Source organism: Streptococcus sp. Marseille-Q8145, assembly GCF_965112035.1.
Window position 1 is genome coordinate 1 of record NZ_CBCOPQ010000001.1, and the last position, 115343, is coordinate 115343.

Genomic DNA, 115343 nt, shown 5'->3' on the forward strand with positions numbered 1-115343 from the left:
GATTTATCTATTTCCGTGATAATTTCCTTTCCTGACTAAAAGAGTACCATACTAACATAAGTATAGCACAATCTAATAAAGAAGGTATATTCTTTGAAAGCGTTCTAGTATCTGTTCGTATATCATTTTAGTTTCATCAATCAAAAAACGAAGTAACAAAAGTTACTTCGTTTTTCAATATTTCTTATTATAGCTGCATTTGATTATAAGATCGACTGAAAGCATCTAAAATATCTTTTGGTGCCTTGTCATAGTCAATCGTACTTTCAAGCGTACCTTTGACAATGGTTCGACTGGTTGCTGCTGCATCCTCACATGTGACTAAAGTAATTTCAGCAACTCCTTCTGTGTCATTGATGACATCCACGCGCTCTGGTGCGACACTTTCTATACTAGAAATCGTATAGGTATAGATCTTTTCCTTATCCGTGATATAGATTTTCATCCCTATTTTGGCACGATCTAGTGGCGAAAAGAGCATATCACTGGCTCCAGTAATTCCAAAGACGTGATGACTGGCTAAGGCGTAATTTCCTTGGCCCATCTGTTGATCTTCTTTCATGGTACCAGCACCATAGTAGAGTCCAACATTATCCAAGCCCTTGAAAATTGGCAGATTCATTGACACTTCCGGAATTGAAATGCCACCAATAACTGGTAGTTTTTGAGCCTGCCACTGAGCATTGATCACAGCTTCTGTCGAAAGAGATTGGACTTCGCTAAACTCAAAACTCGATTCGACTGCCTTATTTTGCTTGATTTCTTCCTTGGAAACCTTGCTAACCTGATATTGGTTTGTGTGCCAAACCATGATCATATTTCGGATAGAGGAGTTGAAAATCAGCGCTAAGGCAACCAGAAATAAAAGGAAAACTGCACAGTTAATGATAAAATTTCTGAGCTTGAATTTCTTCTTAGATTTCTTCACATTCATCCTCCTCTTACTCTACTTCTTCCTCATCATCTTTTGCGTCAGGCGCAACCGTTGTAAAGGTGACAATCTGGGCATTTTGATCCAGACGCATAACCTTAACTCCCATGGTTGAACGACCTGTCTGAGAAATATTGGCCACACTGGTCCGAATGATGACACCAGTATTAGTGATAATCATCAAATCTTCCTCGCCAGTAACGGTCATCAGACCAGCGAGAGGCCCATTCTTATCAGTGATATTGGCTGTTTTAATCCCTTTACCGCCACGGCCCTTGGTTGGATACTCACTGGCAAGAGTTCGCTTACCATAGCCTTTTTCAGTGATGATAAGCACTTCGTCTCCCTCAGCAATCACACCTGCTCCAACGACTTGGTCGCCGTCACGCAGATTGACCCCACGAACACCAGTCGCACTACGGCTCATGCTTCGGACAGCTGTCTCATTGAAGCGGACAGAATAACCAAACTTAGTACCAATGATAACATCTGCAGCGCCGTCCGTCAGAAAGACATTAATTAACTCGTCTTCATCTTTCAAATTCAAAGCCTTAAGACCATTCTGACGAATATTAGCAAATTCCGTTACACTGGTCCGTTTGACCACCCCGTGACGGGTAGTAAAGAAGAGATAAGAATCATCACTGCGATCTTGCTGGACATTAATAATTGTCTGAATAGTCTCACCTTCATCCAGTTTCAAGAGATTGACCACTGGTAAGCCCTTGGCTGTCCGGCCGTACTCAGGGATTTCATATCCTTTGAGACGATAGACTCGGCCCTTGTTAGTAAAGAAGAGCAGTCTATCGTGAGTACTAGTTGAAACCAGCTCTTTGACGAAGTCATCGTCTTTGACGCCAGTTCCTTGAACACCGCGGCCTCCGCGTTTTTGAGCAGTGAATTCAGCCTGATTCAGACGTTTGATATAGCCTTTATTAGACAAGGTAATCAAAACGTCCGCTTCCTCAATCAAATCTTCATCTTCAAGTGAAAGAACTTCTCCTACCATCAGCTCAGTTCGGCGGTCATCCGCATATTTACGCTTGACCTCGTCTAACTCTTCCTTGATAATAGCGACAACGCGCTCTGGCTTAGCCAAGATATCAGCTAAGTCCGCAATCAAGGCAATCAGCTCGTCATACTCTGACTGAATCTTATCACGTTCCAAACCAGTCAGACGACGCAGACGCATGTCGAGGATAGCCTGACTCTGACGCTCAGACAACTCAAATTTAGCCATCAATTCAGCCTGAGCTTCTGCGTCCGTTGCGCTATTACGGATGATGCGAATCACTTCATCAATATGATCCAGCGCAATCAGCAAACCAGCTAAGATGTGTGCTCGAGCTTCCGCCTTTTCTTTATCGAAGGCAGTCCGTCGAGTCACCACTTCTTTTTGGTGTTCAATGTAGGCCAACAAAATCTCACGCAGAGACAGAATCTTCGGCACTCCATTTTGAATGGCCAGCATATTGAAGCTGAAATTGGTCTGCATCTGAGTCAACTTGAAAAGGTTATTTAGAATGACATGAGCAGAAGCATCACGACGAACCTCAATGACAAAACGGACCCCTTCACGGTTGGACTCATCACGAACAGCAGTGATACCGTCAATGCGTTTTTCCTGCACCAGACGAACGATGTGCTCATGGACCTTAGTCTTATTAACCATGTATGGAAACTCAGTTACGACAATTCGCTCACGGCCATTTTTCATCTCTTCGATTTCAGTGCGAGAACGAAGGACAATTGATCCCTTACCTGTTTCATAAGCCCGGTGAATACCAGACTTACCCATAACCAGTGCTCCTGTCGGGAAATCTGGTCCAGGCAGGACTTCCATGATATCGCGAGTCGTTGCTTCTGGATTGTCCATGACAAGCTTAACGGCATCAATAGACTCACCAAGATTATGAGGTGGAATATTAGTCGCCATCCCAACTGCAATTCCTGTCGCTCCATTTATGAGCAAGTTAGGGAAGCGAGCAGGAAGAACCATCGGCTCTCTCTCGCTGGCATCATAGTTGTCAATATAGTCAACAGTATTTTTGTTAATATCACGAAGCATCTCCAGAGCAATCTTACTCATACGTGCTTCTGTATAACGCTGGGCAGCGGCCCCGTCTCCGTCCATCGAACCGAAGTTCCCATGGCCGTCTACCAGCATGTAGCGATAGCTCCACCATTGAGCCATCCGCACCATCGCTTCATAAATAGAAGAGTCACCATGCGGGTGATACTTACCCATGACATCCCCTGTGATACGAGCTGATTTCTTGTGAGGCTTATCAGGCGTAACGCCTAGCTCATTCATGCCATAAAGAATCCGGCGATGAACCGGCTTAAGACCATCGCGAACATCTGGAAGAGCCCGAGCCACGATAACACTCATTGCATAATCGATGAAACTGGTCTTCATTTCGCTGGTCAAATTGACATCTACTAAGTTTCTATCTTGCATTAAAAAATGCCTCATTTCAATATTAAATCACTATCTCATTATACCACATTTTTGCTATATATTCAGTATTTAAAACCGAATATAAAAACGTTTACATAGCCTTTTAGGGGTCAAAATACCACGGTGAGCCGTGACAAACTGTATCAAAAGTGGTAGAATGTAATTGTATGGGGAAAACCCCAAAAATAATAAGGAGATGTTTAGAAATGACTGCTACTAAACAACATAAAAAAGTCATCCTTGTTGGTGACGGTGCCGTAGGTTCATCTTACGCTTTCGCGCTTGTTAACCAAGGAATTGCACAAGAGCTTGGAATTATCGAAATTCCACAATTACACGAAAAAGCTGTAGGTGATGCGCTTGACCTTAGCCACGCCCTTGCCTTCACTTCACCTAAAAAGATCTACGCAGCTCAATACTCTGACTGTGCAGACGCTGACCTTGTTGTTATCACTGCGGGTGCGCCTCAAAAACCAGGTGAAACTCGTCTTGACCTCGTTGGTAAGAACCTTGCTATCAACAAATCAATCGTAACACAAGTTGTTGAATCAGGTTTCGATGGTATCTTCCTTGTTGCCGCTAACCCAGTTGACGTTTTGACTTATTCAACTTGGAAATTCTCAGGCTTCCCTAAAGAACGCGTTATCGGTTCAGGTACTTCACTTGACTCAGCCCGTTTCCGTCAAGCACTTGCTGAAAAATTGGATGTTGACGCTCGTTCAGTTCACGCCTACATCATGGGTGAGCACGGCGATTCAGAATTTGCTGTTTGGTCACATGCAAACATCGCAGGGGTAAACCTTGAAGAATTCCTTAAAGATACTCAAAATGTTCAAGAGTCTGAATTGATCGAATTGTTCGAAGGTGTTCGTGATGCTGCTTACACAATCATCAACAAGAAAGGCGCTACATACTACGGTATCGCTGTAGCCCTTGCTCGTATCACAAAAGCTATCCTTGACGATGAAAATGCTGTACTTCCACTTTCAGTCTTCCAAGAAGGCCAATACGGTGTGAAAGATGTCTTCATCGGTCAACCGGCAGTTGTTGGTGCACACGGTATCGTTCGTCCAGTGAATATCCCATTGAACGATGCAGAAACTCAAAAAATGCAAGCATCTGCTAAAGAATTGCAAGCAATCATTGACGAAGCATGGAAGAATCCAGAATTCCAAGAAGCATCTAAAAACTAATCAAAAAAACATCTCCTGATAAAAGGGGATGTTTTTTTGTTATCTTATGTGGATCTATCAGAAAAAATATCAAGCAAATAAGGAACAATCAGCTCTCCCTCTAAGTCTTCCAAAGAAGAAAGCCAAATAAAGTCTGTATGCTCTTCCGGATCCAATAGGATATCGCGCTGATCTATAATCCTAGCCCCATAAACCAAGCGTGTAAAAACAGTATTTTTACTTGTGTCAAACTGACTATCTTCATGGATAATCTTATCAATCCGAATCTTTTGATTAACCTCCTCCATAGCCTCGCGTAGAGCTGCTTCTCTGGGTAGTTCGTTCTCTTCTACACTTCCGCCAGGAATATCCCAATAGCATGGATAGACATTAGGAAGCCCACGCTTTATTTTAGAGCGTTTGATCAGCAGATACTTTCCGTCTTTCTCAATCAAGGTATGAGCGATTAACTTCACTGCCATAGCAGTCTCCTCTCTCTTAGAAAACAAAAAAAGGACTCTCTCGAGTCCAAACTTCAGTCATCCACCCTGAGAGAATCGAACTCCCATCTCAAGAACCGGAATCTTACGTGATATCCATTACACTAAGGGTGGCAACTTATTTATTATAACCAATTTTTCACAAAAAAACAAGTCTAAATGGCTCCTTTTATAAAATTCTTAATGTAGATCAAATCAAAAAGATTAACTCTCAAAGAAAGTTAATCTTTTATATATTTTATTTCTTTTCGATATGATCTGCTAGCTCTTCTTGGGCTTTTTTGTTAGATTCTAAGGTTTTTTCTTGCCATTTCTTCTTAGCTTCTTCATATTCTTTGGTCGTTACAATTTCACTTCTGAGTTTTGTGTATTTAAAGTTGAAGCCAGATCCCTTGATTCCAACGAGTGAATAGGCACGACTGAAAGGTTTGGACTTACTTACAGAAGGACTACCGCCTCCTGAAATGGTCGGCATGATAATCCCACTATCAAGCAACCAAGCTTGTGCATCCGCATATTTTTCATAGCGAACTTTCACATCTGTCGTTTCAGCATTTGCTTCTTCCAACATCTTAGTATAAGTGTCCAAGCCCAACTCTTTCATCTTGTCCATATCTTGACCTGGCTCAAAACCAAAGTTTTGCAAGCTGGCACCATTATTTACATTTAGAGTATCTAAGTAGGTAGATGGGTCTTGATAGTCAGCTGACCAGCCCCCTGTATAGAAGTCATAGTCCTTTTGAGCAGCAGTATTTGCAAAATAGGTGATGTTGTTCAAATCATCCACACTAATCTTCTGCAGGTCAATCACTACATTTTCTGCACCCAAGGTTGATTCAATTGATTGTTTTACTGAACTTGCCCATTGGATGCCCACCTTGTCAGCCTGGTCTACAGGAAGGTCTAAATGGATTGGGAATTGAACTCCCTTAGACTCTAAAGCTTCCTTAGCTTTAGCAAATCTTGCCTTAGCTTTTTCTGGATTATAATAAGCATCTTGAGCATCTGTCAGATCGATATTCGCCCATTCTGTACCATAATTCACTAATTTAGAAGCAACAACTTGGCCAAAAGTTTGATCGCCAATTTGAACAAATGTTGGAGGAACAAGCGTATTTCTCAACAGCTTGGTAGCTCCATCTTTACCATTACTTTGCGCACCATAAGAAGTCCGGTCAAGGGCAAAATTGACGGCCTGACGGAAGTCCTTATTTAAAACCGCTTCTTTTGTTGCATTCTTTTGATCATCACTTGTTTTGGAAGTGTGATTGTAAGACTGACGGTTGAAGTTGAAATTAAAGTAGTATGAGGTCGCATCCTGTGGGCTATAAAGGATATTGTCCGCATATTTCTTCTTAACTGCCGCAAATCCTGAAGTATTTGGATAGAGACGAGCACCGCTATAAGCACCATCGCTGAAGTTACGAATCAAAGATTCTTGGTCTGATCCATCATAGTAGGTTAATTTGACATGTTCTAGACTGACCTTGTCTTTATCATAATAATTTGGATTTTTAACGAATTCCATAGACGATTTAGAAGTCAAAGATTTCAAAAGGAAAGGACCGTTGTAAAGAATACTTGATGGATCAACAGAACCAAAATCTTTTCCTTTAGACTTCAAAAATTCTTCATTGACAGGGAACAAGATATTATTCGTCGTTTTAGAGTTCCAATAAGGCTCTGGGCGTGTCAGCGTGTATTGAACAGTATAATCATCTACTGCCTTCACTCCGACTTTTGAAAAGTCTTTTTCGTCGCCTTTGACATAGGCATCCAAGCCACTAATCGAGTCTTGAATCAGGTAAAGGGCTTCAGACTTCTGGTCAGCCACATATTTAAGTCCAGTCACAAAGTCTTGAGCTTTCACATTTGCAACTTCTTCGCCATCAACATTGAACCACTTAGCATCCTTACGAAGTTTATATGTGTAAGTCAGGCCATCTTGAGAAACTGTCCATGATTCTGCAAGAGAAGGAACAAGATTTCCATATTCATCATTTTCCATAAGACCATCCACAAGGTTTGTAATAACGTCTGATGTAGTTGCACGGTTAGTGGTCAGGTAGTTCAAGCTATCTGGATCGCTGGCATAAACATAAGAATATGTAGTTGTGCTGGATGAAGATTTGCCACAAGCTGACAAGAATACTCCTGCACTGAGTACCACTCCAGTAGCTAAAAGCATTTTTGATACTTTCATAAATACACCTCCAAAAATTGAGAGAAGTCTAAGAATAAGAGAATCTGAAGCAAAGATAGGCCCTTATTTTGTTTAATATTCTCTTAGTTCAATTTCTATGTTATATTTTATAACATAAGCTATTATACCAGAATTTTGATAAAAAGTAAATAGAGGAATCAGAGAGTGATTATGGAAAATTTCTGAAAACTACCTCCAACCAATCCAATTGACAAATATACAGATTAAGCATATAATAAACTCAATGTAAACAAACGAGGAAATCACCGTGAATTCTAATTATATTACCCGCCTCAAGCGCTCCGAGGGACAGTTAAGAGGCATTCAAAAAATGATTGAAGAGGACAGGGAATGTTCAGATATTCTCACACAGTTATTAGCCGTCCGCTCCAGCGTTGACCGTGTTATTGAGATGGTTATTACTGAGAATTTAACGGATTGCCTAGAAAATCCATCTGATGATCCGAAAAAGCAAAGGGAAAGAATAGAGAAAGCTATTCATTTTCTGGTAAATCGAAAATAAGAAGAAGAGGAAAAAAGGATTCAAGCAACGACTTGAATCCTTTTTATCTTTTATTCCGTCTCTCCAGACCAAGCGTTCATGCCACCTGATACGTTGGTCACATCAAAGCCCTGCATGGCAAGAAATTGGCAAGCAGTCGCTGAACGTGCACCTCCTTGGCAAATGACATAGTATTTGTAGTCAGGATCCAGCTTTTTATAGCCAGTTTCCAACTCACTAAGCGGAAGATTTCCAGCATTTGGGATATGACCCGCTTGAAATTCATGTCTTTCGCGCACATCTACGATGGCCAATTTTTCAGATTGATACTGCTTTTCTAAGTCAGCTGCTGATATAGTTTTCATTTTTCTACTCCTTCTGGTTTTACCATTTTATACAAAGCATAAGCTCCGTCTAGATTTTTCACTGCAAATCCTGCTTGTTTTAAGATTCGCTCGGCAATATAGCTGCGCAGACCGCTGTGGCAGCTCACGATATATTCTGCTTCCTTATCCAGCTCAGCCAAGCGTTCTCTGAGTTCATTCAGCGGAATATGGACTGTTTTATCTGCCTTCAGGCGTCCTTGCTTAAACTCATTGAGTGTCCGGACATCTAAAAAGACTTTCCCACTAGCCAACTCGTCTTCCAGCTGGTGCCATTGGATATTTTCACTCAAGCCTTCCGCTAGATTCATAGCTGCATAGCCCAGCATATTGACCGGATCCTTGGCTGAGCCAAAAGGTGGTGCATAGGTGAACTCCAGCTCTGGCAAATCAAAAATCGTGAGATTGCCCTTGATAGCTGTCGCCAAAATATCAATCCGCTTGTCAACGCCTTTTTTACCCACACCTTGAGCACCATAGATTTTTCCAGTTTTTGGCTCAAAGAGCAATTTCAAGGTCAAGTCAGTCGCACCTGGATAGTAGCCTGCATGATCCTTACCGCTGACATGAATCGCTTGATAAGGCAGCTGATTTTGCTGAAGGAAACGCTCATTCAGACCTGTTGAAGCGGCTGTCATGTCAAAGACACGCACAATAGCTGTACCAATACTTCCCTTATTCTTCCGCTCCAAGCCAGCAAGCACATCTGCCACCTGACGTCCTTGTCGATTAGCAGGCGAAGCTAGAGCAATCAAAGCATCATCACCAGTTATTTCCTGCTTAACAAGGATGACGTCTCCGACTGCAAAAATATCTTTCTGACTCGTCTCATAATGCTCGTCAACCAAGATGCCCCCACGAAGACCTGTTTCAATGCCTGCTGCCTTAGCCAAGCTATTTTCAGGCTGGACTCCGACAGAGAGAATGGTCACATCTGAAGCCAATTTTTGTCCATTTTCCAAGACAATCACTTTGCCATTTTCTTCGAAGCAAGTAGCTGACTGGGAGGTGATGACCTTCACTCCCTTATCGACTAATTCTGCTTGGACAAAAGCTGCCATTTCCTCATCAAGTGGTGACAAAACATGCGGCGCTTTTTCTACGATTGTCACATTCAAACCACGCTTGCGCAGATTTTCAGCCGTTTCCAGACCGATAAATCCAGCACCGATGACAACAGCCTCTTGCGGCTCTTCATCCAAGGCTAACATGATCTGATCCAAGTCTGGGACATTGCGCAAAGTGAATACATTAGTTGCTTCTGAAAGTCCTTCAATCTCAGGAATAGAAGGCTTCGCTCCCGGTGAAAGAATCAGCTTATCATACTGCTCTGTGAACTCTGAACCGTCATGAGCCACCGTCACCGTGTGCTCTTCAGGCGAAATCTTCACCACCTCATGAAAAGGTCGCACATCCAAGTTAAAGCGTGCCTTGAGACTTTCAGGTGTTTGAACCAAGAGAGCATCTCGCTCAGCAATTTCACCAGAAATATAATAAGGCAGACCGCAGTTCGCAAAAGATACAAAAGGACCTTTTTCAAAAATCACAATTTCGGCATCTTCCATCAGCCGTCTTAAACGTGTTGCCGCAGACATACCGCCTGCAACTCCACCAACGATAATAATTTTCATTGTTTAACCCTTTCTACTTAATGGTTTTCCCTGTCCAAGCGCTCATACCACCGCGGACATTGACAACATCATAGCCCTTTTTCTTCAGCTTTTTCGCTGCCATCTTGCTCCGCACGCCTGAATGGCAAATAACGTAAATCGTCTCCTTTTTAGCTGGAGCAAATTGACCAATTTGGCTCAAAGGAATATTCTGGGCCTCTTTGATATGTCCTCTACGAAATTCGGATGGTGTCCGTACATCAATTAGTTGGATATTGGACTTCAATCGCTTCTCCAACTCATCCGTTGAAATACTATCTATTTTTGTAAAAAAATGAAACATATTTTTTCTCCTTTATACCCCTATAGGGTATATTAAAACACTAAGAAGAGAAAATGTCAAGGAAACGATTTCATTTTTTACAAAAAATAAAAACCCCGATCTTGAGACAGGGATTTTTATCAATAATGAATTATTTCGCAATTGGGTAAACTGATACTTGTTTCTTATCGCGACCTTTACGTTCAAAGCGTACTACACCTTCAACTTTTGCGAACAGTGTATCGTCTCCACCACGGCCAACGTTAACACCTGGGTAGATGTGTGTGCCGCGTTGACGGTAAAGGATAGATCCTCCAGTTACAGTTTGTCCGTCAGCTGCTTTAGCTCCAAGACGTTTTGCTTGTGAATCACGTCCGTTTGACGTTGAACCTCCACCTTTTTTGTGGGCGAAAAGTTGCAAGCTTGCAAGATTCATTTTTAACATAGTGTTTTTCCTCCGTGTTAGTTTTCTGTGATAACTCTGGTTTGGACGAACTCAGAAGAGTTCTCCGATAAGTTTGCCATTCCCAAGAAAAATGATTCAAAGAAAAGCTGAGTCATTTCTCTCTGATGCGGCGGAATATCCATAGGGATTTCTACTCGTAAATATCCGCCTTCTTCTTCGTTTAATTCTAGGATTGGTTCATAGCCTGCAAATTTTTCAATTGAATTGATGAAATTTATGGCAAGCGTAGAAACCGATGCACACACGACATCAAAGCCGTATTCGCCACTTCCGGCGTGTCCAGTAATTTCCGCACTCCTCAGCTCGCCATCTTCGGCTTTCTCAAAGACTGCCTGTATCATGTGTTCTCCTGTAAATTAAGCGTTGATTGCGTTGATGACAACTTTAGTGTAAGGTTGACGGTGACCTTGTTTGCGGTGGCTACCTTTTTTAGGTTTGTACTTGAAAGTAACGACTTTCTTTTGTTTTCCTTGTTTTTCAACAGTTCCAACTACAGTAGCTCCAGAAACAAGTGGAGTTCCGACAACAGTTTTATCACCACCAACAAGAACAACTTCGTTAAAAGTCACTTCTTGACCAGCTTCAACATCCAATTTCTCAACGTAGATAGCTTGACCAACTTCAACTTTAACTTGTTTTCCGCCAGTTTTAATGATTGCGTATGTGCTCATTATGCACCTCCTATGATTTATTGGGGTTTCCCCATATTTTTGTGAAGACTCGCCTAGCATCGTGGGACGAACCACTTTATACTCACTATGTGAGCAACGATGTTCGAGCGGTTGCACAGGCCGTGCATAGTCAACATTCTTAGTATAGCACTTCTACTAACCTTTTGCAAGTAATTTCATTTAATGAAAACGGATTTTCACGTTTATTAATGAATAAAGATAATCTGTCCTTTGTTATTTATTTCCACATCAACTATAGCAGGTGTCTTTAGTTTCGATTTTAAGTTTCGAGCTAAACTTTGACTGGAGTTTGCAATGTTGACTGTACGCTTGCCAGTTCCAGTGTTAATCGTTAAGGTGACACTGGAATAACCAGACTTTCTAGTTCCAACATAAGTATCTATCTCAGAAAGTACGGCCATCTTAGTTACTGTTTCTTGATTTGTAAAATAATGGTATCGCCAAACACCATTGCTAATGCGGTATCCAGCATAAAAGGGGATTACAAGGAAAATCATGGGTAAGCCAAGTACAAGGCCAAAAACACCGTTGACACGTCCATTCCTAAATAGATAAGCCCAAGAGTTTTTGAAAGCCCCCTTCCATGAACCTGCTTGAACCTTGTTTTTGTAGAATCCAAATAAGATAAGTCCCAAAAATCCTATAATAACCAAAAAGTGAATACCAAGTCCTAATAAATAAGTCCAACTTGGTTCCCCACCAATCAAAGCATTATCTTGTCCATCTTTCCAAGACAATGCCCGCATGAGCCCACTCAAGAAATAATCCCACTCGTTCATAAATATCCCCTTTTATCTTCAGCATAGATGGATATAATTTCCAGATTCTTTTAGTAAAAAGCTACTTCTAAACTCCTACAACAAGTCCTCAATCAGCTCATCAACTTCATCAGTCTCTGCTTGTGGTCTGATTTCTGTAATCATGATGCCTGCAACAGCGCGTTCTACCAAGCCTTCAACATCTAGACGAGCTTCGTACTGCTCAGCATTCTTGATTTTTGGATTAGTTTTAGGCCGATCTGGCGCAAAAATAGTACAGCAATCTTCAAATGGCTGGATAGAGATTTGGAAAGTATCGATTTTTTCTGCAATCTCAATGATTTCCAGCTTATCCATAGTCACGACAGGACGAATAACCGGTGTATTGGTTACAGCGTTGATAGCCTGCATACTCTCGATGGTTTGACTGGCCACCTGACCAAGACTTTCTCCATTGATAATGACTTGACCGCCCCGCTCCTCTCGAATCCGGTCTGTAATGCGCATCATAAAGCGACGAGTCAGTGTCATCAGATAAGCTTCTGGAGCCTTGGCCTTGATTTCCTCTTGTATCTCTGTAAAAGGCACTTCGATAAACTGGATGTTGCCACCAAATTTGGTCAATTTCCGTGTCAAATCTTGAGCTTTTTTCAAAGCGCCTGGACTGGTGTAAGGCGGACTAGCAAAGTGAACCGCCTCGATATCTACACCGCGCTTGAGAGCCAAATAGCCCGCCACTGGTGAGTCAATCCCACCAGACAGCATGAGCATGCCCTTGCCTGAAGTTCCGACTGGTAGTCCCCCAGCACCACGGATGGTCTCATAAGAGATATAAGCCGCTTCTTCACGAATCTCGACACGTAGGTCAATATCTGGCGCTTTCATCTTGACCTGAACATTTGGAATGGCCTTAAAAACAGCATCCCCCAATGTCTGATTGAGCTCGCGGCTATCCAATTCAAAGCTGTGATCACTGCGTTTGCTGGAAATCTTAAAGGTCATACCTTCTTGATAGACTTCCTTCATGATGGTTTGGACAGCTTCGATTAGGGCTGGCACAGATTTTTCAATTTTATAGGATGGTGAGAAATTCTGAATCCCAAAAATCTGTTTGAGTGACTCGGCGACTGGCTGATAGTCTGTTCCATGCAGATAGACATGGGTCCGGTCACGGTCAGCCTTGACATGGACCTGCGGATAGACTGACAAAACAGCCTGAATATTACGTTTGAGTTTGTTGATAAAGCGCATGCGGTTCTTGCCCTTGGTAGAAAGCTCACCATAGCGCACCATAATTTCTGAATATTGCATTGTTTACCTTACTTTTCTGGTTTTTTCGTAAATAATTTTAAAAGTCGTCAAGAACTGCTCCATCTGGCTCATATCGTTGTCCAGATCTAAACTGATACGGACGGCAGTTTGAGCGAGAGACTTTTCGACCCCCATAGCAATCAGCGTACCTGCTGGCTTACCGGCCTTAGAAGAGCAAGCGCTGGTCGTCGAGATATAAATCTCGTAGTCTTCAAATGCGTGGACGACGACTTCACCCCGCACTCCCTTGATACCAAAGGTCAGGATATGGGGAGCAAAATCTTCCAAGCCTGAGAAGATCACCACATCTGGATACTTCTGCAGCTCTTCAAGGATAATCTTCTTCATCTGAGCCGTCCGCTGGGCAAATACTTCTTGCTTTTCCATGGACAAACGCAGAGCCTTGGCTGTCGCTGCAATACCAGCTAAATTTTCTGTTGTGGAGCGCTTATCCGACTCCTGGCCGCCACCATTCAAGAGCGGGCTGATTTTCTTGCCAGACTTGATATAGACAAATCCTACGCCCCGGACACCGTGAAATTTATGACTGGAAAATGTCGCAAAATCCACGCGATCCGTCAGATAAGCAGCTGTTGGAATCTTCGTGACAGCCTGTACAGCGTCCACATGAAAGGAAATAGTTAGCTTATCTGCTAGCAGTTCAGATATCTTCTGGATAGGCTGAATACTGCCGATTTCGTTATTGACAGCCATGACCGAAACCAGAGTGGTGTCTGGTCGAATCAGCTCCGCTAGCTTGTCTACCTCAACAAAGCCTGCCTTATCAACTGGAGCAAAATCGACTTCAAATCCCCGACTCTGCAGCCAGAGGGCTGATTCTTTAACCGCTGGATGCTCGATGTTAGATACAATGATGTGTTTGCCAAAGGGAACTTTTTCAAAAGCAACTCCTTTAAGCACCCAGTTGTCCCCTTCTGTTCCTCCAGACGTAAAAAAAATCTCCGACGAAGACTTGCCTAAAAGCTCTGCTATTTGCCGGCGAGAGGCCTCTAAGAGACGGGTAGCCTGGCTGCCCAAACTATGCAGGCTAGAAGGATTACCCCAGATTTTAGAAGCCACTTCTGTATAGGTAGCCAGCGCCTCTGGATAGGGCTTGGTTGTCGCTGAATTATCTAAATAAATCATCTTTTTCCTCTGTATTTATCAGTAAAAATCAATACTCCTATTGTAACACGAAACGAGCCTAGGAACAAGAAAAGGGCGCAGTTCCTACCTGATAAATTTAGGAACCGGCCCTGAAGACGATTACTTCGCCTCGCCAATTATATCTAATTTTTTTAAATAATCTTCAATCAAGAAAGCTGTCTCTTCAATTGATTTATCCGTAATATTGATGACCTCCGTCTGATATTTTCTAAAGACTTCTTCAGCTTTGGAACCAATGACTTGACCCAGATGACTTTTGGCTTTTCAAGGGATGATATTGGGAAATTCCTCAATGATTATAAAGAGAAAAAGTTGCTAACGCAGGATCCTTTCCAAAGCCTTGACCAAGAAGGTGTCGGCCAATTGATGAAATTGGCGATTGAAAAAGCTCGCCAAGTAGATCCAGACTTGTCCATCGGAGTTTGTGGCGAAGTTGGCGGTGATCCGGCTTCCATTCCTTTCTTACAAGGAATCGGTGTCACTTATGTCTCCTGCTCCCCTTATCGAGTCCCAGCAGCTCGGCTAGCTGTAGCCCAAGCTGCCCTTAACTCTGAAACAACTCCAAAGTAGCTCTAACATTTTGATAAAACAAACAGCTCTAAGAGGCTTATCTCTCCGCCTTTTAGAGCTGTTGTTCTTCATTCTTTTGTGTGCGTTTTCATTTAAAAAATTCAGATTTTTGGAAGACTTTTCTAAATAAAAGACGTATAATAAATTAAGAACGAAAAGGAGCGACTTTTACATGGAAAACTATTCTCGCAAAGAAAAAAATAACAGCACTTCAAATCGAAAACCAGCTAGTCAGCATATTAAAACTGGCTTTTCTGCCCTACAAAAGACTATTGCTACAATTGCCAGTCTTCTTTCAATCGTCATTGCTTGCTTTACCATCATGAACCTTATGAACAACAATGACTCAAAATCAAAAACTGATACAGGCAACTCGACAACAACTACTACCATCATCAAAGAGGTAGAAAAAGAGTCTACATCTGTTAGCTCGACTCCAACAGAAACTTCTGCTGCTACTGAGACCGAAACATCCTCAAGCTCTTCAAGCGCAGAAACGAATACGAGCCATACAACTACTTCCACTGATAGCAGTTCGACAAGCCAAGACCAGCATACAACAACAGAGTCCAGCACTCAATCATCCAACTAGGAACATTTGGAAGAGTGCCCCTTATCCAATCTATCCAAGAAAGCCTGAATTTTACTCAGGCTTTTTTCATTGCCAGCCTTCTCTTACTATTTGAGAAAAATTCTTGGCCTTTCTCTAATTTTTGGAGCCAAAAAAACTGTGAGGTCAAGAAAACCCACAGTTTTTCCAGAAATCAAAGTTCCAAAATTTGATAATCATAGCCCAGATGAGCCAGGAACTTAAAAAGATCTTGGGTGGCGACAAAAATCGTCTTTTCATTGGTATTGGGATGGAAAGTCATGATATCCTCTGATACAATGTCCTTATCAAAATAGACCTGAATGTCTCGCTCAGGATTATTCAGAAGGCCAAAAGGCGATACTGTTCCTGCTGGTAGGTTCATCTTTTCAGCCAAGGAGTCCAATGAAGCCATGCGAATGCGGTTGGCTGAAACCAGGTCTTTAAACAAATCCATATCCAGACTCTTCTTGTCATCCATAATCAGCAGATAATATTGAGTTTTCTTTTTATTGGTCAAAAACATGGACTTAGTCCGGACTCCTTCCATTCCTTCAATATAGCTATCTGCCTGCTCTGTCGTAAATACAGGTGGGTGCTCCACCACATCAAAGGGGATCCCCAACTCTTGCAACTTGTTAGCTACTTGTTGATAAGCATCCACAGTTTTCCTCCTTTATTGATGAATAATCTTTTGTACCAAAGCTTGCAATTCTGGAACCACTTCTGCCTCAAACCAAGGATTTTTCGCCATCCAAATTTGGTTGCGGGGCGATGGATGTACCAAGGGAAAAAAGTCTGGTAGGTAGTCTTGATAATGCTGGACCGTCTCGGTCAGCTTGACAGTACCTTTTTGATGCAGATAATATTTTTGAGCATACTGGCCAATCAAGATAGTCAACTCAATATCTGGTAGGAGCTCTAAAATCGGCTGATGCCATTTCTCAGCAAAGCCCTTACGAGGCGGTAAATCTCCAGACTTACCATGCCCTGGGAAATAAAAATCCATGGGCAGAACCGCAAAATATCCAGACTGATAGAAAGTTTCTTCATCAACACCCAACCATTCTCTCAGCCGGTCACCACTCTTGTCCTTCCAGTAAAGCCCCGCCTGCTGGGTTTTCAGCCCCGGCGCTTGACCGACAATATTAATCCGAGCATTCTTAGGCGCCGCAAAGAGTGGAGTGATCCCCTGTTCTGTGAAAGCTTTATTCTGTGGGTCAGCTATAATGGCCTTGGTAATATCTTCTATTGTCTGCATCATATTTCCTTCCTTGAAAAGAAACTCACCTGGCATAGCCAAATGAGTCCTTATTTTATTTGATCAATTCGTAAATGGCTTCAGCATAAATGGCAGCCGCGCGAAAGAGATCTTCTACATCGATAAATTCATTGGCTTGGTGCATAGTGTCGATATAGTCTGGGAACATCGCGCCGTAAGCGACACCACGTTTCAAGAGGCGTCCAAAGGTACCACCACCGATAACTTGCTCATGACCTTTAAGTCCAGTTTGTTTTTCATAAACAGCCAGCAAGGTCTGTACCAGCGAATCTTCCATCGGCACATAGTGAGGAGTATGACCATGCTCAGACAAGGTCACTTTAGTCACCGGCAACTGTTCTAACACATTTTGAATGGCTTCTGGACTAGTTCCCTTAGGATAGCGAATATTGAGGGCAATTGTATTGTCAGCCTTGTTTTCGTCAAAACGGAAAACGCCAGCATTCATTGACAGAGCTCCCATCTTCTCATCCACATGAGCAATCTTCAAGTTCTTACCCTCATGGTCATTTAGAAGAATATTTCCAGCCACATCTAGATAATCCTTAGCAGGACCCGCAAAGTCAAACTGCGTTAGGAATTTGGCCAAATAGGTTGCACCATTGACACCAGACTGAGGAGAAGCACCGTGCGCAGACTTACCGATAATGGTCACAGCGATTTGGCCACCAGCTAGTTCTTCATAAGTAAAGTCTAGCCCATTTTCCTTAGCAAACTGCTCCAATTTATCAACTAGATTTGGCAAGTGACCTGACAAGACAGCTGTGCCAGACTCAGGCACCATGTTCTCCCGCAAGCCACCAGTAAAGCTATGCAGGCGTGCTACGCCAGCATTTTCACCAGCAAAATGCAAGTACTCTGTGATATTACCTTTCTCACCATTGATAATCGGGAACTCAGCATCTGGTGAGAAGCCGAAATCAGGCTCAGGCAGGCCTACATGAGCAAAGTAATACTCCATGTCTTTCCAGCCAGACTCTTCATCTGTCCCCACCACAAAGCGCACGCGCTTAGAAACCGGCAAGCCTAAGTCTTTGATGATTTTCAAGCCGTAGTAACATGCCATAGTTGGTCCCTTGTCATCACTAGAACCACGAGCATAGAGACGGCCATCCTTAATCGTCGGTGTATAAGGGTCTGTATCCCAACCACTTCCAGCAGGTACCACATCCATATGGGCAAAGATACCCAGTTCTTCTTTTCCTTGACCAAATGTAAAGTGACCAGCATAATTGTCCACATTTTGAGTCGGGTAACCATCACGTTCAGCAATCTCCAAGAACTTATGCAAGGCCTTTACAGGACCAGGTCCAAAAGGATGCTCCTTATCTGCCTTAGAATCATCCCGCTCTGAATTAATTTCTAAAAGGCTGAACAAATCCGCCAACAGAGCTTCTCTACGTTTTTCAACTTCTGCTTTAAAATCAATTGTCATTTTCTCACCTCTACAAAGTACTTTGATTTAAAATAGATAACTCGAATTAAATCAAAGTATTGAAATCTTACTTTATTAACGCTTTTCGATAATCTCGTCAACTGGTAAACGATAGCTAGGCTCTAGCTTGTCGTCTGTATAACCAACAGTAATCAAGAGTTCTGGACGGAAACGCTCATCAATCTCCAAAACTTCGTTGACTTTTGATTTATCAAATCCCAGAATGATATTTGAACCAATACCTTGGTCAGTCAAAGCCAAAACAAGGTTCATAGCTACTAAGCCAGCATTAAGGGCCAAGTAATCACTCTTTTGTTGGTCATTATAGCGAGCAAACTCAGCTGGCAAATTTTGCATGTAAAATTGAAGCTGCTCATCAGAAAAATTTTTTACCCCAGCGACACGCGCGATCTTGCGTGCCCGCTTAGCCAAATCTGTATCTGTAAAGAGGGCAATTGTCACTGGAGCTTCCTTGATTTGATCTTGGTTAGAGCCAAAGGTAATACCTGCTAAAGCTTCATTTCGCTCACGCACTACTACAAACTTCCACGGCTGACTATTATGAGCACTTGGTGCCAAGGTCGCAATCTCAATAGCTGTACGGACATCCTTAGGATCTACCGGTTTGTCATTGAAATGCTTAGTCGCATGACGCTTTTTGTTTAATTCAAGAAATTTCATAATTGGTTTCCTTTTCTAATTTCTGTTACTCTTATTTTACCACAAATTGAAAGAGCTTGCAGAGGTTTTTCACGAAGGATTTTTTCATTCTCTATCAAATAAAGCTGTCTGCCCTTGCCACTTGATAAGATTATTCCCTTGTAGGAGTTTCATTTTCTCCATTCTGACTACTTGACTCTCTTCAGCACTTTTTCAAATCACTACAACTTGAGTTTCTTTACTACTCAAAGTCTCTATATAGTTCTTGATTTAACTTAGGAATTTCAACTTTTGGTTCAGGTTTCCGCACGGAAAAATCAATAGCTGCAAACAGTAGAACCAGCAACAAGACAAATATCGTCCACAAAGTCTCTTTTTCTGGAAGAGGCACTCCTTTGGTCGGGAAACCTTTCCAACGAGGATACTGCTGCAAAAATTCATTTATCTTCATCCCATTGGGATAGAGTGTCAAAAAACCATACATGCTAAGAAAGAGAAACGAAAAACTATGCATAGATACCCAACTAAACTGAATCCTCATTTTGAAGGCTTTATAGCCTGACTTAGCCATATAAACCTCTAAGCCAAAAGCTATAATCATCAAGATAAAGAAAATAAAGACCTGCAGTTTCCAGAGCTTTCTCAATCCTAAGTAAGCCCGTTTATCTGCCTGCTCTTTGCCACCGTCTTTAGCTTCTCTCTCTTGAGTCTGAATTTTTGCTGTAGGTTCAGTTACTTCTTGACTTGCTTGAATCTCCTGAACCACCTCATTTTCAGTCTGTGGCTTATGTTTTAGACCATACGCCACCACTTCTTTTAAGACTAGCCTCAGATTTGCTTCGGTTAATTTGTAGGGATACCCGCGTAACGGCCATTTCTTTCTTAGTTCTGGATGATCTGGAAGTGACACCATGATGTAAAAGTGCTGTCCAATCAATGTAATCATAAAAGAAACCCGATAAAATCTAGATCTTATAAAGAAATAGGCCCTATAAAGGTAGTCGCCTTCCGTTTCCTTCGTCGTTTTGTCAAATTCAATCTTACCTAAAAACAGCTCTTCTATCATTTTCTGTATTTCTAAAACCTTTGTATCAACCGTATCCAGACTAAGAGGAGCCTTTAAAATCAGCTCCAAATCAGACATAGAAGCCGTATAAAGACTCATGCCAGTTTTGTCTTTTTCTAAATATTCTTCTAAATAAGTCTTACAGTTGCTCAGAAAAGAGGATAAATTAGAAGAATTTAACTGGACTGGACAATCAAGCAACAATTCCTGACTTCCTACACTAGCATCTAAGGGGACAATATCTCTCACAATGAAATCTTGTTCTAGCAGCTCCAGAGTAAAAGAAGCTCTGTAGCTAGGTAATATACTTGTAATAATGATTCGATAATTTTCGCCCTTTTCAACAGCTTTCTCCCACTTATCCGTTTTCGTTTTCCCATCGAAAATATTTTCAATCATCGCTTCAATAGCTCGTATCTTCAGATAATCATTTTCGGGAGTAAGAGGTTCAAGAAATATCTGTTCTGGCTGATCTAGGTAGGTTTTTATTCTTCCCAATCCTTCCTCCAAGGTTTCTGGCAGATACTTGTATTGTATCCCGTATGTAGGCTTTTCACCCCACTTCAAGTGTAAATCGCTGCCGTCTACTAAAATATCCAATTTTTCTTTATAATCTTCTAGATTGATTTTAAATAGAAAAGTCGGACAATATGAACTCAAGACAATATCATAAATTCCTTCTATTTCAAAAGCAGTTCCAAATTTTTTCTGGAGCTCTGCACGAATATCCTTCTCCAAATGTTCTTTATGCTTGTCAAAATTCAGCCCCATCTGTCTTCAACTTTCTTTTTGTTTTACTTTTCAAAACAGCCCCCTCACACACTTGGTCGCATGGAAAGCATTTTGCCTCTGCTTTTCTATCATTCAGCTTGAGATTGTCGTAAGCATTAAGCTTGAGTGCTTTTCTTCACTTCCTCAAACCATTTTTCAAATTCTAAACGTGGAAGCAATTCTTCGTCCTTATCATAACGACCTTCATAGCTATAGCGACTGTCAAGGCTGTTTTTCTGAGCATCATAAATCAACCACATTTCAGTTGGGTGTTCACGATTGTATTCTTGGCACAGCTTAACCATTCTTTCTATATCTTGTGCCCCTATTGTTAATAGACTAAACTGAATTTCATCTGAACTATCTATTTCATTAGGAAGGTAACCCGCGATATCATCTCTATCCAGATAATGATTATTAGTTTTAAAAAATACATCAAAGCTATAAAAACCATCAGCAACACAATAAATAAAAATTTTATCTGCTTGATTTTGGACATATTCCATAGCTAATGAGACCATGTCAATCTGGATTTCCATAAATTTCTCTTCAAATTGTGTCATATTATTCTCCTACTGCTGCTCGCCTTTCACTTCCTCAAACCACTTTTCAAACTCTAGACGTGGAAGCAATTCTTCATCCTTGTCATAGCGTCCTTCATAGCTATAACGACTGTCAAGACTATTTTTCTTGGCATCATAAATCAGCCACATTTCAGTTGGGTGTTCGCGGTTATATTCTTTACAAACATCAATCAATTTTTGTATATCTTCATTACCGTATCGTAATACTGAAAACATCATATTATCAGAATCATCTACTTTAGTATCCAAAACAGTGTTAACCCTGTGTAATTCGACAAAAACTCCATTAATTTTATAAAAAACATCAAAAGAAAGTAATAGTGGCTATAAATTCTTTAAACGAAAGATACTCTCACTACTTCCCTGTTCATCTTAATTATATTTGCTTGTCACTAGAAAACCTTGAGGTTACCGCCGTCCTATGTTATATGTGTATACTTTGACTTCTTCTTTAATTGGGATATTAAAAAAATCAGCATCGTGTGTAACAATTGAAAAACCTTCTTTTATAGCCTTTCTCAAATAACAAGCATCATTGATGTCTAGCATATGGCATGTAAGGTTAGAAATATCATAAAAATCAGTATTATCAAAATCAGTATTATCAAAATCAATGACCGTCATTTTTGGAATGATTTCTGTCTCGATTGTATCTATAACATCATCATAAATATCTAAAAAATGTTGAGTATGCTGGTAACTTCTTTTAAAATCAAAATCTTCCTCACGATAACTATGGGTTTTACAATATTGCTTATATCCATTCCGAACAAAAAAGTTAATAAATTCTGAAATAGATAATGTAGTTATAAAGAGTTCATTATTTTGTCGTTTAGCTAATTCCCACATTTTATCATAGTTTTTGGTTTGACCTGATTGTAAGTAGATTAAAACATTCACATCTATCAATAATTTTACATCGGGACTGAATGGAAAACGATTTAGATCCATTATAACAGTTGTCATAATTCAAGCTCCTTATCCATTTCTTCTGCAAGCATTTTTTTAAACTCTTTATCTTGTTTTCGTTTATTTCTACTATTCCTAATCGAACGTTCTATAGTCTTACGATCTGCAGGATGAAGAGTTTCAGGATTAACTTTCACAAGTTCTCTTAATCTTTCCGCAGTTGCTACATCATAAAGTTGCCCAATAGCTGTATTAGAAAATGCAGATATTAGATCAGTTATGCCCTCAAAATCTAGAATGGTTTGAGTATTATTTTCAATATTCTTTTTTAAGATTTCAAAAACTTTTTCCCCTTTATCGGATGTAACAGCTAGTGTATCCCCAATAATATCTTTTACAAATATTTTTCCCATAATTACAATCTCCTTTTAAAAGTTAAAAGTATCATCGCTATTCATTATTTCCTTTTTTCGCGATCTTAGACATTTATTTATATCAAATTCAATCCAAAGTAATGTTCCCCTAAATCGTTCATTCATTGTAGTAGTTGAAATCACTCCAGATTGACTTATTGAATAATATGCTTGGTTAGAAAACAACCTTAATTGTCCCCTATTATGAAGTATATCTTTAATACTAAATAGACCTACTCCACCTTCTTTTTTCCTTTTTGTGGAATTTCCATCCACAAAAGCCCAATCAACAGCCTCAACATCTAAATTAATGTGAGGATGTCTTTCTTTGACTTTAGCTGGTATGCCCACTCCTAAATCTGATATTGCCAAACGTAGTATTCCTGGTTTTGGGTAGTGCTGACCACATATATAAAAACGATCCGCCCCAGAATGATCTCTAACATTGTGAACAATTTCAAAAATACAATATGAAACTTCCTTCAAAAAATCTTCAGATATTTTAGAACCTATAGCTGTAAATACTTCTTCTCTTATATATTCGTGAATAAGTGTATCATTTGATGGGGTATCTGCAAAAAAAGTAATAGTCGTATTAAAACTATCTACTACTTTCTCACCTAACCCGTAGTAAGGAAAAAAATTATTCTTTTGAAGAATAGTTTTTACCTTATTTGACATTGTTTCAATTGCAACACTAACGTCGCCTGTGATTTGCAACGCCAGTTCAAACATCATCGAAAGTACAACTGTCATTTCTGCATCAATCCAAACCGTACGAGAAAAATCAAATAGTATTTCATCAGAATGACTTGCTTTACTTATTGCAGATATAAATTGGTAATTAAGCAAGTAAAGATTCTCGTACTCTGGCTTAATTTCAGCAGGAACTGTAATCGTATATTTTGCCATATTTATATAACTCCATCTCAGAAAAAAGTTAGCTATATCCTACCAATATATTGATAGATAACTTAAATATTTTTATTAAAAACCATAGTTGCCTGAATACGATCTCCTCCACCTAATCCTTTACTTTCACCGTTTGTTGTACTGATTGTATGAAGTCTATATTCCTTAGACCGCTGTCGATTGATAACATCTTCTAATTCTGTATGGTTCCCAAAACCAGTGCCAAAGAACTTTTCTTTTAATGTTACTTGAAGAACAACATAATTCAATCAGTTTGCTTCATAATCATTTGAAAAAGCGACTTCCTGTTTTACAGTATTAAAAAATCCTGTGAGCTTCCTCCTTCTAAAAAGCATCTTTTATTTAACAACATTTCTAAATATAGACTATTTTTGATCAGTCTATTATTCAAAAAATCTATTCAAGACTTTTCTTAATTTCTTTATATCTTCCTTATAATTTATTTTTGTAGAGCTAATACCTGATGATACTTCTTCAAACATATAAGAATCAGGATTAATTTTGAAGGTATAAAAAGGCACTTCAACATTAGCAGTGTTTATGTATGAAATATCACATATGATCTTTGGCCAACTATCTGTTCCCAATTTGACAATAAAAGTTTCTGAAAACAAAAATTTTATTTCTTGTTTTATAACATGATGATAAAAACCATCATTAGGCAACTGATTTTTCCTATTTGTATATAGATGTAATATCTGGTTAACTTCTGGATTTCTAATATAACTTTCTAAAAATTTATTAATATTTTCTTCGTTAATTTTTTTAATTTTAAATTGCTTATCTGCATCTTTAAAAAATCCTGAAATTCCCATTCAATACACCTTTTTCATTTTTTATCTTTATTTATTACCATTATAACAATATTTCTCTTTTTACAACATTTACAGTAAATTCACTTTATTAAAAATTTCTTCGCTACCTTCCATTAAACTTAGGAAATCATTGAATTATCAATCACCCTACCAAGTTTTTCTGAGTTACTTGAAAAGTCTAACTTAATTTGATAATTTAGGTCAGATAAAAACAGTAGATCATTTTTCAAATTTTCAAGAGAAGAGGAACTAACCGGGCCGAAATCTATCCCTGTCAACAATAAATTATTTTCCATACAATTATCCTAATCCTTCTTTTCCTATAACCATTTTCATGTTAGAAATACGTTCCGGTAAATTATCCATCTTTGCCTGAGATAGATTGATAGTGCTAGTTCCTTCAGGAGTCTAGCTTAGAAGGTCAATGATGAACAAATCTAGTATAACAGAAACTCTCCAAAAAATAAAAATGAGTCTGGGACAAAAGTCCTAGCCTCTCAATTGTCTTTGGATTGTCGAGCAAGACGCAGTGGTTGAGTGGGCTCTACTACGCTAGCTTTTACAGCCCTATTCAACTGTGCGGAGGTGGGACGACGAAAGCGAATTCTAACGAATTACCGATTTCTGTCCCACTCTCATTAAATCAAATAAGACTACAACCTAACAATCACTTGCTCACGACCAGCATACTTATCAATTTCCTCTTGCCAAATTTCCTTTAATCTAGGAGTAATTTCTTTTTTGCTGCCTACGGCTCTCATATCGGCGATTCTTTCTTCAATCGTGCGAATTTTTTTCTTTTTACTTTTAAGTTTAGCCACCCAGTCTTCAAAATTGATTTCTAAAGACTGCACAAGCTGGCCTTCATGATCAAAAAAAGCTATCTGATTGAAATTTTTGTCTGTAACACCAAGAAGAATAGAATTCCCAAAACTATCCTTGGCTATGGGAATAAAACCTCTGTCTAAAACTTCTGCTAAAAAACCACTCTCAATCAAATATTGGAAATTATTGTGTTGACTCGCTTTATTAAAACCATAAAATGCACGTATAGCTGAAGTTTTACGATTTATACTAAAACTAGTTTGCAAGCTATTCCCGCCATTATATTTAAGTAGAAATTCTTTATATTTTTCTGGGAGCTTAATTGTAAACTTATCTTCAAAATCCGCTATAGCCTGATCTACACCTTCTGTATCGTAAGGAAAAATTCTTAACATTTCTCACTCCAAATTTCTTGCCATCTTGTTGGGGTTCAATTTAATCAATCCACTATTTTTTAAAAATAAGTACTAAACAAAAAGAGGGACTACACATTCTAATCCCTCCCATTTTAACATTAATTTTGGACTAATTCTAGAAATTCGGTAAAAGTGCGAGCCAGAAAATAGGCATTATTTTCATCACTTGAAGCTTCTAGATTATATGTATCATCATAGTAATAAATACCTTCATCCTCATCACCACTCAACCAGAAAACTAGAAAACCATGTTGCAAGGAATCGCCTATAATTATTGAGTTAGAAAAAAGATCATCTAAATATTCATCGGTCCAATCTTCTATATCAGAGTTTTTTACGCCAGTCTTAATCCCATATAAAACAGCAACATTAATTTCTTCATTGATGTTCTTTATCTCAATAGAATTTTCAAACTCGTAGGAAGAATATCGTCCTCCATTTTTTTCTTTCAAAAAGTTTTTATAGTCTTCTGGGAGAGTTAGGTTGTATTTCTCTTCCAAATCTTTTATTTCCTCATCACTGGCACGACCTAGTGCTCGAATCATTAGGCTCATCTTATTTTCCTCTTCTTTTAAATATCGCAATCTTTGGTTTACGATTTTTGTTGAACATGCTCCCCTTTTGGTTAAAAGGCTTGATGCCTTTGAGACTGTTTTACCCATCTCTCGCAAAAGCAGAGGCAATTTAGAAAGTCAGATAGCAATAAAGCTAGTAAAAATCAATATTACAGCTTAACAATCACTTGCTCTCGACCTGCAAATTCATCGATTTCTTCTTGCCATAAAGCTTTTAACTCATCATCAACTACAACAGGACTTCCAATTTCTTCCATTTCTTTCATTCGTTCCTCAATGGAGGGAATATGAACAACAGGACTTTTTATCTTTTTTAGAAATTCGATAAAATCGATAGTAAATGGAATATACGTTTGCTTTTCATGATCATAAAAACCTATTTTATTATAAGTACTAGCACTGATGCCAATTAGAATACTGTTACCAAAACTATCTTTAGCTATGGGTAGATAATGATTTTCTATAAAATCTTCTAAAAAGCCTTTTTCAACTAGATAGTTAAAATTACTAAAATAGTTAGCTAATGAAAAACCATAAAAGGAGTGGATATCTGAACGAACTTTCTCAACTTTAAAGGTTGTATCAATCGTATCTCCGCCATTATACTTTAATAAAAATTCTTTATATTTTTCAGGCAATGAAATAGAATAATTTTTCTCCAATTGTTCTATTTCATCTAAGACACCATCGGTTTTAAATGGAAAAATTCTCAACATATCTGCCTCTTTTCACTACTGGCACCAAAATATCCTCCATCAATCTGGTTGAGCAATATCAATGAGTGTTTGAAAGCCGTATCTGAATCTCTCTAAAATCAGATAATTTTTCTTTCAATCTATATTTACAATCGGCTCCGCCACTTCTAACAAAGGTCGGGATGGCTCTGTTTGATTGAGTTTTGCCTGCACAGCTTCTGCCACCGCTCGCGGTACGCCCACTTCGACGATTTCATCGACACTGGCTTCTTTAATCTTGGTCAGTGATTTGAAATGCTTCATGAGATTTTGCTTACGTTTTGGCCCCAAGCCTTCGATGCCGTCTAGTTGAGATGAGAAGGAATTTTTAGACCGGAGCTGGCGGTGGAAGGTAATGGCAAAGCGGTGCACCTCATCTTGGATGCGCTGGAGAAGGAAAAATTCCTGAGAATTACGGGACAGCTCTACGACTTGAAGAGGATCACCAAAGAGCAATTCATGGGTCTGGTGCTTGTCATTTTTTTGCAGTCCAGCGATAGGAATATCAAGCCCCAACTGATTCTGGATAACTTCTTTAGCAATATTAACCTGACCTTGTCCACCGTCAATGACAATCAAGTCTGGTGGCGTCAGCCCATCACGAATGACCCGACTATAGCGGCGCTTGATGACCTCTCGCATGCTAGCGTAGTCGTCTGGCCCTACCACGGTCTTGATCTTGTATTTGCGGTAATCTTTCTTGCTAGGCTTACCATTGACAAAGACCACCATAGCTGAGACGGGACTGGTCCCCATGATGTTGGAGTTATCAAAAGACTCGATTCGAACGGGTGTCGGAATATTGAGGAGCTTCCCTAGATTTTCGATAGCCCCCTGCGTTTTCTCAACGGATTTCTCCAAAAGATCAAATTTCTGCTGGAGGCTGACCCGAGCATTCTTAATAGCCAGATTGACCAACTGCTTCTTCTCGCCTCGCTGAGGCTTGACTACTTTAGTATCCACAATCGCTCGGACGGCTTCTTCGTCAATATCTGCTGGAATTAGGATTTCATTGGGCTTGAGGTGGGACTTTTCTTGGTAAAACTGGCCAATATAGGTCAGAAAATCTTCGTCGGGATCATTGTAATAGGGGAAAAGATTGACATCACGCTCAATCAACTTGCCCTGGCGCACAAAGAAGACCTGCACACACATCCAGCCCTTATCCACATAGTAACCAAAAACATCGCGATTCTGTAAATCCTTTGCCATGACCCGCTGCTTGGTACGCAAGGTTCCAATAGCTTGAATCAGGTCACGGTATTCGGCCGCCCGCTCAAACTCCATAGCTGCAGCTGTTTTATTCATCTTATCACGCAGCTCATCGATAATCTTATCGTCCTGTCCCTTGAGAAAGTCCGACACTTCCTGAGCCATGTTCTTGAAATACTGGCTATCTCGCTTGCAAATCGTATGGGCTTCACATTGCCCCAAGTGATAATAAAAACAGACTTTTGCAGGTGGATTGGTACATTTTTTGAACGTAAAAATGCGATCGAGCAGGCGTTTGATTTCATTGGCTGCACCGACATCTGGATAAGGACCAAAATAAAGACCGCCATCCTTTTTGACTTGGCGCGTGATAATCAGACGCGGATAGACTTCGTTGGTAATCTTAATAAAAGGATAGGACTTATCGTCCTTGAGCATGATATTGTACTTGGGCTTATTTTCCTTGATTAGATTGATTTCTAGGAGCAAAGCCTCAATGTTGGACTCGGTGACAATAAACTCAAAATCCTCAATCTCTGAAACCAGCGCTTCCGTCTTGGTATCGTGGCTGCCACGGAAATAAGAACGGACCCGATTGCGAAGATTCTTGGCTTTTCCGACATAGATAATAGTACCGTTTTTGTCTTTGTGAATGTAACAGCCGGGACTGGTCGGCAACAGTTCCAGCTTAGATTGGATTAGCTTGTTTATAGACATATTTCTCCAAAATCCTATCTTTTCAATAGAAATTTTTCATTTTCCTAGAACATGCACTTCCCTAACAATTCATGATCATTGCAAGTTACAAATGTTTATTTCTAGGCTAGACTTACTTTGATTCTTGCGCCCTTTTTTCTAACATTTTCTTTATAAAATAAGGCATTTTGACATTTTCTCTGCCCTTTTTCTCTATCAACTTTTTGACAAATTCAGGCATTTGAAGTTCTTCCGTTTCGCTTAAAATTTGATTACTTTCTTCTGAAGGGGCCAATTCGTCAAAGGTTGTTTCTTCTGGATGCATGTATCGAAGCTCTTCTGTTTCATGCTGACGAATAGTTGCTAATAATGCATCAATCAAACGGGAGTCTGTGTTAGGCATTGGTGGACGATGATAAGTCACACCGAGTTCTTGACACAATTCCTGACACTCCACGTCATTATCAAACAGCACCTCGATATGTTCGCTAATGAAGCTGATTGGGACAAAGATATAATGTTGTGGATGACTCGTCTGATCTCGGAGATATTCTAGGACATCTGGCTTGATCCACGGCAAGCCAATATCGCTTTCGCTCTGCCAGGTATTGGTATATTCAGATAGAGCCAAGCCCAGCCGATGGGCAATCAACTGTGAATTTTCAATAATCTGATCAATATATGGATCTTCAAAATCAAGTGCTAAAACTGGCACACTGTGAGCTGAGAAAATGACCTTAAAACTTTCATCTTTGACTTGCGTCTGCAAGATTTTCCTGATTTCTTCCTCCCAAAAGCGAAGCAAGTCCTCAGCCTGATACCATTCTTTGATAATATGGAATTTAATTGTCTGGCTCGTAATAAATTTTTCATACCCCATGACAGAGTAAAAAGAATAATGCGGTTCTAAAATCAAGCAGATACATTCCTCGATCCCGTCATTCTCCATCTGCTTAATAACATCTGGAATAAAGGGGCGAGAAAATTTATTAGCAAAATAGACAGCATACTCTCCTTTTAAAGCTTCCTTCACAAGCTCAACTTCTGCCCGCGTAATGCGTTGCAGGGGGCTGCCACCAATACGCTGATAATTATCATGAAGGTGTTGAATCTCCTGATCAGTAGGTCGCACGCCACGACGGATATTCGTGAAAAATTCTGCAATATCCTCAAAAGTATAGCCCTCTGGCGATCCAAAGGTCATCATTAGAATAGCTTTTTTAGTCATAAGTTCCTCTTTTTGTATAAAATCCTCTGCTATTATAACATGATATCCCCTTAAAAGCAGATAAAAGGAATGTTTTCTAACCAAATTTAAGAATTATTTGAGTCTCAAAAACTTTTCTTCCTAAATTTGATTCAATCAAACTAATTTACCAATAAAAAATGAAGTGAGATGTAACACTCACTTCACTGCTATATACTATAAAGTTTTTCGACGGCGATGTTTCACTGCACCTGCGAGAAGAGCTGCACCGAGAGTCATTCCAAGGAAGGCTAATTGTTCCGCTTCCGTTCCTGTATTAGGAAGGACAACTGACTGGCTAGGCGAAACTTTAGGAGTCGCTGGAGTTGATGTAGCATTAGTATTATTATCAGTCTTTGGCTGAGCTTGAGCAGCTACATGAGCTGTCGGTTCAACCAATGCATCCTTCTCATCTTGAGAAGCTGAATTTCCATTCGAAGTCAGAACCGTTTGACTACCTGCACCTGCTGCAGCAAAATTAAGTCCACCATTTGCCTGATAAGTAGTTGTAGTGGCCGATGCTAGGGCTTGGCGCTCTTCTTTTGGAAGAAGGTCTAGCAAATAATTGTAATTTGCTAGCAATTCATTGTAGACTGTTTGCAAATCAACTAATTTTGCATTCTCAGTCTCAGCAACAACTTGTTTAGCCTTCAGGTCAGCCTCTGCTGCAGCCAAGTCTTGCTTAGCTCTTTCCAATTGTTGTGGAGCTGTTTTGAGATCTGAAACTTTCTTCTGAGCCGCTGCTACACGATTTTGAGCAGCTACCAATTCAGCTTTGGCTACTTCTAAGACCTTATTCTTATTTTCCTCAGCCGTCTTCAAAGCTGCGAGCTGATTCTTGGCCTCTACTAAGGTTGCCTGAGCTTTTTGCAATTTAGCCTGATATGGAGAAAGGGCAGACGCGATTCTTGCTGTTGCTGACTTCAAAGCAGCCTTTTTATCTGACAAGTTTTGTTGAGTCAGAACTAAGGCTTTCTCAGCAGCTTCAAGATTCTGTTTAGCTTTTACAACAGCAGCCGCACGATCTTTCTGTGCCTTGTACGAATCTGTCAACTGATTATTCAAAAGATTCAGGCTAGACTCTTGGCTAACTTTCTGAGCTTGCAACTCTGCCAAACGATTCTTCAAGGCTGTCACATTAGCACTTGAAGCAGCCCCACGACTACCGCCACTGCGAAGAAGTTTCTCCATCGCTTCAACTGTTAGCAGTGTGCCATTATTAACTCTTTGATTGAAATTCCGAACATTATGGAATCCAACTTCCGAAGTTCCGTACGGAGTTCCAAACTGATTTGGATGAGTGTCATAGGCAGCAGAAATAGCATTGGCCTTATTATCCATCATTTGGACATAGTGACCGATTTGCGCAAAGACGTTAGGCCCCACCTTCATATAAATGGCATTGGCATCCAGTTGTCTTTCATCAGTTGGCAGGCCGTATTGAGCAGCAATATGTTGATACAGGGCCTTTTCACTATGCCAGAAATTAACTGCACCTTGAGGATTGAAGCTGATGGCCACGTTTTCATTGCCGATCAGCTTGCCCATGTGCCAGTTAGCCTTCTCAAAGTACAAGGTCTGAATTTGGCTGGCAACATTAGCATATGGATCCACCAAAAGTTCTGGAAGTCCTGCATTACGGCGGTAAGCATTGATGGCCTTAACCAATTCCAAGGCCTGCAAGTTATTCTCCAAGCTGGCTGGGCTAGATGGATTTGATCCGACTGTGATCTTGAATTCATTTTGACCACGTTTGTAAAGTGCTAAAGCATCAGCTGCAGCATTTCTTACAGCTTCATTGTTCGAATTATCTCGAAGATTTTCCAAGAATTGCGAATAGGTCGTATTTCGTAAATCAACCGGTGCTGTACTTGCATTTTTCTGCTCATGCACCAACTCTGTATTTGTTGCAGCAATCAATTGCTTTGTCTGCTCTAAGTTAGCCTGAGTTTGATTGATTTTGTTTTGGATTTCTGCTTGATTTTGTGGTGCAGCGTTTGCTTCTTGTTCTGCTTTTGCAAGTTCATTTTTAGCATGATCCACAGCTGTCTGAGCTTGATTTTCCTGATTTTTAGCAGTTTCTACAGCTGCAGTTTCTGCATGAACTGGTTCTTTAGCTTTGTTTAGTTCAGATTCTGCCACATCCACCAATGATTGCTGGCCAGCAATTGTATTTTCTTGGTCTTTAACTGCTTGACTTGCTTCCTGGACTACAGTTTCTGCTTCTTTGACAGTTTCTGATTTTGCTGTTACTTCTTCTTCAGCTTTTTTAACACTAGTCTCTGCTTTAGAAATGTTTTCTTCAGTTGCTGCCTTTTCATTTTCAGTAGCTGTAGCCACTTTCTCTTGAGCCTCTGAAACTGCTGTTTTGGCTCCTTCAAGGTCTGCTTCAGCTTTCTTAGTTTGCTCTTGTTGCTGATTTACATTTTTCTTGGCAGCATCCGCTTTTTCCTTCGCTTCTGCTACATCCGCTGTCGTAATTGGTTTCTCGGTAACTGCTGTTGCCTTTGGTTTCGTAGCCGTTGACTCAACGAGTTCATCCGCTTTTACCTGATGGCTGAGCGCACCAGAAATAATCGTTGTCGCTGCAATGCCAGTTGCTACAACGGATTTACCAATTTTCTTGTCCATAGACATCTCCTTCTAATAGCACATGTATCATTTACAATCAGTCCTATGCTATAATACTAACATAAAATGACTGGTTAAACCAGTCAAAACCATATCATTTAAATAGAAATTCTATTACAATTTTATGACAAAAATCGAACGCTCCATCCTAAGAATATAGAAATAGAGCGGATTTAAAGCATTTTTCGCCTCTTCCGCTCCTTATTCCATTTATTTAGAAAAAATTTCTTTACTGCTTATTTGCTTCTGATGTCACTTGATTTTCAGCCTCTTTTTCTGAAGGAGCTGCTGAATTTGATTTTTCTACTTCAGGAGTGGCTGGTGAACTTGACTCTTCCACTGTCTCTTTAGGAGCCTCGCTAGGTGTTTCTTTTTTAGTCTCCTCAGCCGGACTGGCCTCCGTCTCAGTTTTAGCTTCAGTCGGAGCAGGCTTGTTGGCTTGAAGCTGATTAAAGAACGCTTCTGCTTCAGCTAGCAAGGCTGCTTTGTCCACACTCGGATCGGATAATTTATCCAATAGAGCATCTACCTTGGCAAATTGCTCATCTGTCCCCTGTTGTTCCTCAAGCATCTTGTGGGCGGACATCAGCAAATTGTAAATTTTAAGATAGATCTCTTTATCCTTGAGCGCTGCAGATGCCTGCTGTTCCTTTAAGGTTTCAACGATTTGGGTCAAGAGCGTTTTCGTTTCTGCTAAGATTGTTTCTCGATCTTTGCGGGCTTCTTGCAAATCAGTTCCAAGTGCTGCGAGTTGCTTTTGATAATTTTCTTGCAGAGTCGAATCCGTTACTTTTTCCAAAAGTTCTTGACCTTTTTGGAAGAGAGCTTGGAGAGTTTCTTCTGAGATTTCCTCCGTAGGCTGCGGTGCAAATTCTCCATACAATTCTTTCAAGAAACCATAGATAGCTGTCTTATAACTGTGGTCGTCCACCTTTTCGGTATCCAGAACCGTTTTATCCTTGGCCGAAGCTGCCTCGCCACTTGCCAGAGCCTTATCAACTTCGAGCTTGGTTTGATAGAGTTCCAAGAAAAGAGCTTTCAGGTCTACCGCTTCAATAAAGGCCTGAGATTTATAAAGCTTGAGCGTCAAATCAGCAACTTTCTTACGAAGTTCTGGCTGCAAACGAGCATCATCAACCGCAAGATAGAAAGCTTTGAGATACTCGACGGAGGTCACTCCTGTCCGATCTTGATAATCTTGCAGACTTGCCAATAGCTGCTCAATCTCAGCCATCTTAGCTTCATTTTTTTCTACCTTAGCCGTCTGCAATTCACTGAGCAAGCTGGTTTTATTCACATTGTAGCTATCCGTTTCCAAACGTTTGATCTTGTCAACCAATTCTTGATATTTTTTATCAACTTCGGTCAGCTCTTCCGTTTTCGCTTTCTCGTCAACATGAATGTAGTGCTTATCAAATTGATCTAAGCTGGCCAAATATCCCTCTGTTGAGTTGCTTGGCAATTGCTTCATGGTTTCTACAAAATTACCGAGAGCTAGTTCGATTCGACGTTGCATAAGCAAGTCTTTAGCATAAATGGTTCGGCTAGCGGCCAACAGGGCATCTACCTTTTCAAGGACGGCCTTTTCATCATAAGCTCCTGCTTGATAAGCTGATTGCAAGGCTGGAATTTTATTCTTCAAGCCTAGATTCAATCCTTTGGATTGGACACGGATATAGTGGTTGTGATCGCCATGCGGAATGACAAACTGACCATTTTCAACCTGAATACTGTATGGAGACAGACCTGAACGCAGGGCTGTTGTATAAAGCTCGTTTAGGAAGTCCAGCTCTGGATTTCCAGTTTCTAGAGGAATCCGAACGTGCTCTTTTCGAACAGCGTATGGATGGATATGTGTCGGATCGTAGTCTTGATCTGGATTATTAAAGACAAAGAAGCCTTTTGAAATCTTAATCGCTTCACGCGGTACGCCATAAGTCTTGGAAATATAAGCGATTTTCTCTTCGTCACTTGCGTCACGAGAAAAACGGTCATATTCTGTGCTGACTTGACTGGACTGACTTGAATCTTTGTGCTTAGCCAGATTGGCTTCTGCTGCTGCAATCTGATCTTTGGTCAAATCTTTTTTGAAGAAATAATGTGCATGGCCGCCGTGTTGGACAACGTATCCTTCCTCATCTTTTGAGATGACATGCTCAGCATGGAAACCATGATCGTGCTCATCTTTATCAGCTGGTTTGGCTGGTTGACTTGGATTTGCTGGTTGGCTAGGCTGGCTTGGTGTACTTGCAGCAGCCTTAGGATAAGTCTTCTGACCAGTAACAGGAATGTTCCGAGCTATTTCTTCTTCTAGGGCAGACAGTTTGCTGTAAGGGATAAAGTGATAGTGATTTCCATGTGGAATGGCCACTCCTTCTGCAGTCCGTCTAACGATTTTGCTTGGATCAAAGACAAGACCATCTTTTTCAGCATAGCGTTTTTCTTTTGGTGTATGGTAGAGCTTCTCAAGTAAGGTTTGGTAACTTGATGGTGCATCTTCTGCTTTTTCAGCTGGTTTAGCTCCGTGCCCAGCATCTGATTGGGCAGGTTTGGACGGTTGAGCTGGCTTAGCAGTCTGTCCCTTATCAGCTTGATACGCTGGCTTAGTCGCAGTTCCTGCATGTTGATTTTCCGATGCTTTAGCTGTAGGAGCAGAAGCTTCTCCCCCTGTAGTAGGATTTTCAGCTGGACTAGCTGCTTGCTTGCCTCGCTGCAAGGAATCCCAGTAGGCTTGGGCAGCCGCTAATTCACCTGGCGACAGATCACTTTTAGGAATATAATGCATATGACCGCCATGTGGCACAAGGAAGCCATCTCCTGTATCCGAAATCACATCAGATGGACTGAAAACATAGCCGTCATCTGTTGTATAAGCGCCATTGCTCCGACTCGATGCAGTGCCTTCTGCTTGATAGGTTCTCTTTCCTGCAGCATAAGCGGCACTTGGACGACTGAAATCTTGCGTTTTTCTGCTAACAGTTTGACTCGATTTAGCTTCTGAACCGCCTTCGCCTTCTTCCTTGCTAGGATGAATCTGTCTTTGCCGTGCGATTTCATCAACCGAACGAACATTGCTGGTTGCTTTGGCATTAGTCAGATATAGGTAATATTTGCCTGCAACCTTGATAATATAGCCATCTTTCACTTGGTTGACAATATCTGATTCCTGCAATTGATAATTTGGATCCCTCATAATCAACTCTTCACTAAGAATTGCATCAAAGGGAACCTTTCCATTATAGTAATGATAGTGATCACCATGTGAAGTCACATAGCCTTGGTCCGTAATCTTGACAACGATCTGCTCAGCAGTAATGCCTTCTTTGGCCTGAATCTGCTCAGGTGCCAATTTCTCGGCTTTTTGAGATTTATTGTCCTGCTTATTTGCAGATTTCTTTTCTACATAGGCCACTCGATTTCTTGCTTGTTCTTGTGGCTTGTCTGCTTGATACTGCATGATTGCATAACCGCACACACCAAGTGTAGCTAGTGCCGCAACTGAACTAATAATATATTTCTTTTTCATACATCACCTCAATGTTTTAATTCTTTGGCTAAAATTTCTAAATTATCTTCTAAATTTTCAAGATAGGTCTTATCATTTTCAGGATCTGCTTCGAGAGGATTCAGCACCTTTAGGTTGACTCCTGTTGCCTTCTTCAAGGTCTCGGCCAACTTAGAGGAAGCATTGCTCTCGACAAAAATCGTCTTAACTTTATAGGTCTTGATAAAGTCTTGTATCTCCGTCAACTGCCTTGGACTAGGCTCTTGATCTGGCGAAATGCCTGAAATACCAAGTTGCTTGAGACCGAAACGCTTGGCTAAATAAGAAAAGGCTGTATGCTGGGTCACGAAAGTTTTTTCATCTAGACCGCTAAAGACTCCTTGATATTTTTGGCTCAGGGCCTTTGCCTTCTCTGCAAATTTTTGAGCATTTTTCTGATAGGTATCCGCATTTTTACTATCTAGCTTGGACAATTCTTGAGCGATGAGTTGCGCCTCTTCTGCCACTTTTTCTGGATCCAGCCAAGTATGTGGATCATAGAGGGTCTTTTCATCAATCCCTTCCTCAGCGGATACTTCTTCTAGGCCGGCCACCTTGTCCAACTGCATCCCGTTGCTGGCTTCTACAACCTCTACTTTGGACTTTTGTAAACTAGGATCCAGACTACCAGCCCAAGACTCTAAAGTCCGCGAATGATACACAAAGACATCTGCTTCATAAATAGCTGCCACATCGCTGGCTGACGGCTCAAATTCATGAATCCCTGCACCCGACTGAATCATCCGGACATCATTCAAATCTCCTGAGACTTCTTTGACCATTGAATAAATCGGGTAAAAACTCGTGACAATATTGAGCCCGCGTTTGCTACCCGCCCCGCTTGCTTCCTTTTTACTACAAGCGGCAAGGCCAAGCCCCAGCAAGACTAGACTTAAAGCTATCAAAACTTTTTTGATTTTCATTTTAACTCCTTAACCAGTTTAGCAATCATTCAAAGAAATAACAATTTTCAAAACATTCTTTCCCAAGAATTGCTTTAAAAAATAGCTTCTTTTGTTAACTGGTTTATTAACTAGTTAAGATAATACTCCTTTTTATTTTTTCTGTCAAGAAGGAAGTTTGAATTTTTTCAAAAATTTTCCAGCCCTTCATCCAATTAAAAAAGCCACAAACGTGGCTTTGAGAAATCGATACCTAGATTTTGCTATTTTATAGAAAGGACTAGTGTTCACTATCACTACTATTGGCTCGAATTTCTTCCAACATTTTGGCTTCTTCGGCTGTACATTCATAGTTTTCCAGCAAGTCCGGACGACGCTCATAGGTTTTTTTCAGACTTTCATAGAGACGCCACTTGCGGATATTTTCATGATGGCCGCTCATAAGGACTTCAGGAACAACCATGCCCCGATAGTCGTAGGGACGAGTGTACTGAGGATACTCCAAGAGCCCAGACGAAAAGCTATCATCTGTATGACTGACTTCCTTGCCAATAACCTCTGGAATCAGGCGAACTGTCGCATCAATCATGGTCATAGCCGCCAATTCTCCTCCGGTCAGCACATAGTCACCCAGCGAAATTTCATCCGTCACCAAGGTCTTGATCCGCTCATCATAGCCTTCGTAATGGCCACATATGAAGATGAGTTCCTCTTCCTTAGCCAGCTCCTCAGCATAGGCTTGATCAAAAGTCCGGCCAGCAGGATCCAGCAAAATCACGCGCGGCTGCTTCTTTTCAATAGCATCATAGGCATCAAAAATAGGCTGAGCCCGCAGCAGCATGCCTTGACCGCCACCGTACGGCTCGTCATCCACATGCCGAGATTTTTCCGCATTTTCTCGAAAATTATGATAGTTGATCTCCAAGAGACCTTTTCCCCTTGCTTTACCAACGATTGAGTGCTCTAAGGGCGCAAACATCTCCGGAAAGAGGGTCAAAATATCAATCTTCATCGTCCAGTCCTTCCGGTATCTCTACATCAACCCGACCTTGCTCGATGTCAATGCCTAGCACCACCGGTGGAATGTAAGGCAGCAGCAAGTCCCGCTTACCTTTACGTTTGACCACCCAGACATCATTTGCTCCTGGCTGGAGAATCTCCTTAATCGTACCTAGCAGAACATCATTTTCATAAACTTCAAGGCCGATGATTTCATGGTAGTAAAATTCCCCATCTTCTAAGTCCGTCAAATTTTCTTCGGCCACTTTCAGACTAAAGTCACGAAATTTCTCGATGTCATTGATATGATACATACCCTTAAACTTGATAATATCAAAATTCTTGGCCTTGCGGTGGCTGGCAATCTCCACATTCATGACAAACTGGTCTTTCTTATCGAAAAGGGCCAGTTTATTGCCTTTTTTAAAACGCTCTTCCGCAAAATCTGTCACTGACAAAACCCGCATCTCGCCTTGCAAACCTTGGGTATTGACGATTTTACCAACATTAAAATAATTCATTTTTACTCCAGTTAATCTTTTTACTATTCGTTTTATTGTATCATTTTGCTGGCTTTTTCTCAAGGCAGGCCGCTGGCTCAGACAGCGGAAAAGCTTATAAGTCAATGCCTTTTTCTTTGAGATTTTGCAGGCATTCCTCATAGTAAGCTGCGTCATGCTCGGGGTAAATAGGGCTCGCCACAGCCATTTCTTCCAGATGCACATAGGCTGGACAAGTCTTGCCACGATAGTCCCGCTCCAGCCACTCTGGGGACACACGATAACCTCGCTTGCTCATCTCCTCCATAATCAGCTCATGGTAGCGATAAAGCAAGTAAGGAGAGTGAGTAAAAACATAGTCAACGGTCGCATGTTTCTTGCCCCAGCCATTGCCACGAAGAGCGCAGCATTCCCGATGCTGGCCAAGCAGTTGCGGACGGGGAAGCTTGGGAATCAGCGCTTGATGCCAGAGTCTCATTCTAACCTCCATTTAGTAAAAACAAAGCAATCTTTTGTTGCTCCAAATAGCCTTTGACCACTATAAAACTTCATTTTAATAATCGCTGAAGCGCCTATGTTTGATTTCAAAGTCGAAATAATTCTCTTCCTGAAGTCGGTGGAAAATATCCCGATAGGTTTCTTCATCAAAAGATTCCCCTCGATAAAGGATTTCAAAGCTAAGATCCTCATATTCCAGAAAGGCATTGGCTGAGCGGAAGCCCTTGCTTTGATAGAAATCCCAGCGAGCTTGACGCTGCTCCAGATTGTCACAGGGCTCGTCTAGGCGCTCAATTTCTAAAAGCATGGTTCGCTGATAGAAATTGACCAGCTTTTCGATGATCTCACCACCATAGCCATGGCTGCGCAGGTGGGGCATAATCGCAAAGAAACTAACATAAAAGGCTTGCGCATTGGAGATGGCAAAGGCAAAACCAACAAACTCTTTTTCATGATAAAAGGCGAAAAAATTAGCATCTTCCTGATCCTCATATCGTAAAAATTCACTGAGAGGTATCCTTTCCTCTTCTGGGAAAGCTTCATTATTCAAGGCTTCTACCTTATCCAAATCTGGAAAATCTGCTGTAATGATCTGGCTGGTTAAGCTCATAAAATCACTCCTTTTCTAGTGATAGTATAACAAATTTTACAAAAGGGTTCAAAAAAGAGCCCTGAAAGAGCTCTTAGGTATTTATTTTTCTGAAGTGATGGTAAGATTCCGAGTTCCTAAGAACTACTGATAGTTGGTCCCGATTGGACTCCCAGCCGCTACTTTACTATTTCACGTAAATTATCCAAATGCTGATTATCCGTCACAGCCATAATGCTGACTCCTGCTGGCCAGACAAAGTCTGGAGTAAACTGACTTTCTAAGGGCTGATTCTTTGTTAGACGATAGCCGATAATATTGAGATGATACAGCCTACGAGCGTCTACTTCACGGACTGTTTTCCCAACCCAGCTAGCAGGCAGCTCAAACTCAGCCACGACTACATCGTCATCCAGCTGGAAAACCTCAATCGAATGGTTAAAGAGAATGGTCTTAGCCAATGAAATGCCAGCCTCCACTTCAGGCAGGATAACCAAATCAGCTCCCACCTTTTCCAGCACCTGCTGGGTCACTTCGTCCTTGACCTTGGCAATGACATTTTTAACACCCAATGCCTTACAGTGCATGACCGCTAGGACACTGGATTCCAAACTTTCTCCTGTCGCCACGACGACCGTATCACAGGAACCGACGTCTGCCGCCTCCAAAAGCTCCATATCGGTAATGTCTCCGATTACACCGACGGCAATCATGTCTTCATACTGATTGATTGTCTCTTCGTGATTATCAATGGCAATGATTTCTACATCTTGAGAAATCAAGGCCTCAATGATACTCTGTCCAAAAATCCCCAAGCCGAGGATTCCAACTGTTTGATTTGCCATTTCTTTTCTCCTATCCAATCATAATGTCCGCCTTGCTGTAGTGCAAGGTAGTCGCCTTCTTCGGTTGATAATGGCTCAGACTGACCATAAGAGTCAGCGGCCCCACTCGTCCAATAAACATCAGCAGCATAATCACAATCATACCAGCTGTATTGAGGCTGGTAGTGATATTGGCCGTGACACCAACTGTAGCCAGTGCCGATACAGTCTCAAATATCAGGTAAATAAAACGATGACTGCTATCGGTCACTAGCCCAAGAGCCAAAAGACCAAGCAGAAATGTAAGCTGAAAAATCACTGTCACACCAAAAGCCTTCTGCACCAGCTGAGGAGACAGTGTTCTCCGACCGATATTAGTATGTGGCAAGCCCAAAATTTCCTTACGGGCGAACAGGAAAAGAACTAAGAAGGTCGTAATTTTCAGACCGCCCGCTGTACCACCCGGAGCTCCTCCTAAAAACATCTGGAGCAGATAGATAAACAGGGTTACTGGACGAGCAACTGTATAATCGATGGAAGCAAAACCAGCTGTCCTCATGCTGACTGTCTGGAAAAAGCTGACCAGTAGCTTATCGCCAAAGGAAAGATTGCCAATCGTTCCAGGATTATTGTACTCCGTCCAGAGACTCGTGACCGTCCCAAAGACGAGGAGACCAGCAGTCAGAAGCAAGACTACCTTAGTATGAAAGTGCAGTCCCTTCTGTTTTCCTCCCAATTTAGTCGCCAAGTCAAACCAGACCATAAAGCCAAGTCCTCCAGTAATGATGAGGAGAGCCAAGGTGATATTGACCAAAACATCTGTCTGCAAGCCTAGTAGGCTATCATTGCCAAAATTATCAAATCCTGCATTACAAAATGCAGAAACGGCTAAAAAGATAGAATTAAAAATCCCTTTTCCTAGGCCAAACTTAGGAATGAAGCGAATCATGAGAAGGAGAGCACCTAGTCCTTCGATAGTAAAGGTCGTGATAAAAATCGAACGGACAAATTGACCTAAGGTACGATTGTGACCATAACTAAAACTATCCCGCAGAATACGACGATCCTTGAGACTGAGCTTTTTCCGACTTTCCATGGTGAAAAATCCGATAAAGGTGAGGATTCCCAAACCACCAATCTGAATCAGTAACATACAAAGGAGCTGCCCCCAAACATTGTATGTATCTACAACCGATCGGGTAAAAAGTCCTGTCACACAGACCATCGAAACAGCTGTAAAAAGATGATCCAGATAGCCCGCTTGGGAACTTGCCGTCTGCACCCAAGGCAGACTGAGTAGCAAGGAACCACAGAATATCACCAGAAGAAAAGACAAGATAATCTTTTGTGCTGGTGACAAGCGTGAAAATAAATGCTTCATAAAGTTTCCTTTCCTGATCTAATAAAAGCAGAGGCCAGCTCTATCTGCCCTTCTCTTTCCTTGACAGCCAGCTGTAAATCATCTGGATTCTGCAAGTTTCTGACTTTGATGGCATAATCCGCTGCGACAATAGCATGTCCCCTCATATGGGCTGTTGCTACTGCTTGGGCAAAGACACGCGCAGCATACTTACCGATTTGTGATTGAGCCTGCTGAGATAGTTTGTTAGCCAAGAAACCAGCCTTCCTTAGTTCATAGGCAGACGCCCTCCCATCAAGTCGAGCCTGAAAAACCTCTCTTACCTGAGTCAAAATCTTCTGCCTTTCAAACCCATCTTCCGTATCTATCAGAGCTATAAAGCTTGACGCCATTTTCATAGCCCATCGAGCCAGTTGCTTCTGAGGAAGTTCCCCCAAAATCAGTTCCAATTCCAATCTCTTCTCACTATCATCCAGGATTTTCAGTTTGTATGGGCTCGGTAAAATCACTTGATCATTCTCATAACACTTGCGCTCATGAACGTTCCAAGCATACTCTTCTGGATTCATATGTCCCCCGGTTTCGAATTTATTTGAATTCGAGTGTAGATTTGCGTTTGTCTTAACTGAGATACTTGCTTCTCGCAGAGCTCGAACTGCATCAATGGCCCTAAATTCAACTACGCCTAACGGCTTGTTTCATTAAGGGCCATAGAAAAACGGGACACATGGCCCCGCTGCTTCTTATTTCTCATCAATAACGATGCGAACTTTTTTGTACTCGGTTGGGACAGAGTAAACAATCGTCCTTATAGCGGAGATAGTACGACCTTTACGACCGATCACACGTCCAACATCGCTTGGATCAAGATCAAGATGATACTCTAAAAACTCAGGTGTATCTTCAATCTTGATAGTTAAGGCATCTGGCTGTGAAATCAAAGGTTTCACTATCGCAATAATGAGATTTTCAATCGTGTCCATATATCAACCTGCACTTCTATTATTTAGAGTATTTTGAATCGTGGAATTTCTTCAAAACACCAGCTTTTGAAAGGATGTTGCGAACTGTATCTGAAGGTTGAGCTCCATCAGCCAACCATGCAAGAACGCGATCTTCTTTCAAAGTCACTTGGTTTTCTTCAACAAGTGGGTTGTAAGTTCCAACTGTTTCGATGAAACGTCCGTCACGTGGTGAACGTGAGTCTGCAACGTTGATACGGTAGAAAGGTTTTTTCTTAGAACCCATACGAGTCAAACGGATTTTTACTGCCATTTTTAAAATTTCTCTCTTTTCTTATTTTTTATTTCGGTGAAATAGCTGAGCTATTTAGCACATGTTCTATTATAGCAGATTAAATACAGCTGTCAAGTTTTTTTCTTGACAGGCTCAAGAATTTTTTTCAAAGCAGTAATTTTTTAATTTCTTCATAGGAGGATACCGTATAAGTCGGCTGCGCACTGCTAGTGTTAATCAGCTTTTTGGGATTGTACCAGATAGAGTCTAGTCCTGCATTATTAGCGCCTGCAATATCTGCCGTCAAGGAGTCTCCAATCATCAAAGTCTGAGACAGGTCAAAATCTGGTATCTGCTCTGCTATTTTTTCATAAAACAAGGCTTCGGGCTTCTGAGTCCCCATCTGCTCCGAGATGAAAATATGGTTAAAATAGGGCGCAATGTCGGAATGAGCCATGCGACCAGTCTGAATAGCCGTGATGCCATTGGTCGCTCCGTAAATCTCATAATCAGCTGCTGTCAAGTTGTCCAAAAGCTCGCTAGCTCCAGCGTAAGTCTGGCCTTGCTGAGTAATATGCTGCTGATAGAGAAGGGCTAACTCGGCGCCATCCTTCTCAATGCCAAAATGAGCGAAAAGACGAGAAAAGCGAGTATTGACTAGCTCAGGCTTGGTGATTTTCCCCTGCTCTAGTTCCCGCCAAAGCCCCTTGTTCATGGGAATATAATAGTCTTTGTAGGTCTGAATCTCCGTCACGCCCTGCTCCTCCAAAAAATGAGTCAGGGCGATGTCTTCTGCCGTATCAAAATCCAGCAAGGTATGGTCAAGGTCGAAAAGTAGAAATTTGTATGACAAGGTAGAAATCCTTTCTGTAACTGTAGTAGCTTCATTATACCACAAGCCACAAAAACCAGCCGCTCAAAAACGAACGGCTGGTTTCTAATCTATTTCACTACTGGAATCCAGAGAGTCATTTGATAGTTTGGTTTCCCTTCTTTCGATCCTGCTGCATTACATTCTTTTATTTTCCAAACAGCATCTTCGTTTTTCTAACTTCTTCTACTCTACTTTATGGCGAATGCACAAATCTCTAAATCTATTATCTAGTGCTGCAATATCATACAAGACTTCTGACAGTTTTTGGTAATCTTCCTCGATACAAAATAGATGAGCTTGGCCGAACAACTTTGCTAAATTTTCTTTTAGTTCAGATCTGACCGTATCGTGGTCTTTTAAGAAGTTGCTCATGTATAAATTTCTGATAGAAGCTAATTTGAAACTAAAGTATTGATGAAGATGTTTTTGTTCTTCATTCAAGCCATTGTTCGCTACCGACTTAGCATATCTTGCTATCACATTCTCCTCGCCGTGCTCATATCGTTGCTTCATCAACATAGATGTTTTCTGATAAATCTCTTTGGAAGTTGGAGATTTGATTTTTTTGAAGTTTCCCCACATGGAGAAAGAACCTCTTTTATAGTCAATGTTTTTAGCTTCCCAAGCATTCGCAAATTCTGACAAACTCATTTTCATACAAGCAAAGCCTGCTGGATCATGGAAATAGATAAACTCATCATCTAGATCATAAACTGAAACAAAATGATCCACCCCATACAAATGAATATGATTGGGATTATAAGTCAGATAACCCATGTCCAAAGGGCCAAGAACAACTGGTCCGCTGAGCAAGAACTTGCTTAGCATTTCTCTGCTAGAGAGAAGATCCACCGCATTTGAATCCTTTATATAGTATTCATCATATGTAAAACCCAGAATGTTTAAAGAATGGCTGATAGAACTGTCTGGCATCCCATTATCAAAGAAGACTAAGGGGTGTTTTTCATCTTCCTTTACAATACTGGCGCCATTTCCCATCACCATAATGGCTTCCAAAAACTCAGGGCGAACATCATAACCATACGAATGCAACGCCATCGCAAGTGAATATGTATAACAAAGAGAAACGTCCCCAAAATACATCTGCATAGCATCTCCTCCTCTGTAATCGACACCTAAAAAATGACTTGCAATCACCATTTTATTTCACCACAGGTATCCAGAGTTCCATTTGATAGTCTGGTGACGACATGTCGCCTTCGGAATAGACTTCAAAATCTGGTGCTCCTGAGTGGCGATAGCCAGTTTCTGGGAAGAAGACTTCCAAGACATATTTCCAAGCATGATGGATACTGGCTGGTATCGCACCCTTGACTGGTACGATAGCATATTCAGCTTCTGCGATTTCTTTGACTGACAGACCTAGTTCTTCTGCTTTCTTTTTATCTACCACATCATAAGCGGCCATATAGTTGATGATCTCGCCTTCTTTGACATCCGAGCAGACGCCAAAGGATTGACCACTGCCCAGACTTTCTAGGCTTTCAAAGCTGTGATTGGCATAGAGCTGCTCCCATACAGACGGGCACTGGCTATTATCGATAGCTTCCAATAGGACGCCTGCAACAGTAAAAGCAGGTTTCTTTTGAATCTTGATATCCATGTTTTTTCCTCCTGTAATCTTTAAGGACAATTGAAGTCTAGGAAAGACCCGATAAGGTTTTCCATTTCGAACTTCTGAGGGGGTCGCACCATGGAATCTCTTGAAGGCTGCGCTAAAGGCATCCGCAGACTCATAGCCGTATTTCAGTGCTATATCAATGACCTTCTCAGAGCTTTCCCGCAAGTCTGTCACTGCTTCTGACAGCCTGCGATTGCGCAAGTATTCTGCTAAAGTCATATCTGCTAGGATGGAAAAGAGCCTGCTGAAGAGGGCATAAGAATAACCCGACAGCTGCTGAAATTTCTGCAAATCCACTTCTGCGTCCAACTTACTTTCCAGATATTCCATGGTTCGATTGAATTGATGCATCATATTCTTTTCTGCTTACCTCCTAACTATAGTCTAGCAGATATAAGAAACTTCTGCCCTAGAATTTTTGTACAAGATTTAGAGGGGGATTTTACAACCTATCCCGCAGCTTCTCCACAAAGAGATAAGCTGCAGGGCAGGTCAGGGTATTTTTGATTGTTAGATGGTTAATCTGATGAATCTTCTTGCGGTCTGTGTGAGGGAACTCACGGCAGGCCTTAGGACGGACATCGTAGATTGAGCAGAGATTGTCTCCACCTAAAAAAGGACAAGGCATAGCCTTGAAAACCTTGTCACCGTCTTCGTCCACTTGCAGAAACTCCTCTTCAAAAGCCGGCAGTTTCATCTTGAAATACTTGGCAATACGGACAATATCGGCTTCCTTAAAGTCTGGTCCTAAAGTCTTGCAGCAATTGGCACAGGCTGTACAGTCAATCTCCTCAAAGACCTCATCATGGATTTGCTGGGCAAGCTTATCGAGGTTTTTTGGTGGCTTTTTCTTGAGATTGGCTAAAAATTTTCGGTGCTCTTTCTGCTTTTGCAGTGCTAGTTGGTGGTATTTTTCAAGGTCGATTTCTTGAGTCATAAACTACTTTCCAATCAGTTAATTTTCGTTAGCATTATATCATAAATCTCAAAAAAATGAGACTGGAACAAAAGTCCTAGCCTCTCAATTGTCTTTGGATTGTCGAGCAAGACGCCGTGGTTGAGTGGGCTCTACTACGCTGATTTCATCAGCTTTTACAGCCCTACTCAACTGTGCGGAGGTGAGACGACGAAATCGAATTCTAACGAATTACCGATTTCTGTCCCACTCTCATTTACTTTGTTTTAAAGATTGTTAGTTGGGCCTTTTTCGTCAAGGCTCCATGTTTCTTCTATGTAGGAAATAACAGAAGCCAAAGTTTCTCGGTCGCCTTCAAAAGAGATTAAATAGACCTTGTCGTCTTTTTGGAAAACCCAAGAAACAACTAGCTGCCCTGATTTCATAATTACATTCAGTTGGAAAGCTTCATTGCCAGAAACAGTGGATTTTGCTCCCCACATTTTTTCTACATCTTTATTATCATTCCAACTATAGGCCAGTCGCTGGGCAATTAACTCAGCATTGAAAGTTTCCCCATCTTGGACATGAGCTTTTTCTCTAGTATAGCCATTCATGGTAACGATATTATAAGCTGAGCCATCCGTGAACTGAACGCTGTCACCACCATCTAAGTCGGTGAACTTGATCCAATTACTCGGAATATCGATATAGCCATAATCAGCCGAACCAATACGCTTAGTCTCGGTTGTAGTAGAAACATCTTTGCCACTAGCTTTATCAGACTTGCTGCTATCTTTTTGAGAAACTTGACTAGTTGCACTACTAGAAGTAGACGATTTCCGATTACCATAATTTTTTATAAGGCCACAAGAGGACAGGGAGAGGCCGGCTAAGATAGTTAGGGAGAGCAGAAAGTACTTCTTTTTCATGGTCATTCCTTCCTAAATCTAATAAATTTTACTAATACTAGTTTACCATATTTTTAGGACGAAAGGAAAGAGAGACATTGTCACATCCGATTTCTTTTCCGTTTATAGGACTATGCTTTTTTAGCGGCCTTATTCCACTGGTACCATCCTACCAAACTGTTGATTAAATAGATTAAATATTTCCCTTGAATCTGAAGGCTTTCACCCCACCAGAGGTAGATAGAAAAAATATTGGTCGCTGCCCAGAAAATCCACTGTTCGCGATAAACAGCCGTCATCAAGATTTGCCCTACTCCATTTGTCGCATCTGTGATTGAATCACGATAAGGACGATTAGCCCCCACAGACTGATAAATCAAGCCAAAGACCAACCACCAAAGCATACTGAGCGATAGATACTTTGTCCATCCTTTGGCATCTAGCTTACGAGCAACAAACTCTTGCTTTTCTTTTTTAAACTGACCTTGGTAAATCCACACCAAGAGGCCAATTGGCTGCATGATGGTAAAGTAAAGAGTCGTCAAGACCTCGCCATAGAAGCCTTTCTGCAAAGCCAAAATCAAGTAAATCACAGAATTAATCAAACCAAAGAGGTAATTGCTAGCCCGCCCTTCAGAAACGAAGATCACACAGATAATCCCAGTCAGACTGCAAATCATCTCCGTCCAATCCACGATGCGATGTTCATATATCAGCTCCAGCCAGAGCGGAAAACTCCCTAGAATCAAGAGATAAACCCACTGACCTAGACTGCGATGAGCAAACAAATCGTCCTAGATAAGCTTCAAGGTACCAGAAAAGCCGAGCTTCTTCATACTAGTCACCATTCGTTTATAGCCACCAGACATTTCAGAAAGCGTCAGCTTCATGTTTGAGATTTTCTTTTGGATATAAGTATTCATTCTTTCTCCTTTTGTTTTTTAAGAGCCGTGTCAAATTGACTTACGGATGCAACGCTCTATTATTTTCGAACACGCACAAGATTTGTCTTATACAGTGTTCACATTTTATCATATTCCTATTTCAAAAAATGTCAAGTAAAATCCAAAAAATATTTCCTAACGTTCGGATTTCAAGAAAAGACCTACAAATTTTTGTAAGCCTTTTTACTTAGATTTGATAGTAGTCGAACGTTTTTTGATTTGTTACTATATTTTTGTGAAGCATAATTAGCATCTACACTGAAAAAACAAGAGACTTAATAAACAGGCCTCTTGTTTTTTAAACTATTTTTCGCTGACTGCTCCCTTGCCATCAAGGCTCCAAGTATCTTTCATATTTGTAATGAAATCATCAAGAGTTTCTTCGTCGCCTTCAAAGGATAGTATATAGACTTTGTCATCTTTTTGGAAAACTAATGTATTAGCAAGTTGTCCCGATTTCAGAATGATGTTTATTTGAAAGGCTTCTCTTCCTGAGACAGTACTTTTAGAGCCCCACATCTTCTCAATATTATCTTTTTGGCTCCAATTATAGGCTACATGTTGAGCAATTGTTTCTGCATTGAAAGTCTCACCATCTGCTACTTCAGCTTCTGCCTTAGAAACAGCATTCATGGTAACAATATTATAAGCAGAACCGTCGGTATATTGGATAAGTCCCTCAACCTCTGCATCAAAAAATTTAATCCATTTACTTGGGATATCGATATAACCAAACTCTGGAGAACCAACACGTTTTGTTTCTTGATTGGTTTTGTTCTTGCTTTTTTTAGAAGAAGAATTTGAAGACTTCTTTTTCACTTGTGCACTGGAACTGGTTGAAGAACTAGATTGACTAGGCTTTTGTCCAGAATTGGCACACGATGCAAGAGTAAGTGAAGTTAATACCAGAACTGCTCCAAGCAGATATGATTGTTTCATGATTTTCTCCTTTTAATATATATTACTTAGAGATATAAGACTTTATTCCTCATCCATACTTAGGACGCTGAGGAAGGCTTCTTGTGGGACTTCAACAGAGCCGATCGCTTTCATCCGTTTTTTACCGGCCTTTTGTTTTTCTAGAAGTTTGCGCTTCCGAGAAACGTCACCACCATAACACTTGGCCAAGACATTCTTACGCAAAGCCTTGATGTCAGTCCGAGCCACAATCTTGTGTCCAATGGCTGCCTGAATGGGTACTTCAAACTGCTGACGAGGAATGATTTTCTTGAGCTTGTCTACAATCAGCTTACCACGCTCATAGGCAAATTCCTTGTGAACGATAAAGCTGAGAGCATCGACCTTGTCGCCATTGAGGAGGATATCCATCTTCACCAGCTTGGATGAGCGATACTCAGAGATTTCGTAGTCAAAGCTAGCATAGCCACGAGTAGAGGACTTGAGCTTGTCAAAGAAGTCAAAGACGATTTCAGCAAGCGGAATCTGATAGATGACATTGACCCGATTGTCATCAATATAATCCATGGTCACAAAGTCACCGCGCTTACGCTGAGCCAATTCCATCACCGCTCCGACAAATTCCTGCGGCACCATAATCTGCGCCTTGACATAAGGCTCCTCGATGGAATCAATCTTGGTCGGATCCGGAAACTCGCTTGGATTAGAGACATCAATGGCTTCACCATCTGTCAGATTAACCTTATAGATAACAGACGGCGCCGTCATAATCAAATCAATATTAAACTCACGCTCCAAACGTTCCTGAATGACGTCCATGTGCAGCAAGCCCAAGAAACCACAACGGAACCCAAATCCCAATGCCTGAGATGTTTCTGGTTCAAACTGCAGACTGGCATCGTTTAGCTGGAGCTTTTCGAGAGCCTCACGCAAGTCATTGTATTTATTAGACTCGATAGGATAAAGACCAGCAAATACCATCGGATTCATCTGCTTGTAGCCGTCCAGGGGCTCAGATGCTGGATTATCGGCCAAAGTCACTGTGTCTCCGACCCGAGTATCCTGCACCGTTTTGATAGAAGCTGCGATATAGCCAACATCCCCTGTCGCTAGGAAATCACGTCCAATGGCCTTGGGAGTGAAAATGCCGACCTCAGTCACGTCAAAGGTCTTGCCATTGCTCATGAGCTGAATGGTATCTCCCGGCTTAACCACACCATCCATAACCCGCACCTGCAGGATTACTCCACGATAGGCATCGTAGACTGAGTCAAAAATCAAGGCCTTGAGCGGTGCTTCTACATTTCCAGTCGGAGCTGGAACTTTTTCTACAATCTGCTCTAAAATATCTTCAATTCCGATGCCAGCCTTGGCAGAAGCCAATACGGCTTCGCTAGCATCCAGTCCAATCACGTCTTCAATTTCTGACCGCACCCGCTCCGGATCCGCAGCTGGCAGATCAATCTTGTTGATAACTGGCAAGATCTCCAAGTCATTGTCCAGCGCTAGATAGACATTTGCCAAGGTCTGAGCCTCAATCCCCTGAGCAGCATCCACGACCAAAATCGCCCCTTCGCAGGCCGCTAGAGAACGCGAAACTTCATAGGTAAAGTCCACGTGTCCCGGCGTGTCAATCAAGTGGAAGATATAGGTCTCCCCGTCCTTAGCAGTGTAATTGAGCTCAATAGCATTGAGCTTAATGGTGATACCGCGCTCCCGCTCCAAGTCCATGCTGTCCAAGAGTTGAGCCTGCATTTCTCGGCTGGAAACCGTTTCAGTTGCCTCCAAAATTCGGTCAGCCAAGGTTGATTTCCCATGGTCAATATGAGCAATGATGGAGAAATTGCGGATCTTCTCCTGACGTTTTTTCAAATCTTCTAACTTCATTTTTCTCTTCCTTTTAGGGTATTCTATTTATTATATCATGATTTGTCGAAAATAAAAACGACTGTAACCAAGACAGTCGACTTAATTTTCCATTTAGCTAGAGTCTCATAAATACGAAGACGATTAGTCATGGGCTTTTCTGAGTTTTTCAAGAGTTTCTAGGAAAATAGCTGGCGCTTCAGCCGTAAATTCTAGCACTTCGCCAGTCCGAGGATGGGTGAAGCCCAGTGTTCGCGCGTGCAGAAATTGGCCATGTCCCTTCAGGGTCTTACGTGGTCCATAGGCCTCATCTCCAGCGACTGGATGGCCGATATAAGCCATGTGGACACGGATTTGATGCGTCCGCCCCGTCTCCAGCTGCAGCTCCACCAAGGTATAGTCTCCAAAACGTTCCAAGACTTGGAAACGTGTCAGAGCGGGTTTTCCCTTAGCTGTAACTGCCTGTTTCTTGCGGTCTTTTTCACTACGGCCAATCGGTGCCTCAATCACTCCGCGGTCATTAGGCAGATTGCCATGAACAATCGCCCAGTATTTACGCAGGGATTTCTTGTCCTTAAGTTCATCTGCAAGTGCCAGATGAGCTTGGTCATTCTTGGCAATCATCAAAAGACCAGAAGTGTCCTTATCAATCCGATGAACAATCCCTGGGCGCAGCACACCATTGATGCCAGAGAGATCTTTGATGTGGTACATGAGGGCATTGACCAGAGTACCGCTAGTGTGCCCAGCGGAAGGGTGAACCACCATGCCTTGTGGCTTGTTGACGACAGCCACATCCTCATCCTGATAGACAATTTCCAGCGGAAGATCCTCTGCCACATACTCAACCACCTCTGGCTCAGGCACTTCATAGGAAATGACATCACCTTCTTTGACGGCATACTTGGCTTTTTTTGCCAATCCATTAACCAAAATCTGGCCATTTTTTATCTGTTCATTGGCTAAACCACGGGATAGCTCTGTCAAGTCCGCCACTGCTTTATCCAAACGCAGACCTGCAGCGACTGCATCAATTTTCAATTCCATTCGTTTCTTCCTTCAACAACACCAGTAATAAAATCGCTACTCCAACAGTCAGGTACATATCCGCTACGTTAAAAATAGCAAAATTGACAAAATCCAACTGGAACATATCTACTACAAATCCTTGCTGGATCCGGTCAATGAAATTGCCCAATCCACCAGCAATAATTAGAATGAGTCCCGTTAGCATCCACTTAGAAGCTTGGATATTTTTAATCAAATACCAAACGGCAACTCCAATCACGATACAAGTTATCAGAGCGAAAAACCACTGCTGATTTTCCAAGATAGAAAAGGCTGCACCAGTATTTCGCAGATAGGTCAAACTGACAATCTTAGGAATAAACTTCCTGACCTGCCCCAAAGAAAAATTGGAGACAATATAATACTTGACTGCTTGATCAAGAGCAATCAAAAGAAAAACTAAAAAAGGAATCGCAATTTTACGTTTCATACTTCTCTTTTCTGTGCAAAATATTCTTTCATAACAGCTACAAAAGCTTCGCCGACCTGACTCAACTCTACATCTTCCCTCTTGACATAAACCATGTGATTGTCTAAATTGTCTCGTAGTTTGATGACAGTGATTCCATTTACACTGTTGCTATCCAAAAAGCCAGATCCAGTCGCATAAGCATCCGTCCGCTCCAAAATCCCATTCAGCGTAGCTCGATCCGTCACATTAAACATCTGGGAGCTAGCGCTGGTATCGACAAAATTCTCAGAATAATAGAGATACTCATCCTTTTCCTGTGTGAAGCGAACGGTTGGCAAGGTAGCTAAATCTTCCATAACCAGCTCCTCCTTTTGAGTCAGAGAATGATCTTCCCGCAGATAAATGTGGGTCTGGAAAGGAATTAGCTCAATGACCTCCAAGCCTAGCTTTTCAATCCGCTGCATGATGCCCTTGCTATTCTGATTATTGAGGTAAATAATCCCAATCTCACTGTGGCCTTGGGCTACTTCATCCAAAATCTGCACGGTTGTCGACTCGAAAATCCGAAAATTCTTGTAGTCAGGATAGCGCTGAGAAAACTCTGTTATCAAAGGCGGCAAAAAGTCATAGTGCTGACTGGCAATGGAAAATTCATCCTTTTCCTCTTCAGGATTGGCATATTGATTTTGAAAGACATCAAATCCTTTGACCAATTCCTGAGCTCTCTCGTAAAATTCCATACCCCGCCGAGTCAGAAAGGTTCCGCTACTCGTCCGGCGGAAAATCTTAAATCCCAGCTCCTTTTCCAAATCTCGCACGGCGATAGATAGACTGGGCTGGCTGACATACATCTTTTCTGCTGCTTCACGAAAGGTTCCGCTGTTGGCAATGGCCACTACATAACGCAATTGTTGAATATTCATATCTTTTTCCTTTTACAAATACTCCTAATTATACCATAAACTCAGCCTTCCTCAAAGGCAGGAAATGACTTTCCTCTTGGAAATACATCTCTAAAATCTGCCTCATTTGCCCAAAATATCCTTTGCATACAAGAAGGTAACATAAAGAACAACGAGCAGGGCTATTAAGACTTCAAAAGTAAGCAGAATTTGCCCAGCTAGACCAAGATTCAATACGTTTAAAGATTGCTTCAAAGCCACAGCCGAAATGACCAAAGGGAAGGTAAAGGCAGAAAATCCTGCTGAAAAAGGACGATTGATCAAACGAGGAAGTTGCCACAAAATAAAGGCATAAAAGCATTGTCCTGAAATCAAGAGCAAACTCAATAACACAGGATTTGGCTGAGGAAAAGTAGCCACATAAGCCGCTGTCATCAAGGAAATAGGGGCACAAATCGTTGTCGTATTCGGGCGTACATTCTCTGCTAAGCCAATTTTATAGGTCTTATAAAGGACGATTGGCAAGACCAAGATGGTCGCTAAAAGGCCGTACCAAAAGACCAACTGCCCCAAAGCTAACTGCTTAGGAATTGCAATGGTCAGAGGAGCGACACCAATCCCGACAAATAAGACCGTCCAAGCAGGAAAAACATTCTCCCACTTGAAAGGGAAGACAAAGGTCAGGATATAATAGACCATCAAGAAAACCAACCCGCCAAAGCTTAGCCACCACAGCACTTGCGCACTAATTCGGGCAAAATTTCCCAAAAAAGTCCAGCTCGCTAGATAGGTCGAAGCCACCATTCCCTGCATGAAAAAAGTCGGGAAGACCGAGGCCACTAGCGCTTGACCTAGTTGCTCTTTGACTTGCTTGGTATGCGTCAGCATTCCCACCACTAGATGAAGGAAAAACAAGAATGCCAGACTTGCTAAAAGATAGCGCAAGAACTGACTGACATCACCTACTAAATTTCCCAAGGCTAGTAAGCCTAGCACCAAGCCAGCCTGGACTAAGGATGGCTCTTTTCTCTTTATCATAAACAGATCTCCTGACCTCCATGGCACCTTTCTCTGAAGGTTAATATTTTTATTTTCTCTTTAAATAAACTGTTTCCGATTTTCGTTTAAAGCCCAATCTTTCATACAGCCTCAGGGCACCTGTATTTTGAGCTTCTACGACGATTTGGCAGACTTGTCCATTGCGGCTAGCAAGGTCTTTCAGGATAGACCTGACTAGGTGACTCCCTAATCCCTGTCCCTGAAAGGCCTGAGCCACAGCTAGGGCAAACAGAAAATTACTGCCAAAAGTGGTATCGACTGAGCAAGACGCCACAATTTGACCATCTTTTTTCAGGACATAGAGCAGGCTATCTGGGCTCTCCAGCGCTTGACTGGCATAGTGAAGCGCAGTCTCCATCGGCATTTCAAAAATCTGCGACTGAAACGCTGCAATCTCCGCAACCATTTCCTTTCTCCCCAGTAAAACTTCCACGCCTTCTTTTTCTTCTTGAGGGAAAGTCCCCGCCGCCTGCTCCAGCCAGATTTCTACTTCTTTCAAATCATAGTCAAATTTCTCAGCAAAGGTCGGATGGTCTGCTAGAAACTTAGCTTCACTGATGTATTCGATTTGGGATAAATCGTATTTCTCTGCAATTTTGAAAAATTCCTGCAAAAGAGCGCTCGCTATGCCCTGTCTGCGATAGTCAGGCAACACATAGACAGATACCTCTGCTTGCCCCGGCTCATCCGCATAAACTGATAAAAAACCGACCGTTTGATGATCTAGGTTGGCCAGAAAAAAGGCTGGCATATCCCCATCAAAATTATAGGCGTTGTCCAGATAAGGAAGACGATAAGTCCCATCTATAACGTGGCAGTTTTGAACCAGCTCAAAGAGCTGATCTTTGATTTCCTGACTAGGCTTGCTATAAATCTGTATTTCCATCATTCTCCCTCACAAACTTGTATCCATAACAAATGTGCTACGTACTATTCTACTCCAACTCACTCAGATACTCATAGCGCTCATACTTTTCAAGAAGCTGGTCATTCTTGTCATCCAGCTCCTTCTGAAGTTCCGATAGCTTGGTAAAGTCCGAACCGTTCTGCTCCATCTCCGTCTCAATGGTGGCGATGCGTGCTTCCAGCTTCTCGATATCCGCCTCGATGGTCTCCCACTCTTGCTTTTCAAAGTAGCTCATCCGCTTCTTCTGCTCCCGCGCCTTGACGGACTTTTCCTTTTCTTTCTTTTGGGAAATAGCTGCGCTGGATTGTCTAAAAGCCTTCTCATCCAGATAGTCCGTGTAGTTGCCAAAGAACTCTCTGACCTGACCATCCTCAAAAGCTAAAATCTTGCCGGCTACCTTATCGAGGAAATACCGATCGTGGCTAACTGTGATCACCGGCCCTGCAAAGCCCTGCAGGAAATTTTCTAGAACCGTCAAGGTTGCAATGTCCAAATCATTGGTCGGCTCATCCAGAAGCAGGACATTAGGCTTTTCCAAAAGAAGCTTGAGCAGGTAAAGCCGCTTCTTTTCTCCACCAGACAATTTCTCAATCAAAGTGCCGTGGCTTGAGCGTGGAAAGAGAAACTGCTCCAAGAGCTCAGCAATGGATGTTGTGCCGCTCCCACTCTTAACTTCTTCTGCGACTTCCTGCAAATAATTGATGACCCGCTTAGACTCATCTAGACCTTCAATACGCTGAGAAAAATAAGCCACTCGGACTGTCTCGCCGATTATGACCTGACCAGACTGCGGCTGCAACTGACCAGCAATTAGATTGAGCAGAGTAGACTTACCCACTCCATTATCTCCGACAATGCCCAGTCGATCTTTATTTTGCAACAAGAGATTGAAATGCGACAAAATCTGCTTGTCTCCGTATGCAAAATCCACATCTCTAAACTCGATGACCTTCTTCCCAATACGACTGGTTTCAAAGTTCATCTCTAAGTCCGTCTGATTGGTCTGACCAGCCAAATCACTTTTAAGGTCATGGAAACGATTGATACGTGCCTGCTGCTTGGTCGCCCGCGCTTGAGGCTGACGGCGCATCCAAGACAACTCCTGCTTGTAAAGCTGTTGTTTCTTGTGTAGCAAGGCAGCATCGCGCTCATCCTGCTCAGCCTTGAGCTGGACATAGTCCTGATAGTTGCCCTGATACTCAATCAAGCTCCCGCCGTCTAATTCAAAAATCCGCGTGGAAATATTGTCCAAAAAATAGCGGTCGTGGGTGATAAAGAGAACGGTCTTCTTTGAGTTTTTCAGGAAATTTGTCAGCCACTCAATCGTATCAATATCCAGATGGTTGGTCGGCTCGTCCAGCAGCAGCAAGTCCGCTTCTGAAAGTAGGACCTGCGCCAACTGCACCCGCCGGCGTAGACCACCAGAAAGCTGGCTGATTTTTGCTGCCAAATCTGAGATACCGAGCTTAGATAGGACGGTTTTTACCTGACTCTCAATCTCCCAAGCATGCAGTGAATCCATTTCTGCCATGACCTTGTCTAGACGAGCTTGCTTGGCTTCATCATAAGCTGCCATGAGCAGTTCATATTCTCGAATGAGCTGCATTTCTCGCAAATCACTGGACAAAACAGTATCCAAGACCGTCTTCTCTTCATCGAAGTCTGGTTCCTGAGTCAAATAGGAGATTTTATAGTCAGATTTTGCTGAAAAGGGATATACATCACCATCAAAGCCTGATTTGCCAGACAAGACATCCAAAAGAGTGGTTTTTCCTGTCCCATTGACCCCAATCAGTCCAATCCGATCCAAGTCGTGAATGATAAAAGAAATCTCTTGAAAGACGGTCTTATCCCCGACAGACTCACTCAGCTTTTCAACGATAAAGTCACTCATCCAACTTGCTCCTTAATAAAGTTCATAATCTCTTCCTTGCTATTTGCCAATTCTCCGTCGACAATGGTCCATTCAATTTTATTCAGGATTTTTCCCAATTCTGGCCCTGGTTTAAAGCCATAATCTCGGATCAAATGACTGCCCGTCATCACAATCTCATGTTTGTCATGAATGGTCAGAGCAGCATGTGTCACTTCAATAGCCTCAAACTCAACTGGTAAGCCTGCTGCTTGCCTCAAACTTTCCGCCTGTAGAATCAAATCCAAATCATACTGATAGCAATCACGCTTAGAAAGACTCCGCTCCTGCCGAATCTCATAAACAGCCACTAGCTGATTTACTCGCTTTTGAAATTCATTGGACGTTTTCCAATGCTTCAAAAACTTGCGAACATCTTTTACCTTCAAAGCCAGCAAAAGCGCAGCCCAAGCCTGCTCAGAACTAGAAAATTGAAAATCTTCTTCTAAACCGTCTAGTAGTTCCTGCAAAGCTTCTGCTGAATGTTTCATATCAGGAAGAAAGTCGTAGGCAGCAGCTTTGAGCAGGCTCTCCAGACCTTTTCGCCAGAAAGGTGCCATCAAGAGCTTGTCAAACTCGATAAAAATCCGCTCTACCGATATCTTCTCCAAAAGCGGCGCGCAATCTGCCATAGCCTGAAAGGTCAACTCTTCCAAATCAAAGTCTAAACCAGCCTGAAAACGGAAGCCCCGCATGATGCGGAGAGCATCTTCATTGAAACGCTCTGAAGCCACTCCAACTGCCCGCAGAGTGCGATTTTTCATATCTGCCAAACCGTTAAAGAGGTCCACAATCTCCCCCTCTTGGTTTAAAGCAAGTGCATTGATTGTAAAATCCCTACGCTTCAGGTCTTCTTCCAAAGAGCGCACAAAAGAGACCTGACTAGGCCTGCGGTAGTCCACATAGACATCCTCAGTCCGAAAGGTCGTTATCTCGTATTCCCCCTGGCCTTCCAAGACCAGAACCGTTCCATGCTCAATGCCAACATCGACAGTCCGAGGAAAGATGGTTTTGATCTCCTCGGGATAGGCCGAGCTGGCAATGTCCACATCGTGAATCGGCCGATTCAACAGAGCATCTCGTACAGAACCGCCGACAAAATAAGCCTCAAAACCAGCCTCTTTAATCTTCTCTAATACTGGCAAAGCCTCCTGAAACTCAGAAGGCATCTTCTCTAATCTCATAGTAAATGTTCCAATCCATAGACCAATTCAGAGCGCTTCACTACCTCTTTGATACCTAGATTTACCCCAGTCATAAAGGAAACTCGGTCATAGGAGTCATGACGCAAAGTCAGTCCTTCTCCTTGACTACCAAAGATAACTTCCTGATGGGCCACTAAGCCCGGCAAACGCACTGAGTGAATCCGCATGCCGTCAAAGGTAGCTCCACGGGCGCCAGCTAACGATTCTTCTTCGTCGGCCGCTCCCTGCTGCTTACTCGTCCGGACTTTGCTGATTAATTCAGCTGTTTTGACAGCCGTACCGCTCGGTGCATCTTTTTTGTTGTCATGATGCAGTTCGATAATCTCCACGTCTGGGAAATACTTGGCTGCTTGGGCTGCAAATTGCATAAGCAAAACGGCTCCCAGAGCAAAATTCGGGGCAATCAATCCACCCAGACTCTTTTGACGCGATAGTTGGGTCAAGTCTTCAATCTGCTCAGACGTGAAACCAGTCGTTCCGACCACCGGAGCAAAGCCATTCTCAAGAGCAAAGCGAGTATTTCCATAAGCCACTTTGGGAGTCGTAAAGTCAATCCAGACATCTGCCTGAAGACCAGCAAGTTCTTCTTTGGTATTGAAAACTGGAACTCCCGCTACTTCCTTTTCCTCTGTGAAAGGATCTAGCAGACCGGCCAATGCCAACTCAGGATCTTCTGTTACCATCTTATAGGCTGCTTGTCCCATCTTTCCCTTGAAACCAGCAATAATGACTTTTATACTCATCTAGAACCTCTCTCTATTCTTGATTAACTGCTCTGCAAAACTCTAGACCAGCGGAATGTAGGCCAAAGCGACACTACCCTCTCCCAAGTGAGTTCCAATCACACTACCAAAGGTAGCAAGAGGAATATCGTCCGCTATGCCAGCCTCCATCAGCTGCTGGCGTAAGCTTTCCGCCTTCTCTTCAGCATTCCCGTGAATTACCACGACCTGATAAGAAGCAGAGGCAGTTTTTTCCTCTACTACTTCAATCAATCTCTTAATCGCTTTCTTTTCTGTCCGAATCTTTTCAAAGACTTCAATGATACCTGCATCATTAAAATACAGAATCGGCTTGATACTTAGGAGATTTCCCAAAATAGCTGCACCATTGGACAAACGACCGCCCTTAACCAGATGATTGAGATCGTCAACCATGATAAAGGCACTGGTTCCATCGATTTGTCTCTGAATCTTGAGCAAAATCTCTTCAAAATCCTGTCCTTCCGCAGCCCAAGTCAAAGCATTTTCGACCATGAGGCCAAGCGGAGCACTGGTGATTTTTGAATCAGGAAAGGCGATTTTCAAGTCAGGAAATTCGTCCTTGAGATACTGGATATTTTGATAAAATCCTGAAATCCCACTGGATAAAAAGAGCCCTAGTACATGCGTGTAATCCTCGCCAGCAAGACGCGTCAACGTCTCCTCCAACTCTGCCACACTAGGCTGACTTGTCTTTGGCAAATCATCTGCAGCAGCCATTTTCTCATAAAACTCACTAGCTGTCAGATTTTTTCCTTCTACATAAGTCTCTCCAGCAATCACTACTGGAATATCTAGCACAAAAAGATGGTCATTTCCACGAAGGCTATTCGGTAAAAAAGCGGACGAATCCGTTATAACCGCTAATTTCATCATTAGAACTCCAAATTAATACCTGGTAAATCTAGCGCAATCTCAGTCACTTCATAAGTCAAGCGATTGAGCATGGTCAAGCAAGGACGCGCCAATTCTTCCACTTCTTCATGTTCAAACTCACTAGGTTCCTGCACCAAACGTCCTTGAATATGATTTGTCTGCGTAATCGTTCCACTAATTACAAAACGATCAAACACAATCATGAAAGTCAAAATCACAATCATGGATGTTGAATTCTTTTCTTCATTTCTTTCAATCAGCTGAAAATTCACGTCAACTTTTGTTTCAGGTGTTCCATTTTCTTTTTCCCATTCAAAATTGCGTGCATCAAAATGATACTGGCTGACAAATTCTTGTTCACGTTGTAATTCCATTACTATTCTCCTAAAAATATACGATAGTCCATTATAACATAATTTAAGGAAAGTTTCTATGTAAAAAAGGAGCCTACCCAACAAATAGATAAAAAACTTCTCCTAACATTGCACAAGTGTAAGCAAATCTTTAATTTAGCATTTTTAAATAAGTTTTATTGCGCAAGATTTCAATTCAAGAAAGATTATAACTACCTTAGATGGATGTGCTCAAGTAACTACTTGTAATTGCTTTCGGCGCTATTCCAGACTAGTTCGAAACGGACTTATAGTTATTGCCATGGGTGTACTACAACATAGCTAAGGATTTCTTTCTGCTTAAATTGTCCTCGATCGCTTTCACATGTACAACACCTAAATCAGACTATGGACTGCCTTCACATCCAAATCATGAAACAATTTGATCAAAAATCTCGCGATTACAAGACAATAAAACGATGCTGGAAACTCCTCTAACAAGATAGTCAAAAACAAAGCAATAAACGTTTTTATCGCCTATCCTTTCCTATGTATTGATCAATAAAGAAATCAATGTTAACTAACATCACCCAGCTACAAGTTAACAAAGAACCAAAAAGCCTTAGTTCTGTATTGTACAAAACCAAGGCTTCTTCTCACATGACTTATATCACTTTTGAAAAGTAAGTGAAACTTACTTTATCCATGACTCTATTAGTCTTTTTTCTTAGCACTAACAGTCAATCCTGAAGCTACTGCCACTAACGCTACTCCAACTACAGCCAAGCCTGAAGAAACTTGCTCCCCAGTTTTTGGTAATTCAGCCACCTTATTAGAAATTGATGTAGTATGATAAACTGGCTTCGTACTTCCAATAGGTTTCGCTACTGTAGGAGCTGGAGCTTTTTGCTTAAGTACGACATGTGCTTCTGCCAAGAAGTCATATTTCTCTGTCACAATGCGGTAAACACGTCCTTCTTGGACAGTCTTAACAACATGATTTGTAAAATCACGATTTAAAAGACTAGAAAATTCTTGACGAATATCAAGGTAAAGACCTTTTGTTCCTTCAACTAGAGGTTTAAAAGTCGTTTTTTCGTATTCTACACCCACAACCGACAGGGAAATATCAGCCGCTTTAAGAGCTTTCAGAGTTTCTTCTACTGTTGGAATACCTGGAGTACTGAAATCAATACTTTCATCAGTAATCAAGAAAGCAAAACGACGATTATTAGAAGCTGTAGACCAATCGTAATCTTTTGAAGTTGCAATATGATGAAGAGGGGCTGTAGGCTCTTCTGTTCCACCGCCTGTTTGAATAGATCTAAGAGCCTTAATATACTCTTCTACATTCTTAGTGAATTTAGACCCATTAAAATCGAAATATTGAACATCCTTAGCAGACTCATACGCGATTAAGCCAAGACGAGCATCAACCTTTTTACTAGCCAAATCACGGACAAAAGCCTCAATATTTTGCATAACATTCTGAATAGATGAACCCATTGAACCTGACTTATCAATAGTAAAAACGATGTCAGCAGAACCAGACGATTGCTTCGTAATTGTCACATCTGCTTCTTTCATCACTTTTTCAAATGTTGTCTTCTTGATGGTCTGAGTAACATCAGCTACATACTCATCCGTATCAACATGATCGGTAACTGTCTTTGATGTAGCAACTGGCGCTTTTTCTCCAACAGCAGTTCCTTTAGCAGCTACACTAGTTGTCTCAACACTCACAGAAGCCTCTGCTTTAGCAACAGCTTCTGTACCAGCTTCATTTTCTTTCGTATCCACTTTGACATCAGTAGAAGTAGTAGATACTTTCACTACATCACCAGGTTTAGCCTTATCAATTGGCACTACTGGAGTATTAACCTTTTCTTGAATCTCTTTGGCTGTCTCAGAAAGTTGTTGATTAGCCTGAGTTGTTTTAGCAGCAAGTTCATTTGAGCTTACTTGAGCTAGCTCATTAGCAGCTTGACTTGGCTTATTTACCTCATCAGCATCAGCTTGTGTAACTGCTGTAAAAACAGATGCTAGGGCAACTGAAAATAAAACAGATTTGCATTTCCAAAATAAAGAACGCTTCTTATTTTTCATAAGTATTCTCCTTTAATAAATTTTGACTATATTATATCAATATCAAGGGGATTTGTCAAATATGATCTAATGTTCGGAACAACTTGCTATATTTACTAAAATCAGATTCTAGATTCTCTTTGATAACAAATTCAATTCTTGAAATTATTTTCAAAACATGGTATAGATATTAATCCAAAGAACGCTTCTTATTTTATTTCTGTAAGTAAAGTTTTTATCAAGATTTCATTTCCTTTTATTTCACCTAACAATGAGACCTCTGCCTATCAAGATTCTAGAAGATGCAAAAAGAATCTTGATAAAGCATCAAGATTCTTTCGCATATGTTTTATTTTTCAAGTGGTTTACGCAAATATCCGAAAAGAATACCGCTGACTACTGCACCAATCAAAACATACACAAGGTAAAGGATTGGGTTGTTAGTCAAACCGATAACGAAGATTCCTCCGTGAGGAGCCATAAGTTTGATGCCAGACAGACCGACAAGTGCACCTGTAAGAGCTGAACCGACGATAAAGCTTGGAATTGCACGGGCTGGGTCAGCAGCTCCAAATGGAATCGCTCCTTCTGTGATGAAAGATAGTCCCATAACGATATTGGTAATTCCAGAGTCACGCTCTTCTTCTGTAAATTTATTTTTGAAAAGAATTGTTGCTACGAACACTGCTAAAGGCGGAACCATGCCAGCTGCCATAACAGCCGCCATAACAGTTGAACCACCACTTGTCAATGATTCAGCCAAAGAAAGAGTACCCACAGTATAAGCAGCCTTATTAACAGGCCCACCCATATCGACAGCCATCATTCCTCCTACCAGAAGTCCAAGAATAACTGCTGATGTACCACTCAAGCTCATAAGGAAGTCATTAAGAGCTGTATTAATCGCTGACATCGGAATGTTTACTGCCAACATAGCAAATCCGGTAAGAGCAACACCTAACAAAGGGAGAAGAAGAATAGATTTAACACCTTCAAGTGAACGAGGAACCTTGATGTATTTTCTAAGCAATAGTACAATACCACCAGCTAAGAAACCACCTACCAGGGCACCAAGGAAGCCTGATGAGACTTGAGATTTAGCAAGAGCTTGCAAGATTTCTTGAACTTGTTCTGGGGTTTTATTTGCAAGATCTTTGTATACAGGAATATTTCCATAAGCAATACCTGCCTTTGCAATTGCCCCTGCTACGAAACCAGCTACCAATCCAGGCTTTTCGGCAATAGAATAAGCGATATAAGCAGCTAATACGGGAACCATGAAGCCAAAGGCTGCTCCACCAATCTGATTGAAGAGAGCTGACAAACCATTATAATTCCCCAAGTGACCCAATTGGTCTTTAGGAACCCCCTGGTCAAGCAAGAATGAGATCGCTATCATAATCCCGCCACCGATAACGAATGGCAACATTTGAGAAACACCGCTCATTAGGTGCTTATAGAATGCAGCTCCCAGACTAAGTTTTTCATTGTTTTCTTCTACTGCTCCACCATTAGTAGCCTTGTATACTTCAGCTTTCCCTGAAAGAGCCAGATTGATCAGTTCTTCCGTCTTACGAATACCATCCGCAACGGGACGTTTGATTAATGCTTTGCCGTCAAAACGATCCATCTCAACAGCCTTGTCTGCAGCGATAATGACTGCTTTAGCTTTTTTGATGTCTTCTGCTGTCAGTTTGTTGCCAACACCGCTAGCACCGTTGGTTTCAACCTTAATGCCAACGCCCATTTCAGCAGCCACTTTTTGAAGGGCTTCTTGGGCCATGTAAGTATGGGCAATCCCCGTTGTACAAGCTGTAACGGCTACGAGGAAGTCGCCAGATTCGTTGGCAGGAGCAACAGTTGCAGGCTCTTCTGCTTTTTCTGAAGCTTGGTCAAAGAGAGCAATAACTTCATCTGGCGAAGATACTTTACGCAATTTGTCAGCAAAACCGTCTTTCATCAAGTATTGAGACAATTCTGCCAAGGCTGCCAAGTGAGTATCATTGGCACCTTCTGGAGCTGCAATCATGAAGAAGAGATCAGTTGGCTGACCATCCAAACTTTCATAGTCAACACCCTTGTTTGACTTAGCAAAGAGAACAGTCGCTTCTTTGACAGCAGAATTTTTGCTGTGAGGCATAGCAATTCCGTCACCCAAACCAGTGGAAGTTAGAGCTTCACGCGCTAAGATTCCTTCTTTAAAAGTTTCGAAATCCGTCACATAACCGTGATCGACCAAGCTTTTAATCATCTCTTCGATGACAGCTGTTTTTTCAGTTGCCTGCAAATCTAGCAACATGACATCTTTTCTCAATAGGTCTTGAATTTTCATCGTTTTCCTACCTCAACTTTTTCATATGTTTCTTTAATAAATTCCGCTGTTGCCAAGTCATCCGAGAAGGTAGTTGCCGTTCCGCAAGCGACTCCCCACTTGAAGGCTTCTACTGCATCTTTGGATTTGACAAATTCACCTGTAAATCCAGCGACCATAGAGTCGCCAGCTCCAACTGAATTTTTCACTGTCCCCTTGATTGGTTTTGCGAAGTAGGCTCCCTCAGAGGTTACAAGAAGGGCACCGTCGCCAGCCATGGAGATAATGACGTTTTGAGCACCTTTAGCTAGTAACTCACGAGCATAGTTCTCGATTTCATCTAAACTTTCCAGTTTCACTCCAAAGATAGCTCCTAGTTCGTGATTGTTTGGTTTGACCAAAAGTGGCTGATAGTCCAAACTATCAATCAAGGTCTGTCCTTCAAAGTCACAAACCACTTGCGCACCAGTCTGGCGCGTCAAGGCAATCAGATCTTTGTAGATAACATTTCCCAAGTTCTTAGCACTTGAACCCGCAAACACAACCGTATCATCTGCAGTCAGACTAGACAAAATAGCTTTCAATTCTTCTAGCTGAGCTAGTTCGACAGTTGGACCCGTTCCATTGATTTCTGTTTCTTGGTCTGCTTTAATCTTGACATTGATACGAGTATCTTCTGCCACTTGGACAAAACGCGTTTCGATTTCTTCCTCTACCAATGTATCTGTGATAAATTTACCAGTAAAACCTCCGATAAATCCAGTCGCTGTATTTGGAATACCCAAGCGTTTCAAGACACGACTGACGTTGATTCCTTTCCCACCAGCAAACTTATCATCACTGTCCATACGATTGACACTCCCGACCTGGACTTGGTCCAAGCGAACGATATAGTCAATGGATGGATTGAGTGTGACTGTATAAATCATGCTTCTATTACCTCCGTTTTTTCTTTAATCTTTTGAATCACTTCGGATTCTGTCTGGTTTGTAATGAGCCTTGCGCGCGATATCGGGGCCACTTTTGCAAAAGATGTCTGACCTAACTTTGAGGCATCGGCCAAAACATAGGTTCTCTTGGCATTTTCGAGAATAGCGCGTTTCACTGCTCCTTCTTCCATGTCCGGAGTCGTGAAAAATCCATCGTCGATTCCATTCATTCCGATAAAAGCCTTGTCAAAATTCAGCTGGCCGATTTGATTTAGAGCGACACCGCCGATACTGGCATCTGTCGACCGTTTCACGACACCACCAATAATCACAGTGGGAATATTTCGCTCCACCAGCTTGGTTGCATGGTGGATAGAATTGGTCACCACCGTCACGCTTGGATCATGCAATTCATTGACTAAGAGTTCATTGGTTGTCCCTGCATCAATAAAGATGACATCGTATTCTTGAATCAAGCTGGCTGCTTTTTGAGCAATCTTGGTTTTTTCTTGAATGTTTTTGATAGATTTTTCTTGATTGCTTTCTTCCTCCTGCAAGAAATGAAGGCTCTCTGCACCACCATGCACACGCCTCAACTTCCGCTCGCTTTCAAGCTCATCTAAGTCTCTTCTAACAGTTGATTCTGAAGTGTTTAAAGCTTTTACTAGATACTCTAAAGAAACAAATTTATCTTTCATAACTTTCTCGAGAATCAGCTGCTTTCTTTTCGACTTCAGCATAGAATACCTCCTCTGCAATCGATTACAGTTCTATTATACAAGATTAAATTTCAAAGTCAAGCATTTTCTATCATTTTCTATCAAAAATAGTCATTCGTTTGAATATAGAAAAAAGAAGCCTGTTAGACTTCTTTTAATTTCTTTATTATCTTGTAGTGATATAGACAAGAAGAATCGGTAAAAAGGCAGCAAGCACACATAAGATTGAAAATACCCAAAACCAAACCGATTTAAGAGCTTGCTTATATGTCCCCGGCTGAGATCTATTTTCAGCAATATAAGCTTTAATTTTCGACCTATTTAGGATGAGTACAATCAATACTACCGTTGTTCCTACAGTCATCAATCCATAATTTATGAGATTCACGATACTTTCTGGGATATAGTTGGTCAGGAAATCAAGTCCTTCTGCGATGACCAAATTATTGAAAATATGGAAGAAGATCACCCAGAAAATGGAATATTCAAAAGCGATATAACCAAATCCCAGACCAATCATAGCAGCAAAATAAAGCTGATATAAATTTTCATGAAACAGTCCGAAAAGAAGAGCCGTCATGACAATGGCAAAAACTTTCCCGTGCTTTTCCAAGGCCCGCAATCCTGCTCCCCGAAAAATAATCTCCTCCGTAATCGGTGCCATGATGGTGGTATAGATAAACATGGTGATTGAATGAGAACTAAAATCCTGTGATAAAATCTCAGAAAGATCCAAACCAAAGAGCGACAAAATAGCATTCATGATTTGACTTGTCGCAGTGCTAAACAGCTGAGAGAAAAACAAGAAGCAAATCATGAAGAAGAAGACTTTGGCTGTCATTTTTTTATTTTTCTTGCGCAAATCTCGAGTAAAAAGCTGCTTGCCCCTGAAAATCGTGAAAATAAGCACACCTAAACAAGAAGCGATAATGTAGGAACCGCCATCTTTATCCATAAAACTTTTCACAAATTTCTCAGTCTTACCTATATCAAAACCCTGCTGAAAAAGAACAAAGAAATAGGAAAAGACAGTATAAAGTATTACAACCACTAGCATCACGATAGAATAAGTGAAGCAGGTTGCTGAAAATCTCCCCAGATCTTTCTTGGGATTTAAAGGCTCAGGTAACGTATTCATAAAATCTCCTTTGTTATTATTAGCTACGAGTCTTTCTACTGAAAAAATACAAACTTAAAAAGATTCCCTCGTAAAGAAGAGCAAAAAGAATAAAGGCGTGCATGAAAAATTCTTCTGGCAAAATCCAGATGACTGGATCCTTGGCTGGATCAAACAGCCATGTATTGTCTCCCACAAAAAGCACTTGATGAAAGAGCGTAAAAAAGCTGTCAAAACCAATCAAGCCAGCCAAACAAATCATGACAAATGGCAATACGCTCAAGATAAATAAGCTTCTTTGATAAAGAGCTAAAAATCCTTTTTTAACCACTTTTTTGATAAAGAAAATCAAAGACGGCAAGGTTAACAGAAAGACAGCCTGCGCCAAGTGGAAAAGATACTTGACCGCTTGAAAATGATGCAGACCTGCTGCCGACGAGCGAAAATCAGGCATCGCCAGCTTCTGACTAAAAGGATTGGTCAGGTAATTCATCAAAATGTTGAAATTATACTGGATGGTCTCTGCTTTCAAATGAACCTTATCTGGTAAAGCGAAATAGGAAATCTCCAGCGGGTAAAACAGCCAAGCCAGATAAATGGTCAACAGGATAGCTACTGCCAGCAAGCACAAAAAGCTGGCTGAAAATCTCAACTTATCACGCATCGAAGTCCCACTCCGCTAGACTGGACAAGACATGCGTCGGTTGGATCGGCAAATTGGGCACCTCTTCTGGCAAGGTAAAGCCTGTCGTAACCAAGAGTGTCGGAATGCCATTGTTGATTCCCGCTCGAATATCTGTCAGGTAGTTATCGCCGACCATAACCACATCCTCACGCGCCAGCCGTAGATGCTCTATGGCTTTTTCCATGATGATGGCATTGGGCTTGCCAATAAAGGTCGGCTCAACACGAGTAGCGGCTTCCAAGAGAGCATTGATAGCACCCGCTCCCGGCTGCAGACCTCGCTCGGTCGGAATATTGAGATCAGGATTAGTTCCGATAAAGTGAGCACCCTTTTGAATGGCCAACGTCGCTATTGTCAGTTTCTCATAATCCACTTCCCAGTCCAGACCCACTACCACATAGTCGGGGTTTTCTGTATCTTCCTCATAGCCAGCTTCTTCAATGGCCTGTTTCAGTCCGACATCACCAATAACATAGACTTTCTTGCCCAGATTTTTCTCCTGCATGTAGTCAATAGTAGCCAGAGTCGCTGTGTAAATGGTTTCAAGTGGCGTCTCAATATTGAAATTCTCAGCCAACATGGTCTGAACCATTTCTGGCGTGCGCGTGGTATTATTGGTCACAAAAAGATAGGGAAGCTTGCGCTTCTGCAACTCGTGTACAAAGGCCTCTCCTGCTGGGATCCGGCTCTTTCCCTTGTAAATCGTCCCGTCTAAATCAATCAAATATCCTTTATATGTCATACATTACTTTCTAATCTTTTTCAATCTCTTGCCAAGTGATTATAGCTTGGGCATTGACTTCGCCGTCACTGGAAATCTGGTGAGTGCTCTGCAGGCCTTCTAGGTCATAGCTAGAGGCAATCATGCCGCCCGGTCGGACTTCCTTAACATACTTCAGGTTGATTTTCTGAGGAATATGCTGGGTAAGGAAATCTGCTCCCATGACCTCAAAAATCCAGTCCAGATACTTGCTATTGTTGACATGTCCATTCATATCCAAGTCGTAAAAGCGCACATGATAGTCCTTGCTGACAGGATTTTCTAAGTTTGGATATTTAGGGCCACGCAGCAATTTCTTGGAAAACTCTGATTGATATGGTGCTACAATCTCTGGTTCAACTGCATGAACCTTGCGACTATCCCGATCCATAAGGACAAAGGTTGCCATCATCTGGATAATAGCCTCGCCCGCTTCATCAAAAATCGTGAAGCGACGGTAGCAAAAAAGCCGATTGTAAGTCAATGCTTCTGTCTCGATGGTAATTTCCTCTGCAAATCGTGGTAGTCGTGTCACATCAATATCGTAGTCCGTAATAATCCAGACTAGATTATACTGCTCCAGCATGTCCTTGTCGCTGACGCCGAGCTCAATCGACTGCATGCCTGATACCTGCAAGGACAGTAAGATGACATCTGGCAGCTTGATATGGCCGTTCATATCCGCCATATCAAAAGGAATTTTCATTTTCATTTGATAAGTTAAGCCCATGATTTACTCCAATATAAATTTCTCAGCAACCGTATCGCCTAAAAAGAGACCTTGTTTGGTCATTCGCACGATGTCTCTGTCCGGCACTAGCAAGCCCTGCTCAGTCAGTTCAGACACGACAGATCCGTACTGGTCTTCAAAGGAAAGACCGAATTTTTCCTCGAAGCGTTTTTTTGAAACACCTGACTTCTTTCGAAGCCCCAGAAACATCTCTTCTTCCATCTTTTCTTTCAGCGTCAGCACTTCTTCCTGCACACGGGCATTGCCCGCTTCCACCGCCTGCAGATAATGACGAATAGGCCCGTGGTTTTTATAGCGTACACCATCGACATAGCCAGACGCTCCCGCTCCAATACCATAATACTCCGCATTGTCCCAGTACATGAGATTGTGGCAGCTCTCAAAGCCTGGTTTGGAAAAATTAGAAATCTCGTAATGTTCAAAACCTGCCTTTTCTAGCTCAGCTATAATGTATTCGAACATCTCCGCTTCCAAGTCTTCCTTGGGCAGAGGCAACTTCCCCCGCCGCATCCGATTCATGAAGACTGTATGATTTTCCAAAATCAAGCTGTACAGACTCATGTGGGGAATGTCCAGAGCAATAGCCTTGGCTACATTGATTTTCACATCTTCCATGGTCTGCTTGGGCAGGGCATAAATCAAGTCAATCGAGATATTGTCAAAACCTGCTTTTTTGAGATTGGCAATGTTCTCATAGATATCCTTTTCCAAGTGACTGCGGCCAATTTGCTTGAGCATGCGATCATTAAAGGTTTGCACGCCCAGCGAAACCCGATTGACTGGTGAATCTTTAAGTACAGCAATCTTCTCCTGATCCAAGTCCCCAGGATTGGCTTCGATGGTCAGCTCCTCAAGATAAGACAAATCTAGCTTGTCCGTCAGCTTTTCCAGCAAAAAAGCCAACTGAGGCGCCGATAGAGCCGTCGGAGTCCCACCACCGATATAGAGGGTACGGAGCTTTTTGATATCGTAAGAATGATACTCCTTAATCAAATGCTCCAGATAACTATCTACCGGCTGATTTTTGATAAAAACCTTAGAAAAATCGCAGTAATAACAAATCTGAGTACAAAAAGGAATATGCACATAGGCAGAAGTCGGTTTAGTTTGCATAGTATTTATTATAGCATAAAATTAGCGACAAAGCCCTCTTGGAAAATAGAATAAAAAAAACTCAAGAAATAGGAAAATTCCTTGAGTTAATGTCGAAAGAGCCTCTGTTCGAGCAGATCACGGATAAAGCAACTGCTGAATCACTAAAACATGGCTCTCTTCTACGCCATATAAACTATGAAGTTCATTCGGCTCCATAGTCAGAAAACTTCCCGGCACCAATTGTACAGTTTCTCCTAAGGCAGTAAAATCCACCTTTCCTTCTAGACAGACAACTGTAACAAGAGCATCTGCGCTATGTTCAGGAATTTGTTTTCCCTTAGCAAGGTGCAAATGGCGGATGAGACGTCCTTGCTCTTCGACCGGAGTTTCAACCACATCAATATTTGGATCTATTGAGTAAAATTTCATCGTTTTCCCTCCTTTTCTTCATTTTAGCATAATTTCAAAGAATTGTAAGAATTTTTTAATATTCCTAATTACTACCTACAAAGTTACAAAATATGGTATTTTCATCATGCTCTATTCAATTAATTTTCTTAAATATAAAAAGATTGAAGAGCATCATCTAAAATAGATCTTTTCTTCAATCTAGAAATTTGTTATAAATTAGATTTCAAAATCATTGAATTCCATAAGCCATACTGATCTGGATTTTAGCAACTCCATTCTGCAGGCTGATTTTGTCAATGCTGAACGGACTCTGCGGCAGAGATAGAAGGAAACTATCTCCCTCCGTCGTGATGGAGGAATTAGGGACCTGCAGTTGCTGCTTCAGCATGCCAGTCACCCAAGATTTAGGGATAGGAAGGATGCCTAGCTTGGCACTATCGATTGTGATGTATAAGGCACTCCCCTTCACCGTCACATCCACTTCTAGATCCAGCTTACTATCAATAAAAAATAGCTTAACCGGATACTGGATGCGCAGCTTATTGCCTTCAATGCTGTAAGCACTGTTCAGCAGCTCCTGATTCTCGCTATCAGTCAGCGAAGACTTGAGAAGCTGATTAAGCTGGACGCTATTGAGAGAGAGCTCTGTGCTGACTCCCTGAGCCGTTACATTAGCATTGTTCAAAGTCGGCTCAATCATGCTTTCCCACGAAGTATTAGCTTGAACATTTTTTAGTTGTTCATTCGGATTGATAGAAGAAGGAACCAGAAATAGCACTGCTGCAAGCAACAGTACCAAAACAATTCCCACCAATCTTTTGATAAATTTCATATCTGTCTTCCTTTACTTTAAGAAATCTCCTTAGCTGAAAACACAAAAAGGATTTATCTCATTTTACACTATTTTTACATCATTTTCTGTAACAAAGAGATTAAAAGACTAACAATCCTATGAAAAAGGCTGGGACAAATAATCCCAGCCTCTTAGTCGCATATCACCTGTATAACAAGAGAGTGGGACAGAAATCGGTAATTCGTTAGAATTCGATTTCGTCGTCCCACCTCCGCACAGTTGAGTAGGGCTGTAAAAGCTGATGAAATCAGCCTAGTAGAGCCCACTCAACCCCTGCGTCTTGCTCGACAATCCAAAGACAATTGAGAGGCTAGGACTTTTGTCCCAGACTCTATTCTTACTTAATCACTTGTTGCGTCTTAGCATAGTTGGCTTCGACTGCTTCTTTTTCAGATTTCCACCAGTCTTGGTTGTCTGTGTACCACTTGATCGTCTCTTTGAGACCTGCTTCAAAGTTGGTGAACTCTGGCTTCCAACCTAGCTCATCACGAAGCTTGCTAGCATCAATAGCATAGCGGAGGTCGTGGCCGGCACGGTCTGTCACATGATCATAAGCGTCAGCTGGTTGTCCCATTTCCTTAAGAATCAGCTCTAGTACTTCCTTGTTATTCTTCTCACCATCAGCACCAATCAAGTAAGTTTCGCCAATTTGACCCTTGGTCAGAATCGTCCAAACGCCTGATGAATGGTCATTGGTATGAATCCAGTCACGGACGTTTTTTCCTTCACCGTAGAGTTTTGGCTTGATACCACTCAAGATATTGGTGATCTGGCGCGGAATGAACTTCTCAATGTGCTGGTAAGGACCATAGTTGTTTGAACAGTTAGAAATCGTCGCTTTCACGCCAAATGAGCGCACCCAAGCTTTAACAATCAAGTCTGAAGCTGCCTTAGTTGAGGAGTAAGGCGAGCTTGGATTGTACTTAGTTTCAGCGGTAAATTTCTCTCCTGGCCCTTCTCCATGACCTGGTAAATCTTCACGCAGAGGCAAGTCTCCATAAACCTCGTCAGTCGACACATGGTGGAAACGAATGTCGTATTTACGTGCTGCTTCCAAGAGTGTGTAAGTTCCGATGAAGTTGGTGTGGATAAATGGACTCGGGTCATTGAGCGAGTTATCATTGTGGCTTTCTGCCGCATAGTGAACGATAGCATCAGCTTCGGAAGCCAGCTTATCTACCAAGGCTGCATCAGCAATATCTCCAACAACCAACTCAACACGGTCGCCTAAAATTTCTTCGATATTGGCACGATTACCCGCGTAAGTCAGCTTGTCCAGCACTGTCACATGGACATCTGGAAAGTTATTATAAACATAGTGGACAAAGTTAGAACCGATAAAACCAGCTCCGCCTGTCACAATAATTTTTTTGTATTCAGTCATTTTTATTCCTTAAACTTTTTTATAATTGCCTTAAGTGGTGGGGACGCAAGCAAACCTCCGGTTTCATTGCTTATTTTTGAGCCTAATGTCTCAAAAATCCCCTGTCATGTAACAAACTAAACAATTTGTTACATGACTTACACCACAGCGGCAATCATTTCTTTAATTCGCTTCGCTCGAATTAAAGCTGAGCTAAATCATATATTTCAGTATCAATTAATGAATCAGAAAAGAAATCTTCTTATAAATCTTCTTTTCTTAGTGGTTTGACATCCTTAAGTAGTGGATGGTTCTTGTCTGCTTCTGAGACTTCTGCTGCTTCTAGATTTTCCCACTGGATGCCTAAAGCTGGGTCTGCATAGTTGACAAAGGCATACTTGGGTTTGAGTTCCAAAGCCCAATAGTCATTCACCAGATAGCTATAGGAAACCGTGTCAGAAAGGACTTGGAAGCCGTTGGCAACGCCACGTGGCACAAAAATCCCCTTGCTGGCATCAATCACTGTCTGGTATGTATTACCAAAGGTCTCACCTTCACGCAGGTCGACCCAAGATCCCAGCACCTTGCCGTCATCTGCAACAGAGATGTACTTGTCCCATGGTTCAGCATGAAGACCACGCAGGACATTTTTACGAGAAAAGCTGACATTATTTTGCAGTTTTCCTTCTGCAAAAAAGCTTTCAGGAAAGCCTAGCGGCAGCATTTTTTCCTTTTGAAAATTTTCCTTAAACCAGCCTCGATTGTCCCCACGCACAGGAATATCAAATTCTAGCATTCCAGGAATTCCGGGAACCTCATGCGCTGCTAATTCCTTATCAAAAAATTGTTCTGTCATCTTCTTATGCTTCTCCAATCAAACGGAGCAAGTATTGTCCGTATTCATTCTTCTTCAACGGCTGCGCCAATTCATGCACTTGCTCTTTAGTGATATAACCCATGCGGTAGGCAATTTCTTCCAGATTTGCCACTTGCACGTTCTGCATACGCTGAACCGTTTCAATATATTGTGCTGCTTCTAAGAGACTTTCGTGGGTACCTGTATCCAACCAAGCAAAACCACGTCCCATGAGCTCAACAGACAAATCACCACGATCCAAGTATGCCTTGTTGACATCAGTGATTTCCAGTTCTCCGCGAGGACTTGGTTTGATGTTCTTGGCAATTTCTACAACATCGTTATCATAGAAATAGAGTCCTGTCACTGCATAGTTAGAGCGCGGCTGTTCTGGTTTTTCTTCGATGGAGATAGCATTCATATTTTCATCAAATTCTACGACACCAAAGCGTTCTGGATCCTTGACATGGTAGCCAAAGACAGTTGCTCCTTTTTCCTTAGCAGCAGCATTTTGGAGCATTTTACTCAAACCTGGGCCATGGTAAATATTATCCCCAAGAATCAGCGCCACGCGGTCATCTCCAATGAAATCAGCCCCAATGATAAAGGCTTGTGCAAGTCCGTCCGGACTTGGCTGCTCTGCATAAGAGAGCTTGATACCAAACTCAGAGCCATCTCCCAGCAGATCCTCAAAACGAGGCAGATCCGTCGGAGTGGAGATAATCAAGATGTCCTTGATACCAGCCAGCATAAGAGTTGACAGTGGATAATAAATCATGGGTTTGTCATAAACCGGCATAAGCTGTTTTGACGCAGCGCGGGTCAATGGGTACAAACGTGTACCAGAACCACCTGCAAGAATAATACCTTTCATATGAGTTTCCTCTCTTAATGTATTCTCCTTATTCTACCATTTTTGAAAGCGGATGTCATCCTTTTCACTCTCTTTAAATAATAGTACATCCCCATGTAAAAAGCCCAGCCAAGAATGCCTGCATAACCACAGGCTGCGATCGTAACCAGTCCCTAACTTCTCCCTATCCTCTCAAATCAATCATACAAAATCGTCTTGGTTTCCCCGATACAGTGTTTTTCCTCATTCCAGTAATGAATCCGCTCGAAAGAGCCTTTCCTCCAGTAGAGAGGCAAACGTTCACGTATGTCGTCCTGCATATCTATTTGATCAAGTTCCGAAATCTTCCACCATTTGGGCTCCCCTTCATGATCGTTTCCCCTGACTTGCCCCTCAAAGGCAGTACAAAGAAAATCGTAATACACATACCGTTCTTTTTTACTCGGATTAGTGAAGCCTGAAATCCCCTTCAATTCCAGTTTTAGAGCAGTCAGCCCTGTTTCTTCTTTTAATTCGCGCCTTGCAGCTTCAAAAAAAGATTCTGGAAACTCCACTTTCCCGCCCGGTTGTATCCACCCTTTAAAGTTATCATGCTGGCGATTAAGCAGTAAAATTTTATCATCTTTTTTTACACAAATATTTACCCAATTCAAAATAGTTTCTGTCATATCAAACCTTCTTTACATAGAACTAGTAACTTTAAGAAAACCTCAATCATGACACTTGCACAACTACAAGCTGTAATTGAAAACAAGCTCCAAAAAATTTATTCCAAGTTAATATTCTTTATTTTGGATAGAAAATCGAACGATCTGATGATTTTGAACAATGACCTCGTATTTACCAAATCCAGAATACTTACTATGTTTCCCGACACTAATAGCCATAAGATAGCGTGCGTTCGGTAGCTTGGTTAAGTCTAGCTGTTCTTGTAAAATCTGCTTGATTTTATCATCATTCTTCTGGTCTTGACCAATACCAATGATAGATCCATCGTCTTGCTCCACGTTCAAAACTACCTTCATTTCAATGGCAAGAGCCTCTTTTTCCAACATATCAGAAATAGGGATTGGATACAAGCCTTGCAAAGGCTGCCCTTCTTCCCGATTCTTTTTTATAAGAGCCTCGTATTCATCAATATTTGGCGCATCCTTATCTATCATAAAATCAAGGGATTCTAGATATAGTTTCTTCTTATCTGTCCTTGTAAAACCATCTTTTACAGTCTCTAAAGTTTCACTATAACCCGGACTCAGCTCAAGTCCCCTATAAGCGATACTAGGGAAAGCTTGATAAATAGCATCTCCCTTTTCAAGCTGTAGGTCAATATCCGTTTTTCCATATTTCTCATCCCGAGAGGTGTAATACTCAATTCGGTCACCGATCTTAACCGTTTTCCCCTCAATTTCCTCAGAATACTCAGCACTGATTAAATAACCAGCAAAAGAGGTATAGTTTTTATTAGCATCTATAACTCTGACCGTTCCTTCAAATCCACTCTGCTTATAAGAGCGCTGAACAGCCTGTACCATTTCATATTTCGGTACTCGTACAAAAATTCCCCATATATCTATGAAATTCGAAAACATAGAAACAAGAGCCATAAGAAAAACGATCGCCACACTAGATAGGAAGCAGCCCAAAACTCCAAAACCTATTTTCTTTTTTGTATTCTTTGCTAGTTCCTGATTTCCTCCATTATTTTGAGCAACAAGAGGATGTTGAGAACGACTTTTGTGTCTAGCAAATAGAATAAGTGGGATTGAAATTGATATTGATATTACTAGTAAAAGTAAAATGAGAAATATTATAATCATTTGTTTTCCTTAAGTGCCTTCTTCTTTCTCCACGTACCGTTCAATAGGATAGTCAGATGGATCTAGCAGTCCTGCTTCTCCTAAAGCCATCTGGGCCAATTGGCGTCCGATGAGCGGGCCAGTTGTCAGACCAGAAGAGCCTAGACCGCTGGCTGCGTAGACATGCGGTAAGTCTGGCACAGCGCCAAAGAAAGGGGAAAAGTCGCTGGTATAAGCTCGTGTTCCCACGCGCTCGCCTAGAATCTCTGCTTTAGACAGCCTTGGCAAATAAGTTTCCGCTTCTTGCTGCATCTGATCCAGCACCGTCTTATCAACTGTCAAATCAAAGCCCTGATCATTTTCATGACTGGCACCGACGCTGACCTTGCCTGCCAGAAAGGGAATGATATCCAGCTCACCCTCAGGCATCACAACAGGGTAGTCATCTGTCTGCTCAGCCAGCTTGAAATCACGTAACTGTCCCTTTTGTGGCCGAACATCTGTCTTATAGCTCAGTGGCTGCAAGATTTCTCCCAGCCAAGCCCCCACAGCTAAGATGACACAGTCAAATCTACGGCCATCCACCAGAAGTTGCTCTGCATCTACTGTCAATCTTACCTTTTTCTCAACCAACTCTGCCTTGCTGGCTTTCAGAAGTGTCTCCGTCAAGAGTGCTCCCTCCACACGGGCACCACCGGAAGCATAAAGAAGCCTCTCAAAGCCTTGCAAGTCTGGAAATTTCTCATGGGCTTCCTGAAGGCTGAGAAGACTCAAGTCCCCTATTAAGGGCGACTCTTCACGACGATTAGCAGCCAAATCATAAAGCTCCTGCAGCTTGCTCTCATCCTTTTTCAGCAGATAAACACCTGTCTGTTGGTAAAAGTCTGTCTGGATTCCAGCATCTTTCAGTTCCGCAATCAAGTCCTGATAAAAATCAGCGCCCAGACGTGCCATCCTATACCAAGCCTTATTGCGACGCTTGGAAAACCAAGGACTGATAATGCCAGCGGCTGCCTTGGTTGCCTGCCCCTTGCCGTCATCAAAGACAATCACTTCCACATCCGGGGATTTGGACAGATAGTAAGCTGCTGTTGATCCGACAATCCCAGCACCAATTACTGCTACTTTTTTCATGTCGCTCCCTCTCAAATATGTCGGAAAGGATTGGTCCAAGCCTGACTAGCCAGAATCTCAATCTCCCATCCTTCTTCTGCCTTCCAAGTATCAAGCTTTTCTTTCAATTTTCCCGTAAAAAGAACCTCGATATGGTGTCCAGGATCCAGCGCTAAAAGCCCTTCTGTCAGCATTTCCTGGGCTGTGTGATAGTAAATATCGCCAGTTATATAGACCTGCGCTCCCTTGGCAATGGCCTCTTGATAAAAGGACTGACCACTGCCACCACAAATAGCTACACGCTCAATCATACGATTGAGATCCGCTTTTTCATAAGTGACCATACGCAAACTATCTAGTCCAAAAGTTGCCTTGACCTTGGCCGCAAAGTCCCCAAAGGTCTGAGGAGCAATCTTTCCCACACGACCAATACCGTGTTCTGAACTCGTTTGACTGAGAAAGCTTGTCTCTTTAATATCCAATAACTGGCAGAACCAGTCATTAAGACCGTCCTCCACAACATCGATATTGGTATGACTGACATAAACAGCAATATCATGCTTGATGAGGTCTAAAACGATTTGATTTTGTGCCTTATCCGCTACTAGGTCCTTAAGTGGGCGAAAAATAGGCGCATGCTTAACGATAATCAGTCCAGCATTTGCCTCAATAGCCTCCACCACCGTTTGCTCACGAATATCCAATGCCACTAGAACCTTGTCCACTTCCTTATCCAAGGTCCCGATTTGCAGGCCTGAAATGTCGCCCTCCATGGACAGTTCTTGCGGGCAATAGGCTTCATAACGGGCGATGATTTCACTTGCTAGCATGGAGCACCTCCTTGATACTTTCAATTTTTTGGGACATAGCAGAGCGTTCTAGCTCATTTTTTTCTGGGATATGGGCTAGAGCTCCTTCTAGTTTCTTCAGTTCTTTCTGCCATCTTAGCTGAAAAACAGACGATTTCTGTTCTAGCAGGAAAGGACCAAAACGCACTTCTTGCTCTGTCAAAGTTTGCTGACCTGCTTCTGCCACTAGGATCTCATAAAACTTCCCTGCCTCTTCTAAGATATCCTCAGCCAGCAAGCGAAAGCCGTTAGATATCAGCCAGTTGCGAAGCTCATCCTCTCGGTTATTTGGTTGCAAAATCAAGCGGGAAATAGACCCAAGCTTAGCTCTGCCATTTTCCAAAATCTCTGAAATCAAGCGGCCACCCATGCCAGCAATAACGATGGTGTCAATCTGATCTTCCACTTCAAAGGCCTCTAGACCATTGGCCAAGCGAACCTCAATCTGCTTCGTCAATCCATGCTCCGCCACATTTTTCTGGGCATACTGAAAAGGCCCCTCTACCACTTCTCCGGCCAGAGCCTTCTCAATCCGTCCCTGCTGGATCAGGTAAATAGGCAGATAGGCGTGATCGCTTCCAACATCCAGCAGCCTTGCCCCATCCGGTACAAAAGCAGCTACTCGCTCCAAGCGTTGGGAAATAGTCTTTTTTTGCATTGCTTACTCTTTTCTAAACATTCTTCTATTTAGTATATCATTTCTGTATCATCAAGTGAAATTATTTTGTTTTAGCCATTTGTACCTTCTATCTAAATTAAGCTTTCCCATCAAATTGTTTAACACTTATAGAATAGGGAGTTTTTTCTCAATAGCAAGAGGAGTAAAGGTATCCCCTTCAACATTATAAGTAACACCCACCTCTTATCGACAGTGCCTTTCCTCAAGGATAAATTTGAGAAAAAATCTTCTTGCAATGCATCATTATTCCCAGCATTTGAGTAAGAAACCTGCTCATCCTCTGGAAACCACATTTTACGAGCTAGTTCCAAATAACCATAAGGTATCTTTTTTGTATAATCGCCTTTTATATAAATTCTCACTCGTCTTCCTCTTCGTCATAAACACGTTCTCCGTGGATTTTGATATATTCTTCCCACCCTCTGTGTAATTCATCCCAAAGTGGTTCATCAACCGCCTCCATAATCTCTAGTTCCTCCAAACTAATATCAACCGCTTCGTCGTAGGTCAAATTCAGCAAGTCTATATGTTTCGTTTTAAATTCTTCAATACTCAGCCATGTTTCTTTGTCGTCTTCGCTGATTTGACCGTCAATGGCAGATGCTACCTCAATCGCCATAATATACATAGCACGCTTGTCAACCGTTAAAATATCTAGATGAGTGGAAATAATTCGCAAATAATCACCTTTCTCACGCCCATCGCTTTCATAAGAATTTTCTAGATCCAATGTCAAGTTTTCATATTCAAATGTCTTCCAAGGGTTTATATTTGTATTAAAATTTGCACTCTCCCAACGTTCGTCATTATATTTAAATTTATCCAACCGTAAATTCAAATGTAAATCTTCATCCCAAGCATAGGAAAAATCGAGTGGAATTCCTTTTCGCTCTTTGAACCACATCTTTTGAGCTATTTCTTTAAACTCTTCATAAAAATCAGTCTTGGTGTAATCACCTTTAATATAAATTCTCACTCATCTTCCTCATCGTCATAAACACGTTCACCATGAATCTTGATATATTCTTCACGAAGACGTTCTTCTTCTTCCCATAAAGGATCTCTTACTGGCACCATTGTCTTTAATTCTTCGAAACTAATTTCAACCGCTTCATCATAAGTCAGTGAAAGAACATCCTTATGTAGCTCCTTAAAAGTCTCTACATCCAACCATGTCTCTTTGTCATCCTCGCTGATATCCCCATCTATTGCACTCGCAACCTCGACCGCCATAATGTATAAAGCACGTTTATCTACTGTTAAAACATCTATATGAGATGTTGCGATACGTAGATAATCTCCACGTTCTCTCCACTCTGTAATGAAAGTTTTTTCAAATTCAAGGGATATATTTTCATATTTATAGGAATTCCACGGATTTTTTAAATCATAAGAGGGAATATTATTCCATCTTGAGTCAAAAAAACGCCATTTATCAAAGCTTACTACAAAGTAAAAATCATCTTGTAACATCTCATCATCACCGACGTTTGAGTATGTAATAGGATGACCATGCCACTCCTTAAACCACATTTTCCAAACAAGCTCTCTTGTCGTGAAGGTTATTTTTTTATTAAAATCACTTTTGATGTAAATTCTCACTCGTCTTCCTCATCGTCGTAAACTCGTTCACCATGGATGGCTATGTACTCTTCACGTTTTCTATCTAATTCTTCCCAGATGGGATCGTCAATAGCATCAATCGTCTGAATTTCTTCCAGACTCATCTCATTGGCCTCGTCAAAGGTTAGAGATAGAATATCCTCGTGCTTTTTCTTAAATTCCTCAATCGTTAGCCATGTTTTCTTATCATCTTCGCTGATTTGACCGTTAAAGATTGTGGCAATCTCAATAGCCATGATATAGAACGCTCTTTTATCAATAGTAAGTAGTTCAAGATGGGTAGAAGCCAGACGCAGACAGTCTCCGTTTTCTCGAAAATCTGTTACATAAGCATCTTCAAAATCTAAATTCAAACATTCATCAATTTGTGAATAAAAACGATATTTTATCCCTTCTTGAATAGGTACTACAGACCAGCGCTCATCACATTCTTGCTTATTTAGTTTTAGATGAATGGCTATATCATTCCCATCTCTGATTTGAAGAAAACCAGAATAGGAGAGAGGGATACCTTCTCCTTGATAACTTTCAAACCACATTCTCTTCGCTAGTTCTAAGTAATCAAACGGAATTTCTTTGGTATAGTCACCTTTTATATATAGTCTCATAAATCTGAGATATCCCCTCCGTGTGCTAGTACATATTCTTTTCGACGTTCAGCTTCTTCCGCCCAAAGAGGGTCGTCTACCACATCCATCGTTTGAATTTCAGTCAAACTTAGTTCATTTGCTTCTTCAAAAGTCAGAGATAGAATAGCCACGTGCTTTTTCTTAAATTCCTCGACTGTTAGCCATGTCTTCTTATTATCTTCGCTAATTTGCCCATCAATCACCTTTGCAATCTCAAGCGCCATAATGTACATGGCTCGTTTATCAACTGTCAAAACTTCTAGATGGGTGGTTAAAATACGGAGATAGTCTCCCTTTTCATTATAATCCGTAGCAAACGCATCTTCAAACTCTATCTCAATACATTCCTCAATATGTGAAAAGAGACTTCGTACCCCTTCCTTTAGTGGGACACTAGACCATCGCTTATCTGCAGTACTTTTCCTCAAGGATAAATTTACAGAAAAATCTTCTTGTAATGCATCATTATTCCCAGCATTTGAGTAAGAAATTTGCTCATCTTCTGGAAACCACATTTTACCAGCAAGTTCTAAATAACCATAAGGTACTTTTTTTGTATAATCGCCTTTTAGGTATAATTTCATTCGTCCTCGTCGTCCAACTCCACTTCACCATAGATTTTGATGTATTCTTCATTTCTGCGGTCATCTTCTGCCCAAACCGGGTCTCTCACATCGTCCATAAACGGAATTTCTTCCAAACTCAGCTCATTAGCCTGTTCATAACTCATCGAAAGGATATCCTCATGCCGGTTTTTAAATTCCTCCACACTTAACCAGCTCTCTTTATCATCTTCGCTAATCTGACCATCAATGGCAGTCGCAATTTCAATCGCCATAATATAGAAGGCACGTTTATCAACAGTGAGAAGGTCAAGGTGGGTAGAAGCTAAACGTAGACAGTCTCCTTTTTCTCGATAGTCTGTTGCTGGATTATCTTCAAAATCTAATTCAAGGTTTTCATATACATGACTTCCAAATTCGTTGGTAATCCCTTCTTTCAACTGAACATTATTCCATCTATTATCATGCATCCACTTATTTAATTTTAAGTGAATAGTTGGGTCTGTTTTAAATGGGCGAGTATTTCCAAAATAAGAAAAATCTACTCGTTTACCATCTTTAGTATCAAACCACATTCTCTTCGCTAGTTCTAAATAATCAAACGGAATTTCTTTGGTGTAATCACCTTTAAGATATAGTCTCACTCGTATTCCTCATCGTCATTCAACTCTACCTCTCCATGGATTCGGATATACTCCTCGCGCTTCCTATCCAATTCTTCCCAGAGGGGCTCCTCAGTGGTTTTCATAGCCTTTATCTCTTCCAAACTAATATCAACCGCTTCGTCGTAGGTCAAATTCAGCAGGTCTGCATGTTTCGTTTTAAATTCTTCAATACTCAGCCATGTTTCTTTGTCGTCTTCGCTGATTTGGCCGCCAATGGCAGATGCTACCTCAACCGCCATGATATAGAGAGCTCGCTTATCAACCGTTAGAATATCCTTATGAGTCGTGATGATTCGAAGATAGTCTCCTTTTTCTCGTCCATCACTTTCATAAGAATCTTCAAAATTTAAATTTAAATTTTCACGCTTAAAAGTCGCCCAAGAGTCTTTTCCTATTCTAAAATCAGCCATTCCCCAACGCTCATCATTTGAAGAAAATTTATCCAAACTAACGCTAAAATAGAAATCATCATCACGTGCGTAAGAAAAACCAACCTGCACTCCCTTACATTCCTTGAACCACATTTTCCAAGGATATTCCATACAGTTTTGGTATATACTAGTTTCGTAGTTACCTTTAAGATATAGTCTCACTCGTCGTCCTCATCGTCATAAACACGTTCGCCATGGATAGCTATGTATTCTTCACGCTTCTTATCCAATTCTTCCCAGATGGGTTCGTCAATAGCGTCAATCGTCTGAATTTCTTCTAAGCTCATCTCATTTGCTTCATCAAAAGTCAGAGATAAGATATCTTGGTGCTTTTCCTTGAATTCCTCGACTGTTAGCCATGTTTTCTTATCATCTTCACTAATTTTCCCATCAATCGCAGTCGCAATTTCGAGTGCCATAATATACATAGCTCGTTTATCAACTGTTAATACATCTAGATAATTCGAAGCGATTCTTAGATATTTTCCCTTTTCTCTACCGTCGCTTTCATAACTTCCTTCATAATCCAAATCAATATTTTCATACAATTGGGAATTGATTGCACTGCCACCTTTAACCTTTTCATCTTTCCAACGAGAACCACTTGCTCCCCACTTATCTAGCCGTAAAGATAGATAGAAGTCATCTTGTAGCATCTCATCATCTCCGACATTTGAGAAACTTATTTTTTGACCATTTCTTTCTTTAAACCACATCTTCCATGCGAGTTCTCTGTACCCAAATGGCACTTTTCTAGTATAATCGCCTTTTAAATATAATTTCATTCTTCCTCGTCGTCCAACTCTACCTCTCCATGGATTTGGATATACTCCTCGCGCTTCCTATCCAATTCTTCCCAGAGTGGCTCGTCAATGGCTTTCATAACCTTTATCTCTTCTAAACTAATATCGACTTCTTCGTCGTAGGTCAAATTCAGCAGGTCTGCATGTTTCGTTTTAAATTCTTCAATACTCAGCCATGTTTCTTTGTCGTCTTCGCTGATTTGACCGTCAATGGCAGATGCTACTTCAATCGCCATGATATAGAGAGCTCGCTTATCAACCGTTAGAATATCCTTATGAGTCGTGATGATTCGAAGATAGTCTCCTTTTTCTCGCCCATCGCTTTCATAGGAATCTTCACAATCCAATATTAGATACTCATATTTAAATGAACTCCATAGATTATCTCCTATTTTAAAATCAGTCATTCCCCAACGCTCATCATTTGAAGAAAATTTATCCAAACTAACACTAAAATAGAAGTCATCATCACGTGCATAAGAAAATCCAACTTTCACTCCCTTACGTTCCTTGAACCACATTTTCCAAGGATATTCCATACAGTTTTGGTAAATACTAGTTTCGTAGTTGCCTTTAAGATATAGTCTCACTCATCTTCCTCATCGTCGTAAACTCGTTCGCCATGGATTTTGATGTATTCTTCACGAAGGCGTTCTTCCTCTTCCCATAGAGGATCTCTTACCGGTACCATTGTCTTTAATTCTTCCAAACTGATTTCAACAGCTTCATCATAAGTCAGTGAAAGAACATCCTTGTGATATTTCTTAAATTCTTCTACACTTAGCCAACTTTGCTTGCCGTCTTCGCTAATCTGACCATCAATGGCAGATGCTACTTCAGTTGCCATAATGTATAAAGCGCGCTTGTCGACCGTCAAAATATCTACATGAGTTGAGGCAATTCGAAGAAACTCTCCTTTTTCGCGGTCGTCGGAAATAAAGGCATGTTCAAATTCAAGTTCAATATCTTCATATTGCAAGGACAACCAAGGATTGCTCGGAATTATAAAAGGAGCCTTATCCCATCTTTCGTCAACTGAAGCCCATTTGCGCAACTCTGCTCCGAAATAAAAATCTTCTTGCAGCATCTCATCATCACCAACGTTGGAGTAACTTATTTTCTTGCCATTCCGTTCCTTAAACCACATCTTCCAAACTAGTTCTCTAGTAGTAAATGTTATTTTTTTAGCATAATCACCTTTGATGTATAGTCTCATAAATCTGAGATATCGCCTCCATGTGCTAGTATATATTCTTTTCGACGAGTGGCTTCTTCCTCCCAAAGAGGGTCATCTACCACATCCATCATTTGAATTTCAGTCAAACTTCGTTCATTTGCTTCTTCAAAAGTTAGAGATAGAATAGCCTCGTGCTTTTTCCTAAACTCCTCGACTGTTAGCCATGTCTTCTTATTATCCTCGCTAATTTGCCCGTCAATCACCTTTGCAATCTCAAGCGCCATAATGTACATGGCACGTTTATCAACTGTTAAAACTTCTAGATGGCTGGTTAAAATACGGAGATAGTCTCCCTTTTCATTATAATCCGTAGCGAATGCATTTTCAAACTCTATCTCAATACATTCGTCAAGATGTGAAAAGAGTCTTCGTACCCCTTCCTTTAGGGGGACACTAGACCATCTCTTATCGGCAGTGCCTTTCCTCAAGGATAAATTTGAGAAAAAATCTTCTTGTAATGCATCATTGTTCCCAGCATTTGAGTAAGAAACTTGCTCATCTTCTGGAAACCACATTTTACCAGCTAGTTCTAAATAACCATAAGGTACTCTTTTTGTATAATCATCTTTGATATAGAGTCTCACTCATCTTCCTCATCGTCATAAATACGTTCACCATGGATAGCTATGTATTCTTCACGTTTTCTATCCAACTCTTCCCAGATGGGATCGTCAATAGCGTCAATCGTCTGAATTTCTTCCAAACTTATCTCATTTGCTTCATCAAAAGTTAGAGATAAGATATCTTGGTGCTTTTCCTTGAATTCCTCGACTGTTAACCATGTTTTCTTATCATCTTCGCTAATTTGTCCATTAAAGATTGTGGCAATCTCAATGGCCATGATATAGAACGCTCTTTTATCAAGAGTGAGCAGTTCAAGATGGGTAGAAGCGAGACGCAAACAGTCTCCATTTTCTCGAAAATCTGTTACATAAGCATCTTCATAATCTAAATTCAAATATTCATCAATTTGTGAATAAAAACGATACTTTATCCCTTCTTGAATAGGTACTTTAGACCAGCGCTCATCACATTCTTGCTTATTTAGTTTTAGATGAATGGCTATATCATTCCCATCTCTGATTTGAAGAAAACCAGAATAGGAGAGAGGGATACCTTCTCCTTGATAACTTTCAAACCACATTCTCTTCGCTAGTTCTAAGTAATCAAACGGAATTTCTTTGGTATAGTCACCTTTTATATATAGTCTCATAAATCTGAGATATCCCCTCCGTGTGCTAGTACATATTCTTTTCGACGTTCAGCTTCTTCCGCCCAAAGAGGGTCGTCTACCACATCCATCGTTTGAATTTCAGTCAAACTTAGTTCATTTGCTTCTTCAAAAGTCAGAGATAGAATAGCCACGTGCTTTTTCTTAAATTCCTCGACTGTTAGCCATGTCTTCTTATTATCTTCGCTAATTTGCCCATCAATCACCTTTGCAATCTCAAGCGCCATAATGTACATGGCTCGTTTATCAACTGTCAAAACTTCTAGATGGGTGGTTAAAATACGGAGATAGTCTCCCTTTTCATTATAATCCGTAGCAAACGCATCTTCAAACTCTATCTCAATACATTCCTCAATATGTGAAAAGAGACTTCGTACCCCTTCCTTTAGGGGGACACTAGACCATCTCTTATCGGCAGTGCCTTTCCTCAAGGATAAATTTACAGAAAAATCTTCTTGTAATGCATCATTGTTCCCTGCATTTGAGTAAGATACTTGCTTTTCTTCTGGAAACCACATTTTGCCAGCTAGTTCCAAATAACCATAAGGTACTCTTTTTGTATAATCGCCTTTTAAGTATAATTTCATTCGTCCTCGTCGTCCAACTCCACTTCTCCATGAATTTGGATGTATTCTTCATTCCTGCGGTCATCTTCTTCCCAAACTGGGTCTCTCACATCATCCATAAACGGAATTTCTTCAAGACTCAGCTCATTAGCCTGTTCATAACTCATCGAAAGGATATCCTCATGCCGGTTTTTAAATTCCTCCACACTTAACCAGCTCTCTTTATCATCTTCGCTAATCTGACCATCAATAGCAGTCGCAATTTCAATGACCATAATATACATAGCTCGTTTATCAACAGTGAGAAGGTCAAGGTGCTTAGAAGCAATTCTTAAACATTCACCTTTCTCACGAAAATCCGACATGATAGCATCTTCATAGTCTAACTGTATATATTCTGACTTATGGGATAAAAAATCATATTTTATCACTTCCTTAATCTGAACACTTTTCCATCTATCATCATGAGTTTCCTTGTCTAATTCTAAGTGAATAGAAAGTTTCTCAATTGGTAGTTCTAGATACCCAGCATACGACAAATCCGGCTCTATTCCATCTTTTTCCTCAAACCACATTCTTTTCGCTAATTCTAAATAATCAAACGGAATTTCTTTTGTGTAATCACCTTTAAGATATAGTCTCACTCGTCTTCCTCATCGTCATCATAAACTACCTCTCCATGGATTCGGATATACTCCTCGCGCTTCCTATCCAATTCTTCCCAGATGGGATCGTCAATAGCGTCAATCGTTTGAATTTCTTCCAAACTCAGCTCATTTGCTTCCTCAAAGGTTAGAGATAAGATATCTTCGTGTTTTTTCTTGAATTCCTCGATTGTTAACCATGTTTTCTTGTCATCTTCGCTAATTTGTCCGTTAAAGATTGTAGCAATCTCAATTGCCATGATATAGAAAGCTCTTTTATCAAGAGTGAGCAATTCAAGATGGGTAGAAGCCAAACGCAAACAGTCTCCATTTTCGCGAAAATCAGTTACATAAGCATGCTCAAATTCCAAATTTAGGTCTTCATCAATTTGTGAATAAAAACGATATTTTAGCCCTTCTTGTATCGGAACATGCAACCAACGTTCATCATAATCCTGTTTATCTAGTTTTAGATGAATTGCTATATCATTCCTATCTCTGATTTGACGAAAACCAGAATAGGAGAGAGGGATGCTTTCTCCTTGATAATTTTCAAACCACATCTTTTTCGCTAGTTCTAAATAATCAAACGGAATTTCTTTTGTGTAATCACCTTTTATATAAATTATCACTCGTCTTCCTCATCGTCATCCAACTCCACTTCTCCATGAATTCGAATGTACTCTTCACGCTTCCTATCCAATTCTTCCCAAAGGGGTTCATCAATCGCCTCCATAACCTCTAGTTCTTCCAAACTAATATCGACTGCTTCATCGTAGGTCAAGTTCAGCAAGTCTGCATGTTGCGTTTTGAATTCTTCAATACTCAACCATGTTTCTTTGTCGTCTTCGCTAATTTGACCGTCAATAGCAGATGCTACCTCAATCGCCATGATATAGAGTGCTCGCTTATCAACCGTTAGAATATCCTTATGAGTCGTGATTATTCGAAGACAGTCTCCTTTTTCTCGCCCATCACTTTCATAGGAATCTTCAAAATCCAATATTAGATACTCATATTTAAATGAATTCCATGGATTATCTCCTATTTTAAAATCAGTCACTCCCCAGCGCTCATCATTGGAAGAAAATTTATCCAAACTAACGCTAAAATAGAAATCATCATCACGTGCATAAGAAAAACCAACTTTCACTCCCTTACGTTCCTTGAACCACATTTTCCAAGGATATTCCATACAGGCTTGATAGATACTAGTTTCGTAGTTGCCTTTAAGATATAGTCTCACTCGTCTTCCTCGTCGTCATAAACTCGTTCACCATGGATTTTAATATATTCTTCGCGAAGCCGTTCTTCTTCTTCCCATAGCGGATCTCTTACTGGTATCATTGTCTTTAATTCTTCCAAACTAATTTCAACCGCTTCATCATAAGTCAGTGAAAGAACATCCTTGTGCAACTCCTTAAATGTCTCTACATCCATCCAGGTCTGCTTGTCATCCTCACTGATCTGCCCGTCAATAGCAGAAGCTACCTCGACTGCCATGATATACATAGCACGTTTATCTACGGTTAAAACATCTATATGGGATGTTGCGATACGTAGATAATCTCCACGTTCTCTCCACTCTGTAATGAAAGTTTTTTCAAATTCAAGTGTTATACTCTCATATTCCAAAGACAACCAAGGATTACTAGGAATTATAAAAGGAGCCTTATCCCATCTTTCGTCAACTGAAGACCATTTGTGTAACCGAACACCAAAGTAAAAATCATCCTGTAACATAGCATCATCACCAACATTGGAGAAACTTATTTTCTTGCCATTCCGTTCCTTAAACCACATCTTCCAAACAAGCTCTCTAGTTGTGAAGTCTATTTTTTTCGTAAAATTACTTTTAATATATAGTTTCATATTCCCTCCTAATTTCAGTAATTATTTTGATAAGTTTTCCAAATTCTATTGAAGATTTCTTCTTTAACAGTTTTATTAAGGTTTTTTAAGTTATCATTAGTGTTAATCCAATCCCATATTGAGTTTTTATTGTAAATATTCTTAATGTCAATATGCTCATTCACTCTATACCCCGATTTACCACTTCCAGATTGAACCTGAAATACTCCATCACCATTAGTACCACTGCTTGGCTCCCAATCTACACGAAGGTTCACTTTTCGATTTCCTACTCGGGCTTCAATTAGTTTACCACCCCTGCCTGAAATGGTCTTACTCGTCGGTTTATTGGCCTGCCAGCTGTCGTAGTTGCTAGAATAATTAACCTGAATTTCGCCATTTTGTAAGGCTGTCTTTGTGATAGCTGATAAGCTAGTTACTGCTCCACTAGCTATCAGTACATTCCCATATTGTACCCCTGTCACAGATGCTGCCGTACCAGCTACGATACTTGTCCCTGCTGTTGGCGGACCAGCCATGATACTCAAGACTTCAAGGGCGCCACTCGCAAAGTAAACTCCCAATCCAGAGAATATTTGAGCTACTCCACTCCAAAATTCGACTGAATTTGCTTCAAAGTTTTGTGCTTTTAGTTCATCAAACTTTTTGTTAACCAAATGAGTATAGTCAGCATCATACTTTCCATTTTTTAGTACAGAAAAGTTATCATCTTTTTGATAATGACGATCCTTATAAGCTCTAAAATCAAAAATATCAATTATATTGCCTTCATTGTCAATCTTTAGAGTATGATTATAATCATCAACAATCTTATCCCATTCTGAACGCGGTTTACCCTTTAATTTTTCCTTAAGTTGGGACCGATAATAAGCATCTCCTTCCTCAGACAACATCATATTGCGAGAAGCTGCTCGAAGCAGTCTTTCTTTAGGCTCTAGATATTTTTTCTTCGAAATAGTCTGAATCTTCTGAGCCTTCATCTTAGCAAACCAACTCATATCTATTCCATCAGTAGAGTAATTACCCTCACTGTCTACCAATACCTGACTAAGCTGCGTCGCTCCTTGGATAGCCAAGCCCAAAACCTGCAGACTATCTGTGAAATACTGGGACACCTGAGCCACAAACCATTCAAGTTTGTCAATTTTTTCCTGAATTTCCCGAATGCCGATATTTAGCTGGTTTTCCAGCACTGTCAGAGCATTCGTCTTGGACAGATTGTCAGCTAATTCCCCTGCAAGTCCATCAATAATCCGGCGAAATAGAGATTGATACTCTGCCAGCTGAGCTTGGGTTTTCTCTAGCATCTCCTGTTTTGTTTCCAACTGTTCTTTCAGCAAGTCAAGATCCAGTATCCCATACTCAGATACGGTGGAGTCAGCATATTTATAAGAATTCAGCTCCTCCTGAATATCATCAATAGCAGCTTGTAGCTTTTTGATAGCAGGGATTATAATTTCTGTAAATAAGCCCTTTCCCGCTGTATAAGCCGCTCCCTGCAGCTCACCCGACTCCAAAGAGGCAATCAGGTGATCGCAGCCACTAGATAGACGATCGGTCACCTGATTAGCTACCTGCAGGTTGCTGGTCATCGCTTGGATAAGCTGGGCCGAATCTGCTGCACTATATTTCACTCCCATGGCAGACTATTCCTTTCTTTGGTCAGTTTTTCTCGTTCTTCTTCCAGAGTCTTTCTTGCTTGACGACCGAGCTTTTCTAGTTCATCCATCTGAATATCCACATAATTCTTAACCTGTTGGTTAAGTTGCTGAGTCTCTGCTAAATCACGACTGAGGGAAGCAGTATTTTGCGGATACTCATAAAGCAGATTTTCCATTCGAGTCGTCAAATACTGGAAATCCGTCGCAAAATTTACCAGAGAATCTTCGTATTGATGTTTGAGAACCATAAATTTATCTTCTTTTTCGTCAACTTTGAGAATCTTCACATAAAGTTCTTGGCGTTCTTTTTCGCTCTTATCTGCCTTCATCTCAACTCTCCTAGCGCTTAGCTTCCTCTATATCTCGTTTTTCAATTTTTGCAGCAATATCTGGAAATTTATTGGCCTGAATCAGGACAGCTGCACTAAAGTCACTGATAGCCTGCAACATTTGATTGCAGGCTTGACGGCCAGCTTCCATTCCAGCAATCCCTGTTGTATAGAAAAATTCTACTTGTTGATTTTGTGCATTGCTAGTATCAACTCCAACTAGCTCGCTAATAGCAGATCCAGCTGAAATAGTGTTTGATTTAATTTGTCCTATCTTTGCTTCTCCTTTTATTTATGGAATTATCAACATACCTTTTCATTATATCACAACTCCTCAAAATCACAGGTTCTAAAACCAAAAAGAGACTGAAAGAAAAATGGTTCAGTCTCGCCTTATTATGTTCAGAAACTATTAATATGGTTGATAATTGATCAATGGCCAGCGATTGCTGAGCAATAACTCAGAGTTGGAACTATTTATAATGACTTGAAGCTCTTTAAATCTGAAACTAGATAGTAGAAAGAAAAGCAAAACATTAAAAATTTCGCACAGCCCCACCACACTTACTTGTAACTAGTCCTTCCACAAATTCATGGCATTGAGAAAATCATCCGAAACCGTTACATTCTGTGGATTACTTGCTTCACGCTCCGCCCGTTTGGCTTCTACTTGAGCTTGGGTTGTAATACCTTCCCGCCGCCAATTACGCAAGATTGCCTGGATATATTTCCAATTAGGCTTGCCATTGAAAACCGCTTCGCGTAAGGCAGCCTTGACCAAATCTGGATTGGTTTGATCATCCTTAATGGTCTTGGTCAAATCCTCAATTTCAAATGGAGTCAAAAGACGACCCAATTCTTGCTGGAAGGTTTCAACCAGTTCCTTAAGAAGGTTACCATCCGACACTGGCCTTGACCCAGTAGGACCAGAAGTCTCCAAAAGCTCATCTAGCTTTTCTAAGGCTGGTGAAGCATCAAAAATCGCTTCAATTTCCCCATTCAGTTCAATGGTTCTGTACTGGAGCAAGCCTTTTTCTGTCAGATGGGACATAGAACGATTGACCTCGGACAAGGTCTTGCCAATATTCTCCGCAATCTGACTGGGCGCAAATTCCTCCAATGAGGTGGTATTTTGCAAATAGAAAAACTGCCAGACCAAAAAATCATCACTGGAATCAAAAATGTCTTTAAAATGCAAAAAGAGGGCACTTGGAAGAACCAAGTTGCCATTTTTGTAAGCTGCTAAATAAGTCATAGTACCTCTTTATAAATAAGCAAAGAAGGATGCATCATTCTCTGGACTTTGCCAATCAAATGGCGTTTCTTGATAGACTGCATAATTGACCCAATTACTGAAAAAGAGAGCTGCCGCCAAACTCCAGCGCAGACAAGGAGTCGCATTCACATCATCATTCTTGAAGTAATTCTCAGGAATATGAGGATCCTTGCCCGCTTCCAAGTCACGGAAATACTCCTTGGCAAGGGTATCACGGTCGTACTCCATATGACCGAAGCTATACACCTCTCGCAAGTCACGGCTCGCCAAGACGGACAAGCCTGTCTTTTCTCCCTCAGAGAGAATTTCTAGATTGGTCAGATTCAGAATGTCTTCTTTCAGTACTTCTGTATGCCTTGAATGAGGCGTGATAAATTCATCATCAAAGCCTCTAAAAAGCAGATTATTGCTTGGAGCCGACTGCTCGTAAACACCCGAAAGTTTCTCTTCCATCTGGTGCTTATCTACGCCATAGCGGGCATAAAGGCCAGCCTGAGCCCCCCAGCAGATATGCAAAGTCGAAAAGACATGAGTCTTGGACCATTCAATCACCTGCTGGAATTCCTCCCAATAGTCCACCGCCTCAAAAGGAAGATGTTCTACTGGCGCTCCTGTGATAATCAAGCCATCAAAGAAACGATGTTTGACCTCATCAAAAGTCTTGTAAAAGGTCTGCATATGCTCCACTTGGGTAGTCTTTGACGTATGAGAAGTCATATAAAGAAACTCAATGGTCAGCTGCAAGGGCGTATTGGCCAAATGACGCAAAATCTGAGTTTCCGTCACCATTTTCTGGGGCATAAGATTGAGTATCAAGATATTCAAAGGGCGGATATCCTGATGATCTGCCCGGTCATCATCCATGACAAAGATATTCTCAGAGCTTAAAATTTCAACTGCTGGAAGCTTCTTATCAATCTTGATAGGCATAAAAATATCTCCTTTTGTTTAATATACTCATTATACTCAAAGGAGATATAGTTTTCAATTATACTTTTTCTCTAACTAGATATAGTAATAAGCTATATCTTTAGTAATGCATCAATACCTTGTAGTCATAATCGCCAATTGCTTCACGGCCTTTAAGCTCATCCAACTCGATGAGGAAGGCACAACCAGCAACAACTCCGCCAAGGCGCTCAATCATCTCAATCGTTGCCTTAACAGTTCCACCAGTCGCAAGAAGGTCATCGACAATCAGAACGCGTTGACCAGGTTTGATTGCATCTGCATGCATAGTCAGAGTATCTACACCATACTCTTTTTCATAGTCCGCTGAGATAACTTCACGTGGAAGCTTGCCTGGCTTACGGACAGGAGCAAAGCCAACTCCTAATTCAAAGGCAACTGGACAGCCTACGATAAAGCCACGCGCTTCTGGACCGACGATCATGTCGATTTCCTTGTCAGTCGCATACTGAACAATTTCACGTACAGCGTAGCTATAGGCATTCCCATCAGCCATCAAAGGGCTAATATCACGGAAGAGAATCCCTTCCGTTGGGTAGTTTTCAATGGTTGCAATGTAATCTTTTAAATTCATAATGTTCTTTCTTTCAAAAAATTTTTTACTCTCTATTATACCATGTTTTATTCAAAAAGGCTCTAGCAGACTTTCAAATATTTTTAGATATGAAAGATTTGTAAAACAAGAAGGCCTTTTCCCTAGCAATCCATGAGATAGTCGTAAATCTCCTGCACAGTGCCCAGAGCCATGAGTTCTTGCTCTTTGACTAGACGCTTGAGGTCTTGGTAAATGTGACTGCTATCAATTTCTTTCTTTTCAGCTTCCTTATTGACCGTCATGACGCCTTCGGTGATGCTGACAAAGCCCAGCTCTTCAAAAATCTGAATCATTTTGACCAAGAGAATCGGGTCGATTTTCAGGTAAGCCGCCAACTCTTTAAGTTTATAGCGAACGTCAAACTCAGGGAACTGGTAGATGGTCTTGTAGAGTTTAGCAAATTGCTCACGAGTACCATAACCGGTCAGATAGTAAGGTTTGGTAATCTCATTCTTAAAGTAAATCGCTTCAAAATCCTGAGATTGAAGAATTTTCTTCAAATCCTGCAAGTCATCGGGCAGGTCATAAACCACAACTGCTCTGCTATTTGTCAAATCCGGCAATTCCTCTGTGAAACGCAAGACTGGAACCTTGTCAGGCAGTGTCGCATTTTTTCCTCGGATATTGAAAAGCTGAACGCCGTCAACACGCGCATCTACCAGCATGAGCTGAAGACTAGTCTGTCCATTCCATTTATTGACAGAGAGGCTGACAGCTAGCTCCAGATTCTTGGTTTGGGCAAACTCTGTCGCCAGGCTTCCTTGCCCAAAGGCAACTACTTCAAAAGATGCGTCTTCCTGAGAAATTTTCAGCTTGAGATGGCTATTGCCAGCCCCCATAGTCCGAGCATTGTCCACTTTAAAGTCCTTGAGATAAAAAAGCGGCTTCTTATTATCCATGCCAAAAGGCGCCAGTTTTTCAAAACTTTTGAGTGTGTCGAGGGTCAGTTCTGGCAGATGTAGCTCCTCATCTAAATACAGAGTTGTTTTGCCAGTTAAATCTAAATCATTGTCTAAGATATAAGCTGTCAAGATGTCAGCAAGCTCCGCCAGCTTGTCTGCTTCAAGTGTCATACCAGCTGCTCCAGCATGGCCGCCAAAGGCTACAAAAAGGTCACGGTGACTGTCCAAGGCCTCAAAAATATTGACCGCTTCAATACTGCGGGCGCTGCCCTTAGCGATACCATCATCGATATTAAGCACTATGACTGGCTGGTGCAACTCTTCCAGCAAGCGCCCAGCGACAATTCCGAGCACACCGGGATTCCAGCCTTCCTTGGCCAACACCTGCACTGGTCTCTTAGGGTCCAGCATGGTTTGTGCTTCTTCATAAATCTGCTGGACGATTTCCTTGCGCTCGTCATTTTTCTGGTTAATCATAAGCGCAATATCACGAGCTTCTTCGTCATCAAAGCCAGTCAAAAGCTCAATCGCTGGATTGGGATCATCCAGCCTTCCCAAGGCATTGAGTCGGGGGGCAAGCTGGAAACCAACCGTCTCTTCATCCAGTTCGTCTGGCTGAATGCCTGCGATTTTAAAGAGCTCCTGAAGACCCACACGCTGAGTGTTTTTAAGAACAGAAAGGCCGTATTTGACCAAAATTCGATTTTCTCCCGTCAGACTGACCATATCGGCAATGGTGCCGATGGCAACTAAGTCCAAAAGTTCTACTTGGACTTCTTCCAGCAAGGCTGTTGCCAGCTTAAAAGCCACCCCACAACCAGCCAGATGCTTGAAAGGATAATCCGCTCCGCTATGTTCCGGATGGACAATCGCATAGGCGTTTGGCAGTTCCTCAGGCATGGAGTGATGATCCGTCACGATGACATCCACGCCCAGAGACTGGGCCAGCTCGATCGCTTCAAGGCCCGCCACTCCATTATCCACTGTAATAATGAGCGAGATGCCTTGATTTTCAATAAAATACTTGTAAACACTGCTATTAGGACCATAGCCGTCCGTAAAGCGATTGGGCAGATAAACCTGACACTCAGCCCCCAGCTGCTCCAAAGCTTCCTTGACAATCGATGCCGAAGTCATACCATCAGCATCATAATCGCCATAGATCAATATCTGCTCGTAATTCTCAATCGCTGCACGAATGCGCTCCACTGCTCGCTCCATATCATGCAGGTCATAAGGATCGTGAAGCTGGTCTAAACTAGGCTCCAAAAATTCCTGCAAGGCCTCTTCAGTCTGCACACCTCTTTGATAAAGAAGACTAGCAGCTGCGGGTTCTAGCCCAGCTTTCTTAGCCTTTTTTAAAAATTTTTCATCTGTAAAATTAGTGGCAAACTGCCAGTCGTATTTTGAGCTAATCATGATAAGTGAAACACTTTCTCCGTTCAATCTTGTCTGAATATTATAACATGAAAAGACTGGTTCAACCAGTCTCAAACTTCTTATCTTCGAGTAAGGCTCTCAGCCTCACTCATCCAGGTATAGTCCCTTGGCAACGCTTTGCTCAATAACTTCCTGAGCCAATTCCCAAAGAGTTTCAGAGGTTTCTTGTATAAAGGATTTTTTCGCAATAACCTGCGACTTGGTCAGGCCATGAGGATTGTCATGGGGCTGGGCCACTTCCAAGTGATTGAGCAGAGGAACCAGAGCGTCCAGCACTCGAGCATATTTAGCCTCTATGCTAATGCCGGTTTCAAATTCCTGCCAAAGCTCTAAAAAGGAACCCTGATGATCTGACGGCAGCTTGTTCAAACTGATTTTCAAGGAGTCCAGCTCTCTATCGTAAGAATCGCTCTTGCCCGCGTCGTCAAAGATAAAGGTATCACCAGCATATATTTCTCCCAAATCATGAATCAATAACATAGACAAGACATTTTCCAGATTGACTTCTTAGGGGATATATTCTCGAAAGACTAGCGCCATAGGCGCTCCCTGCCAACTATGCTCAGCAGAATTCTCAAAACGATAGGCATCCAAGGTTCTGTTGTTCCTATGAGTGGCTTTCAGTTTTTCCAGCTCATTGGTAAAAGCCAGCTGCTGCTGTAGATGTTCAAACATAGGGAAAATTCTTTTGAAATGTTTTTATTATTATATCACAATATCCTCAATATGATTGTCAAGATTTGTCTGAAGTATAAAAATGACAGTTGAAATAATTAGTGATATACTAAGACAATAAAGGTTAATTAATTGCAAACTTTGAAAGGAATAATAATGACCTATCTTTTAAAAGTAGAAGATTTTGTTAATATAGAAGAAAATAAGAGTTCCTTCGTTATCAATGATATGGTTGCTATTTGCAAGCGAAATAATAATCCCAATCGAGACTATTTATTTGTTAATAAATATCAAGCTAAGCATTATCCTGTTAAAGCCCATAACACGCTGCAGCTATTTTACGAACTCTATCAAGAAATAAAAAGGCAAATTCCTTCTGACAAGCGTATTTTGGTTGTTGGTTTTTCAGAGACGGCTACTGGGATCGCCCAGGCAATCATGCATATGGCCTTGGAAAATAAAGATCTGAAAACTGTCTTTTATTTACAGACTACTCGAGAAAGCATTAACACAGATATCCAAAATATCTCTTTCGAAGAAGAGCATTCACATGCAAGTACACAAAAATTATATTATCGCTCAGATATTCCTGACTACGATACTGTCTTGTTTATCGAAGATGAAATAACAACAGGAAATACAATTGTTAACTTTATTGAAAAATTTCAAAAAGTTAAAGACGGTATTTCTTTTGCAGCCGCTTCTATATTAAACTGGCAAAATACAAAGAATCGTAAGATTTTTCAAGAAAAAGAAATCAAAAGGATATACCTAGTCAGTGGACAAATGAGAGATAATACTCCTCTCATAGAACTGAAAGAAACAACACTGGAAAAACCAAGACTAACTTCAGACGTTCACTATCATTTATCTGACAACCTCAATCCTCGAACAGGTCTCACTAAAGAAGAGTTTTTAGTCTTCCAAAAAACTGCTCTAAATCGATTGACTTCGCAAGTCTCTCGGAAATCTAAAGAAGAAACAATAGCCGTCATTGGAACTGAGGAAAACATGTGGTTACCAATTAGACTAGCCCAAGAACTTGATGCAGAGGTTCGCTCCACCACAAGAAGTCCTATTTCCCTCTCCAGTGAAGACAACTATCTTTTCCATAACGGCATAGCTTTGGCCAGTGCTTACGAAACGAATAGAATGACTTTCCTTTATGATATTGAACGTCATTATGACCAAATTATCATCGTCTATGAGGTTATGACTGATGCATTTCGAACAGCTCTTCAAAATAAACTGCAGCCCTTTAGTAAGCAAACATTAATTTTTGTTAAACAATAAGAAAGGCTTTTATGAATTTAGTAAAAACTAGTTACCCTGAATCCGATGTAACCATCCTCTTACAAGATGTGCGTGGAAAGGTTCCTGTATTAGACACTGCTGAAAGAGAAAAGTTAAATCAACAGGGCGTTCACTATTCCGAAATGCTACCTCTAGAATATGCCCCAACAGAGCGCTATATGAAAATCTATCAAGAAAGCCTCGCAACTCTTTCTTTTGAGACTGCTAACGCTATAGCAAGTCTTTCTGAAAAGATTTTCAAGAAAAAAGGAGAAAATCTTGTTTTAGTTTCCTTAGCAAGGGCAGGGACTCCTATAGGTATTCTAATAAAAAGGTACCTTCACTATAAGTATCAGCTTGATGTGCCACATTATAGTATTTCTATCATTAGAGGTAAAGGGATTGACATAGCCGCCATGAATATTATAGCCAACAAGCACCATCCTAAAGATATTCAATTCGTGGATGGTTGGGTTGGAAAAGGAGCAATAAATACTGTCCTAGAAGAAGCCTGCCAGAGGTTAGCAGAGGAAAATAAACTCTTTTCCGAACTTGATCCTACTCTAGCTGTACTCAGTGATCCAGCTTCGGTAACACCGCTTTATGGTACTCGTCAGGACTTTTTAATTCCTAGCGCTTGCTTAAATGCTACTGTCAGCGGCCTCGTCAGCAGGACGGTCAAATTAAAAGAAATGAGTGACGACGAGCTTCACGGAGCCGTTTATTATGCAGAAAACGAAGCTTACGACCATTCATTGGAATTCTTAGATAAAGTGCAATCCTATTTTGACCAAGTTCAATTAGATTATTTTAATCCTTCACAAGAAGAGCTCAATGAGGATTTCAAAGGCTTGGACGAAGTTAAGAAAATCGCCCAATCCTACAATATTAGTGATATCAATAAAATAAAACCAGGAGTTGGTGAGACAACTAGAGTCCTGCTTAGGCGCCTTCCAGACAGGGTATTAATTCGAGAAAAGGCTAATCAAAAATACCTTAAACATATCCTTCAATTATGTGAAGAAAAGCAGATCCCAATCGAATATGTCAACTTACAGAAATATAATGTTTGTGGCATTATAAAGGAAGTCGCTGATTTATAGTTTATCTCTTGACAAAGACCATTTTATAAATATACAATGGTATCTATAAAGCAGGGGAGAGCAGACTTTAATAAGCTATCTCCAGTGATTTAGGAGGTACAAAGCAAACCATCTGCACTCTTCGTTTAACTTTTATACAAAGAAGACAAAAGATGTGACATTATAATCGTAGAAAGCAGGTATATTTCATGTCGACCAGTCTGCAAAATCTGCCCTTTGAACTTTGGCGTTCAATCACAGAACGAAAAGGAATACAAGCCACTTTCGCTCCTGTTTTTACACGATATATCGGGGTTGAAAATCAAAGTAAATATGATAGTGTATTAAAAACTATTTTGGTAAAAGCTCAAGAGGATTCAACTCACACTATTTACTTTGACGGCCAAATCCCAATGGATGCAGATTTTGATTTCATTAACAGCATAAAAAACGAGCTTGCTTCAATGGAAGTTAGTCAAATAGCCAGTCAGGATATTACACTCTTTGAAGATGCAGAGCTCAATCACCAATTTCTGATTTCTCTTGAATATATAACAAACCTTGCTATCCGTCAAGAAAATTTCCTGAATAACAGCGTGAGAAATAATTTTATATGCAAAATGCTACTCTATGCATACTTACATATTTTTAGCTTATCCTATCAAGATAGAGATTACCTTACAAACAAGTGCATCTACTATGGTAGTATTTCAAGACACGATATATATTTCTTGCTGTTACTAAATCGCTTTGGATTTGATGTCATTTATATCAATCCACTAAAAGATGATGAAAATTTTGCTCAAGTTGACTCTGATCAAATCAGTACTGTCCATAAAAACACTCAAATCCTGCCTATCCAAAGTTGGACAGAAAGAGCTAAAAATGGACAAATTATAGAGGAAAATCGTTCAATTACACTGGATATAGAAACACAAATTGAAGAACAGTTATTTACAAATTCTGGCATTTATAGGCCTTGGCAGTTCCGAAATGGAACGACAAGCCCCATTTTCTTCAATTCAACTTTAATTGATGTAGAACAAAATTGGAACGCACCCGCAAAAGTTCGGAACGGATTTAAGACCGTTGAGAAAACAGTCTATGTCCCACATTTCTTTTTTGAAATAGAGGGAGAATATAATCCAATTGACAAGTATGCCCATTTGGTCAATATCTGCTCTTCGTCTGATAATACGCTCGTTTTAACATCCAATGGTGATGAACTGATTACTCACGAAATTAATGATTCCGATAAGTATCAGCTTATGTTTTGTCAACTCAGTAATGGAAGTTTTGATATTGAGGAGATTATGAAGCTCCCATTCTATCGCTATGCTCCTTATAACGATGAAACAGAAAAATTCCTTCTCAATAAGATTAACGAAACCATTGCTGATACTCGACTATTCAAACAACCATTGACAGTATCCAAAGAAGAAATATTAAACTTTGCATTGTTGATTCTACAGTTGGATAAAAGAGTAATTCGACTCATAGATAGCTTTGATTTTACTGGCTTTATACCCAAGATTGTATTTTTCTTGGAAGGCGAAACTCAGTTATCAAAAAATACTTGCTATGTCCTTGCCTATCTTGGAAAAATTGGTTTTGACATCATCATTTTTTCACCTGCCGGCTTATCTGACCTGAACTCTTATATTAATGCAGAGTACTTTAACACTATCAGGTTAGATGTTATAAACTATGAGCAAAGTTTTCAAGCTATTCAACGAAAGCAGAAAAAACAAAATTTCTTCAGTAAACTTTTTAATTAAAGAAAGGAAAACAATATGCCCATCAACACAGGAAGTTTTGATTCGACTCCCCAAGAGATTAAATCAACTGAACTTGAACTTGCTAAACCAGAAGTGCTAGCTGACAATTTAGCCTATAAGCAGAAGCTGAGATCACTGCCTGAGGTTCAGAACCTCACCAATGAGATTGATATTACTAATGTCAACTCAATTATGGCTTTCGGTCAAAAACCGAGTGAAGGGATTTCTCAAATATCTGATGCTCTACTATCTTCTATGCGGAGAGTAGATGCAGAGGAAGCTTCTCGAATGCTCGTCCAACTCACTAAAATCATGGATAAATTCGATATTAAAGAAATTGAAAATCCAGAAAAAGCATCTGCTCTGCAAAAATTATTTGGTAAAATAAGGAATAATATTGATAAACTTTTTGCTAAATATGAAGATATGGGTAAAGAAGTTGATCAGATTTATACCATATTGAAGCAATATGAAGTTCAGATTCACCAAACCCAAGAAAATTTGGAAAAACAATATAAAACGAATGTGGCTTACTATGAAGAATTAGAAAAATATATTGTTGCTGGCGAGATCGCTCAAGAAGAAATCGAAGAATACAGCAATCAGATCGCGACTCGTACAGATATAACAGATCAAGAAAAACAAACTCAACAGCAAAAGCTAAGTATGATTAAAGATATGCTCGCTCAACGAACTTATGACTTGCAAATTGCTGAAAACGTGGCCATGCAAACCTGTCCTATGATTCAGACCATGCAAATGTCTAACTTTAATCTGATGCGGAAAATCAATTCTTCCTTTATTATCACATTGCCAATCTTCAAGCAATGTTTGGTTCAAGCTATTCAATTAAAAAGACAGGAAATTCAAGCTAAGTCTATCAAACAATTGGATGAAAAAACAAATGAACTTCTAATTCGTAATGCACAAAATACTGCTAATCAATCTGTTAATATTGCTCGTATGGCTGGTGGAAGCTCTATTCAAATGGAGACTCTTCGTACAACTTATGAGACAATCAAAAAAGGAATTGAAGAAACCAAGCAGATCAATAATCAAATTGCTGAAAAGCGAAAAAGTGATTCTATTGAGTTAGAACATATGAAATCTGACATGGCTGAAAAAGGTTTTATAAGCGGTCATTGATATCACTTAAGATATGGTAGCAATAACTCTTACTTGGCTTCCCTTAAGCTAAAGAGTTTTAAAAATATTATGATTCAGAAAGGAATATCTATATGGATTTCACTCATTTAAACTCTGGCAGCTCTGCTGCTCCTCTTAACCTCTCTAAAGGGAGCGTTTTAGATTTAACAAAGCAGGCTCCTGCATTAAAAAATTGTATTCTAGGTGGCGGATGGGATATGGCTGTTGCTGGACCCACTGCTGACCTTGACTTAGCTGCCTTCTTAGTTGAAGAAAACGGCCGCGTTGCACAAGTACCAAATGATGTTATTTTCTTCAATAATATGTCTGCAGCTGGAATTCGTCTTGAAGGTGATAACCGTACTGGAGAAGGCGAAGGCGACGATGAACGAATCCAAATTAATCTTGATGCAATTGAACCTCGAATTAAGAAAATTGTCTTCTTCATTACTATTTTTGATGCAGTCACTAAACGTCAGACTTTTGGCATGATTAAAAATGCTTTCGTCCGCCTCCTAGATGCTGATAATAACGAACAGGAAATCTGCCGCTATGAATTGAGTGACAGTTATTCTGCTGATACTTCTGTAACAGCTTGTTCTCTTAGTCGGACAGCTAATGGCTGGGCCTTTGAAGCAATCGGTGAGGGAGCTATTGCTGACCTCAACCAACTCTTGTCTCGCTATATGTAATTAAGAAAATAGAAAGGAAAATATTATGGGACTTTTTGGTAAATTATTTGGTGGAGATGAGCAACAAACTCAAGCTCCTGCTGCTAACACACCTATTCAAACAGTTAGTACGGAAGGGCGTGAAGTTACACTCGATTTAAATAAAGGAGGCATGCTTAACCTCGCAAAGAATGACTTCCTTAATCTTTCTAAAACGGATTTCTCTTTAGAAAATATCCGAGTATCAGCAGGATGGGATGTTAAGACAAGTTTCTTTGGCTCCGACTTCGACCTTGATCTTTGCGCCTTCCTTCTTGATGCTTCTGGTCATTTGATCCGTTCAGTTAATGGTCTTGTCTATTTCGGTAAAAAGAAATCTCAAGGTATTCAGTTAGATCATGATAACCTTACTGGTGCTGGTGACGGTGATGATGAAAACATGTTTGTGAATTTCAATAATATTCATCCAGACGTGGCTCAAATCGTTGTAGCAGTTGTTATCTATTCTGGTAAAAATCGCAAACAATATTTTGGCCAAGTAAAGAATGCCTACGTTCGTTTAGTTGATCAGGCACAACGTCCTGAAAAAGAAATCGCTCGCTTCAATTTATCAGAAGATGGTGGTAAAGCGACGGCCGTTAAATTTGCTGAACTTACACGCACTGTCAATGGTTGGACTTTCAAAGCAGTTGGAGAATACCTAAACGCTTCAATCCAAGACATTGAAAAATCTTACCGTTAATCAGAAAGGAATCTCTCATGGCTATTAATTTCACCTCACTTGGCGGACCTGCCAACCCTACTCCAACACCCACTGAAGTTGCTCCTGCAACGGGAGGTGTATCTCTTGATTTAGAAAAAAATACTATTCTGGACTTAGCTAAAGCTGCTCCAGGCCTTACAAAAGTTGACTTATGCGCTGGTTGGGATATCTCTGCCGGCGGTGCCGATTTTGACCTTGATATTTCTGCTTTCCTATTAAATGAAGCAGGTAAAATTACTTCTGCTAGTGATGTCATTTTTTATAATAACAAAACTGCTCCTGGGATTTACTTAAATGGTGATAACCGTACGGGTGCAGGAGATGGTGATGATGAAGTTATCAGTTTGGATTTAGCTGCTCTCTCACCAAGTATCCATAAGGTCATTTGCGCCGTTACCATCGATCAGGCTATCACTCGTCGTCAAACATTTGGCATGGTTAATAATTCCTATGTTCGCTTAGTTAATGTCGAGAACAATTCTGAACTTTGTAAATTCCAGCTGAAAGATGATTATTCGACCGATACAGCTGTTGTCTTTGCAGAACTCGTAAGAGATGGTTCAACTTGGGCTTTCCACACCATCGGTGAAGGAAAACAGGCTGATTTAAATGGTATAGCTGCACTCTTTAGCTAAAGACAAACAGTAGCCATATCAAGTTTTATTGACATGCGAAAAAGAGACTGAACACTATTGTCTCAGCCTCTTTATTTTTAGAAAGGACAAATAAACCAAATGAATAACTTTAAAGGGCTAAGCTCAGCTGAGGTTGCAGCAAGTAAATCAGCTCATGGTGACAATAAACTTTCCAGTAAAGAAGCCAATTCACTTCTCTCCATTTTTATTGAATCATTTAAAGACCAGTGGATTTTGATTCTACTTGCAGCCTTAGGTCTCAAGATTATTTTCAACTTTATCGGTATGATTTTCCCAGGTATTGGTGAAGCAAATTGGTACGAAGCAATTTCCTTGATTTTTGCCATTCTTCTATCAACTGGATTTTCAGCTATCTCACAATATCAAAATGAGCAAAAGTTTAATACATTACAAGAAGAAGCAAGCAAAACTAATGCTAAAGTCTATCGTGACGGTAAACTTAAAGAAATTTTAGTAGATGATATTGTCAAAGGGGACCAAATTCTACTTCAAACTGGTGATAAAATTCCTGTTGATGGTATTATTCTTGCTGGGGAATTAAAAGTAAATCAAGCTATCTTGAATGGAGAAAGTGAAGACGCTACAAAAATCGCTTTAGGTGATCATGTAGAACCAGATAGTCAGGACCTCTTTACAGAATTAAAAATCTTCCGTGGAACTGTGGTAACATCTGGTGAAGCTGTTATGGAAGCAACTGATATTGGTGACCATACTGTTCTTGGAAGCATCAATACCTCTCTCCAAGAGGATGGGAAAGATTCTCCATCAAAAGAGAAATTGAACAAACTGGCAGAAAATATTGGTGTTCTTGGATACAGTGCTGGTGCGGCTTACTCTGTCATCAATCTTATTCTTGGTTTACTCGCTTTAAATGCCGCAAATAATTTAAATCTCTCATCTATTTTCTTATTAGTAATTGAAACAATTCTCTTTGCAGTGACTATCATTATCATGGCAGTTCCAGAAGGGTTGCCTATGATGCTGGCTCTTGTGTCTTCAATGAACTCAGGCCGCTTATTAGCTCAGAATATTCTGGTTCGCCATCCAGATACTATTGAAACAGCTGGTTATATGAATATCCTTTTCAGCGATAAAACTGGAACAATTACAGAAGGAAAACTATCTGTTGTTGATTTCTTCCTTGGCGATGGAACTCTTTATGAGACAACCGATGAGAGTTCTGCTGCTGATTTCTCTAGTATGTCTGAAAAGTTACTCAAGCAAGTTATTCATGGTATTGGTTTGAATAATGACGCTAATGTTGCAGATGGTATAGCTGTCGGAAGTAACGCAACTGACCGTGCTCTTTTAGATTTTCTAATCAACCGCAATCTCTTAGATTTTGATACAAACACTATTGCTGAAAAAGAACAGTTTAATTCTGCTAAAAAATATGCTAGTGTTACAACTAAGTCAGGCGAAATTTACATCAAAGGAGCACCAGAATTTATTTTAGACGATTGTCATTTCTATCTTGATAAAGACGGAAATAAGACCGCTTTTACTGCAGCTGATAAAGATAAATTCTCTGTGATCTCTTTGGAGCAGGCTAATCGTTCTATGCGCCTTCTCGCTATCCTTAAGAAAGAGGGAGCAGACAAAATCTTGATTTCTGTTGTATGTATTCGAGACAATGTACGAGATTCCATTAAACAGACTGTTGAAACAATGAATAAGGCTGGAGTTCAAGTAGTTATGGTTACAGGGGATCGTAAAGAAACAGCTGTCGCTATTGCTAAAGAAGCCGGAATTGTTACCAGTGATACAGACTTAGTCCTAACCCATGATGAGCTAGAGAACCTCTCTGACGAAGAATTAAAAGCGCAACTCCCTAATATGAAAGTTGTAAGTCGTGCCTTACCAATGGATAAGAAGCGCTTAATTGAAGCAGCACAAGATCTTGATATGGTTTGTGGTATGACCGGTGATGGTGTCAATGACTCTCCTGCTCTTAAAGCTGCTGATGTTGGTTTCTCTATGGGGGATGGAACTGAGGTTGCCCGTGAAGCTTCTGATATAGTTATTTTAAACAATAGTTTGACTTCTATAGAAAAAGCTGTACTTTACGGTCGGACAATGAGCAAATCAGTTGGCAAATTCATTATTTTCCAGCTGACAGTTAACGTAACTACTATTGCTATGTCTCTTCTCTCTCCTCTTTTTGGTCTGAAAGAACCATTTACAATTATTCAAATTCTTTGGATTAACCTCATCATGGATACTCTAGCTGCTCTGGCATTTGGTGAAGAACCTACCTTAAAACGGTATATGAATGAAAAGCCAGTAGCTAAAAAAGCTAATATTCTGACAAAATATATGAAGTCTGCTATTGGAGTTGCTAGTATCTTCATTACTCTTGTCTGTCTAGCTATTCTTAAAAATGTAGCTGGTATTCAAGATTTCATCACTAATGGAACTGGAAACTTTGAAATGGTGACTACCTTCACCTTTACTGTGTTTATCTATGCGATTATCTTCAATTCCCTCAATACTCGCAGTACTGGTCTTAATGTTTTTGAACATATTTCGGAAAACAAAAAATTCTCAATTGTCATGATTTCCATTGCTATTGTTCAATCTTTAATCATTCAGTTTGGTGGACAGGTCTTTAACACTGTTCCTATGGATATTGAACACTATATTGTAGCTCTTGCGATTGCTGTTCTGATTATCCCAATAGACTTCATTCGAAAAGCTCTTACAAAATAAATGTTAGTTATAGAAAGGCTGAAACACTAGTGTTTCAGCCTTTACTTATCGGCTCTTTTATAGTAAGATTGGTATAGTTTGATGAATTTACACACTTCGATAACTAAAATTTATTCTCTTAAGTCATTTAAGTTTGACCAATAATTTAAGATAATCAATCTAACTTTAATAAGCTTTAAATATAACTACCTGAAATTAAAAAAGAAATTTTTGTTTTCTATTAAAATTTTACACCTATCAGTCCCAAAAAAGAGAGGAATATTATGCTTTTTGCTACTGATTTAGATCGAACCATCATTTATTCTAATAAATTTGTTGAAAATTATCAGACTGTTTCTTGTGTAGAACATCTAGACGGACGTGAAATCTCCTATATGAGCCATAGAGCATTGGAATTACTGGCTCAAGTCAAAACTCGCTGTGATATCCACTTGGTTCCAATTACAACTCGCTCGCTAGCGCAGTTCTCACGCATTATCCCCCTACAAGACTGCCCTTATGCTGTTGTTGCTAATGGTGGAATCATTCTACATAAAGGTCAACCTTTAAAAGTCTGGCAGGAACACATCGAAAGAACTAGACAAATACAAGCATTGGATTATCCTAAAATCTTAGAAATTTTAACTAAATATCAAAAATACTTAACTAGAACTCCATCTTTGGTTGACAATTTATTCTTTTTTACTAAAGTTACCGAAGATCAGGATATCGTTCAAGAATTTATCTTGCCAAGTCTTGAAAAAGATTTAAAAAATTTAGAATGGACTTTCACTCTTCAGGGGCTTAAACTTTACATCATCCCTAAAGAAATTTCTAAAGAAAAGGCTCTTTCTTTTTTAAAAGACTATCTCAAAGAAGAATTTCTAATTACTTCAGGTGACGGAAAATTAGATGCTGGCTTCTTATCTTTAGGCGATATAAAAATGATACCAAAGAACAGTGAAGTTTACCAGCTTATCGATAATAAAGATAGCTATACGATTGTTAATCAAGGAATAGAAGGCGCTGAGGATATTCTTTCAGTAGTCCTCGAACAAAAAACTTAAAAGTGTTGAATGGAAGATTTGAATGAAATTTACTTATGATTCTATACCCCTATTTAAAGAAGGATGCCAATTTAATCAAAATTCCCCAAAAGATTTATTGCAATATGCAATATCTGGACTTCTTTATATGCCCGCTCATCGAACTCAGATAGTTGATGAAATCATTGCCGGCCTCCATCCTTGCTGTAGCTCAATCTGTCTAGATCTAGAAGATTCTATTGGAGATGGAACTGTTCATCAAGCTGAATTACAACTCTTTGAAACTTTAGACAAACTGAATCAAGCCTTGGAAACTGGCCAGCTAGATTTTGATTCTCTCCCTTTAATTTTTATCCGAGTCCGTTCTGACCAACAATTTAATCAAATGCTCGACCATTCTTCTCCTGATATCTTTAAACTAGTTTCTGGATTTAATTTTCCTAAATTTGATTCTACTACTGCTCCTGCCTACCTTCAAGTTTTCGACAATTTTAGCAAAAGAACAAATCATACATTTTACATAATGCCAATTCTTGAAAGCAAGAGCATCATGAAAAAGAATACCAGAATGGAAGAACTTCTTTTTATATCAGAGTTATTAAAACCCTATAAAGAGCAAGTTTTAAATATCCGTGTGGGTGCAACTGATTTTAGTAATATTTTCGGTATTCGTCGTAATGTCCACCAGACTATCTACGATGTTAAACTTATTGCTGACTGTTTAACAGATATCTTAAATATTTTTTCCGCAGATTATATCTGTTCAGGACCAGTATGGGAATACTTTAATAGCCAATTTCAAGACGGGAATTGGGCTCATGGATTGAAAAAAGAGCTAGAGTTAGACAAACTTAATGGATTCATTGGAAAAACTTGCATCCATCCTTCTCAGCTAAGCCTTATTGCTGAGAATAACATTGTTAGTTTAGAAGACTACCAAGATGCTCTGACCATTCTTAATACAAATCAGCAGCAAATTGGTGTAATAAAAGGATATAAAGAAAACCGGATGAATGAAGTGAAGCCGCATAGCAAATGGGCAAAGAAAATTATCCAGTTAGCAGCAGTCTATGGCATAGCTGAAGGAGATAATACAAAGGATAATACAAAGGATAATACAAAGGATAATTCACTGAAATCGTAGAAGGACATACAAAAGTGTTCAGCCTAACTTTTTATTTGACTTGAATTGTCAAAGTAAGTGCACAATTTTACCATAAAATACTTCATAAGGAGTTTTCCAGTTGAGACACTTTCGTGGTCTATTATTTAGTTTGTCTTCCCACAGCTGAATGGTGTGCTCGTCAATGAATGTTAAGTCGCTCCCTTTGTGAAAATATTCTCGCAATAATCCATTGGTATTCTCATTAGTCCCTCGTTGCCATGGCGCATGAGGGTCTGGAAAATAGACCCCTACCTTTAATTGATTGGTCAAGTCTTGATGATTCGTGAATTCTTTTCCTCTATCTGGAATGACGGTTTCTTTCGGCAAAGGCTCCAACATTTGTACCATAGCCTCTATGACAAGTTTGCTTTTCTTGACCGCTACCTTCTTGATTTTAAGAAAACGAGAATAGCGATCGGTTAGAGTCACTAAACAAGCTTTTCCAGTTTTCCCTGCAACCGTGTCTGCTTCCCAATCACCGATCCCTAGTTCGCTTGTTTGCTTCTTCGGGTATTTCATGAATGGTATGAGAAATAAGAATTTTCCCTCTGTTCTCAACATGACCTTTCGTATGACGTGTTTTCCCAGAATGAGGGAGTTTGCGAATCACACCACGAGCACCGTGTGAAAGCTTGTCGCCAAAATGACCGCGATAGATGGCTCTATAAATCGTTTTATAACTAATAACAGATTTCCCATATTCTAGGCACAACCGGCCGTCTATTTCTTCAGGAGACCATTGGCAATCAAGAAAAAGGTGCTTGACGGTATTGCTTAAATGATGATCTATTTCAAGCTTTCTCTTTCGCCCACAGTGTGATTTTGCAAGTTTATAAGAGCCTGTGCTTTGTTGGGAGAATAACTTCCTGATTTTGAATGTCGCTTCCACTCCCGACTAATGCTGGAAGGATGACGATGAAGTAATTTTCCAATTTGAGAAAAATTTAGTCCCTTTGTACGGTAATCAGAATACTTTCCCGCTCATCTATGGTAAAATGGTGATAGCTCATAAGATTTCCTTTCGTAACTAGTTCGTTCAATTCTATTTTACTAGAAAATCTTATGAGTTTTTATTGTGCACTTATATTGTATATTCAAGATATAAAGAAATAGTAACTATTCATCTTAAACATGCCAAATTCTTTAGCGATAAATTTAACCCTTCCTTCGCCAGCGGATCACTAATTCTGAAGTCAGATGAGTCAGGATAATCGTCAGAAGGAAGACCCAACGGCCCTTTTCCCACTTGGGCAGATGCTGGAAATTAAGAAGAAAAAAAGATAACTCAATGAAGATGGGATGAAGGAAGAAATAAAAGATACTTAGGTCTTTTAAATGTCTCCAGTTTTTTTCTTGCTTCCATCTAGTTTTTAACAGCCAATTGAATAAGAAAAAACTAAACGGAATAAGAGCAAAGAAAAAGTTTTTATCTAATCCCTGCCTGAAGTAAATCAGCACTCCTTCTGCTACTAGCAAAAGACTTGATAGCAGAAGTAAAAGCCTGCATTTTTTGTGTAATAACTCTATATGTCTATAATCAGCTAGAAAGTAGCCTAAATAGATAAAAATAGGCGTATAGAAGAGACCATTTCTGCTAGTAAAAAAGAGCTTAGCATAAGCATCATACCAGTCTGTTAGAAGACTAGGAGCCAGATAGGCGTGATAAGTCTCAATAGCACCTAAGGCATATAGAACCAGTAAAAGGACAAATGTTTTCTTGGGGCCTAATTTCTTATATAAAAAATGGACCAACAGTAAGCCTAATAGAAAGGCTGGAATGTACCAAAGTTGATAACATAAGCCGATATACACAAGACCAGCCAATAAGGCTAATGGAGCGTAATGTTTCTGAACTGGCAAGGTCCAAAAATACGCCAAGGCATAAGGAACATAAATCCCGCTCCACAAAAGATACTGCTTCAAAATACGCTTAACGTACAGCTTCATATCCTGCTTCTTAGCCAAGCTGGATTTTAGCATAAAAGCTGATGAAATCAGAAAAAATGGCACTGCCATGCGACCAAACATGCTTTTCTGAGTAAAATGCAAGACTTCATTTTCAAAAAGTCGCTGACAATGCACCAAAATTACCAAAATTGAAGCTAGGTACTGAAACAAACTGAGCATGGCGTAGTTGACCGGCTGCTCTGACTCTCTGACATTTCTTTCTGCCATAAATACTCTCCCTAGGAAGATGTGCTTAATAAATAGATTTAGTGCTTGCTCAGCCAAACATGCTGAAAGGCAGCGATGTCCCGGTAAGGAGATTGGGTGCAGACTGCCAGCTCCATTTCAAGCATCTTTTCAGCCCAGTCAGGGGCAGTTTTGTAGTCATTGGATTGCAGCCCGTAAAAAATCCGTACTCCCTGATAATCCTCAACTTCTAATGGCAGACCTGAGATAACTTCCTGAACCTGATAGACCTTTGCAGCTCCCATGCTGTGGGTTTGATATGCCTGACCCGCCAAAAGCTGCTGGGCCTTTTCTGGGTCATTTTCAAAAACCACTGTATGCATAATGCGCCCAACCTCGTGATGCTTGACCAGAGAAATTTTTCCGTCCTTTTTTAAGAGACGGGAAAATTCTGCTAAATAGAGAGCTGGCTCAGACACATACTCTAAGACATTATGACAGATGATGACATCAAAAGACTGGTCTGGCAATGTTTGCAGAACTTCGAGACTGCCTTGCAATTGCTCATAATAAAAGTCCTGCTTGCGCTCAGCAATCATTTCTGGGTTCGGCTCGATGGCGGTCACTTGATTCTTTTCTGCTAGAAAATCAGCCACAATCCCAAAACCGCTACCGAAATCAAGAATTTTCTGGCCCATCAGCGACTCAAGAAAGGCAAAAACAATATCATACTGAAGCTTGCCCCAAGGCGCCTGCAGATGAGCTTTGTAGGCTTGTAGATTAGCTGTCATAAAACCTCACTTATAGTTAAACATATTGGCTGCCATCTTGTCAGCAATTCTTGGAAAAAGGGTATAGAGCTTGTGGGCAAGATTGAGAATCCCAGGTAGATTCATTTCCCGCTTCTTTTTGCCAAAAGATTTGACAATTTTGCCTGCTACAAAGTCTGGCTCAAGCATATATTTGTCTACTGCTTTCACATAGGAACCATCAGGATCTGCCTGATCGAAAAAGGCTGTTTTGATAGGACCTGGGTTCACCGTCGTGACATAGACCCCAAAAGGCAGGAGTTCCAAACGCAGGGCATTGGAAAAGCCAATAGCCGCAAACTTAGTCGCTGAGTAAAGACTGGACTTGCTACTGGCAATGAGGCCGGCCATACTAACGATATTGACGATATGTCCTTGACCTGCCTGCTTCATGCGAGCCCCAAAGATACGGGACAGATTCATCAGGGCAAAGGTATTGACTTCAAACATGTTCTCGATATCGCTTGAGCTGATTTTGTCAAATTCTTCAAAAATTCCATAGCCAGCGTTATTAACTAGGACATCGACTTGGCCGTATTGGTTGTCAATCCGCTCAGCAAATCTTTCTAAAGCTGAGCTATCTGTGATATCCAGCTCAACTAGGTCAAGTTTTTCTCTTTCTCCATATAGTTTTTCCAGCTTAGCCTTGCTCCGTCCGACCAAAATCAGTCGGTCATGGGGCAAGAGCTGAACCATTTCCTGAGCCAGCCCACCGCTAGCTCCAGTGATGATGATGGTGCGCATTGTTATGCCTTTCGTGTTGTTAATTTAATGAAATCTTTTTCCAGCTAAATAGTCAGCATAAGCTTGATCAATGACCGGAGCAAAAAGATGATAATCCTCCCAGCTACCTAAAAATTCCAAAGGTAGATCGTATAAGTCATTGACTACAAATTCAGAATAATCCTTCATGTACTGATGTTCATAGTAATCGTTCACAAAAGCCTGAAAATCCTTTTTGATATCCATTGTTCCCAATTTTCCGTCACACCAGTCTAGAACATAATCTACACCCAAAGTTTGCTCGTCTTTGATACTTTGGAGTGATGTTTCTTCATCAGGAGTCATCATTTCCTTTGCATCATGCTGGATGAGCCAAGTAACGAAAAAGCCAATATGATTCGCAGCCCAACGATGAACCTCTCGATAATCATCTTTTGTCAATTCTTCGTTTTTTAAGTTGTAACTATAAAGATAGTTGGTTAATGCATCCTCAAAATACCAATCAGCTTTATCCAATAAACGATTTTCAACTGCCATCCCATTTTCCTCTCAAGACAACTGTCCTAAAATGGAAATTATAACTCAACCTCTTCCAAATCCTTGACTACATGGACATTTTCAAAGACGCTACTTGCATCACGGCGCATTTGGCTAATGTCTTTCGATAAGAAACGGGCACTGACATGATTGAGCAGGAGGCGTTTGACACCGGCTTCCTTAGCAACTTCCGCAGCCTGCATATTAGTCGAATGCCCATGCTTGCGAGCCATCTTTTCATCTCCCTTGCCATAGGTCGCTTCATGAACCAGCACATCTGCCGCCACAGCCAAGCGAACACTTGAATCAGTCTTTCTAGTGTCACCCAAGATGGTAATGGTCTTACCCGGGCGAGGAGCTGAGATATAATCAGCTGCGATAATCTTCGTGCCATCTTCGAGGACGATATCCTGACCATTCTTGACTTGGCCAAAGAGGGGACCAAAAGGAACGCCCGCCTCGCGCAGCTTGTCCGCATCTAGCGTACCTTCCAAATCTTTCTGCATGACCCGATAGCCCACGCAGAAAATCGTGTGGTCTAGCTTATCCGCATAAACAGTGAACTTGTCCGTTTCCAGAATCTTGCCCAGACTATTTTCATCAAACTCATGAAAATCAATCCGATAAGGCAGACGAGAACCAGACACGCGCAAGCTTGTCATCACAAAGCTTTTGATACCGACTGGCCCATAAATTTCCAAATCCGTCTGCTCTTCATTGGCCTGAAAAGCTCGGCTAGAGA

Annotated in this window: 118 protein-coding genes, 1 tRNA gene, 8 pseudogenes and 1 other annotated feature (1 of these 128 running past the window's edge); of the genes and pseudogenes, 14 read left to right on the forward strand and 113 right to left on the reverse strand. The window is 40.8% G+C overall.

Features of this window, described 5'->3' with window-relative positions:
• Nucleotides 1-187: 187 nt before the first annotated feature.
• Complete coding sequence (locus ACWPVL_RS00005; protein WP_062005332.1) at nucleotides 188-934, reverse strand: class A sortase; 747 nt, start codon at nucleotides 932-934, stop codon at nucleotides 188-190.
• Between the two features lie 7 nt (nucleotides 935-941).
• The gene (gene gyrA, locus ACWPVL_RS00010) at nucleotides 942-3392 is read right to left on the reverse strand and encodes a DNA gyrase subunit A (RefSeq protein ID WP_454386014.1); all 2451 of its coding nucleotides are present in this window, start codon (nucleotides 3390-3392) and stop codon (nucleotides 942-944) included.
• 206 nt (nucleotides 3393-3598) lie between these two features.
• Here gyrA and ACWPVL_RS00015 point away from each other — a divergent pair, with 206 nt between their 5' ends.
• Entirely contained in the window at nucleotides 3599-4585 is a 987-nt protein-coding gene (locus ACWPVL_RS00015) for an L-lactate dehydrogenase (RefSeq protein ID WP_005591942.1), read from the forward strand.
• A 44-nt stretch (nucleotides 4586-4629) separates the two neighbouring features.
• Here the strand turns inward: ACWPVL_RS00015 and ACWPVL_RS00020 are convergent, their stop codons facing one another.
• The 3 genes from ACWPVL_RS00020 to ACWPVL_RS00030 all read right to left on the reverse strand — a co-directional run bounded on the left by ACWPVL_RS00020 (nucleotide 4630) and on the right by ACWPVL_RS00030 (nucleotide 7267).
• Entirely contained in the window at nucleotides 4630-5046 is a 417-nt protein-coding gene (locus ACWPVL_RS00020; RefSeq protein WP_454386016.1) for an NUDIX hydrolase, read from the reverse strand.
• A gap of 60 nt (nucleotides 5047-5106) precedes the next feature.
• Nucleotides 5107-5178, reverse strand: a tRNA-Arg gene (locus ACWPVL_RS00025).
• 124 nt (nucleotides 5179-5302) lie between these two features.
• Complete coding sequence (locus tag ACWPVL_RS00030; protein WP_454386018.1) at nucleotides 5303-7267, reverse strand: peptide ABC transporter substrate-binding protein; 1965 nt, start codon at nucleotides 7265-7267, stop codon at nucleotides 5303-5305.
• 268 nt (nucleotides 7268-7535) lie between these two features.
• On the opposite strand from ACWPVL_RS00030, the gene ACWPVL_RS00035 reads away from it, so the two are divergent.
• Complete coding sequence (locus ACWPVL_RS00035) at nucleotides 7536-7790, forward strand: metal-sensitive transcriptional regulator (RefSeq protein ID WP_015605027.1); 255 nt, start codon at nucleotides 7536-7538, stop codon at nucleotides 7788-7790.
• 50 nt (nucleotides 7791-7840) lie between these two features.
• On the opposite strand, the gene ACWPVL_RS00040 is transcribed toward ACWPVL_RS00035, so the two are convergent.
• The 10 genes and pseudogenes from ACWPVL_RS00040 to ACWPVL_RS00085 all read right to left on the reverse strand — a co-directional run.
• Nucleotides 7841-8134 (reverse strand): rhodanese-like domain-containing protein, encoded by a 294-nt coding sequence (locus tag ACWPVL_RS00040; protein ID WP_148877155.1) that lies wholly within the window; start codon nucleotides 8132-8134, stop codon nucleotides 7841-7843.
• Nucleotides 8131-9783, reverse strand: coding sequence for an FAD-dependent oxidoreductase (locus ACWPVL_RS00045; RefSeq protein WP_454386021.1), 1653 nt, complete (start codon nucleotides 9781-9783; stop codon nucleotides 8131-8133). The genes ACWPVL_RS00040 and ACWPVL_RS00045 overlap by 4 nt, the downstream gene beginning before the upstream one ends.
• 13 nt (nucleotides 9784-9796) lie before the next feature.
• A complete protein-coding gene (locus ACWPVL_RS00050) occupies nucleotides 9797-10105 on the reverse strand; it encodes a rhodanese-like domain-containing protein (protein WP_045497485.1) in 309 nt (102 codons plus the stop codon).
• 130 nt (nucleotides 10106-10235) lie between these two features.
• The gene (rpmA, locus tag ACWPVL_RS00055) at nucleotides 10236-10529 is read right to left on the reverse strand and encodes a 50S ribosomal protein L27 (protein ID WP_005590406.1); all 294 of its coding nucleotides are present in this window, start codon (nucleotides 10527-10529) and stop codon (nucleotides 10236-10238) included.
• A gap of 17 nt (nucleotides 10530-10546) precedes the next feature.
• Nucleotides 10547-10891, reverse strand: coding sequence for a ribosomal-processing cysteine protease Prp (locus ACWPVL_RS00060; RefSeq protein WP_005590407.1), 345 nt, complete (start codon nucleotides 10889-10891; stop codon nucleotides 10547-10549).
• A gap of 15 nt (nucleotides 10892-10906) precedes the next feature.
• Nucleotides 10907-11221, reverse strand: a complete 315-nt coding sequence (gene rplU / locus ACWPVL_RS00065) for a 50S ribosomal protein L21 (protein WP_005591928.1) — start codon at nucleotides 11219-11221, stop codon at nucleotides 10907-10909.
• A 35-nt stretch (nucleotides 11222-11256) separates the two neighbouring features.
• Nucleotides 11257-11344: a sequence feature (ribosomal protein L21 leader region), on the reverse strand.
• An 83-nt stretch (nucleotides 11345-11427) separates the two neighbouring features.
• Nucleotides 11428-12021: a hypothetical protein gene (locus tag ACWPVL_RS00070; protein ID WP_454386025.1), complete on the reverse strand. Its 594-nt coding sequence runs from the start codon at nucleotides 12019-12021 to the stop codon at nucleotides 11428-11430.
• 75 nt (nucleotides 12022-12096) lie between these two features.
• Entirely contained in the window at nucleotides 12097-13311 is a 1215-nt protein-coding gene (gene thiI / locus ACWPVL_RS00075; RefSeq protein ID WP_288929866.1) for a tRNA uracil 4-sulfurtransferase ThiI, read from the reverse strand.
• 3 nt (nucleotides 13312-13314) lie between these two features.
• Entirely contained in the window at nucleotides 13315-14457 is a 1143-nt protein-coding gene (locus tag ACWPVL_RS00080) for a cysteine desulfurase family protein (RefSeq protein ID WP_454386028.1), read from the reverse strand.
• 120 nt (nucleotides 14458-14577) lie between these two features.
• Nucleotides 14578-14703: pseudogene (locus ACWPVL_RS00085) on the reverse strand (phosphoenolpyruvate synthase regulatory protein); the annotation flags it as partial.
• Here ACWPVL_RS00085 and ACWPVL_RS00090 point away from each other — a divergent pair.
• Together ACWPVL_RS00090 and ACWPVL_RS00095 are read left to right on the forward strand one after the other, a co-directional pair.
• Nucleotides 14692-15048, forward strand: a pseudogene (locus tag ACWPVL_RS00090) (putative PEP-binding protein); the annotation flags it as partial. The pseudogenes ACWPVL_RS00085 and ACWPVL_RS00090 sit on opposite strands and share 12 nt — an antisense overlap.
• A 172-nt stretch (nucleotides 15049-15220) precedes the next feature.
• On the forward strand, nucleotides 15221-15640 hold the full coding sequence (locus ACWPVL_RS00095; RefSeq protein WP_125390469.1) for a DUF6556 family protein: 420 nt from the start codon (nucleotides 15221-15223) through the stop codon (nucleotides 15638-15640).
• Between the two features lie 172 nt (nucleotides 15641-15812).
• Here ACWPVL_RS00095 and ACWPVL_RS00100 read toward each other — a convergent pair whose 3' ends face one another.
• The 92 genes and pseudogenes from ACWPVL_RS00100 to ACWPVL_RS00555 all read right to left on the reverse strand — a co-directional run bounded on the left by ACWPVL_RS00100 (nucleotide 15813) and on the right by ACWPVL_RS00555 (nucleotide 98111).
• Nucleotides 15813-16301, reverse strand: coding sequence for a prolyl-tRNA synthetase associated domain-containing protein (locus ACWPVL_RS00100; protein WP_454386030.1), 489 nt, complete (start codon nucleotides 16299-16301; stop codon nucleotides 15813-15815).
• Nucleotides 16302-16313: 12 nt separating this feature from the next.
• A complete protein-coding gene (locus ACWPVL_RS00105) occupies nucleotides 16314-16898 on the reverse strand; it encodes a uracil-DNA glycosylase family protein (RefSeq protein WP_048763270.1) in 585 nt (194 codons plus the stop codon).
• 55 nt (nucleotides 16899-16953) lie between these two features.
• Nucleotides 16954-18354 (reverse strand): dipeptidase PepV, encoded by a 1401-nt coding sequence (pepV, locus tag ACWPVL_RS00110; protein ID WP_454386032.1) that lies wholly within the window; start codon nucleotides 18352-18354, stop codon nucleotides 16954-16956.
• 75 nt (nucleotides 18355-18429) lie between these two features.
• The gene (locus ACWPVL_RS00115; protein WP_061909196.1) at nucleotides 18430-19035 is read right to left on the reverse strand and encodes a nitroreductase family protein; all 606 of its coding nucleotides are present in this window, start codon (nucleotides 19033-19035) and stop codon (nucleotides 18430-18432) included.
• A 220-nt stretch (nucleotides 19036-19255) separates the two neighbouring features.
• Nucleotides 19256-20851: a hypothetical protein gene (locus ACWPVL_RS00120; protein WP_454386034.1), complete on the reverse strand. Its 1596-nt coding sequence runs from the start codon at nucleotides 20849-20851 to the stop codon at nucleotides 19256-19258.
• Between the two features lie 116 nt (nucleotides 20852-20967).
• Nucleotides 20968-21414, reverse strand: a complete 447-nt coding sequence (locus ACWPVL_RS00125; protein ID WP_454386036.1) for a hypothetical protein — start codon at nucleotides 21412-21414, stop codon at nucleotides 20968-20970.
• Nucleotides 21415-21423: 9 nt separating this feature from the next.
• Nucleotides 21424-21753 (reverse strand): annotated as a pseudogene (locus ACWPVL_RS00130) (hypothetical protein); the annotation flags it as partial.
• Between the two features lie 90 nt (nucleotides 21754-21843).
• Nucleotides 21844-22401 carry a type II toxin-antitoxin system VapC family toxin gene (locus tag ACWPVL_RS00135; protein ID WP_454386038.1) on the reverse strand — a complete coding sequence of 186 codons (558 nt, stop codon included), beginning with the start codon at nucleotides 22399-22401 and terminating at the stop codon, nucleotides 21844-21846.
• A complete protein-coding gene (locus ACWPVL_RS00140) occupies nucleotides 22398-22757 on the reverse strand; it encodes an STAS-like domain-containing protein (protein WP_454386040.1) in 360 nt (119 codons plus the stop codon). The genes ACWPVL_RS00135 and ACWPVL_RS00140 overlap by 4 nt, the downstream gene beginning before the upstream one ends.
• Before the next feature lie 15 nt (nucleotides 22758-22772).
• A complete protein-coding gene (locus ACWPVL_RS00145) occupies nucleotides 22773-23669 on the reverse strand; it encodes an ATP-binding protein (protein WP_454386042.1) in 897 nt (298 codons plus the stop codon).
• A gap of 62 nt (nucleotides 23670-23731) precedes the next feature.
• Entirely contained in the window at nucleotides 23732-23938 is a 207-nt protein-coding gene (locus tag ACWPVL_RS00150) for a DUF4177 domain-containing protein (RefSeq protein WP_454386044.1), read from the reverse strand.
• Between the two features lie 135 nt (nucleotides 23939-24073).
• Entirely contained in the window at nucleotides 24074-24505 is a 432-nt protein-coding gene (locus tag ACWPVL_RS00155; protein ID WP_454386046.1) for a hypothetical protein, read from the reverse strand.
• A 119-nt stretch (nucleotides 24506-24624) separates the two neighbouring features.
• Nucleotides 24625-24801, reverse strand: a complete 177-nt coding sequence (locus ACWPVL_RS00160; RefSeq protein WP_454386048.1) for a hypothetical protein — start codon at nucleotides 24799-24801, stop codon at nucleotides 24625-24627.
• 357 nt (nucleotides 24802-25158) lie between these two features.
• The gene (locus tag ACWPVL_RS00165; RefSeq protein ID WP_454386050.1) at nucleotides 25159-25725 is read right to left on the reverse strand and encodes an SMI1/KNR4 family protein; all 567 of its coding nucleotides are present in this window, start codon (nucleotides 25723-25725) and stop codon (nucleotides 25159-25161) included.
• A 119-nt stretch (nucleotides 25726-25844) separates the two neighbouring features.
• Nucleotides 25845-26300, reverse strand: a complete 456-nt coding sequence (locus ACWPVL_RS00170; RefSeq protein ID WP_454386052.1) for an SMI1/KNR4 family protein — start codon at nucleotides 26298-26300, stop codon at nucleotides 25845-25847.
• A 170-nt stretch (nucleotides 26301-26470) separates the two neighbouring features.
• Nucleotides 26471-27037, reverse strand: coding sequence for an SMI1/KNR4 family protein (locus ACWPVL_RS00175; RefSeq protein WP_454386054.1), 567 nt, complete (start codon nucleotides 27035-27037; stop codon nucleotides 26471-26473).
• 114 nt (nucleotides 27038-27151) lie between these two features.
• Nucleotides 27152-28978 (reverse strand): excinuclease ABC subunit UvrC, encoded by a 1827-nt coding sequence (gene uvrC / locus ACWPVL_RS00180; RefSeq protein WP_454386793.1) that lies wholly within the window; start codon nucleotides 28976-28978, stop codon nucleotides 27152-27154.
• Between the two features lie 118 nt (nucleotides 28979-29096).
• Complete coding sequence (hemH, locus tag ACWPVL_RS00185; protein WP_454386055.1) at nucleotides 29097-30191, reverse strand: ferrochelatase; 1095 nt, start codon at nucleotides 30189-30191, stop codon at nucleotides 29097-29099.
• Between the two features lie 195 nt (nucleotides 30192-30386).
• A complete protein-coding gene (locus ACWPVL_RS00190; RefSeq protein ID WP_454386057.1) occupies nucleotides 30387-32840 on the reverse strand; it encodes a CAP domain-containing protein in 2454 nt (817 codons plus the stop codon).
• A gap of 673 nt (nucleotides 32841-33513) precedes the next feature.
• Nucleotides 33514-35091 (reverse strand): annotated as a pseudogene (locus ACWPVL_RS00195) (pneumococcal-type histidine triad protein); the annotation flags it as partial.
• A 32-nt stretch (nucleotides 35092-35123) separates the two neighbouring features.
• A pseudogene (locus tag ACWPVL_RS00200) lies at nucleotides 35124-36366 on the reverse strand (pneumococcal-type histidine triad protein); the annotation flags it as partial.
• An 8-nt stretch (nucleotides 36367-36374) separates the two neighbouring features.
• On the reverse strand, nucleotides 36375-37307 hold the full coding sequence (locus ACWPVL_RS00205) for a metal ABC transporter solute-binding protein, Zn/Mn family (RefSeq protein WP_454386059.1): 933 nt from the start codon (nucleotides 37305-37307) through the stop codon (nucleotides 36375-36377).
• Between the two features lie 259 nt (nucleotides 37308-37566).
• On the reverse strand, nucleotides 37567-38298 hold the full coding sequence (gene trmD, locus ACWPVL_RS00210; RefSeq protein ID WP_454386061.1) for a tRNA (guanosine(37)-N1)-methyltransferase TrmD: 732 nt from the start codon (nucleotides 38296-38298) through the stop codon (nucleotides 37567-37569).
• Nucleotides 38288-38806 (reverse strand): ribosome maturation factor RimM, encoded by a 519-nt coding sequence (gene rimM, locus ACWPVL_RS00215; protein ID WP_454386063.1) that lies wholly within the window; start codon nucleotides 38804-38806, stop codon nucleotides 38288-38290. Before rimM ends, trmD begins: the two co-directional genes overlap by 11 nt.
• Before the next feature lie 94 nt (nucleotides 38807-38900).
• Complete coding sequence (locus ACWPVL_RS00220; protein ID WP_125379422.1) at nucleotides 38901-39263, reverse strand: TIGR02328 family protein; 363 nt, start codon at nucleotides 39261-39263, stop codon at nucleotides 38901-38903.
• Nucleotides 39264-39338: 75 nt separating this feature from the next.
• Nucleotides 39339-39893, reverse strand: coding sequence for a GNAT family N-acetyltransferase (locus ACWPVL_RS00225; RefSeq protein ID WP_454386066.1), 555 nt, complete (start codon nucleotides 39891-39893; stop codon nucleotides 39339-39341).
• A gap of 158 nt (nucleotides 39894-40051) precedes the next feature.
• Nucleotides 40052-40717, reverse strand: coding sequence for a potassium channel family protein (locus ACWPVL_RS00230; protein WP_061909228.1), 666 nt, complete (start codon nucleotides 40715-40717; stop codon nucleotides 40052-40054).
• Between the two features lie 10 nt (nucleotides 40718-40727).
• On the reverse strand, nucleotides 40728-42077 hold the full coding sequence (locus ACWPVL_RS00235) for a TrkH family potassium uptake protein (RefSeq protein ID WP_454386068.1): 1350 nt from the start codon (nucleotides 42075-42077) through the stop codon (nucleotides 40728-40730).
• Nucleotides 42074-42625 (reverse strand): putative immunity protein, encoded by a 552-nt coding sequence (locus tag ACWPVL_RS00240; RefSeq protein ID WP_454386070.1) that lies wholly within the window; start codon nucleotides 42623-42625, stop codon nucleotides 42074-42076. The genes ACWPVL_RS00235 and ACWPVL_RS00240 overlap by 4 nt, the downstream gene beginning before the upstream one ends.
• A 174-nt stretch (nucleotides 42626-42799) precedes the next feature.
• Nucleotides 42800-43039: an RNA-binding protein KphA gene (gene kphA / locus ACWPVL_RS00245; protein ID WP_005590445.1), complete on the reverse strand. Its 240-nt coding sequence runs from the start codon at nucleotides 43037-43039 to the stop codon at nucleotides 42800-42802.
• Between the two features lie 19 nt (nucleotides 43040-43058).
• Nucleotides 43059-43331, reverse strand: coding sequence for a 30S ribosomal protein S16 (rpsP, locus tag ACWPVL_RS00250; protein ID WP_005590447.1), 273 nt, complete (start codon nucleotides 43329-43331; stop codon nucleotides 43059-43061).
• Between the two features lie 127 nt (nucleotides 43332-43458).
• Entirely contained in the window at nucleotides 43459-44145 is a 687-nt protein-coding gene (locus ACWPVL_RS00255) for a YjjG family noncanonical pyrimidine nucleotidase (protein WP_454386073.1), read from the reverse strand.
• A 204-nt stretch (nucleotides 44146-44349) separates the two neighbouring features.
• A complete protein-coding gene (locus ACWPVL_RS00260; RefSeq protein WP_454386795.1) occupies nucleotides 44350-45276 on the reverse strand; it encodes a DNA repair protein RadC in 927 nt (308 codons plus the stop codon).
• Nucleotides 45277-45328: 52 nt separating this feature from the next.
• Nucleotides 45329-46162 carry an AraC family transcriptional regulator gene (locus ACWPVL_RS00265; protein ID WP_454386075.1) on the reverse strand — a complete coding sequence of 278 codons (834 nt, stop codon included), beginning with the start codon at nucleotides 46160-46162 and terminating at the stop codon, nucleotides 45329-45331.
• An 88-nt stretch (nucleotides 46163-46250) separates the two neighbouring features.
• Nucleotides 46251-46745: a YkgJ family cysteine cluster protein gene (locus tag ACWPVL_RS00270; protein WP_454386077.1), complete on the reverse strand. Its 495-nt coding sequence runs from the start codon at nucleotides 46743-46745 to the stop codon at nucleotides 46251-46253.
• Nucleotides 46746-46990: 245 nt separating this feature from the next.
• Nucleotides 46991-47641, reverse strand: a complete 651-nt coding sequence (locus ACWPVL_RS00275) for a hypothetical protein (protein ID WP_454386079.1) — start codon at nucleotides 47639-47641, stop codon at nucleotides 46991-46993.
• A 104-nt stretch (nucleotides 47642-47745) separates the two neighbouring features.
• Nucleotides 47746-48537, reverse strand: a pseudogene (pnuC, locus tag ACWPVL_RS00280) (nicotinamide riboside transporter PnuC).
• Between the two features lie 324 nt (nucleotides 48538-48861).
• Nucleotides 48862-49497, reverse strand: coding sequence for a hypothetical protein (locus ACWPVL_RS00285; RefSeq protein WP_454386081.1), 636 nt, complete (start codon nucleotides 49495-49497; stop codon nucleotides 48862-48864).
• A 42-nt stretch (nucleotides 49498-49539) separates the two neighbouring features.
• The gene (lepA, locus tag ACWPVL_RS00290) at nucleotides 49540-51363 is read right to left on the reverse strand and encodes a translation elongation factor 4 (protein ID WP_125383672.1); all 1824 of its coding nucleotides are present in this window, start codon (nucleotides 51361-51363) and stop codon (nucleotides 49540-49542) included.
• A gap of 123 nt (nucleotides 51364-51486) precedes the next feature.
• Nucleotides 51487-52389, reverse strand: a complete 903-nt coding sequence (locus ACWPVL_RS00295) for an RluA family pseudouridine synthase (protein ID WP_454386083.1) — start codon at nucleotides 52387-52389, stop codon at nucleotides 51487-51489.
• Nucleotides 52373-52840, reverse strand: coding sequence for a signal peptidase II (gene lspA, locus ACWPVL_RS00300; protein ID WP_454386085.1), 468 nt, complete (start codon nucleotides 52838-52840; stop codon nucleotides 52373-52375). Before lspA ends, ACWPVL_RS00295 begins: the two co-directional genes overlap by 17 nt.
• Entirely contained in the window at nucleotides 52837-53745 is a 909-nt protein-coding gene (locus ACWPVL_RS00305) for a LysR family transcriptional regulator (RefSeq protein ID WP_454386087.1), read from the reverse strand. Before ACWPVL_RS00305 ends, lspA begins: the two co-directional genes overlap by 4 nt.
• Nucleotides 53746-53847: 102 nt before the next feature.
• Complete coding sequence (locus ACWPVL_RS00310) at nucleotides 53848-54762, reverse strand: TDT family transporter (RefSeq protein ID WP_454386089.1); 915 nt, start codon at nucleotides 54760-54762, stop codon at nucleotides 53848-53850.
• A gap of 49 nt (nucleotides 54763-54811) precedes the next feature.
• On the reverse strand, nucleotides 54812-55669 hold the full coding sequence (locus tag ACWPVL_RS00315) for a GNAT family N-acetyltransferase (protein WP_454386797.1): 858 nt from the start codon (nucleotides 55667-55669) through the stop codon (nucleotides 54812-54814).
• 49 nt (nucleotides 55670-55718) lie between these two features.
• Complete coding sequence (locus ACWPVL_RS00320; protein ID WP_454386091.1) at nucleotides 55719-57584, reverse strand: ABC-F family ATP-binding cassette domain-containing protein; 1866 nt, start codon at nucleotides 57582-57584, stop codon at nucleotides 55719-55721.
• Nucleotides 57581-58786 (reverse strand): CCA tRNA nucleotidyltransferase, encoded by a 1206-nt coding sequence (locus ACWPVL_RS00325; protein ID WP_454386093.1) that lies wholly within the window; start codon nucleotides 58784-58786, stop codon nucleotides 57581-57583. The genes ACWPVL_RS00320 and ACWPVL_RS00325 overlap by 4 nt, the downstream gene beginning before the upstream one ends.
• Nucleotides 58783-59550 carry a 4-hydroxy-tetrahydrodipicolinate reductase gene (gene dapB / locus ACWPVL_RS00330; protein ID WP_454386095.1) on the reverse strand — a complete coding sequence of 256 codons (768 nt, stop codon included), beginning with the start codon at nucleotides 59548-59550 and terminating at the stop codon, nucleotides 58783-58785. The genes ACWPVL_RS00325 and dapB overlap by 4 nt, the downstream gene beginning before the upstream one ends.
• Nucleotides 59551-59592: 42 nt before the next feature.
• Nucleotides 59593-60441: a DegV family protein gene (locus tag ACWPVL_RS00335; protein WP_454386799.1), complete on the reverse strand. Its 849-nt coding sequence runs from the start codon at nucleotides 60439-60441 to the stop codon at nucleotides 59593-59595.
• A gap of 2 nt (nucleotides 60442-60443) precedes the next feature.
• On the reverse strand, nucleotides 60444-60818 hold the full coding sequence (locus ACWPVL_RS00340; RefSeq protein ID WP_005590470.1) for a DUF1149 family protein: 375 nt from the start codon (nucleotides 60816-60818) through the stop codon (nucleotides 60444-60446).
• Nucleotides 60819-61490: 672 nt separating this feature from the next.
• On the reverse strand, nucleotides 61491-62882 hold the full coding sequence (locus ACWPVL_RS00345; RefSeq protein ID WP_454386097.1) for a VWA domain-containing protein: 1392 nt from the start codon (nucleotides 62880-62882) through the stop codon (nucleotides 61491-61493).
• Between the two features lie 328 nt (nucleotides 62883-63210).
• Nucleotides 63211-65193: a PTS fructose transporter subunit IIABC gene (locus ACWPVL_RS00350; RefSeq protein WP_125370483.1), complete on the reverse strand. Its 1983-nt coding sequence runs from the start codon at nucleotides 65191-65193 to the stop codon at nucleotides 63211-63213.
• Nucleotides 65190-66101, reverse strand: a complete 912-nt coding sequence (pfkB, locus tag ACWPVL_RS00355; protein ID WP_454386099.1) for a 1-phosphofructokinase — start codon at nucleotides 66099-66101, stop codon at nucleotides 65190-65192. Before pfkB ends, ACWPVL_RS00350 begins: the two co-directional genes overlap by 4 nt.
• Complete coding sequence (locus ACWPVL_RS00360) at nucleotides 66098-66841, reverse strand: DeoR/GlpR family DNA-binding transcription regulator (protein WP_454386101.1); 744 nt, start codon at nucleotides 66839-66841, stop codon at nucleotides 66098-66100. Before ACWPVL_RS00360 ends, pfkB begins: the two co-directional genes overlap by 4 nt.
• A gap of 145 nt (nucleotides 66842-66986) precedes the next feature.
• Nucleotides 66987-67958 carry a CPBP family intramembrane glutamic endopeptidase gene (locus ACWPVL_RS00365; protein WP_454386103.1) on the reverse strand — a complete coding sequence of 324 codons (972 nt, stop codon included), beginning with the start codon at nucleotides 67956-67958 and terminating at the stop codon, nucleotides 66987-66989.
• A gap of 19 nt (nucleotides 67959-67977) precedes the next feature.
• Nucleotides 67978-68601, reverse strand: a complete 624-nt coding sequence (locus ACWPVL_RS00370) for a TIGR01906 family membrane protein (protein ID WP_454386105.1) — start codon at nucleotides 68599-68601, stop codon at nucleotides 67978-67980.
• Nucleotides 68594-69364 carry a TIGR01457 family HAD-type hydrolase gene (locus tag ACWPVL_RS00375; protein WP_454386107.1) on the reverse strand — a complete coding sequence of 257 codons (771 nt, stop codon included), beginning with the start codon at nucleotides 69362-69364 and terminating at the stop codon, nucleotides 68594-68596. Before ACWPVL_RS00375 ends, ACWPVL_RS00370 begins: the two co-directional genes overlap by 8 nt.
• A gap of 10 nt (nucleotides 69365-69374) precedes the next feature.
• The gene (locus ACWPVL_RS00380) at nucleotides 69375-70112 is read right to left on the reverse strand and encodes an acyl-ACP thioesterase domain-containing protein (RefSeq protein ID WP_454386109.1); all 738 of its coding nucleotides are present in this window, start codon (nucleotides 70110-70112) and stop codon (nucleotides 69375-69377) included.
• 3 nt (nucleotides 70113-70115) lie between these two features.
• Nucleotides 70116-71246 carry a radical SAM family heme chaperone HemW gene (gene hemW, locus ACWPVL_RS00385; RefSeq protein WP_454386111.1) on the reverse strand — a complete coding sequence of 377 codons (1131 nt, stop codon included), beginning with the start codon at nucleotides 71244-71246 and terminating at the stop codon, nucleotides 70116-70118.
• 117 nt (nucleotides 71247-71363) lie between these two features.
• Complete coding sequence (locus ACWPVL_RS00390; protein WP_454386113.1) at nucleotides 71364-71657, reverse strand: cupin domain-containing protein; 294 nt, start codon at nucleotides 71655-71657, stop codon at nucleotides 71364-71366.
• A 211-nt stretch (nucleotides 71658-71868) separates the two neighbouring features.
• The gene (locus ACWPVL_RS00395) at nucleotides 71869-72471 is read right to left on the reverse strand and encodes a hypothetical protein (protein ID WP_454386115.1); all 603 of its coding nucleotides are present in this window, start codon (nucleotides 72469-72471) and stop codon (nucleotides 71869-71871) included.
• A 358-nt stretch (nucleotides 72472-72829) separates the two neighbouring features.
• Entirely contained in the window at nucleotides 72830-73876 is a 1047-nt protein-coding gene (gene rfbB / locus ACWPVL_RS00400; protein ID WP_061909284.1) for a dTDP-glucose 4,6-dehydratase, read from the reverse strand.
• Nucleotides 73877-74117: 241 nt separating this feature from the next.
• Complete coding sequence (locus ACWPVL_RS00405) at nucleotides 74118-74711, reverse strand: dTDP-4-dehydrorhamnose 3,5-epimerase family protein (RefSeq protein ID WP_454386117.1); 594 nt, start codon at nucleotides 74709-74711, stop codon at nucleotides 74118-74120.
• 4 nt (nucleotides 74712-74715) lie between these two features.
• The gene (gene rfbA / locus ACWPVL_RS00410; RefSeq protein WP_048791983.1) at nucleotides 74716-75585 is read right to left on the reverse strand and encodes a glucose-1-phosphate thymidylyltransferase RfbA; all 870 of its coding nucleotides are present in this window, start codon (nucleotides 75583-75585) and stop codon (nucleotides 74716-74718) included.
• A 176-nt stretch (nucleotides 75586-75761) separates the two neighbouring features.
• Entirely contained in the window at nucleotides 75762-76232 is a 471-nt protein-coding gene (locus ACWPVL_RS00415; protein ID WP_454386120.1) for an NUDIX domain-containing protein, read from the reverse strand.
• A 108-nt stretch (nucleotides 76233-76340) separates the two neighbouring features.
• On the reverse strand, nucleotides 76341-77381 hold the full coding sequence (locus ACWPVL_RS00420; RefSeq protein ID WP_454386122.1) for a hypothetical protein: 1041 nt from the start codon (nucleotides 77379-77381) through the stop codon (nucleotides 76341-76343).
• Nucleotides 77382-77390: 9 nt separating this feature from the next.
• Nucleotides 77391-78494 carry an NAD(P)/FAD-dependent oxidoreductase gene (locus ACWPVL_RS00425; protein ID WP_454386124.1) on the reverse strand — a complete coding sequence of 368 codons (1104 nt, stop codon included), beginning with the start codon at nucleotides 78492-78494 and terminating at the stop codon, nucleotides 77391-77393.
• 11 nt (nucleotides 78495-78505) lie between these two features.
• A complete protein-coding gene (locus tag ACWPVL_RS00430) occupies nucleotides 78506-79303 on the reverse strand; it encodes a Nif3-like dinuclear metal center hexameric protein (RefSeq protein ID WP_002904723.1) in 798 nt (265 codons plus the stop codon).
• Nucleotides 79290-79979: a tRNA (adenine(22)-N(1))-methyltransferase gene (locus tag ACWPVL_RS00435; protein WP_454386127.1), complete on the reverse strand. Its 690-nt coding sequence runs from the start codon at nucleotides 79977-79979 to the stop codon at nucleotides 79290-79292. Before ACWPVL_RS00435 ends, ACWPVL_RS00430 begins: the two co-directional genes overlap by 14 nt.
• 379 nt (nucleotides 79980-80358) lie before the next feature.
• Nucleotides 80359-80976 carry a hypothetical protein gene (locus ACWPVL_RS00440; RefSeq protein WP_454386129.1) on the reverse strand — a complete coding sequence of 206 codons (618 nt, stop codon included), beginning with the start codon at nucleotides 80974-80976 and terminating at the stop codon, nucleotides 80359-80361.
• Nucleotides 80973-81602: a hypothetical protein gene (locus tag ACWPVL_RS00445; RefSeq protein WP_454386131.1), complete on the reverse strand. Its 630-nt coding sequence runs from the start codon at nucleotides 81600-81602 to the stop codon at nucleotides 80973-80975. The genes ACWPVL_RS00440 and ACWPVL_RS00445 overlap by 4 nt, the downstream gene beginning before the upstream one ends.
• Nucleotides 81599-82231 (reverse strand): hypothetical protein, encoded by a 633-nt coding sequence (locus tag ACWPVL_RS00450; RefSeq protein ID WP_454386133.1) that lies wholly within the window; start codon nucleotides 82229-82231, stop codon nucleotides 81599-81601. The genes ACWPVL_RS00445 and ACWPVL_RS00450 overlap by 4 nt, the downstream gene beginning before the upstream one ends.
• Entirely contained in the window at nucleotides 82228-82836 is a 609-nt protein-coding gene (locus tag ACWPVL_RS00455; RefSeq protein ID WP_454386135.1) for a hypothetical protein, read from the reverse strand. The genes ACWPVL_RS00450 and ACWPVL_RS00455 overlap by 4 nt, the downstream gene beginning before the upstream one ends.
• Nucleotides 82833-83459, reverse strand: a complete 627-nt coding sequence (locus ACWPVL_RS00460) for a hypothetical protein (protein WP_454386137.1) — start codon at nucleotides 83457-83459, stop codon at nucleotides 82833-82835. Before ACWPVL_RS00460 ends, ACWPVL_RS00455 begins: the two co-directional genes overlap by 4 nt.
• A complete protein-coding gene (locus ACWPVL_RS00465; RefSeq protein ID WP_454386139.1) occupies nucleotides 83456-84073 on the reverse strand; it encodes a hypothetical protein in 618 nt (205 codons plus the stop codon). Before ACWPVL_RS00465 ends, ACWPVL_RS00460 begins: the two co-directional genes overlap by 4 nt.
• Complete coding sequence (locus tag ACWPVL_RS00470; RefSeq protein WP_454386141.1) at nucleotides 84070-84696, reverse strand: hypothetical protein; 627 nt, start codon at nucleotides 84694-84696, stop codon at nucleotides 84070-84072. Before ACWPVL_RS00470 ends, ACWPVL_RS00465 begins: the two co-directional genes overlap by 4 nt.
• Nucleotides 84693-85304 (reverse strand): hypothetical protein, encoded by a 612-nt coding sequence (locus tag ACWPVL_RS00475; protein WP_454386143.1) that lies wholly within the window; start codon nucleotides 85302-85304, stop codon nucleotides 84693-84695. The genes ACWPVL_RS00470 and ACWPVL_RS00475 overlap by 4 nt, the downstream gene beginning before the upstream one ends.
• Nucleotides 85301-85930, reverse strand: coding sequence for a hypothetical protein (locus ACWPVL_RS00480; RefSeq protein ID WP_454386145.1), 630 nt, complete (start codon nucleotides 85928-85930; stop codon nucleotides 85301-85303). Before ACWPVL_RS00480 ends, ACWPVL_RS00475 begins: the two co-directional genes overlap by 4 nt.
• On the reverse strand, nucleotides 85927-86535 hold the full coding sequence (locus tag ACWPVL_RS00485; protein WP_454386147.1) for a hypothetical protein: 609 nt from the start codon (nucleotides 86533-86535) through the stop codon (nucleotides 85927-85929). Before ACWPVL_RS00485 ends, ACWPVL_RS00480 begins: the two co-directional genes overlap by 4 nt.
• A complete protein-coding gene (locus ACWPVL_RS00490) occupies nucleotides 86532-87164 on the reverse strand; it encodes a hypothetical protein (protein WP_454386149.1) in 633 nt (210 codons plus the stop codon). The genes ACWPVL_RS00485 and ACWPVL_RS00490 overlap by 4 nt, the downstream gene beginning before the upstream one ends.
• A complete protein-coding gene (locus tag ACWPVL_RS00495; protein WP_454386151.1) occupies nucleotides 87161-87769 on the reverse strand; it encodes a hypothetical protein in 609 nt (202 codons plus the stop codon). Before ACWPVL_RS00495 ends, ACWPVL_RS00490 begins: the two co-directional genes overlap by 4 nt.
• Complete coding sequence (locus tag ACWPVL_RS00500; RefSeq protein WP_454386153.1) at nucleotides 87766-88392, reverse strand: hypothetical protein; 627 nt, start codon at nucleotides 88390-88392, stop codon at nucleotides 87766-87768. The genes ACWPVL_RS00495 and ACWPVL_RS00500 overlap by 4 nt, the downstream gene beginning before the upstream one ends.
• Nucleotides 88389-89024 carry a hypothetical protein gene (locus ACWPVL_RS00505; RefSeq protein ID WP_454386155.1) on the reverse strand — a complete coding sequence of 212 codons (636 nt, stop codon included), beginning with the start codon at nucleotides 89022-89024 and terminating at the stop codon, nucleotides 88389-88391. Before ACWPVL_RS00505 ends, ACWPVL_RS00500 begins: the two co-directional genes overlap by 4 nt.
• The gene (locus tag ACWPVL_RS00510; RefSeq protein WP_454386157.1) at nucleotides 89021-89638 is read right to left on the reverse strand and encodes a hypothetical protein; all 618 of its coding nucleotides are present in this window, start codon (nucleotides 89636-89638) and stop codon (nucleotides 89021-89023) included. Before ACWPVL_RS00510 ends, ACWPVL_RS00505 begins: the two co-directional genes overlap by 4 nt.
• Complete coding sequence (locus ACWPVL_RS00515; protein ID WP_454386159.1) at nucleotides 89635-90264, reverse strand: hypothetical protein; 630 nt, start codon at nucleotides 90262-90264, stop codon at nucleotides 89635-89637. Before ACWPVL_RS00515 ends, ACWPVL_RS00510 begins: the two co-directional genes overlap by 4 nt.
• Before the next feature lie 14 nt (nucleotides 90265-90278).
• Complete coding sequence (locus tag ACWPVL_RS00520; RefSeq protein ID WP_454386161.1) at nucleotides 90279-91904, reverse strand: virulence protein; 1626 nt, start codon at nucleotides 91902-91904, stop codon at nucleotides 90279-90281.
• Entirely contained in the window at nucleotides 91895-92254 is a 360-nt protein-coding gene (locus tag ACWPVL_RS00525) for a cingulin (RefSeq protein ID WP_454386163.1), read from the reverse strand. Before ACWPVL_RS00525 ends, ACWPVL_RS00520 begins: the two co-directional genes overlap by 10 nt.
• 10 nt (nucleotides 92255-92264) lie before the next feature.
• Nucleotides 92265-92528 (reverse strand): TIGR04197 family type VII secretion effector, encoded by a 264-nt coding sequence (locus ACWPVL_RS00530; protein WP_454386801.1) that lies wholly within the window; start codon nucleotides 92526-92528, stop codon nucleotides 92265-92267.
• 300 nt (nucleotides 92529-92828) lie between these two features.
• Nucleotides 92829-93509: a DnaD domain-containing protein gene (locus tag ACWPVL_RS00535; protein WP_454386165.1), complete on the reverse strand. Its 681-nt coding sequence runs from the start codon at nucleotides 93507-93509 to the stop codon at nucleotides 92829-92831.
• 9 nt (nucleotides 93510-93518) lie between these two features.
• Nucleotides 93519-94460: a homoserine O-acetyltransferase MetA gene (gene metA, locus ACWPVL_RS00540; RefSeq protein WP_314044331.1), complete on the reverse strand. Its 942-nt coding sequence runs from the start codon at nucleotides 94458-94460 to the stop codon at nucleotides 93519-93521.
• Between the two features lie 100 nt (nucleotides 94461-94560).
• Nucleotides 94561-95073: an adenine phosphoribosyltransferase gene (locus tag ACWPVL_RS00545; protein WP_005590499.1), complete on the reverse strand. Its 513-nt coding sequence runs from the start codon at nucleotides 95071-95073 to the stop codon at nucleotides 94561-94563.
• Nucleotides 95074-95195: 122 nt separating this feature from the next.
• On the reverse strand, nucleotides 95196-97415 hold the full coding sequence (recJ, locus tag ACWPVL_RS00550) for a single-stranded-DNA-specific exonuclease RecJ (protein ID WP_454386803.1): 2220 nt from the start codon (nucleotides 97413-97415) through the stop codon (nucleotides 95196-95198).
• A 105-nt stretch (nucleotides 97416-97520) separates the two neighbouring features.
• A pseudogene (locus tag ACWPVL_RS00555) lies at nucleotides 97521-98111 on the reverse strand (HD domain-containing protein).
• Nucleotides 98112-98267: 156 nt separating this feature from the next.
• Here ACWPVL_RS00555 and ACWPVL_RS00560 point away from each other — a divergent pair.
• The 10 genes from ACWPVL_RS00560 (at nucleotide 98268) to ACWPVL_RS00605 (ending at nucleotide 110378) form a co-directional block, all read left to right on the forward strand.
• A complete protein-coding gene (locus ACWPVL_RS00560; RefSeq protein ID WP_125370513.1) occupies nucleotides 98268-99404 on the forward strand; it encodes a phosphoribosyltransferase domain-containing protein in 1137 nt (378 codons plus the stop codon).
• Between the two features lie 11 nt (nucleotides 99405-99415).
• Nucleotides 99416-100507 carry a cysteine protease StiP family protein gene (locus ACWPVL_RS00565; RefSeq protein WP_015605132.1) on the forward strand — a complete coding sequence of 364 codons (1092 nt, stop codon included), beginning with the start codon at nucleotides 99416-99418 and terminating at the stop codon, nucleotides 100505-100507.
• Nucleotides 100508-100695: 188 nt separating this feature from the next.
• On the forward strand, nucleotides 100696-102264 hold the full coding sequence (locus ACWPVL_RS00570) for a YceG family protein (RefSeq protein ID WP_454386169.1): 1569 nt from the start codon (nucleotides 100696-100698) through the stop codon (nucleotides 102262-102264).
• A 15-nt stretch (nucleotides 102265-102279) separates the two neighbouring features.
• Complete coding sequence (locus ACWPVL_RS00575; protein ID WP_125370516.1) at nucleotides 102280-103410, forward strand: toxic anion resistance protein; 1131 nt, start codon at nucleotides 102280-102282, stop codon at nucleotides 103408-103410.
• 92 nt (nucleotides 103411-103502) lie between these two features.
• Complete coding sequence (locus ACWPVL_RS00580; RefSeq protein WP_015605135.1) at nucleotides 103503-104102, forward strand: TerD family protein; 600 nt, start codon at nucleotides 103503-103505, stop codon at nucleotides 104100-104102.
• A 25-nt stretch (nucleotides 104103-104127) separates the two neighbouring features.
• Entirely contained in the window at nucleotides 104128-104823 is a 696-nt protein-coding gene (locus ACWPVL_RS00585; protein ID WP_454386172.1) for a TerD family protein, read from the forward strand.
• 17 nt (nucleotides 104824-104840) lie between these two features.
• A complete protein-coding gene (locus ACWPVL_RS00590) occupies nucleotides 104841-105479 on the forward strand; it encodes a TerD family protein (protein ID WP_454386174.1) in 639 nt (212 codons plus the stop codon).
• A 99-nt stretch (nucleotides 105480-105578) separates the two neighbouring features.
• Nucleotides 105579-108209 (forward strand): calcium-translocating P-type ATPase, PMCA-type, encoded by a 2631-nt coding sequence (locus ACWPVL_RS00595; protein ID WP_454386176.1) that lies wholly within the window; start codon nucleotides 105579-105581, stop codon nucleotides 108207-108209.
• Nucleotides 108210-108472: 263 nt separating this feature from the next.
• The gene (locus ACWPVL_RS00600; protein ID WP_454386178.1) at nucleotides 108473-109255 is read left to right on the forward strand and encodes an HAD family hydrolase; all 783 of its coding nucleotides are present in this window, start codon (nucleotides 108473-108475) and stop codon (nucleotides 109253-109255) included.
• Nucleotides 109256-109277: 22 nt separating this feature from the next.
• The gene (locus ACWPVL_RS00605) at nucleotides 109278-110378 is read left to right on the forward strand and encodes an HpcH/HpaI aldolase/citrate lyase family protein (RefSeq protein WP_454386180.1); all 1101 of its coding nucleotides are present in this window, start codon (nucleotides 109278-109280) and stop codon (nucleotides 110376-110378) included.
• Between the two features lie 48 nt (nucleotides 110379-110426).
• Here ACWPVL_RS00605 and ACWPVL_RS00610 read toward each other — a convergent pair.
• From ACWPVL_RS00610 to rnz, 6 genes and pseudogenes are all read right to left on the reverse strand, one after another.
• Nucleotides 110427-111409 (reverse strand): annotated as a pseudogene (locus tag ACWPVL_RS00610) (IS30 family transposase).
• A gap of 145 nt (nucleotides 111410-111554) precedes the next feature.
• The gene (locus ACWPVL_RS00615; protein WP_454386182.1) at nucleotides 111555-112574 is read right to left on the reverse strand and encodes an acyltransferase family protein; all 1020 of its coding nucleotides are present in this window, start codon (nucleotides 112572-112574) and stop codon (nucleotides 111555-111557) included.
• Nucleotides 112575-112612: 38 nt separating this feature from the next.
• Nucleotides 112613-113323: a class I SAM-dependent methyltransferase gene (locus ACWPVL_RS00620; RefSeq protein WP_454386184.1), complete on the reverse strand. Its 711-nt coding sequence runs from the start codon at nucleotides 113321-113323 to the stop codon at nucleotides 112613-112615.
• 6 nt (nucleotides 113324-113329) lie between these two features.
• A complete protein-coding gene (locus ACWPVL_RS00625; RefSeq protein WP_454386186.1) occupies nucleotides 113330-114085 on the reverse strand; it encodes an SDR family NAD(P)-dependent oxidoreductase in 756 nt (251 codons plus the stop codon).
• A gap of 24 nt (nucleotides 114086-114109) precedes the next feature.
• On the reverse strand, nucleotides 114110-114601 hold the full coding sequence (locus ACWPVL_RS00630; protein WP_454386188.1) for a DUF7832 domain-containing protein: 492 nt from the start codon (nucleotides 114599-114601) through the stop codon (nucleotides 114110-114112).
• Between the two features lie 38 nt (nucleotides 114602-114639).
• Nucleotides 114640-115343: the 3' portion of a ribonuclease Z gene (rnz, locus tag ACWPVL_RS00635; protein WP_414295255.1), read on the reverse strand. Its footprint extends 226 nt past the window's final position; 704 of the gene's 930 nt are visible here — the last part of the coding sequence; its start codon lies off the right edge, out of view — the gene reads right to left on this strand; its stop codon occupies nucleotides 114640-114642.

What these genes read in the sequence shown, in the direction of transcription:
- ACWPVL_RS00455 (WP_454386135.1), bottom strand. Translation starts at nt 82,836, where the DNA reads ATGAAATTATACCTAAAAGGCGATTATACAAAAAAAGTACCTTATGGT.
- ACWPVL_RS00165 (WP_454386050.1), bottom strand. Translation starts at nt 25,725, where the DNA reads ATGTTAAGAATTTTTCCTTACGATACAGAAGGTGTAGATCAGGCTATA.
- ACWPVL_RS00190 (WP_454386057.1), bottom strand. Translation starts at nt 32,840, where the DNA reads ATGGACAAGAAAATTGGTAAATCCGTTGTAGCAACTGGCATTGCAGCG.
- ACWPVL_RS00565 (WP_015605132.1), top strand. Translation starts at nt 99,416, where the DNA reads ATGAATTTAGTAAAAACTAGTTACCCTGAATCCGATGTAACCATCCTC.
- ACWPVL_RS00030 (WP_454386018.1), bottom strand. Translation starts at nt 7,267, where the DNA reads ATGAAAGTATCAAAAATGCTTTTAGCTACTGGAGTGGTACTCAGTGCA.
- ACWPVL_RS00315 (WP_454386797.1), bottom strand. Translation starts at nt 55,669, where the DNA reads ATGGAAATACAGATTTATAGCAAGCCTAGTCAGGAAATCAAAGATCAG.
- ACWPVL_RS00545 (WP_005590499.1), bottom strand. Translation starts at nt 95,073, where the DNA reads ATGAATTTAAAAGATTACATTGCAACCATTGAAAACTACCCAACGGAA.
- ACWPVL_RS00360 (WP_454386101.1), bottom strand. Translation starts at nt 66,841, where the DNA reads ATGCTGAAGTCGAAAAGAAAGCAGCTGATTCTCGAGAAAGTTATGAAA.
- ACWPVL_RS00480 (WP_454386145.1), bottom strand. Translation starts at nt 85,930, where the DNA reads ATGAGACTATACATCAAAGGTGATTATGCTAAAAAAATAACATTTACT.
- ACWPVL_RS00405 (WP_454386117.1), bottom strand. Translation starts at nt 74,711, where the DNA reads ATGACAGAACAATTTTTTGATAAGGAATTAGCAGCGCATGAGGTTCCC.
- ACWPVL_RS00630 (WP_454386188.1), bottom strand. Translation starts at nt 114,601, where the DNA reads ATGGCAGTTGAAAATCGTTTATTGGATAAAGCTGATTGGTATTTTGAG.
- rfbB (WP_061909284.1), bottom strand. Translation starts at nt 73,876, where the DNA reads ATGACTGAATACAAAAAAATTATTGTGACAGGCGGAGCTGGTTTTATC.
- pfkB (WP_454386099.1), bottom strand. Translation starts at nt 66,101, where the DNA reads ATGATTTATACAGTCACACTCAATCCATCCATTGACTATATCGTTCGC.
- ACWPVL_RS00155 (WP_454386046.1), bottom strand. Translation starts at nt 24,505, where the DNA reads ATGGGAATTTCAGGATTTTTTAAAGATGCAGATAAGCAATTTAAAATT.
- ACWPVL_RS00295 (WP_454386083.1), bottom strand. Translation starts at nt 52,389, where the DNA reads ATGGAATTGAAAATTGATGCAGTCGCTGCAGGTCTGCGTTTGGATAAA.
- ACWPVL_RS00590 (WP_454386174.1), top strand. Translation starts at nt 104,841, where the DNA reads ATGGCTATTAATTTCACCTCACTTGGCGGACCTGCCAACCCTACTCCA.
- ACWPVL_RS00570 (WP_454386169.1), top strand. Translation starts at nt 100,696, where the DNA reads ATGTCGACCAGTCTGCAAAATCTGCCCTTTGAACTTTGGCGTTCAATC.
- ACWPVL_RS00230 (WP_061909228.1), bottom strand. Translation starts at nt 40,717, where the DNA reads ATGGCAAATCAAACAGTTGGAATCCTCGGCTTGGGGATTTTTGGACAG.
- ACWPVL_RS00260 (WP_454386795.1), bottom strand. Translation starts at nt 45,276, where the DNA reads ATGCAGATGTATTTTGGGGACGTTTCTCTTTGTTATACATATTCACTT.
- ACWPVL_RS00235 (WP_454386068.1), bottom strand. Translation starts at nt 42,077, where the DNA reads ATGAAGCATTTATTTTCACGCTTGTCACCAGCACAAAAGATTATCTTG.
- ACWPVL_RS00140 (WP_454386040.1), bottom strand. Translation starts at nt 22,757, where the DNA reads ATGGGAAAAATATTTGTAAAAGATATTATTGGGGATACACTAGCTGTT.
- ACWPVL_RS00305 (WP_454386087.1), bottom strand. Translation starts at nt 53,745, where the DNA reads ATGAATATTCAACAATTGCGTTATGTAGTGGCCATTGCCAACAGCGGA.
- rplU (WP_005591928.1), bottom strand. Translation starts at nt 11,221, where the DNA reads ATGAGCACATACGCAATCATTAAAACTGGCGGAAAACAAGTTAAAGTT.
- rpmA (WP_005590406.1), bottom strand. Translation starts at nt 10,529, where the DNA reads ATGTTAAAAATGAATCTTGCAAGCTTGCAACTTTTCGCCCACAAAAAA.
- ACWPVL_RS00020 (WP_454386016.1), bottom strand. Translation starts at nt 5,046, where the DNA reads ATGGCAGTGAAGTTAATCGCTCATACCTTGATTGAGAAAGACGGAAAG.
- dapB (WP_454386095.1), bottom strand. Translation starts at nt 59,550, where the DNA reads ATGAGTATAAAAGTCATTATTGCTGGTTTCAAGGGAAAGATGGGACAA.
- ACWPVL_RS00420 (WP_454386122.1), bottom strand. Translation starts at nt 77,381, where the DNA reads ATGATTATAATATTTCTCATTTTACTTTTACTAGTAATATCAATATCA.
- ACWPVL_RS00520 (WP_454386161.1), bottom strand. Translation starts at nt 91,904, where the DNA reads ATGGGAGTGAAATATAGTGCAGCAGATTCGGCCCAGCTTATCCAAGCG.
- kphA (WP_005590445.1), bottom strand. Translation starts at nt 43,039, where the DNA reads ATGGACACGATTGAAAATCTCATTATTGCGATAGTGAAACCTTTGATT.
- ACWPVL_RS00595 (WP_454386176.1), top strand. Translation starts at nt 105,579, where the DNA reads ATGAATAACTTTAAAGGGCTAAGCTCAGCTGAGGTTGCAGCAAGTAAA.
- ACWPVL_RS00285 (WP_454386081.1), bottom strand. Translation starts at nt 49,497, where the DNA reads ATGAAACAATCATATCTGCTTGGAGCAGTTCTGGTATTAACTTCACTT.
- ACWPVL_RS00220 (WP_125379422.1), bottom strand. Translation starts at nt 39,263, where the DNA reads ATGAGACTCTGGCATCAAGCGCTGATTCCCAAGCTTCCCCGTCCGCAA.
- ACWPVL_RS00560 (WP_125370513.1), top strand. Translation starts at nt 98,268, where the DNA reads ATGACCTATCTTTTAAAAGTAGAAGATTTTGTTAATATAGAAGAAAAT.
- ACWPVL_RS00225 (WP_454386066.1), bottom strand. Translation starts at nt 39,893, where the DNA reads ATGAGCTTAACCAGCCAGATCATTACAGCAGATTTTCCAGATTTGGAT.
- ACWPVL_RS00515 (WP_454386159.1), bottom strand. Translation starts at nt 90,264, where the DNA reads ATGAAACTATATATTAAAAGTAATTTTACGAAAAAAATAGACTTCACA.
- ACWPVL_RS00435 (WP_454386127.1), bottom strand. Translation starts at nt 79,979, where the DNA reads ATGCAAAAAAAGACTATTTCCCAACGCTTGGAGCGAGTAGCTGCTTTT.
- ACWPVL_RS00135 (WP_454386038.1), bottom strand. Translation starts at nt 22,401, where the DNA reads ATGACAACTGTTATAATGGATCTAAATCGTTTTCCATTCAGTCCCGAT.
- ACWPVL_RS00125 (WP_454386036.1), bottom strand. Translation starts at nt 21,414, where the DNA reads ATGACACAATTTGAAGAGAAATTTATGGAAATCCAGATTGACATGGTC.
- ACWPVL_RS00415 (WP_454386120.1), bottom strand. Translation starts at nt 76,232, where the DNA reads ATGACAGAAACTATTTTGAATTGGGTAAATATTTGTGTAAAAAAAGAT.
- ACWPVL_RS00365 (WP_454386103.1), bottom strand. Translation starts at nt 67,958, where the DNA reads ATGAATACGTTACCTGAGCCTTTAAATCCCAAGAAAGATCTGGGGAGA.
- rpsP (WP_005590447.1), bottom strand. Translation starts at nt 43,331, where the DNA reads ATGGCAGTAAAAATCCGTTTGACTCGTATGGGTTCTAAGAAAAAACCT.
- ACWPVL_RS00490 (WP_454386149.1), bottom strand. Translation starts at nt 87,164, where the DNA reads ATGAGACTATATATAAAAGGTGACTATACCAAAGAAATTCCGTTTGAT.
- ACWPVL_RS00575 (WP_125370516.1), top strand. Translation starts at nt 102,280, where the DNA reads ATGCCCATCAACACAGGAAGTTTTGATTCGACTCCCCAAGAGATTAAA.
- ACWPVL_RS00615 (WP_454386182.1), bottom strand. Translation starts at nt 112,574, where the DNA reads ATGGCAGAAAGAAATGTCAGAGAGTCAGAGCAGCCGGTCAACTACGCC.
- hemW (WP_454386111.1), bottom strand. Translation starts at nt 71,246, where the DNA reads ATGCAAACTAAACCGACTTCTGCCTATGTGCATATTCCTTTTTGTACT.
- ACWPVL_RS00370 (WP_454386105.1), bottom strand. Translation starts at nt 68,601, where the DNA reads ATGCGTGATAAGTTGAGATTTTCAGCCAGCTTTTTGTGCTTGCTGGCA.
- ACWPVL_RS00005 (WP_062005332.1), bottom strand. Translation starts at nt 934, where the DNA reads ATGAATGTGAAGAAATCTAAGAAGAAATTCAAGCTCAGAAATTTTATC.
- ACWPVL_RS00620 (WP_454386184.1), bottom strand. Translation starts at nt 113,323, where the DNA reads ATGACAGCTAATCTACAAGCCTACAAAGCTCATCTGCAGGCGCCTTGG.
- ACWPVL_RS00095 (WP_125390469.1), top strand. Translation starts at nt 15,221, where the DNA reads ATGGAAAACTATTCTCGCAAAGAAAAAAATAACAGCACTTCAAATCGA.
- ACWPVL_RS00265 (WP_454386075.1), bottom strand. Translation starts at nt 46,162, where the DNA reads ATGATGCATCAATTCAATCGAACCATGGAATATCTGGAAAGTAAGTTG.
- ACWPVL_RS00050 (WP_045497485.1), bottom strand. Translation starts at nt 10,105, where the DNA reads ATGTTTCATTTTTTTACAAAAATAGATAGTATTTCAACGGATGAGTTG.
- recJ (WP_454386803.1), bottom strand. Translation starts at nt 97,415, where the DNA reads ATGATTAGCTCAAAATACGACTGGCAGTTTGCCACTAATTTTACAGAT.
- ACWPVL_RS00070 (WP_454386025.1), bottom strand. Translation starts at nt 12,021, where the DNA reads ATGAACGAGTGGGATTATTTCTTGAGTGGGCTCATGCGGGCATTGTCT.
- ACWPVL_RS00470 (WP_454386141.1), bottom strand. Translation starts at nt 84,696, where the DNA reads ATGAAATTATATTTAAAAGGCGATTATACTAGAAAAGTGCCATTTGGG.
- gyrA (WP_454386014.1), bottom strand. Translation starts at nt 3,392, where the DNA reads ATGCAAGATAGAAACTTAGTAGATGTCAATTTGACCAGCGAAATGAAG.
- ACWPVL_RS00495 (WP_454386151.1), bottom strand. Translation starts at nt 87,769, where the DNA reads ATGAAATTATACTTAAAAGGCGATTATACAAAAAGAGTACCTTATGGT.
- trmD (WP_454386061.1), bottom strand. Translation starts at nt 38,298, where the DNA reads ATGAAGATTGATATTTTGACCCTCTTTCCGGAGATGTTTGCGCCCTTA.
- ACWPVL_RS00275 (WP_454386079.1), bottom strand. Translation starts at nt 47,641, where the DNA reads ATGACCATGAAAAAGAAGTACTTTCTGCTCTCCCTAACTATCTTAGCC.
- thiI (WP_288929866.1), bottom strand. Translation starts at nt 13,311, where the DNA reads ATGCAATATTCAGAAATTATGGTGCGCTATGGTGAGCTTTCTACCAAG.
- ACWPVL_RS00605 (WP_454386180.1), top strand. Translation starts at nt 109,278, where the DNA reads ATGAAATTTACTTATGATTCTATACCCCTATTTAAAGAAGGATGCCAA.
- lspA (WP_454386085.1), bottom strand. Translation starts at nt 52,840, where the DNA reads ATGAAACGTAAAATTGCGATTCCTTTTTTAGTTTTTCTTTTGATTGCT.
- ACWPVL_RS00205 (WP_454386059.1), bottom strand. Translation starts at nt 37,307, where the DNA reads ATGAAAATCAAAAAAGTTTTGATAGCTTTAAGTCTAGTCTTGCTGGGG.
- ACWPVL_RS00160 (WP_454386048.1), bottom strand. Translation starts at nt 24,801, where the DNA reads ATGGAAAATAATTTATTGTTGACAGGGATAGATTTCGGCCCGGTTAGT.
- ACWPVL_RS00525 (WP_454386163.1), bottom strand. Translation starts at nt 92,254, where the DNA reads ATGAAGGCAGATAAGAGCGAAAAAGAACGCCAAGAACTTTATGTGAAG.
- ACWPVL_RS00335 (WP_454386799.1), bottom strand. Translation starts at nt 60,441, where the DNA reads ATGAAATTAGCGGTTATAACGGATTCGTCCGCTTTTTTACCGAATAGC.
- pepV (WP_454386032.1), bottom strand. Translation starts at nt 18,354, where the DNA reads ATGACAATTGATTTTAAAGCAGAAGTTGAAAAACGTAGAGAAGCTCTG.
- ACWPVL_RS00080 (WP_454386028.1), bottom strand. Translation starts at nt 14,457, where the DNA reads ATGATTTATTTAGATAATTCAGCGACAACCAAGCCCTATCCAGAGGCG.
- ACWPVL_RS00015 (WP_005591942.1), top strand. Translation starts at nt 3,599, where the DNA reads ATGACTGCTACTAAACAACATAAAAAAGTCATCCTTGTTGGTGACGGT.
- ACWPVL_RS00120 (WP_454386034.1), bottom strand. Translation starts at nt 20,851, where the DNA reads ATGGGGCTGAATTTTGACAAGCATAAAGAACATTTGGAGAAGGATATT.
- ACWPVL_RS00390 (WP_454386113.1), bottom strand. Translation starts at nt 71,657, where the DNA reads ATGAAATTTTACTCAATAGATCCAAATATTGATGTGGTTGAAACTCCG.
- ACWPVL_RS00425 (WP_454386124.1), bottom strand. Translation starts at nt 78,494, where the DNA reads ATGAAAAAAGTAGCAGTAATTGGTGCTGGGATTGTCGGATCAACAGCA.
- ACWPVL_RS00380 (WP_454386109.1), bottom strand. Translation starts at nt 70,112, where the DNA reads ATGGGCTTAACTTATCAAATGAAAATGAAAATTCCTTTTGATATGGCG.
- ACWPVL_RS00325 (WP_454386093.1), bottom strand. Translation starts at nt 58,786, where the DNA reads ATGAGATTAGAGAAGATGCCTTCTGAGTTTCAGGAGGCTTTGCCAGTA.
- hemH (WP_454386055.1), bottom strand. Translation starts at nt 30,191, where the DNA reads ATGACTAAAAAAGCTATTCTAATGATGACCTTTGGATCGCCAGAGGGC.
- ACWPVL_RS00585 (WP_454386172.1), top strand. Translation starts at nt 104,128, where the DNA reads ATGGGACTTTTTGGTAAATTATTTGGTGGAGATGAGCAACAAACTCAA.
- rimM (WP_454386063.1), bottom strand. Translation starts at nt 38,806, where the DNA reads ATGAATTATTTTAATGTTGGTAAAATCGTCAATACCCAAGGTTTGCAA.
- ACWPVL_RS00045 (WP_454386021.1), bottom strand. Translation starts at nt 9,783, where the DNA reads ATGAAAATTATTATCGTTGGTGGAGTTGCAGGCGGTATGTCTGCGGCA.
- ACWPVL_RS00580 (WP_015605135.1), top strand. Translation starts at nt 103,503, where the DNA reads ATGGATTTCACTCATTTAAACTCTGGCAGCTCTGCTGCTCCTCTTAAC.
- ACWPVL_RS00450 (WP_454386133.1), bottom strand. Translation starts at nt 82,231, where the DNA reads ATGAGACTATATATAAAAGGTGACTATACCAAAGAAATTCCGTTTGAT.
- ACWPVL_RS00340 (WP_005590470.1), bottom strand. Translation starts at nt 60,818, where the DNA reads ATGGAATTACAACGTGAACAAGAATTTGTCAGCCAGTATCATTTTGAT.
- ACWPVL_RS00320 (WP_454386091.1), bottom strand. Translation starts at nt 57,584, where the DNA reads ATGAGTGACTTTATCGTTGAAAAGCTGAGTGAGTCTGTCGGGGATAAG.
- metA (WP_314044331.1), bottom strand. Translation starts at nt 94,460, where the DNA reads ATGCCTATCAAGATTGATAAGAAGCTTCCAGCAGTTGAAATTTTAAGC.
- ACWPVL_RS00175 (WP_454386054.1), bottom strand. Translation starts at nt 27,037, where the DNA reads ATGTTGAGAATTTTTCCATTTAAAACCGATGGTGTCTTAGATGAAATA.
- ACWPVL_RS00270 (WP_454386077.1), bottom strand. Translation starts at nt 46,745, where the DNA reads ATGACTCAAGAAATCGACCTTGAAAAATACCACCAACTAGCACTGCAA.
- lepA (WP_125383672.1), bottom strand. Translation starts at nt 51,363, where the DNA reads ATGAAGTTAGAAGATTTGAAAAAACGTCAGGAGAAGATCCGCAATTTC.
- ACWPVL_RS00145 (WP_454386042.1), bottom strand. Translation starts at nt 23,669, where the DNA reads ATGGCAAAATATACGATTACAGTTCCTGCTGAAATTAAGCCAGAGTAC.
- ACWPVL_RS00375 (WP_454386107.1), bottom strand. Translation starts at nt 69,364, where the DNA reads ATGACATATAAAGGATATTTGATTGATTTAGACGGGACGATTTACAAG.
- ACWPVL_RS00170 (WP_454386052.1), bottom strand. Translation starts at nt 26,300, where the DNA reads ATGAGCCTAATGATTCGAGCACTAGGTCGTGCCAGTGATGAGGAAATA.
- ACWPVL_RS00240 (WP_454386070.1), bottom strand. Translation starts at nt 42,625, where the DNA reads ATGAATCCAGAAGAGTATGCTTGGAACGTTCATGAGCGCAAGTGTTAT.
- ACWPVL_RS00345 (WP_454386097.1), bottom strand. Translation starts at nt 62,882, where the DNA reads ATGAAAAATAAGAAGCGTTCTTTATTTTGGAAATGCAAATCTGTTTTA.
- ACWPVL_RS00535 (WP_454386165.1), bottom strand. Translation starts at nt 93,509, where the DNA reads ATGACTTATTTAGCAGCTTACAAAAATGGCAACTTGGTTCTTCCAAGT.
- ACWPVL_RS00040 (WP_148877155.1), bottom strand. Translation starts at nt 8,134, where the DNA reads ATGAAAACTATATCAGCAGCTGACTTAGAAAAGCAGTATCAATCTGAA.
- rfbA (WP_048791983.1), bottom strand. Translation starts at nt 75,585, where the DNA reads ATGAAAGGTATTATTCTTGCAGGTGGTTCTGGTACACGTTTGTACCCA.
- ACWPVL_RS00395 (WP_454386115.1), bottom strand. Translation starts at nt 72,471, where the DNA reads ATGAAATTTATCAAAAGATTGGTGGGAATTGTTTTGGTACTGTTGCTT.
- ACWPVL_RS00105 (WP_048763270.1), bottom strand. Translation starts at nt 16,898, where the DNA reads ATGCAGACAATAGAAGATATTACCAAGGCCATTATAGCTGACCCACAG.
- ACWPVL_RS00625 (WP_454386186.1), bottom strand. Translation starts at nt 114,085, where the DNA reads ATGCGCACCATCATCATCACTGGAGCTAGCGGTGGGCTGGCTCAGGAA.
- ACWPVL_RS00310 (WP_454386089.1), bottom strand. Translation starts at nt 54,762, where the DNA reads ATGATAAAGAGAAAAGAGCCATCCTTAGTCCAGGCTGGCTTGGTGCTA.
- ACWPVL_RS00350 (WP_125370483.1), bottom strand. Translation starts at nt 65,193, where the DNA reads ATGAAAATTCAAGACCTATTGAGAAAAGATGTCATGTTGCTAGATTTG.
- ACWPVL_RS00600 (WP_454386178.1), top strand. Translation starts at nt 108,473, where the DNA reads ATGCTTTTTGCTACTGATTTAGATCGAACCATCATTTATTCTAATAAA.
- ACWPVL_RS00060 (WP_005590407.1), bottom strand. Translation starts at nt 10,891, where the DNA reads ATGATACAGGCAGTCTTTGAGAAAGCCGAAGATGGCGAGCTGAGGAGT.
- ACWPVL_RS00115 (WP_061909196.1), bottom strand. Translation starts at nt 19,035, where the DNA reads ATGAAATTTCTTGAATTAAACAAAAAGCGTCATGCGACTAAGCATTTC.
- ACWPVL_RS00430 (WP_002904723.1), bottom strand. Translation starts at nt 79,303, where the DNA reads ATGCTAGCAAGTGAAATCATCGCCCGTTATGAAGCCTATTGCCCGCAA.